Origin of the sequence: Aliiroseovarius sp. S1339 (assembly GCF_023195695.1) — a bacterium.
Taxonomy (GTDB): domain Bacteria; phylum Pseudomonadota; class Alphaproteobacteria; order Rhodobacterales; family Rhodobacteraceae; genus Aliiroseovarius.
The window spans coordinates 54,676-170,018 of the sequence record NZ_JALPQG010000005.1; the positions used below are offsets into that span (position 1 = coordinate 54,676).

The window sequence follows — 115,343 nt, forward strand, 5'->3', positions numbered from 1 at the left end:
TCTTCGCGCGCCCCGCATTCTCGGTGTTGGCCGGAGGCAACTGGCTGGAACCACAATCCTTCCTGCTTCCTGCCGCTTTCTCCAAGACCAAAAAGTCTGGCCGACGTGAATACCTGCGCGCCCGCCTGAACGATGATGGACATGTCGAGGCTTTCAAATCCGAAGGCTCGGGCCGTATCTCGGGTCTTGGCTGGGCCACCGGGTTGGTAGAACTGCCCGATGAGGCAGCCGAAATCACACCGGGAACAATGGTGCGCTTCCTACCCTATTCGGGGTTCGGCATAACCTGACTCACCGCTTCTTCTGGCTCGAAATATCCTGGGGTGAATGCGCAAAGCGCAGAGGGGCAACGCCCCCTAGTCCCCGTGCCGCAAAAGCCGCTGCTTCTGTCGACCCCAATCACGCTTAGCCTCGGTTGCCCGCTTATCATGGGCCTTCTTGCCTTTGGCGATACCGATCTTGAGCTTCACCAGACCCTTGTGATTAAAATACATGACCAGCGGCACAAGAGTCATGCCCTTGCGTTGCGTCGCATTCCACATCTTGGCAATCTCGCGCTTGGACGCCAGCAGTTTTCGCCTACGCCGTTCCTGATGGCCCCACGTGATCGCCTGCTTGTACGGCGCGATATATCCGTTGGTCAGGAAAAGCTCGCCGTCATCGACCTCTGCATAGCTTTCGGCGATATTGGCACCGCCTTGCCGCAAAGATTTAACCTCGGACCCCATCAGAATGATGCCGCATTCGATATCTTCTTCGATCGCGTAATCGTACCGCGCGCGCCGATTGTCGGCGATCACTTTATAGTTGGGGTCGTCGTTCGTTTTGGCCATAACGCGGATGTAGGCGTTCGTTTGAGCGCTGTCCAGCCCGGCCATCCGCAATTCGCAGACGACCGGGCTGTTTTGATCAGTTCAGCAAACCTGCATGGCGCAGGGCATCGTCGATTTGTGCCTTGGTGCCATCCGTCACCTCAACCATTGGCAGGCGCAGTTCGCCATCACAAAGGCCCAACCGCGACATCGCGTATTTCGCCCCGGCCACGCCGGGTTCAAGGAAGATCGCACGGTGCAGCGGCATCACCTTATCCGACAGTTCAAGCGCCTTGGCGAAATCTCCCGCAAGGGTGGCTTCCTGTATCTGGCTGCACAGCTTCGATGCCACGTTTGCGGTGACAGAAATGCAGCCAACGCCGCCCATGGCGTTATAACCAACCGCTGCCGGGTCTTCGGCGCAAAGTTGGATGAAATCCTTGCCGCAGGTCATGCGTTGCATCGCGATACGTCCAGGATCGGCAGACGAATCCTTCACGCCCACGATCATATCCAGCTTGGCCAACTCGCCCATCGTATCAGGCGACATATCCACGACCGAGCGGGGCGGGATGTTGTAGATGATGATTGGGATGCCAACCTCGGCCACCGCTGCGAAATGCGCGATCAGACCGCTTTGCGTTGGCTTGTTGTAATAAGGTGTAACAACCAGAGCTGCGTCAGCGCCGACCGCCTTGGCGTGCCTGACCAGACGCAGGCTTTCGGCGGTGCTGTTTGACCCAGCCCCGGCGATCACCGGCACCCGGCCCGCAACGGCGGATACGACAGCCTCAACCACCTGTTCATGTTCTTTGTGGCTCAGCGTCGGGCTTTCGCCGGTCGTGCCCACCGGCACCAGCCCATGCGACCCTTCTGCGATGTGCCATTCGACCAAACGTTTGAGCGTGTCGAAATCCACTGCGCCGTCCTTGAACGGCGTGACCAGGGCAGGAAGAGATCCTTTGAACATGACACGCTCCAATTTTGTGTTTTCAGGTTACTGCGGCCGATAATGAATCGCGACCCCAAACGCGGCGGAAACTAGCCGGGTTCAGCACAAATGCCAAGTTTGTGTGTTGCGTATCGCGCATGCATAACTAGTTTTTCCGAATGAGCAGAATTTTTAAACACATTCTTGGGGTCTTATCCCTGTCGTTGGCACCCTTTGTCGTCACACCGTCAAGCGCTGGCGCACAAGACGCTGGCGCGGTTTCCGCTTTAAAACAGGCGGTTACCCAAGCCCGAGCCAACAATTGGTCGGAAGCGATGTCCGACGCCCAGTCCGGCGGCCCGTTGGTGCGCGACATACTGGAATGGCATCGGTTGCGCCGGGGCGAAGGCAGTTTTGAAGACAGCCGCGCTTTTCTGGCCAAACATCCCGACTGGCCGGGACTGAAATATCTGCGCAAGCAGTCCGAGGAAACGATTCCGCACCTTTATGATCCGCAGAAGGTGCTCGCGTTCTTCAAGCCGCAACCCCCACAGACCGGCAGGGGCGCTTTGCGTTTGGCCGAAGCTCTGACCGCAACCGAGGCGGGCGAGGAAGCCCGTGCTCAGATCATTCTGGCTTGGTCGACGCTGTCGCTGGACGAAGATGAACATGACGCCTTTATCGCCCGCTTTGGCGACACACTGAAACCGTATCACTGGGAACGTCTCGACACGCTATTGTGGCGTGGCGACACCGCCGAGGCCACGCGCATGCTGCCGTTGGTTGGGAAAGATCAGCAGGCGCTGGCTAAAGCTCGCCTGGCGTTGCGCAAAAAGAAAGACGGCGTGGACGCGTTGATTTCTGCCGTTCCAGCCGCGTTGGCCGATGATCCGGGGCTGGCTTACGAAAGGTTCCTTTGGCGAGCGACCAAAGGGCGCAATCAGGATGCTATCGACCTGATATTGTCACGCTCGGACAGTGCCATGAAGCTTGGACAGCCGCAGCGTTGGGCCAGTTGGCGCAGGGTGCTGGCGCGTTGGTCAATGCGCGAAGGCAAAGATCAGCAAGCCTATCAACTGGCGTCCTTTCACCACTTGTCGGGTGGATCGGATCAGAACGACCTTGAATGGCTCGCGGGCTACGTGGCGTTGCGCAAGCTAAACGACCCCGTCACCGCGCTTGAACATTTTCAGACCTTCCGGCTGGGCGTTGATACCCCCATCAGCATGGGCCGCGCAGGCTATTGGCTGGGTCGCGCGCATGAGGCAGCGGGCGATGCAGTCGCAGCCAAGGCATCGTATGAACTCGGCGGTGAGTATCAAACCAGCTTTTATGGCCTTCTTGCGGCTGAAAAGGCCGGCATCCCGATGGATCCTACTCTGACCGGGATCGAACCTTTCCCGCCCTTCAAGCAGGCCGGGTTTTGGGGCGGATCGGTGATGGAGGCCGCCCGCCTGCTGCAAGCCGCTGGCGAAGGTTATTGGGCCGAGCGCTTCGCGGTGCATCTGGCCGAAAGCCTGACGCGCGAAGAAATCGGTCAGTTGGGCGCGTGGGCCGAAAGTGTGGATGAGCCGCATTTACAGGTGATGATCGCCAAACAAGCCGCCCGCGTCGGCCTGACGATCCCGCGCCCGTATTACCCTACGCCGGACATTGGCCGGGGCAACAAAACCGTGCCCCGCGCCCTTGAACTAGCTATCGCGCGACGTGAAAGCGAATTTGATCCAAGCGTTATGTCGGGCGTCGGCGCACGCGGTCTGATGCAACTCATGCCCGGCACAGCTTCGGACATGGCGAAGCGCGTTGGCCTGCCGTATTCCAAATCGCGCCTGATCACCGATCCAGCTTACAACACCCGTTTGGGATCAGAATATCTTGCAAAACTGATCGAGGATTTCGGTATGAATCCCGTGCTTGTTGCTGCCGCTTATAACGCGGGGCCAACGCGCGCCGTTCGTTGGTCAAAACAGTTGGGCGATGTGCGGGCAAGTTCCACTGACATTGTCGACTGGATCGAACACATCCCATTTCGTGAAACCCGGAATTACGTCATGCGGGTTGCCGAAAGCCTGCCGGTTTATCGCGCGCGCTTGACTGGCAAGACCGAGCCCTTGTCGCTGTCGACAGAGCTTAAGAACTAGGTCTTGTCGCCCGGCGACTGCGCAGCAGGGTGAAGATGCCCGCCCCGACCACGATCGCGGCACCGATGATCACGTTGGTGCGAAGTTCCTCGCCAAACAGAGACACGCCAAGGATAGCGACAAAGACCAGTTGAAGATAGGCGAAGGGTTGCACGACGCTGGCTTCGGCGAACTCGTAACATTTGATCAGCAACCAATGACCCAGAACGCCGGTCACACACAAAAGCGCCATCCAACCCCAATCTGGCGCGATCATCGGTTCCCAGAAAGAAACCCCGATTGCGGTCATAACCACGGCGCCGACAATGCCCGTCCAGAAAAAGCTGGTTTGCGTGCTGTCCGTTTTTGCGGCCAAGCGGGTGAGCAGCCCGTAAAGCGCAAACATCAACGCACCGACCAACGGCACAATCGCTTCAGGCGCAAAAACTCCGAAGCCCGGCTGTAAGATCACAAGGATACCGGCGAACCCGACGCCAATGGCTGCCCAGCGTCGCCAGCCTACTTTTTCACCCAATACTGGGCCAGAGAAAGCGGCGACCAGCAGCGGATAGCAGGCAAAAATCGCGTGGCTTTCCACCAACCCCAGCAGAACGAAGGACAACACGGTGACGCAGATCTCCAACGCCAGCAGTGCGCCGCGGAATATCTGCAAATAAGGCCGCGCGGGGTGCAAAGCTTGGCGCAGCCCACCGTTATGTCGGGTCAGCCAGATGACGAACGCTGCAAAGAACCAATAGCGGATCATCACGACCATCCAAACGCTGTAGGCCCCGGCGAGGTGGCGCGATATCCCATCCTGCATTGCAAAAACGAAGGTCGCCCCAACCATAAGCCAGATGCCCGCGCGGGTGTTTTGGTCCATCTGGTGTCTCCTCAGGGGCGCATGGTGCCGCGGCTCATGTGCCGTTTACGCCCATATCCCGGCGACCGTTCCACGGCAAAGCCCGCCGCGTCTAGGGCCCGGCGCACGAAACCTGCGGCGGTATATGTCGCAAACGTGCCATTGGGAGTGGTGTGGGCGCCGACCTGCATCATCAGATCATCGCCCCACAGTTCCGGGTTCTTTGCAGGCGAGAACCCGTCCAGAAACCACGCATCAGCCTTGCCATCCCATGTGGTCATGGTTTGCCGCGCGTCGCCTTCGATAACCTCGACCGCAAAACCGCCAACGTCAAACGACCGCGCGTCGGCCGCCCATGCCGACAGAAAGGGTGCGGCAACCGACTGCGCTTCGGGAAACGCGTTCAAAGCCTTGGCGATGTCATCTGCTGCCATCGGAAAGGCCTCGAACGAGGTAAACCGCACACCAGCAGGCGATCCGGCATCGCGCCACGAAAGATAGGTCGCCAGCATGTTCAACCCGGTGCCAAAGCCAAGCTCGGCCACATGAAACCCCGGTGCAAACCGCACGGGAAGGTCGTTTCCGCTGAGAAACACATGCCGCGTTTCCGCCAGACCGTCATCAAGTGAGAAATAGGGGTCGTCAAACTGCGTTGCCACCGGCACGCCGCCCTCTTTCCACGCGATGTTTGCAATCTGGCTCTTCGTCATGACATGCCCTAGAACTCCACTCGACGCGCGCGACCATGAAGAAGGACCGATGTTTTGGCAATCGTGGATGTGACCATCTATGGCGCAGGTATTTTCGGCCTTTCGGTGGCGTGGAGCTGCGTGAAGCGTGGCGCGAAGGTGCGTGTGATTGACCCTTATGGCGTCGGGGCCGGGTCGTCCGGTGGCTTGGTCGGCGCGCTGGCCCCGCATGTGCCGGAGCACTGGAACGCCAAGAAAGCCTTTCAGTTCGACAGCCTGATCATGGCGGAAGATTATTGGAGGGAGGTCGAAGCCGCCTCGGGCCTGTCATCCGGATATGGCCGCACGGGACGCCTGCAACCCGTAGCCGATGAACGCCTGCTGACCCTAGCCCGCGAGCGAAAGGACGAGGCCGCCACCCTTTGGCAGGGCAAGGCCGTGTGGGACGTTCGACCAGTCGCCGACTTCCCCGGCTGGGCACCTGACAGCGCAACGGGATATGTCATTCACGACACCCTGACCGCGCGGATGAACCCTCGTCGCGCCGCGAAAGCCTTGGCCGGTGCGGTTCAAGCCAAAGGGGGAGAGGTCGTGCAAGAGGCACAGGAAGAAGGGCGCGTCGTCTGGGCCACCGGTTGGCGGGGGCTAGAGGCATTGTCACAAGAACTTGGCAAACCCGTCGGCAACGGCGTGAAAGGGCAAAGTGCCATGCTACGTCATGACGCCACCGATCTGCCGCAGCTGTTCGCAGATGCCCTGCACATCATCCCCCACACAGATGGCACCGTCGCCATTGGCTCCACCAGCGAGCGTGAATTTGACGACCCGACCAGCTGTGATGATGCGTTGGAGGACGTGATCACGCGTGCCCGCGTCGTGTGCCCTGCCATCAAGAACGCGCCCGTTATCGAACGCTGGGCAGGCGTTCGCCCGCGTGCCAAAACCCGTGCACCGATGCTGGGGCACTACCCCGACAGACCAGACCATTTCATCGCCAATGGCGGGTTCAAAATCGGGTTCGGCATGGGACCGAAGGTGGGCGAGGTTATGGCCGATCTGGTATTAGAAGGGTGCGACACAATCCCCGAGGATTTCAAAGTCGCGGCCAGCCTCTAGCCCTGATCCACCTCGGCGCGCAACTTCTCCATCAACGTCTGAAGCGCCGCCTCGTAGCGGTCATTGGTAAGACGCCCATCTGCATCAAATTCCCGACTGCTGCCCGCCACGGCGATTTCGGGACCGATGATAAGGCGCGGTTGGAACGGCGTCATCGCAGACACCAACGAGGTTTGTGCGCGATCGCCGCCCGCCCGCCCCGCCGCCGCGGACATCACAGCGACCGGTTTGCCGTCCCAAGGATGAGGCTTCATGCGGCTGACCCAATCCAAGGCGTTCTTCAAAACTCCAGACAGCATCTTGTTGTATTCCGGGGTCGAAATGACGACCGCATCCGCAACCGCGATTTGCCCGGCCAATCGGATGACGCTTTCGGGTGCGCCATGCGCTGCCTCGTCATCCGCGTTGAAAAGGGGCAGGTCAAGATCGGCCTCGGTATAATCCGCGTCGCCATACAGGCGTGCGGCGTTTCGGATCAAAAACCGGTTCGTTGCGTCTTTACGCAGTGACCCGGACATGCCAAGCAAACGGTGTTTAGACAATTCAGCCTCCTGTTTCGCGTTCGCAAAAGTGCGGCGCGCAAACCGTCAGGTCAACGGCTGAATGGGGAATAAGGGGCGCGATCATGCGGCATGGCGGACAGATATTGGTCGATCACCTGAAGGCGGAAGGCGTGCGGCGGGTGTTCTCGGTGCCCGGTGAAAGCTTTCTGGCAGCGCTGGATGGGTTGCATGACAGCGAGATCGAAAACATCGTTTGCCGCCAAGAAGGCGGTGCCGCAATGATGGCCGAGGCGCATGGGAAGCTGACCGGCGACCCCGGCATTCTGTTCGTCACTCGTGGCCCGGGCGCGACCAATGCGGCATCCGGCATCCATGTTGCCCAGCAAGACAGCACACCGATGGTGGTGTTCGTGGGGCAAATCGCACGCGGCCACCGCGACCGTGAAGCGTTTCAGGAAGTGGACTATCGCGCTGTCTTCGGCACGCTCGCCAAATGGGCGTGCGAAGTAGATCAGACCGACCGCCTGCCCGAATACCTTGCGCGCGCCTTTCATACGGCGCGCTCGGGTCGTCCCGGCCCGGTGGTTGTGGCGTTGCCTGAGGATATGCTGAGCGCCGTTGCAGACGTGCCTGACCGTCCCGCCATGCCCCGCACCAACGGTCACGTCACGGTGCAGGATGCGCAAGACATCGTAGACATTCTGGCTGATGCGAAAGCCCCGCTGGTCATCGCTGGCGGGCCGGGTTGGACCGCAGACGCCGCCCAGAACATATCCCGCTTTGCTGAAAGTTTTGACCTGCCCGTGGCCTGCGCCTTCCGGCGGCAGGATTTCATGGACAACCGCCACCCAAAATATGTGGGTGATCTGGGCGTTGGAATGAACCCAAAGCTGGGTGCCCGCTTGACCGAGGCCGATACACTGATCGTGTTGGGGTCACGTCTGGGCGACAGCGTGACCGGAGGATACGCTTTGCTGAACCCCGCAGCCACCGGCAAGCGTATCGTGCACATCTACCCCGACCCGGACGAGCTTGGCCGCGTCTATCATGCCGATCTGGCGTTGGTGGCTACAGGTCCAGATGCGCTTAAAACCTTGGTCCAAACCAATGACATAGACGCGCCCGCATGGAAGTCTTGGGCCAAGGCCGCAAGGCAGGATTATGAGGCGTTCCAGAAGCCAGTCACCACACCGGGCGACGTCAGGTTGGAAGACATCGTCCTTTGGCTGTCCGAACACCTTACGGATGACGCCATCATCACCAATGGAGCGGGGAATTATGCCACTTGGCTGCATCGTTATTTCTGCTTCAAGCAGCATGGCACGCAGCTCGCACCGACCTCTGGCTCGATGGGATACGGGTTTCCGGCAGCTGTGGCGGCCAGCCTTGAGAACCCGGATCGCACGGTCGTTGCGTGGTTGGGGGACGGCGAATTCCAGATGACCTTGAACGAGATGTCGACGGCCATCCAGCACGGCTCAAAACCAATCGCGATCATCGCCAATAACGGGCGGTATGGCACAATCCGCATGCATCAGGAACGCACCTATCCGGGCCGCGTTTCGGGAACCGATATGGCCAACCCCGATTTCGCCGCCTTGGCGCGGGCCTATGGCGGGCACGGAGAAACGGTTACCAATGGCGTCGACTTCGCCGCCGCCTTCGCACGGGCACAAGACGCCAACACACTGGCGGTGATTGAGCTCGTTTTGGACCCGCAGGTCGCCACACCCGGTCTGACGATTGACGCATTACGGGCGCAGGGCGAAGCGAGGAAGGACAAGGTTTAACCCATCTTGGATGCAGCGTTGGTCAACAGCAAAAGGGCGCATCGTTTCCGACACGCCCCCCTGCAACTTGTCTTTGCACGATTTACTCGGCCGGAACAGCCTGCCCCGATGCGCGCCCGAAATGCTGTTTGTTCAGACGAAACACCAGCGCGACCATGGCGAACTGGAAGGCTATCGCAATGGCCGTGACCGCCCAGTACGTGGCCGAATACTTATCCAGCACGCCAGCCTGCACCATTCCGGTGTTCACGAAGAACTGCAACAGAACTGACAGTGCCACACCGGGGCACACCAGCGCATAGGAACCAGGCGAGGTTTCGTTGCCAAAGACGAAACTTTTCCAGTAATTATGGCGTGCCAGCATTACCAGACCCAACAGGCCAAACAGGACCTGAATGGCAACCAGACGGGCTAGGAAGATCATGGTTTCGCCCGCAGTGCCGTGCACCTCGAACGTGGCGTGAAGGCCGTGGTTTTGGCGCAAGGCCATGATGCCCAGAATGGTCATCAGCGGGATTACGATCAACAGAGTGGGCGCAGTTTCCTTCGATGTGCCATAGTGCAGCATCGAGTTGAACGCAGTGAACAATGCAAGCGCCGCATAGGTCAGGGACGCCACCCCAAAGAAGGTCGACCCAATCAACGCAACACCAACCACCACCGTATTGGTGCTCATTGCGGCAGGCGCCGAAAAGCCAACGGCGGTCATTGCCAGCGCGAAGGCAGGCAGCATCTGCGCAAAGCTGTTATGCGCGGTCACGTCGAACACGCCACCTTCAGTCAGAACGCGCCCAAGGAAGTCACCGATATAGATCAGCGCCAGAATACCGATGGCCAGAAAGGCTGCCATCGCGAATGGGAACAGATATTCGACGATCGACCATAGGCCCGGCACGAAAACCAAACCGGCGACAAACAAGCCGTTCACGCTCATCGCCAATGCAAGAGGCATGGCAAGGATGGTCGTTTCGGCGTTCGAGTTTTTCAGCGTCTCATACGCATCGGTTTTGCGGAAGGCCGAGAACGCTTTCAGGTTCCAGAACAGGTATTTCAGGTTCAGGAACACGAAGGTTGCAATGCCGGCCCATGCGACGGCGATGGCGACCTTCATGCCGATGGTTCCGGTGCTGAAAGCGGCCAGAATGTCTTCGAAAACCGGCACCGGTTGGCCCTTATGGGACACCCAGAACATCAGATACATGAAGAAGGTGACCGACAGGCCACCTGCACCGACAGAGGCAAGGAAGTATAGCGGCGAGTATTTGTCCGCTGGACGATTGGGTTGCATCGGATTTCTCCATTCATATTCATATTTATGAATATTTATAGAACTGGTTGGTTCCCGACGCAAGCCCTAGGGCCAGCCAAGTTGTCGCACCCTGATCTCGCAAAGATTCACCAGTTGTTAACCAAACCCACGCACCGTGCTGAAAAACGGAGGTGTGGTTTGACGAAATTCGGAAAAATTGTTGCAGTTGTAGGCATTGGGGTAGCCCTCAGCGCCTGTGACAGCCCTAGCCCGCAGTTCATGTCGTCCGATACCAGCGTGAAGAAAGTGACTGTGGAAGGCTCAACCTTCTCGGTTCACCGGCGCGAAAACTGGGTCGAGGTCTATCGCACGAGTTTTGAGGCCCTGCCACGCATTCCAATCATACTGGCGCGCTCGAAAACAGCCATTGAACAAGCCACTGGATGCCGGGTCGTTGAAGGATCACTGTCCGGCGATCAAGCTATCCAACGAGCCGAGATTGATTGCAGCTAAGCCCACGCAGCTACTCGCGAACTGTCTTTTCAAACCGAACAGACGTGGGTCTGTCAAAGCCTGGATGCGCGGTTTCGCGGGCTTTAACGAATCCCATGCGCTTAAAAATCGCGTGGTTTTCCTCCAACTCAATCCGCGTCTGCAAGACCAGCCGCGTCAGGCCCAGCGCGGCGGCCCGTTCCTCGGCCAAGGCAATCAGGACGCGGGCCAAGCCCTGCCCCTGCGCGACCGGGTCAACGGCCAGCTTTCCGACATATAGCGCGGGGGGCGTGGCGTCCGGGTGCGGCGTCAGGAACATGCAGGCCCTGTCGCCAATGACCCAAACCTCACCCGTGCGGGCCTGATCTGCGATCCCTGCCTCGGTCAACTGATGCAGTGAACTGGGCGGATCAATGCGCCCGTGCATATCGGCAAACGCCCTTCGAAGCAGCGCAAGGATCGGCGCGGTATCTTCGTCTGGGCTCATTCGACGTGGTTTCATTTCAGCGCCTCCAGCCGTCCACACACTAAGTTGGACCGCAGCCCCATGGCCCACGTTCAATCGCCGATGAAGCCGGGAGTGGCGGCCAGAAGATGCATATCGCGTCCCTTGCGGATTGGTGGTATGTGACCGTCGAACCCTCGCCCAATCAAGGTTGAACCATGAATTACAAAGCAGCCGGCGCGCCCAAGCCCGCCAAAGGCAACCCCCGCCACGCCGAACATAATGCGCGCGGCACCGAGAAAAATCCGCTTAACCGGAAAGACGACAAAGCTGCACTGCTTGAGCGGATGAAGGCTGCCGCCGAAAAACCCAAGAAGGGCTGAGCGTCCATCACAACTTCTTCGTCATAAAAACCGAGCTATTGGCTGCCGGGTAATCCCCGAAAGGCCCGCATTTGGCAAACCCCGCCCGTTCATACAGCCGGTGGGCGGCGTGCAGGACATCGCCGGTTTCCAGCTTCAAGGCCGCGTAACCTTTGGTGCGGGCGGTTACTTCGATCTGCGCCAGCAACAACTCTCCAACCCCTTTGCCGCGTGCCTCGGGCGAGACGAACATCGATTTCACCTCGCCATAGTCACCTTTGTCGGCCAACGCACCGGTACCCAGCAATTGATCGCCTTCACGCGCCACGAAAAAGGAAATCTCGGGCACACAAAGGTCGCCAATATCGAGGTAGAAGTTGTCTTCCGGCGGAAAAAGCTCCTCCATCAAAGCATGGCTTTGCATCAGCAGCGCTGTAGCGTCGGGCGCGCGGGGATCGCCGGGGATGACCTTGATGGTCACGCCAACGGTGGAATGTTTCTTGTATTGCACTTTGCCCTCCAAGCCCCAAATTGCAGCGTGCGGCTTGGCGGGGTCAAGACAGAAACCCGCCAGACGCGCCGCTTTGGCAGCAACGAACGGCCTGATGGGTCGCAACGAATGCAATATCTTGTGGATAACCCGCCGAAATCATCCATATGTCGCGGTCTATCGTTGACTTGCCCCCAATCCCCGGAAAAACTCGGTGTCCGAGAAGAATCAATAATGAGGCAGACCGCTTGCGGTTTTCAAAGCTCCGACTGAATGGCTTCAAAAGCTTCGTGGACCCGACCGATCTTGTGATCGCGGACGGGCTGACAGGCGTTGTCGGACCCAATGGCTGTGGTAAGTCGAACTTGCTCGAAGCGCTGCGCTGGGTCATGGGCGAAAACCGCCCGACCGCGATGCGGGGCGGTGGGATGGAAGACGTGATCTTCGCTGGTGCTTCGACCCGGCCCGCCCGCAACTTTGCCGAGGTGGCGCTGTTACTGGACAACAGCGAGCGACTGGCGCCCTCGGGCTTCAACGACAATGACAACGTGGAAATTGTGCGCCGGATCACACGGGACGCGGGCTCGGCCTATAAGGTCAACACCAAGGATGTGCGGGCGCGGGACGTGCAGATGCTGTTCGCCGATGCCTCAACCGGGGCGCATTCACCTGCGCTTGTCCGTCAGGGGCAGATCAGCGAACTGATCAACGCAAAACCGAAATCTCGCCGCCGCATTCTGGAAGAGGCTGCTGGCATCTCGGGTCTCTATCAGCGTCGCCATGAAGCCGAGTTAAAGCTGAAAGGGACCGAGACCAACCTGTCGCGTGTCGATGATGTCGTTGAGCAGTTGGCCTCGCAGTTAGGACAATTGGCGCGGCAAGCGCGACAAGCCGCACGGTATCGCACCATTGGCGACGAATTGCGCCGCGCCGAAGGGCTGTTGCTGTATCGTCGCTGGAAAGAAGCAGACGCCGCCCGCGCCGAGGCCGAAGCCCAGCTAACCGAACGTGTGAAGGCGGCCGCCGCCGCCGAAGGTGCGTCACGCGCGGCGACCAAAGCCCGGCAAGAAGCAGAAGACCAACTGCCGCCGCTGCGCGAGGAAGAAGCCGTCGCCGCCGCCATCTTGCAACGCCTTCAGGTCCAACGCGATCAGCTATCAGATCAGGAAGCCCAAGCCCGCCAGCGCATTGAAACGCTGACGGCGCGGATCACGCAACTGTCGCGTGACATCGAACGCGAAAGCGGGTTGAACAGGGACGCTGGCGAAACAATCGAGCGGCTGGAGTGGGAGCAGACGCAGATCACCAAAGCCTCGGGTGGGCATGACGCAGCGCTGGACGCGGCCAATGCAGACGCGCGGGAAAGTGCCGCGATCTTGCAAGAACGTGAAGGCGATCTGTCCCAACTGACCGAAGACATGGCCCGCCTATCGGCCCGTCACCAATCGGCCCACCGCCTGCTGGAAGACAGCCGCAAGACGCTTGAAAAAAGCGAGGCAGAGGCCGAACGCGCCCGTGCCGCGATGGATGAGGCCAAAGGTGCGCTGGACAAAGCAGGCGCGGATTTTGAGGCTGCCAAGTCCGCCGAAGCCACGGCGGCGAAGGCAGCAGAGGCAGCAGAGGCAGCACTGGTCGCCGCCGATGAAGCCCGCGACGAAGCGCAGGCCCGCGAGGCGGATGCCCGCGCCGCCCGGTCCTCGGCTGAAGGCGAAGTAAACGCGCTGCATGCCGAAGTGCAGGCGCTGGCGCGATTGGTCGAACGTGATGCATCTGAGGGCGGTCAGGTTCTGGATGATCTGCGGGTGAAGCCGGGCTACGAAAAGGCGCTGGGCGCGGCTTTGGCGGATGATCTGCGCGCGCCTGAAATTGTCGGTGACGCGCCGTCCGGTTGGGCATCATTGCCCGCCTATGCGCAAGCGCAACCCCTGCCCGATGGCGTCAATGCCTTGTCCAATTACGTCACCGTGCCAGAGGTCCTGGCCCGCCGGATGAGTCAGATTGGTCTGGTCAGCACAGAAGACGCCGCCCGACTTCAGACTGACTTGAAGCCTGGCCAGCGCCTTGTGTCGATGGAAGGTGATCTATGGCGTTGGGACGGGTTCCGCGCCGGTGCCGAAGATCAACCCTCTACGGCCGCATTGCGCCTTGAGCAGTTGAACCGCCTGCAGGAATTGAAGCAGGATCTCGAAGAGGCCTCCGCCCGTGCGGATGGTGCACGCGCAGCCCATGAAGCGTTGAAAGCTCAGCTGGTCGAAACCACAGACGCCGACAAGCGCGCACGCGATGCCCGCCGCGACGCAGACCGCACCGTCACCGAAGCCAACCGCGCTTTGTCCCGCGCAGAAGCTGACCGTAATATTGCGGGCGGCAAGCTGGAAAACCTTGGGATGGCCTTGACGCGTCACGAAGAAGAATCGATGGGCGCGCGCCAAAGGCTGATTGAAGCCGAACGCGGCGTGGCTGATTTGGGCGATCTGGATGCGGCGCGTTCGCAAGTTGAAGACGTCAAGATGGCCGTGGAAGCCGCGCGGATGACGATGATGGCCAAACGCTCGGCCCACGATGAATTGCGCCGCGAAGGCGAAGCCCGCACCCGCCGCTCTCAGGAGATCATAAAAGAGGTTTCTGGCTGGAGGCACCGCCTTGAAACCGCCGGGAAACGAATTGCCGAGCTTGAAGAACGTAAAAGCGAAAGCGAAGCCGAGCTGAAAGAAGCAAACGCCGCGCCCGACGAGTTGGCCGCCAAACGGGACGAACTGGCAGATGCAATTGGCGAAGCCGAGACACGGCGCAAGGCCGCCGCCGACAAGCTGGCCGAATGCGAAACGGCAGAGCGCGTTGCGACAACCACCGAACGCGACGCTGAACGCACCGCCGGCGAAGCCCGCGAGGCCCGCGCGCGCGCCGAGGCACGCTCTGACGCCGCTCGCGAAACCGTGACCTACGCTGCCGAGCGGATTGCGGAGGATATGGAAACCACGCCGGATGCCTTGTTGGAAAGCCTTGACGGCGACCCCGACAAGATGCCGTCAGCCGAGCAGATCGAACATGATGTGAACCGTCTGAAACGCCAACGCGATGCCTTGGGGGCCGTGAACTTGCGCGCCGAAGAAGACGCGAAAGAGGTTCAGGAAGAACACGACACGCTGCTGAAAGAAAAGACCGATCTGGAAGAGGCGATCAAGAAGTTGCGCAGCGGGATTGCCAGCTTGAACAAGGAAGGTCGCGAACGACTGTTGACCGCTTTTGAGCAGGTGAATGACAGCTTCGGCAACCTGTTCAAACATCTGTTTGGCGGTGGCGAGGCGAAGCTCGTGCTGGTCGAAAGCGACGACCCGCTTGACGCCGGGCTTGAGATTATGTGCCAACCGCCTGGCAAGAAATTATCTACGCTCAGCCTGCTTTCGGGCGGCGAACAGACCCTGACCGCACTGGCGCTGATCTTCGCGGTGTTCTTAGCCAACCCCGCCCCCATTTGTGTGCTGGACGAGGTCGATGCGCCGCTAGATGACGCAAACGTCACGCGCTTCTGCGACCTGCTGGACGAAATGACCCGCCGTACCGACACGCGATTCCTGATCATCACCCACCACGCCGTGACCATGTCTCGGATGGACCGCTTGTTCGGCGTGACCATGGCCGAGATGGGGGTTAGCCAACTGGTAAGTGTCGATCTGAAAAATGCCGAAGCGCTGGTCGCCTGACCTCTGCGTTGCGCCATCTGACGAAGCCGCCTAGGGTCAGTTAAACGAGTTTAGCCGGAGTGATATTATGAATTTCCCGTTGCTTTCAGCGACCGCAGCAATTGCCGCCTTCTTGGCGACGGGCGCTCTTGCCGATCCGATCAAAGCCTCTGACCCGCAAAGTGTTTTGGGTTATTTCAAAGAGATCGGTGCCCCGGCCACATTGACCGAGGACAGCGTCGGCGATCCGTTGATCGAGATCCAGTATTACGGCACCACATTCGCCGTCTTCTTCTATGGCTGCGACGACAACAAAAACTGCAATTCACTGCAGCTCTACGCGGGCTACACTGCGGAAAATGAAATCTCGGCCGAGGATTTGAACTCCTGGAACGCAGACCAACGCTATGGCCGCGTTTACCAAGACTCGGACGGCAGAAAAAAGCTGGAATACGATATCTATACCGGCAATGCCGGTGTCAGCTCGGACGATTTCGACGAGATGTTTGATATCTGGACGGAACTGGTCAAGAGTTTCGAAGACCAGTTGTCTTGAGCCGGCGCGCTGTAGCGTCTAAAGAGCCTTTAACAACTGCGCGGTCGGCCATGCGTCTGCGGGCAGGCCAAGTCGGGCCTGTTCTGTTTGAACAGCGGCACGGGTCTTTGCGCCCAGAATGCCATCGACCTTACCAACATCATGTCCGCGCGCTTTCAGCTTTTTCTGAAGCGTTTTCATTTGTTGGCCGGAAAATGCTGGATCGGGATTACCTGCGTTATAGACTGGCGCGCCTTCCAGTCGGGTCGCGAAATAGGCGGCGGTCGTCACATAGACGAAGCTTTTGTTCCATTCAAAATAGACGCTGAAATTCGGATAGGCGATGAAGGCTGGGCCCTTTCGACCTTGCGGCAATAGGATCGACGCATTCAGGCCGGATGACCCCAAAACCCCATGTCGCGGTTTGACACCGAGTTCGGCCCACTGCCCGACCGTCATTATATGACTTAGGCCAGTTTTGGACCAATCCAAGTTTTGCGGAACCGTTACTTCCTGCAACCACGGCTCGCCCGCGCGCCAGCCCAAACCGCGCAGCATATTGGCCCCCGACAACAACGCATCGGCAGGGGACGTGCGCAGGTCCACCTTGCCGTCCCCGTCCCCATCGACACCCGCCTCGATAATGTCGCTGGGCAGCATTTGGACCATGCCAATCTCGCCCGCCCAAGCGCCTTTTGAGGTCGCGGGGTTGAAGGCTCCCTGCTCGTACAGCTCAAGTGCTGCAAAGACCTGTGGCTGGAACAACTCCGGGCGGCGGCAGTCATGCGACAGGGTCATCAGAGAATTCAGCGTATTGAAGTTGCCCTGCACGGCACCGAAGTCGGTTTCAAACGCCCAAAACGCCGTTAGAACTCCACGGCTAACGCCATATTCACTTTCCATCACACGATAGATGCTGTCGTATTTCTTCATCATCGACTTGCCGCGAGCCATCCGATCATTGCTGATCAGTCGGCGCGAGAAATCAATGAAGGGCCGTTGGAAAATTCCCTGAGAACGGTCGGCGTTCAGCGTGGCGTTGTCGTGCCGGACCGATGCGAAGAAATTGTCGACCGTGGCCGGGTCATGACCGCGAGCGATCGCCTCGTTCTTCATGGCAGAGGTGAAGCTTTGAAATCCACCGCCGCATTTCACGAGGCTTGCTGACGCAGGTGCGGCGCCCAGAAAAATCGCCAAAGTGGCACCGATCAGTATCTCGTGCATGGTGAGCCCTCGTTTCTTGAACTTGGGTGCACGTTACCGGAATGGCGCTAGGTGACAACCGCCAGAAAGATCACAACAACGAGAAGCGCTAGCCAACCGGACCAGAGCATATCAACCGATTGGTCGATTTCTTTCGGTCCGATATCGCGGGCACCGTCGCCATTTACCCAAGGAAAATCCCGCTTCTCGCCCTCATATGACCGGGGGCCGGACAGCGCGACATCAAGCGCCGCGGCTATGGCGGCTTCGGGCCAGCCTGCATTGGGGGACCGGTGCAGGGGGGCGTCGCGGCGAATTGTTTTCCACGTGCGCCACTGGTTGCGGCTTGCCATGAACAACAACGCCGTCAGGCGTGCGGGCACCCAATTCATCACGTCATCCAGTCGGGCTGCAAACTTGCCAAACGCCTCGTGACGCGGGGTGCGGTAGCCGATCATGCTGTCCGCTGTATTGACCAGCTTATAGACCAGTATCCCCGGAAGCCCTGCAATCAGAAACCAGAAGGCTGGGGCGACAACACCGTCCGAGAAATTCTCGGCCGCGCTTTCAATCGCACTTCGGGAAATGGCGGGGGCATCCATATCTGCCGTGTCACGCCCCACGATCATGGCGACGGATGCGCGCCCCTCGACCACGGATTGCCGCAGCGCATCTGCGACGGCCTGCACATGCTGGGCCAAGGATTTCTGCGCCAAAAGGATGGCAACAACGATGACTTCAAGCACTCCGCCAAATGACAGGTCCGCAATCGCCCACCCGATCATCGCGGCTATCAGGCAAAATGCCAGAATACTCAGCGCACCTTTCGCGAGCCGGTTTTCGCCCTCGTTAAAAGTATCATCCAGCCAATCAATCGCCTTGCCCATCAAGACAGCGGGATGTGGCACGCGCTTCCATGCCCAATCCGGTTCGCCCAACAGGGCATCCAGAAGCAGCGCAAGGGCGAGAATCGCAGCATAACTCATATCGTGGCCTCCAACTGGGTCCAACCGGCGGCGGGCGGCAGCCCAAGCCGCACCCACCTGTCAGAATAAGGAAAGATACGCGACCAGATATGTCCCTTGGCCAGACGATCCCGCCACGCCGATGCATCACCGACATCATAGAGCCGGAACAGCGACGTGCCGCCGACCAGTGCTGCCCCTTTGTTAATCATCAGCCCGTCAAGCCGCGCGGCATCTTGGACGAGCCGCCTGCGGGTCTGGTCCGCCCAGTTGTGATCCGCCAAAGCACGCGCGCCGATTTCCAGCGCGGGGCCAGAAACTTGCCAAGGCCCGATGGATTCGCGCAGTTGGGCGATCAAGGCGGCGTCTCCGATGGCGAAGCCAAGGCGCAATCCGGCCAGCCCCCAGAACTTGCCGAAACTTTTCAGGATCAGCGTGCCGGGGCGCGCCGCCGCCTGAATATGGCTGGCTTGCGGATCGACATCACAGAAGCTTTCGTCAATCACGGTGAGGCGTTGGCTAAAAGCAGGCGTGCGCCAGGCATGACCGTCCGGGTTGTTTGGGTGGACGATGACGCGAGCAGCGCCTTCACCATCGTCGCACACGTGCCAGCCTTGTGCGCGGAAAGCGGCGGCATGTTCGTTATAGGTTGGGCCAGCGATCACCGCGCGGGCGGGCGGGCGCAGGGTCGGAATACGTGCGATCAGCGCAGAAGCTCCGGGTGCTGCCAACACGGCCGCGCCATCTGGCACCGACCAGAACCGACGGGCGGCCGCTTCCAAAGCATCAAACGCGCCTTTGTCGGGCAGGATTTCCCAAGCACGGGGGTGGATAGCACCGACCGGGTATGGCTCTGGGTTGATCCCGGTGGACAGGTCAAGCCAGCCGTCTCGCTGACCGCCATATTGAGCAATGGCAGCGTCCAACCCCCCGCCGTGATCGCGTATCTGCGCTTTTTTGTTCATTGGTCGTCTGGCAGAGGCATGTGCCGGGTGACAAAGTGCCCCTTCACCGCTTGGGGCCATTCACCATAGGGCACCAACCCCGATACGCTGCTTGCATGTGCCTTGGCGTAGTCCACAACGCCCTGTGCGACCTCAATAGTCGGGTCGAACTTGCCCAGTGTGTAGGCAAGCTTCCCATCAGCCTGGATCGCCACATTGCAGCTGTTGTCGCACCCCATCAGGCATGACACGCGACGGGTTTTGATCTCAGATCCCTCAGCTCGTTCTTCGATCAGGGCCGCGAGAACCTCGCCATCCGTCAGCGGATCGCGCGCGGCATCCCAGTCTTCGCGTTTGCAGGTGTCACAGATCGTAATCCAGGTGGTCATTGCGCGCTCCCATGTCCTGCAGGGTTTGAAGCGGAAATTGGCACGAAAGACAATGGCATTTGCGGCACGCTTTCTGGGCAAACATCATCCCTGACAACCCTGCGCGAAATGTCCCATTAACCATTTCACCGCTTGCCGATAGATATGCGGCCTTGTTGATGTGATCCTGAAAGGTGGAGTACGAGAAATGAGGGTTCTGATCGTGGAAGCCAATGCGGATCTGGCCAAGCTTTGGTCCAGCCACTTGCTTCGGCAAGGTATTGCGACCGCGTGCGCGCACACGACGGGCAACGCAACCGACCTATTGGACCAGCAAAGCTTTGATGTGGTTGTCCTGAACGCGGGCTTCGACGGTGGCAAGGGACTTGCTGTGGCGGATTATGTCGCGTTCCGTGCGCCCGACGCGCGGGTCGTCTTTGTCACCGGGTCTACGTTCTTTTCGGACGGGTCGATATTCAACCACCTGTCCAATGCCCATGCCTGCGTGTCTGCCGACATCCCGGCTGAGGACTTGAGCAACGTGGTCGCTTTCCACGGAACGTCAGACCGCAGTTAGCGAACGGCCCGGCGGCGCATCTGCAAACCTCGCTTGCAAACCCGTTTTGCTGCGCTAGGGTCTGAGCATGACCCAAACTGATCCCGCTGCCACCCAACCTAACGCCGTTATCTTTGATATCGGAAACGTTCTGATCCGCTGGCAGCCGGAAGACCTGTATGACCAGTGGATCGGGCCTGATCGCCGTCGTCAGATGTTTGGTGCCGTCGATCTTCATGCCATGAATGATCGGGTCGACCGGGGCGAGGGGTTTCGCCAAATCATCTATGAAACCGCCGACGCCTATCCGCAGTTTCGCACTGAAATTCTGTTGTGGCATGACCGTTGGCTGGACATGGCACAACCGGCCATTGATCTGTCTGTCAAAACACTGCACGCCCTGAAGGCGCGCAATATACCGGTCTTTGCCCTGTCTAATTTTGGACGGGAAACCTTTGAATTGGCCGAGGCGAAATTCGACTTCCTATCCGATTTCGACCGCCGCTATATCTCGGGCCATATGGGCGTGATAAAACCCGAAGTCCGCATCTATGAGATGGTCGAGGAGGATTGCGGCGTCCCGGCCTCCGACCTTCTGTTTGTAGATGACCGAGCTGATAACATCACCGCCGCCGCACAGCGCGGCTGGCAAACACACCATTTCACGGACCCGCAAAACTGGGTCAATTTTCTGATCACGCGCGAGTTGATCAACGAGGCGGACCTATGACCCCCGATATGATCCCATTTGAGGCCGAAAAGCTGTTGGATTGGCGCGCCCTGACCGACGCCCTGATCCAAGGCCACGCCCGCCCAAAGGCCGAAATCGGCGACACGTTCCTGTATCGCGGGGACGACACGATGTTGACCCGGTCAGCTTGGATCGACGGACTAGGAATCGCGGTGAAAACCGCCAATATCATGCCCGGCAACCCAGGGCGGGGCGAGCCTATGATCCACGGCGCGGTGAACCTTTATGACGACGTCACAGGGTTGCTGGACGCCATCGTCGATTTTCACTTGGTCACAAAATGGAAAACCGCCGGCGACAGTGTTCTGGGCGCGCGACTTTTGGCGCGGCCTGACAGCAAGGTGATCTTGATCGTGGGCGCAGGCACAGTTGGGCGAAACCTGCGCGAAGCCTATGGCGCAATGTTCCCGCAAGCGCGTTTCCTGATCTGGAACCGCAGCCCAGACGGGGCCGCGCGCTTTGCAGACGACTGCGACAAGACAGACGTGGTAGCCTCGCTGGAAGACGGAGTCGCGCAGGCCGATATCATCACCTCGGCCACCATGGCCGCGGACCCGCTGATCAAGGGCGACTGGCTGCGCCCCGGACAACATCTGGACCTGATCGGCGCTTATCGCGCGGACATGCGCGAGGCCGACGATACCGCCCTGACCCGCGCACGTCCGTTCATGGACAGCCGTGATACCGTTCTGGATCATATTGGCGAATTCAAAGACCCACTCGCGCGTGGCGTGATCAAGCAGGGCGACGTTGTGGGCGACCTTTATGACCACAAACACGGCGTATTCACGCGCCAGCCTGACGACATCACGCTTTATAAAAACGGTGGCGGCGCACATTTGGACCTGATGACCAGCCGCTACATTCTGGATGCATGGAGAGCCAAATGATCACGGACAAAAACATCGAAGATTTCCAGCGCGACGGGGCCGTCGTCATCCGAGGTGCGCTGATGGATTGGGTCGACACTATGCGCGCAGGCGTTGAGCGAAATATGTCCAACCCCTCACAATACGCGTCAGAAAACGCCGTATCAGAGGGTCGCTTTTTCGACGATTACGTCAACTGGACGCGCATCCCTGAATTTGAACGTATCGTGCGCGAAAGCCCCGTTGCCAAACTGGCCGCCCAAGCCATGCGCAGCAACACAGCACAGTTTTTCCATGACCACGTGCTGGTCAAAGAACCCGGAACGCCAAAGCCCACCCCATGGCATCAGGACGGGCCGTACTATTTTGTCGAAGGCGAGCAAACCGCCAGCTTTTGGATCCCGCTTGATCCGGTCCGCGACAACTCGTTGCGCTTCATTGCAGGCAGCCACAAATGGGACCGCATGGTGCGGCCAGTCAGTTGGGCGGATGACAGCGATTTTTACGAAGACAAACGAGACTGGTTGCCGGTGCCGGACCCCGACACCAACCCCGGCGACATGAAGGTGCTGGAATGGGAGATGGAGCCGGGCGACGCGGTGATCTTCGACTTCCGGACAGCACATGGTGCAAGGGGCAATTTTTCACCTAATCGCCGCCGCGCGCTTAGCCTGCGCTGGATCGGTGATGATGCGCGATATGTCGAGCGACCGGGCCGCACATCCCCGCCCTTTCCGGGGCACGAGATGAAAGCGGGCCACAAACTGCGCGAAGACTGGTTTCCCGTCATTTGGTCAACCGAATGACCGCCCCATCGGCCTCCCCAAAAAACAAACCCCCGAAGCGGATGCTGCGGGGGTCGTTTTTGGCGAGCGGTTGACAACCCACTCACCGGGTCGCTTGGGGATGATTTACATCATACCTTCGCGTTGTGCTTTCTTCCGAGCCAGCTTGCGCTGACGGCGAATCGCTTCCGCTTTTTCGCGAGCTTTTTTCTCGGAGGGCTTCTCGAAATGCTGCCGAAGCTTCATCTCGCGGAAGACACCTTCACGCTGAAGTTTCTTCTTCAGCGCACGAAGCGCTTGGTCTACGTTGTTATCGCGTACCGAAACCTGCATGTGGTTGTCACCACCTTTCTAAGTTAGAGTTTGCAGAATTGCAGGAAGCGCCCGTCTAGCAGCCCTTGCCGCTTTTGTCCAGTTCACCCTCATCCGCGAGGAACGCCCGATGTCAGACAAGATGACCGACAAAGAAAAGATGCTTGAAGCCGCCATCGCGCATGTTCCGTTTGATGGGTGGAGCGATGCGACCCTAATCGCCGCCGCGCAGGATTGCGATATGACCGAGTCTGAGGCGCGGGCCATGTTTCCCCGCGGCGCACTGGATCTGGCGCTGGCGTATCACCGTAAGGGGGATACCGACATGGTGGCCCGGCTCAAGGCCGCCGATCTGGCCGAGATGCGGTTTCGCGACCGGATCGCGGCGGGGGTGCGGTATCGGCTTGAGGTCGCGGACAAGGAGCTTGTGCGCAAAGGCATGGCGTTCTTCGCATTGCCGCAGAATGCAGGCGACGGTGCCGCCGCGCTATGGGCCACCTGTGGTCTGATCTGGGAGACATTGGGCGACAGTTCGACCGACCTGAACTGGTATACCAAACGCGCAACGCTGTCGGCGGTCTATTCGTCCGTCGTGCTGTTCTGGCTGGGCGATGAAAGCGAAGGGAACGAGGCCACTTGGGCCTTTCTGGACCGCCGCATTGACGATGTGATGAAGATTGAGAAAATCAAAGGCCAAGCCCGCGACAGCGCACTTTACAAGGCGTTCATGTCCGGGCCAGGCAAGATCCTTGACACGATCAAGGCGCCGGGGGCACCCAATCCGAATTACCCGGGACGTTGGGAACCGGAAGACACAGGGGCAAAGAATGACTGACACCATGCGCGCAATCGAGATCACGGAACCCGGCGGGCCCGAGGTTCTGCAACTGTCGGACCAGCCGATCCCGACACCCGGCCCCGGTGACATCTTGATCCGCGTGGCTTTTGCCGGCGTCAACCGCCCGGATGCGCTACAACGGGCAGGATCATACGCACCGCCCCCAACCGCCAGCCCCCTGCCCGGCCTTGAAGCCTCAGGCGAGGTGGTCGCGCTGGGTGAAGGTGTCACGCAATGGGCCGTGGGCGACAAGGTCTGCGCGCTTCTGCCCGGCGGCGGCTATGCCGAATATATCACCACGCCAGCCGCCCACGCCCTGCGTGTGCCGAACGGCATGGGCATGAAGGAGGCCGCCTGCCTGCCCGAAACCTTCTTCACGGTCTGGTCCAACGTGTTCACGCGCGGCGGGTTGCAAGCGGGCGAGCGGTTCTTGGTGCATGGCGGCAGTTCCGGCATCGGCACAACCGCGATCCAACTGGCCAACGCCTTTGGTGCGCGGGTGTTCACCACCGCAGGCTCGGACGAGAAATGCGCTGTCTGCCGCAATCTGGGAGCTGAACGCGCCATCAACTACAAGACCGAGGATTTCGTCGAGGTGATGAAGCCTGAAGGCGGCCCCAATCTGATCCTCGACATGGTGGGCGGCGACTATATCGCGCGTAACATTAAATGTTTGGCGATTGAGGGTCGCATGGTCCACATCGCCTTCCTGTCCGGCCCGAAAGCCGAGATCAACTTCGCCATGATCATGGCCAAACGCCTGACAATCACCGGATCAACCCTGCGCCCGCAATCCGACCTAGCCAAAGCCCGGATTGCCGAGGAATTGGCCGAGAAAGTCTGGCCCTTGCTGGACGAAGGCCGCGTCGCGCCCGTGATGGACCAAACCTTCCTGCTGGAGGATGCCGCCAAGGCCCATGCCCGGATGGAGACCAGCCAGCATATCGGGAAGATCGTGTTGGAGGTTGGGGCGTGAAGACGCTTCGCTTCACGACAGAATCATATCAAGTGACGTGAATAGACATTGTTGAGATATCGCTCTCGCCCAATGCAGAAATAGGTTTCGCCCACACACTCAAACCCGAGCGCGAGATAGAATGCTATTGCAGGATCATTATCGGCATTGGTCGCGAGCCACAGCGATTCCGCGTTATTCGCTCGGCAATGTTGGACCGCTGCATTCAGCAGACGTTTTCCAACTCCCTTTCCATGATGACGGGGCTGGACATACAAGGTGGATATTTCCATATCCGAGCACCCTGACACCGGAGCATTGCTGTCCGAGGACACCCTGACAAAGCCGTCGATCCCCTCTTCATTTTCGGAAACTAGAGTGAATTGTTTGGGGTCCGATATGAGCTTTTCGACATTGGCGGTCGTGAACTCGTCCAAAGCATAGTCCGCGAAAACCGCGCGCACACCGCGCTTCAAATACGTTCCAAGCCACACCTCGATCGAGATCGCCGCGATGCTTGAAGCATCTGACTTGATAGCTTTTCTTAGACTCATTCGCGGATCCTTTAGCTTGAACTGAACCCTACCGCACCGGGTCCAACAACGCCTTCTGCGCCCTGCAGTCGCGGCGCACGTCTCGGGCGCAGATGCGCGGTTCCAGGTCGCGAGTCAGGCACAGGCGGGCCTCTTGGATGCGGTCGGCGCGGCAGGTGATGGTCAGCATGTCGGGGTGCCAGTCGGGATTGGCTTGCAGGAAGGCCTCTTCCACCACGGACGCTGGCAGACGAACCGGGTTGGTCAGTTTGCGCAGCACCTCGGGGCGGCTCACCATGCCGTAGGCGCGCCGGACGAGGTCATAATACTCCTTGGCCTCAAGCCCCGCGCAAACGCCATGTTTCTTCCATTGATACCAAGCGGCCCCACCGGCCCCGAAAATATCAGCCTGCGCGTTGGTCAGGCCTCGCGATGGCGGGCGCTCGGATGTATGGCAATAGCTGGGCCAGCCCTGCTCATATTGCGGCCACAGACCATGCACGACCCAGCCAAGGTCTCGGCCCCGGTCGCATTGCTCGGACCCGCGCTGATCGCCTTCGACGGCGCACCAATTTGGTGACCAGCTCAGCGCCAGAACGTAATAGTCGAAATCGCCCGCCTGCTCACCATCGGCCCATACGCCCAGCCCAGATGCGAGCCATAGAATGCCACCAAAAAAGGCCTGCCGCATTTTGTCTTTCCTCTTTAACGCTTCCCCCTTATATAGGCCTCAAGTTCCCCGACAACGGAAACCGGCCTGACAAAGTCCACGCGACACAGGCAGCCCAGCCAGGGCGCGGGAAAGTTGTATCCGGGGCAAATTTTTAGGGAGTGTTCAGATGAGCAAACTGATCATGGCAAAAGCCACAGCCGTTTGGCTGGTGGACAACACAACACTAAGCTTCAAGCAGATCGCCGATTTCTGTGGCCTGCACGAGTTGGAAGTTCAGGGCATCGCCGATGGCGATGTGGCAACCGGGGTCAAAGGGTTTGATCCCGTGGCCAACAACCAGCTGGATGCCAGCGAGATCGAGAAAGCCGAGAAAGATCCGCTGCACAAGTTGAAGCAAAAGTTCTATGCGGCTGCGGCCGGCGAAGAAAAGCGCCGTGGACCGCGCTATACTCCGCTGTCCAAGCGTCAGGACCGTCCGAACTCGATCCTGTGGCTGGTGAAGTTCCACCCTGAACTGGCAGACGCCCAGATCTCAAAGCTGGTTGGCACGACCAAGCCGACGATCCAGTCGATCCGCGAGCGTACGCACTGGAACATCCAGAATATGGAGCCAATTGACCCGGTTGCGTTGGGATTGTGCAAGCAAAGCGAACTGGATCTTGCGGTTCAGAAAGCGGCTGCCAAGAAAGCCAAAGAAGGCGGCGTGATGACGGATGACGAGCGTCGCAAGCTGGTGTCGACCGAGCAGAGCCTTGGGATGGACCCCGAGCCGAAAATGCCCAGCGCCATCGAAGGGCTTGAGACGTTTACCCTGTCGGGCGCCCCGGATGACGAAAAAGAAGCACCGCTGCCGGATGCAGAAAGCTTCTTCAACTTGCCGGACAGTGACGACGAGGATGAAGGCGAAGACAAGAAAGATTGATCCAACCCGGATCCAGCAACGCCCCGGCCCTCGCGCCGGGGCTTTTTTGTTGCGCCAACCGTTTTCTGATCTGCCGTTAAGACCCTGTTCACCCTGTTCCGCAATGCTGAGTCACATTGAACACGGGACCGGAGAACCGGGAATGAAGATCGAAGACATACTTGCGCAGGAACGGCGGGCCAGAATGGCCGCAGAACGGCTTTTAGCCCAGAAGCAAGCCGAACTGACAAACGCGAATCGGGTGCTGTCGAAACACGCGCTGACCCTCTCGGACGAAATCATGGAAACTCGCGTCGCGGTGGAAGAGATCAAGGGCGAAAACTCGCAAGTGCGCGCAGACTTGGAAAGGGCCAACAAAGAAGTTGTCATCGCCAAGCGCCGTCTATGGGATTCGCTGGAAACCATCGAAGATGGGTTTGCGGTTTTTGATCAAAACGACAAGATGATCGCCGCCAACAGCGCCTATCTTGAGCCCTTTGATGGGTTAAGTTGCGTGACCCCCGGCATTCCCTATACCGACATCCTGCACATCGCGACGGATGAAGGGATTGTAGATATTGGCGACATGCGCCCACTTGCTTGGCGTGATATGATGCTGGACCGCTGGCGTGCGCCGTCATGTGACCCCGTCGTGCTGCGGCTGTGGGACGGAACCCATATCAAACTGGTCGACCGCCGGTCGCGCGATGGTGATATGGTCAGCCTTGGGCTGAACATCACCGAAACAATCAAATATCAGGCAGAACTCAGCGATGCGCGACATCGGGCGGAAGCCGCGAACCGTGCCAAATCCGCGTTCCTCGCTAATATGAGCCACGAGATTCGCACACCGATGAACGGTGTTGTGTCGATGGCCGAGATCATGGCCGACGGCGATCTGGATGATGAGCAACGCTTGTTTGTAAATACGATCCGGCAGTCAGGCGAGGCCCTTCTGACCATCATCAATGATGTGCTCGATTATTCAAAAATCGAAGCTGCCAAAATGACCCTTCAACCCGAGCCGTTCGATCTGGAGCGGGTGATTTTGGATGTCGTGACCCTGTTGCAGCCCGCAGCACAAGAAAAGGGCATCCAGTTAATTCTGGATTTCGACCTGTTCATGCCGTCGAAGTTCCTTGGCGATGTCGTGCGAATACGCCAAATTCTGACCAACCTGATCGGAAACGCGGTCAAGTTCACGTCAGAGGGGCATGTGCTGGTGCGCGCCATCGGGCTGCCATTGGGTGAGTGTGATGAACAAAAAGTTCACATCACCGTCGAAGACAGCGGCATCGGCATACCCGAAGACATGCAAAGTCACATCTTTGGCGAATTCAATCAGGTCGACACCGAACGCAACCGCAAGTTCGAAGGCACTGGTCTTGGCCTTGCGATCACCAGCCAACTGGTCGAACTGATGAGGGGCGAAATTTGGGTCGAAAGCCAAGAGGATGTTGGATCCTGTTTCGGATTTCACATCACCCTTCCAGTAGAAGAAACCGTCGAGCCGCCGAAATTACCCCAAAACCCGGGCACGGTTGTTTTGGCTATGGAAGACCGCTTGAACCGCGCCATTTTGGAAAAACGACTGGAAGCGACGGGGCTGCGCACTGCTTTGTTTGATCCGTTGAACACTGATGCAGCGTTGGTACGCGACGCATATCTGATATTGGTAGATGAACAATGCAGCGCCAAAGCCCGAAATCGGGGCGACCAGTGCTTGATCCAAACCTTCCGCAGTCAGAACCCAACCGCGCCGATTTATTTTCTGACGGCCCCGCATTCGACAGCAGCCAAGCAGAGCCAAGACGCCGCCCTTGCGACGCGTGTCTTGCAGATGCCATTAATTCGCAGCACGGTGTTCGAGATCATCAATCAAGTCGGCACGCACTCGTCTAACAAATCCGCCGACATGTTGGAAGCTGGTTCCGATGCGCCATTATTGCTGTCCAAAGCTGATCGATCCGGTTTTCGAAAGATGCGCATCCTCGCCGCCGAGGATAACAAGACAAACCAACTCGTCTTCACAAAGCTTTTGAAAGAACTGGATATGGACCTGCGGTTTGCCAATAACGGGATCGAAGCGGTTGAAGCCTTCTTGGACTTCCAGCCTGATATCATTTTTATGGATATTTCGATGCCAGAAATGGATGGAAAGGAAGCCACGCGACGCATCCGAACGCTTGAGCAGGATCAGGGTATGGATAAAACTCGCGTCGTTGCCCTGACCGCCCATGCGTTGACTGGCGATGATCGGGAAATCTTGGCACACGGGTTGGATCAACATCTGACAAAACCGTTGAAGAAGCCGGAAATCCTGCACGAAATCCTGGCAAACTGCCCAGACGACGCACGCTGCCCCTTGCCGGGAAATTGCTGCTAGCCCTCGTCGCGCAGGAAAACCCAGTCGTCGCCGTCGCTCATGTCAGGTCGATGCTTATATCCGCCAAGATCAAAACTTTTCAGGGCCTCAGGGTCGCGCACGCGATTTTGCACAATAAACCGCGCCATCGCGCCCCGCGCTTTCTTGGCAAAGAAGCTGATCACTTTGGGCTGACCGGCTTTCGTGTCCAAAAACTGCGGCGTGATGACCCGCAGATCAAGCGCCTGCAAATCAACTGCAGAAAAATATTCGACCGAGGCGCAATTGACCAAGATGTCGCTGGACGTGGCTTTGGCCCGCTGTGTCAATTCAGTCGCAATGCTGTCGCCCCAGAACTCATACAGGTTCTTGCCGCATGGGTTTTTCATGCGCGTGCCCATCTCTAACCGATGCGGAGCGATCTGATCCATGGGGCGTAGCAAACCATAGAGACCCGACAGGATGGAAAGGTGGTCTTGGGCATAGCGCAGCTCGTCATCGTCCAGACTTGCGGCATCCAGCCCGGCATAGGTATCGCCTGCAAACATCTGGATCGCCGGTTTTTCGCCAGCGCCGGTTCCGAAAGCCGAAAACCGTTCGACATTCAACGCACCCAACGCTGGCGAAATGTGCATGAGCCGTTGCAAGTCTTTGCTCGACAAATCCCGTGCAGTATCGGCCAGAAGCATCGCTTGGGTCTTGAAAACGGGTCGCGTTCCTTCGGGCGGTTTCGTAGGTTTTTCGTCCAGCCGCTTGGCTGGAGAGACAACAACCAACATGTCAGGCCCCCTCTGTTAGCGCGTCAATGAAAGCGGCACCGAACCGATCCGCTTTTTGTTGGTTCATTCCCTGAATTCGGCCCAACTCGGCAATACTCATAGGCTTTCGTTCAGCAATCTGGCGCAACGTGGCAGCGGTCACGGTTAAGTATTTGCCTGTGCCATCTTCGCCACGGGCCAAATCCGTTGCGATGACATGCAACTGGTCAAATACCCCGCCTGCTGCGCGCCCTGCAAGCTTGCGCCGCTGCGGGTGCAGGTCGGCAGGGGCCTCACCCGCGATCACCTCAAGAAACGCGTGACCATAGCTTTCCAGCTTCTTCGCCCCAACCCCGCCGATCCCCGCCATTTCATCCAGATCGGCGGGCCGTTTCTCGGCCATTTCGATCAAGGTTTTATCGTTGAAGACCACATAGGCCGGAACGCGCGCCGCCTCGGCCAGTGCGCGTCGCTTGGCTTTCAGGGCGGACAGCAAGGGTGCGTCTTCGTCCGACACCATCATCTTGGCCGCCGGTCGTCGCGACGTGCTTTTCAACGTGTCGCGACGCAATTCAACCTGCGCTTCGCCGCGCAAAACCGGGTGCGCTTTTTCGGTGATCCGCAATGCGCCGTGGCGTTCGGGGTCTGGCCGCACCAGATCAAGGCCCAACATTTGCCGAAAAATCGCCTGCCACATGCGTTTGTCGTGATCTTTGCCGACGCCAAAGGTGGGCAGGCCGTCATGGCCCCGGTCGCGAACGCGGTCGGTCATCGTGCCGCGAAGAATGTCGATCAGGTGACCAGACCCGAAATACTCGCCCGTACGCAGAATTGCTGACAGCGCCTTCATCACATCGACCGTCCCGTCGAACAGATCGGGCGGCGTGGTGCACAGATCGCAATTGCCGCAAGGCGCGGTTGTTTCCCCGAAATAGGTCAGGAGTTGCTGGCGACGGCAGCCATGTGCCTCGGCCAAACCCAAAAGCGCATTCAGGCGGCCATGGTCGGCACCACGACGTTCGGCGGGGGCAAGCCCTTCGTCAATCTGCGAGCGCCTAAGCCGGATGTCGTCCGCGCCAAACAGCGTCAGCGTATCGGCGGGCGCGCCATCGCGACCGGCACGACCGATTTCCTGATAATAGGACTCGATCGACTTTGGCAGGTCGGAATGGGCGACCCAGCGGATATCTGGTTTGTCGACGCCCATGCCAAAGGCCACAGTCGCAACAACGATCAGCCCGTCTTCTTGCTGAAACTGCCGTTCAACCTCGCGCCGGTCTTCGGCGTCCATTCCGCCGTGATAATATACCGCCGGGTGGCCCGCATCGCGCAGCGCCTTGGCCAAGGTTTCGGTGCGCGCGCGGGTCGCGGAATAGACAATACCTGACTGTCCTTTCCGCGCGGCTGCAAACGCCAATATTTGATTGCGTGGGCTGTCTTTGGCAGCGAACGCCAGATGAATGTTCGGACGGTCGAAGCCGTGAAGAAAGGTGCGCGGCGTCGCCTGATCAAACAGTTTTTGGATTATTTCGACGCGGGTTTCTTCGTCTGCCGTCGCGGTGAAGGCGGCCAAGGGCACATCCAACGTGCGACGAAGCTCTCCGATCCGCAGATAGTCGGGGCGGAAATCGTGGCCCCACTGGCTGACACAATGCGCTTCATCGACGGCGATCATCGTGACGCCAGCGCTCCGTAGCAGGTTCAACGTGCCGCCCGACGCCAACCGCTCGGGCGCCATGTACAGCAGCTTCAATTCGCCGCGTGACAAGGCATCAAAAACGGCATCGGTTTCTTCCTGCGTGTTGCCCGAAGTGAGCGCACCTGCAGTCACGCCAGCTGCCTGAAGCGCCCGCACCTGATCACGCATCAGGGCAATCAAAGGCGATATGACGACCGTCACACCGTCACGGATCAGCGCAGGCAGTTGAAAACACAGCGACTTGCCGCCGCCCGTCGGCATGATCGCCAAAGTGTTTTCGCCAAGCGAAACGGCTTCGACAATCTCGGCCTGTCCGGGGCGAAATTCATCGAATCCAAAAACGGATTTCAAAAGGTCCAGATCGCGGGGCATTCTGTGCTGCTCGTTATTTTGAGGGCACATTCCCATGCGCGACCGCTCGGAACAAGGGGCTTAGTAGAATGCAGACGCGTTCTTAATCAGAATAATCCGGATCGCATAAAGCGCGATCAACGCAACCAGCGGCGCGAAGTCCAGCCCACCCATTTGCGGCAGGAACCCACGGATGCGGGAATACACCGGCTCCAACACTCGGTTCAGGCCATACCAGACCTGCGCCACAATATGTTGCCGCAGGTTCAGGACCTGAAAATTAATCAGCCAGGACATCACGATATGCGCGATCAAGATGAACCAGGCGATATCCACGATCAACATCAGGATTTGAAACAAGGACTGCATGTGGGCTCCTTCTGGGTTGTCCGTTCCATCTAGGGAAGGTTGCCACGCAGGGCAAGGGTGACGCGCGGTTTCGGTTGACGTTTGCCGGGGCCAAGGGCAGGTCAGCCACATCCTGAAGGAGCCGCCATGTATCCGTTCATCCGCATGACCAAAGACCTGATCATAAACGCGCGGGCCAAGCCCCTGCCGATCACCGGCACCCATGTCAGCCATCATATGTGCTGGCCGTGGGACATCGACCTGTGGCGCGAGCTGAACAATGGGCGGACGCTCACACTTTATGACCTAGGGCGCATTCCGCTGGCGGGACGCACAGGGCTTAGCCGAATGCTGATCAAGAACCGCTGGGGTTTGACCATGGCAGGGGCTTCCGTTCGATATCGCAAGCGGATTCGCACCTTTGTCAGGTTCGAAATGCGCAGCCGTGTTGTCGGCTGGGGCGATAGATTCATTTATGTCGAGCAAAGTATGTGGCTGCACGGCGAGTGTGCGAACCAGATTGTCTATCGCTCAGCGGTGACGGATCGCAACGGCATCGTGCCCACCGCCCGCGTGGTCGAAGCGCTGGGGTATGGCGGCCCGCCACCAGTGTTGCCGCAATGGGTGCAGGCTTGGATCGACGCCGAAGCCCAGCGCCCCTGGCCACCCGAGGCATGAGAACGCTTGCCCGCGCTTAGATTTCCCTGTTTGATCACTTCAAACAGGGAGTAGGCATGGCAGAGATTTCGACGCGCAGGCGTATCTGGGGCTGGTATTGGTTCGACTGGGCCAGCCAACCCTACCACACCCTGATATTGACCTTCATCTTTGGCCCCTTCTTCGCCGCCGTCGCGACCGAGTTCTTTATGGGCCAGGGGCTGCCAGAACTTGCCGCCGACGCGAAGGCGCAAAGTATCTGGTCATGGGGGTTGGCCGCTGCTGGCCTGATCGTCGGATTTGGCGCACCGATCATGGGAGCTTTGGCTGACACTGCCGGGCGTGTGCGCCCTTGGGTCGCGTTCTTTGGCCTTCTTTATGTGATTGGCGCTGCGTCCTTGTGGTGGACACAGCCCGATGGGTCGAACATGTGGGCCATGATCCTGATGTTTGGCATTGGCTTCATTGGCGCTGAATTCGCGCTGGTTTTCACCAACTCTCAACTTCCCAGTCTGGCTGATCAAGACGAGGTGGGCGAGATTTCCGGCTCGGGATTTGCGTTCGGCTATGTCGGCGGGCTGGTTGCGCTGGCGATCATGTTGACCCTGTTCGTCGAACAACCTAACGGCAAGACGTTGATTGGCCTCGCGCCGGGTCTGGGCTTGCTGGATGCCGAAGCGCGAGAAGGCACGCGGTTTGTTGGCCCGTTTGTAGCGCTTTGGTTCATCGTTTTCATGATCCCCTATGCCTTGTGGGTCAAGGACAGACCCAAACGTGGTTCCAAGCACAGCCTGTCGGGTGCGTTCGCCATTCTGGATCGTACCATCCGGGGGTTGAGGTACAAGAAAAGCCTTGCGGCCTATCTGGGCAGTTCAATGTTTTATCGAGACGCGTTGAATGGGCTTTATGGATTTGGCGGGGTGTACGCGAGCCTTGTTCTAAACTGGCCCATCGTTCTGATTGGCGTCTTTGGCATCATCTCAGGCATTGCGGCGGCGCTGTTCAGTTGGCTGGGTGGGCGTGTTGACAAGAAGCGCGGCCCGAAACCCGTCATCATCGGTTCAGTGCTGGTTCTGATGACGGTTTGCTTCCTGATCGTGAACATGACTCGCGAGGCGATCTTTGGCATTCCCCTGCCCGACGGATCAAACCTTCCCGACATCATCTTTTTCGGATGCGGCATGTTGATCGGTGGCATGGGCGGCACATTGCAATCAGCCAGTCGGTCAATGATGGTGCGCCATGTGGACCCCGAAGCGCCGACAGAAAGTTTCGGCCTATATGGGTTGTCGGGTCGTGCGACGTCATTCATGGCACCTGCCCTGATCGCTTGGTTCACGACGATGACGGGCAGTGCGCGGCTCGGCGTGTCTCCGCTGATCGGGTTGTTTGCGTTAGGGCTTTTTCTTCTGATCTGGGTTAAACCAGAGGGCGAGCAGTGAAGGGTAGCAGGTCTATGTTCAAAAAATTCATTCGAAAATTGATTGCGATGGGCGCTTTGATGTTTGCGGCTACGTTGACTGCCCCCGACAATGCAACCGCCGAAACAGCGGCAAAGCAATTGTTTGGCGCGGCGCGGGCCGGGTCGGCACAGAAATCAACTCCCCTTGGGTCCTATGCAAAAGGATGTCTCGCGGGCGGCGCGCAGCTGCCCCAATCCGGCCCCACATGGCAGGCGATGCGCTTGTCACGCAACCGAAACTGGGGTCATCCAGAACTGATTGACTTCGTTAAGGGCCTGTCACGCAAAGCGGCAAAGCAGCCCGGCTGGAACGGGCTTTATATTGGTGACATGAGCCAGCCGCGTGGCGGCCCGATGCTAAGCGGCCACCGGTCACATCAGATCGGGCTGGATGCCGATATCTGGATGTTGCCTGCCAAGCGATTGAACCTGTCGGTGAATGCGCGCGAAAACCTTTCGTCCATTTCGATGCGGCGCGCCAAAGGTGCGTTTGTCAACAAATCATGGACGCGCGCGCATCATGCCATTCTAAAGACTGCCGCCAAAGATCCTCGCGTCGCGCGAATTTTCGTATTTCCCGGCGCCAAAGTTCAGATGTGTAACGACGAAAAAGGCAACCGCAAATGGCTGCGTAAAATCCGTCCATGGTGGGGCCATCATTATCACTTCCATGTGCGGCTAAATTGTCCGAAGGGGATGCGCGGTTGCGTCGATCAAGCCCCTCCTCCGCCCGGCGATGGCTGTCAGGATGCAGCGAACTGGGCCAATGAAATCCTTAATCCCAAACCGCAGCCACCTGCGCCACCGACACCCAGCAAGCCGCGTCGAGAATTGACGCTAAGGGACTTACCCAACCAATGCCGTTCCGTCTTGTCTTCGCGCTAGGCGCGCTGGCGGCACTTGTCGCACTATTTGCCGTTGATCTTGGGGCGCAAACCGTGTCCGAGGCGAAACTTGTGTCCGCCACGCGGTGGTATGGCGGTGATGACACCGCGTTTGGGGGCTTTTCGGGAATTGAAGTCAGCGATGATGGCGCGACCTTCGTTGCGCTGACTGATCGTGGTCACATCACTCGCGGCAAGCTCCTGCGTGAAAGCGGTGTGATCACCAAGGTTGCGCATAGCAAGCTGAAGAAGCTGACATCGCCACGGGGTATCGCGCTCAGGGGGGCCTGGACAGACAGTGAGGGTCTGGCGGTGTCGCCCAATGGCGATGTATATGTCAGCTTCGAAGTTGCCCATCGCATCACAAAATATGTGCGGGGACAGGCAAAAGGCCAAGACATTCCAGACAACCCAGCCACCAAAAGGATGGCTGGAAATTCGGCGCAAGAGGCATTGGCGATCCACCCTGACGGCACGCTTTTCATGATTCCCGAAGGGTCGGATAAGCAAAACAACCCGCATACGTTGTATCGGTTGCGACCGGGATCAAAGACATGGGACACTCAGTTTACGATCCCGCGTCACCGACCGTTTTTGCCGGTTGGCGCAGATATTGGACCAGATGGCCGCCTTTATGTGTTGGAACGTCACCTTGGAAGCGTCCTTGGCTTTACCAACCGCGTGCGCCGGTTCGACATTGCACCCGATAGCCTGACCAACGAAACCATTCTGCTGCAAAGCAAGGTCGGCGCGCACGACAATCTTGAGGGGCTGGCGGTTTGGCGAGATCAAGACGGGCTGATCCGCCTGACCATGATCTCGGACGATAACTTCATGTTCTTTCAGGTGACAGAGATCGTGGAATACGTGGTCCCCGACAGTGCCAGCGCCAAAACAGACCACTTGACCAAAACACAATGAGGGGTTAAGCGCAGCGCGTTCCTGACCTGCAGGGACCAAGTCTCCGCAACCTTGTTAAAACGGATCAACAGATGAAACGTATCCTTCCCGGCGTGATCGTCATGGCCGCCATTGTCGTGGCCTCTAACATTCTTGTGCAACATCTGTTCGGCCAATGGCTGACATGGGGGGCTTTCACCTATCCGCTGGCCTTTCTTGTGACGGATGTGATGAACCGCGTCTATGGCGCCGCATCGGCGCGTAAGGTGGTGTTTGCCGGGTTCGTCACTGGCGTAATCTGTAGCTTCATCGGCACACAGATCATGGGCGAATTCGGCCCGCTGGTGACCCTGCGCATCGCCATCGGTTCGGGTATGGCCTTCCTGACCGCACAGCTTCTGGACGTGGCGATATTTGATCGTCTGCGCGATGGGAAATGGTGGCGTGCGCCGGTTGTAAGCACCATCATTGGTGGCTCAGTCGACACGGCGATTTTCTTCACGATCGCGTTCTCGGCAAGTCTTACATTCCTAGAGCCTGCCAATGACGTCAGCTGGGCTGGCGAAGTTTTGCCGTTGATCGGCGTAGGACCCGAGGTGCCGCTTTGGATGTCGCTTGCTGTGGCCGATTGGCTTGTAAAACTGGCGCTTGCACTATTCGCGCTGGTTCCATTTCGCCTCATTGTCACGAAACTTTCACCAAATCCTGCGTGAAAAGTTTTGACAAACGCAAAATCTGTGGCAACCTCCTAGATATAGAAACAGCGAGAAAGGAGGTGTCCATGTCAAGAGATACAACGGAGAGAGGTGCCGGGACAATCTAGGTCGCGACTTTCCGGGGCAGCCCCCGGTGGGAAATGCGGACCCTTTTTGGCCCAGCCTTACCGGCGGTCTAACCGGTCCCACCTCCTTAATTCTCGAGAGGGTCGTCCCAAAGCGGGCGGCCCTTTTCTTTTGTGATTTCCGTGCTGGATTCAATTCGCTAGGGTATGCCCATGATCCGCGTGACCGACGATATCGCCCTGCAAGATTGGGAGCTGAGTGAAAGTTTCACCCGCAGTTCTGGCCCCGGCGGGCAGAACGTCAACAAAGTGTCGACCGCTGTCGAACTGCGGTTCGAAGCCGCGCGATCCCCCAGCCTGACACAACCCGTGAAGACGCGCCTGAAAAGGATTGCAGGTCGGAAATGGACCCTCGACGGTGCCATAATTATCCGAGCCGAGGATACACGCAGTCAGGCGCGCAACCGCGAGATTGCACAAAACCGCCTAGCCGAGATGATCCGCCGCGCGCTGGTGGCCCCAAAAAGACGCATTGCGACCAAGCCGACATTGGGGTCAAAGAAACGCCGACTTGAAAGCAAAACCCGTCGGGGCCAAGTCAAAGCTCTGCGCGGGCGTATCGACGAAGACTAACCTGACCGGAGCCGCAAAATGTCGGACACTGCCACTATTCTGAAACGTCGTGAACGGCTTCTTGGGCCGAATATGACGACCTTCTATGCCGACCCCGTCCATATCATGCGCGGTGAAGGTGCGTGGCTGTGGGACGCGGACGGACGCAAGTTTCTGGATTGCTATAACAACGTGCCGCATGTCGGCCACGCCCATCCGAAAGTGGTCGAGGCGATCTCCCGCCAAGCCTCCACGCTGAACACCCACACCCGTTATCTGCACGAGGGCATCTTGGACTACGGGGAACGCCTGACCAGCACAATGGATCACGATCTGGACGCGATGATCATGGTCTGCACGGGGTCCGAGGCGAACGACATCGCCCTGCGCATGGGGCGCGCCGTGACCGGCAAAACGGGGATCATCTGCACCGACAATACCTATCACGGGAACACCGACCTGGTGTCTCATCTGTCTGCCAAGAAAACGCCCATAGGCGGGGCGGTGGATTGGGTCAGGAAAGTGCCTTCGCCCGATGCGATCGCGCCGCTTAGCGGCAGCCTTGAAGCTCAGGCGCAGGCCTTCGCGGATGAAATCCAGACCGCCATTGATACGCTGGAGGCTGATGGCCACGGGTTCGGCACACTGATCCTGTGCCCCTTCTTCGCCAATGAGGGCTTTCCCGACCTGCCTCACGGCTTCCTTGACCCCACCGTTGACGTGGTGCGCCGTGCGGGCGGCATTATCATCGCGGACGAGGTGCAGCCGGGCTTTGGCCGCACGGGGCGGAATTTTTGGGGACACGAACGGATCGGGCTGGTGCCTGACATCGTGACGATGGGCAAACCGATGGGCAACGGCCACCCCGTCGCGGCGGTCGTGACCCGGCCCGAGATCATGGCCGAGTTCCGCACCCGGTTCGGTTATTTCAACACATTTGGCGGCAACCCTGTCTCGGCCGCCGCTGCGATGGCGGTGTTGGATGTGCTGGAGGAAGAAAACCTTGTCGAAAACGCCCGCGATACGGGCGACTATGCACTTGGCCTGCTGGGACAGCTGGATCATCCGATGATCGCCGATGTGCGCGGAGCCGGGCTGTTTTTGGGGGTCGAGTTCGCAAAAGATGGCGACACCGCAGCCGCCGCCGATTTCTGCGCGGCACTGGTGGACGACATGCGGCATAGGGCGGTTCTGTTGCACTCGGTCGGCCGTCATTATCACGGCATCAAGATCCGCCCGCCCATGTGTTTCGACCGCGCGCAGGCCGATCTGCTGGTTGAAACGCTTGACACAGCCTTGAAGGCGCTGCCGATATGAGCGCGCTGAAACAGGCGCTGGAAGCATGGGGCGCACAAGACATCCGTATGATCAAGGACCGCGAGAACGTGGTGCACGAGGTTCGGGTGGGCGGCCGCCCCGCCGCGCTGCGTCTGCACCGTCCGGGTTATCAAAGCAAAGCCGCGATCCGGTCTGAGTTGGACTGGATGGCAGGGCTGGCGGCAGCAGGGATGCGCGTGCCCGCCCCTATCCCGACGCTATCCGGCGACACCGTTGCCGATCTGGGCGCAGGACAAATCGCGACCGTTGTGACGTGGGTGGACGGCGCACCCATCGGCGAAGGCGGCGTGCCTTTAACCGGGTCCAAAGCCGAGCAGGTCGCGCTGTATCGCAAGGTCGGGGGCGAACTTGCAACGCTGCACAACTTGACCGACCAGATGACCCTTCCGGATGGGTTTGATCGCCACCGTTGGGACATTCCGGGCCTTCTTGGCGATACGCCCTTCTGGGGCAAGTTCTGGGAAAGCCCCGCGCTGTCTGACGAAGATCGCGCACTGGTTCTGCGCGCCCGCGCGGTGGCCCATAACATAGCAACCGCTTTTGCCAAAGATGGCGCCGATTTCGGCCTGATCCACGCCGACGCCCTGCGCGAAAACATCTTTGTCCATAATGGTGATCTGACCCTGATCGACTTCGACGATGCGGGCTTCGGGTTCCGTATCTATGATCTGGCCGTGATGATGACCCAGAACGAGGATGAACCCGCCGCCGACGCCATTCGCGACGCTGCCATCGCTGGCTATCGCGCGCATCGTGCGTTCTCGGATCAGGCCGAAGCGTTGCTGCCGATGTTCATCATGATGCGCCGCTTTGCGTCGATGGGTTGGGCTGTGCCGCGCAATCCGGCAGAAAGCCCGGCAGTCAGAGAGTATGCGGAAAAAGCCGTTAGGGCAGCGCGGGCGTTTCTGGGCGCATAGGTTAATCCGGCCCGTGCAGCATCTAGACGATAACGTCCATCTGCGGCTGTTCGCCCACCCCAAAGACACGTTTGTAACGGGCAAGCTCATCCGCCGGACCCATCGCCTTTCTGGGATTGTCTGACAGCTTCACGGTGGCGCGCCCATTCGCCTCAACCGCTTTGCACACCAGCGAGAATGGCGCCAGCTTATCCCCCGGCACGAGCCCCCGGAAATCGTTGGTCAGAAGTGTGCCCCAACCAAAGCTGGTGCGCACACGACCCGCGAATTGTTGATGCAGTTCTATGATCTTGTCCGTATCTAAACCATCCGAAAAGATGACCATTTTCTGGGTCGGATCCTCGCCGCGTTCCTTCCACCATTTGATGGCGATTTCAGCCCCGGTGGCGGGATCACCGCTGTCGACCCGGATACCCGTCCAACCGGCCAGCCAATCGGGCGCATGATCCAGAAAACCCTGCGTGCCATAGGTGTCCGGCAGGATGATCCGCAGATTGCCGTCATGTTCTTCGTGCCAGTCCGCCAGCACATCATAGGGCGCACGCGCCAGTGCTTCGTCTCCGTCAGCCAGCGCGGCATAGACCATGGGAAGTTCATGCGCATTTGTGCCTATCGCCTCGATATCGCGTTTCATCGCGATGGAGCAGTTCGAGGTGCCGACAAAACGATCCCCCAGACCTTCCATCATCGCCTGCACACACCAATCCTGCCACATATAGCTGTGACGGCGGCGGGTGCCGAAATCGGCCAACCGGAGATCGTCAAGTTCTCGCAGACGTTCGATCTTTTCCCAAATCCGGGTCATCGCGCGGGCATACAAGACCTGAAGTTCAAACTTGCCCATGTCGCGCAGCACTGCGCGGCCCCGAAGCTCCATCAACACCGCCAAGGCGGGAATTTCCCACATCATGACCTCGGGCCACGTCCCTTCGAAGGTCAGTTCGTATTGATCGCCAACCCGCTCCAGATGATAGGGCGGCAGGCGCATCCCTTCGAACCATTCCATGAAATCCGATCGGAACATCTGGCGTTTGCCATAGAACGTGTTGCCGCGCAGCCAAGTGCTTTCCCCGCGTGTCAGGCTGAGCGAGCGGATATGGTCCAACTGCTCGCGCAGCTCGCCTTCGTCGACCAGATCGGCCAGCGGCACGGATTTGGTGCGATTGATCAGGCTAAAGGTCACCTGAGTGTCTGGCTTGTTGCGAAACACCGATTGGCACATCAGAAGTTTATAGAAGTCCGTGTCGATCAAGGATCGCACGATTGGGTCAATCTTCCAGTGATGGTTGTAAACCCGGGTTGCAATATCGGGCATCTATGCCTCCAACGTCACGCCTGCGGCGCGCATATCGCTGCGGGCAGCGTCCAGTGACCCATTAAGGTCAATCGCACGGCACGCCTGTTCCAGCACGTTCACATCAAACCCAAGGCGCGCGCCGTCGATGGCCGAATATGCCACACAGAAATCGGTGGCCAGCCCAACAAGGGTCAACTTCTCAACCCCGCGCGTGCGCAGATACCCTTCCAGCCCGGTGGGCGTGGTTTGGTCATTTTCAAAGAAGGCTGAATAGCTGTCGATCTCGGCCCGGAACCCTTTACGGATGATCAAATCAGCCCTGTCCCGATGCAGATCGTCGTGAAACCTTGCCCCCACGCTGCCCTGAATACAGTGATCGGGCCAAAGAACCTGCGTGCCGTAAGGCATTTCGGCGGTCTGATAGGGCTCTTTCCCATCATGAGAGGATGCAAACGAGCTGTGGCCCGCCGGGTGCCAATCCTGCGTGAACACCTTGACCTGAAATTCTGGCAACATCTCGTTGATCAATGGAACGATCTCGTTACCGCCAGCGACAGCCAGCGCACCGCCCGGACAGAAGTCATTTTGCACATCGATCACGATCAGGGCTTCGTTTGCATCACGCATGGGCGATCCTCCGTTAAACTTAATGGGTAAGGATCGCATTCGGGCGGGTCAAGCAATTGGCGGTCTTGATCCTTTGAAAACATGGGCGTATGCCGCGTCTATGTATACAATCGCTGCACTTTATCACTTCACCCGTTTCGACAACCCGGCCGCCCTGCAAGCCCCGTTGCTTGAGGTTGCACAGCGCGAAGGGATCACCGGATCGCTTCTGCTAGCGCGGGAAGGCATCAATGGCACGATCGCCGGATCACGCGCGGGCATTGACGCGATCCTGGCGCACATCCGCGCCCTGCCCGGATGTGCGGACCTGTCGTGGAAAGAATCCACCGCGCAGGACCAGCCTTTCGGCAAGATGAAGGTGCGCCTGAAGAAAGAGATCGTGACGATGGGCGTTCCCGACGTGGACCCCCGCGCCTCGGTCGGGCGTTATGTTACTCCTGAGGACTGGAACGATCTGATCAGCCAAGACGATGTGGTGGTGATCGACACCCGCAATGATTACGAGGTTGCCATCGGCACGTTTGAAGGCGCGGTTGATCCGAAAACCAAGACGTTCCGCGAGTTCCCCGCGTGGTGGGACAAGAACAAGGACCGCTTCCACAACAAGCGCGTTGCGATGTTTTGCACCGGTGGCATTCGCTGTGAGAAGTCGACCAATTTCCTAATCAGTCAGGGGGTCGACGACGTCTATCACCTTAAGGGTGGAATTCTGCAATATCTTGAAGACGTGCCTGCCGACGACAGTAAGTGGGACGGTGCGTGCTTCGTTTTTGACAATCGCGTATCCGTCGAGCACGGCCTTGCCGAAGGCCCGCACGAACTTTGTCACGCCTGCCGACGGCCAATTCTACCTGATGACAAGACCCGCCCCAAATACGAGGATGGCGTGAGTTGTCACCAGTGCATTGATGAATTCGACGATGCCCGACGCGAACGATTCAGAGAGCGCCAGAAACAGATCGCATTGTCCAGATCACGGGGCGAACGCCACCTTGGACGCGAAACATAGCGCCATCCAGCCAACCGTTCAGCGTGGTGTCAGGCCTGCTTAAAGACGGCTGGCATCAAATGCAGCGCCGGTCAGCTGACGGATCAAGCCAAGCAACAGCGTTGCTGATGCGACCGAGCTTTCCGTGACCAACACAGTATCTTGATGGTGTATCGGGAATTTACCGGCACTGAACAATCCGTCCGCCGTGGTCAGGTCAATGACAAAAACACTCCGCGCATTGCTTGGGCCAGACGAATCCGCACGGACTGCTTTTGGTGAATATTCCCTGAGAATAAGAATTCCCTTCGGGTTGGCGCGCGTATCGGTCAGTCCGCCGATCAAGGACATCGCGTCTAGCGCAGAAACCTCCGCTGTTTCAAACGGCACAATGGCCTCGCGGCTCGCCGCACCCAGCGAGCGGAAATATCGGTCATCATTCTCAATCGCGACTTTATCGCCCGGTAACAACAACGCGTCATATTGCGGGTTGCCGAGCACGCTTTCCAGAGGGCGACAATAGGTATTGCTTCCCCGGATCAGTTTTAGCTGAGGGTTTGGGATCTGAGCAGAGGGGCCACCCGCTGCCGAAATTGCGTTAAGCAAAGTGAAATTCGGGTCATCAACCACAATTGGTCCGGGGCGAGTTACACCAGAGATCATGGAAATGGTGCCGCGTGTGCCCTGTTTGACATTTAGTTGCACCTGCGCGCTTGGGATCACCTCTTCGTACTTGCGTTGCACGCGCGAGCGTGCGGCAGAATGTGGCAAACCGGCAATATGCACGGTTCCCACGAACGGCAGGAAAATGGTACCGGCGGCCGATACCTGCATGTCCTGCATACGAACGGTGTTCTGCCCGGCTGACGTCAGCAGCGAGTTCTCTTCGCTGTCCCAAACAACAACGTCCACGCGGTCAAACGGACGGATTGGTTTTTCGGCGGCGGGTGTGCCTCTTTTCAGCCAGGAACAGGATGAGCTGGTGCTTGGCTTAGGCCAATGGGAAATAGACGACAGCGTTTCGCGCGATACCCGATAAACAGCAATATCCGACTTTTTCTGAGCTTCTTTCCCGATAACTTCGTTCTGGATAGCGCCGCCTCTGGGCAAGCCACAGCTTGCCAATACAAGAACTGAGATAGCGATGATAACAAAACGCATGTCGGTGTCCCTAAAAACGGCTACTACACAGATCGAGCAGTGAGCGCGACACTATTGATTCCGGCCAGACAGAACAAGCAATTACTACAATATCTCGTGCCCTGATGCACCTTGGACACCAGCGCTGCACATCACCATCTTAAGTCAAATTGGTCTAATTATTCCAATTGGTTAACGGCCGCCTACATTTCCACCTCTCACTAAGTTTTTGTATGTGAGCGAGCAAAGGGGGCGATGAATTTCGCTGAAGACCGGCACGCAGAACTTTGAGGTAACAGTAATACAGCGCAGCGCACGTGCCTAAAAAGCAAGGTCGTCGCTCAAGCTTGGGCCCAATCTGGCGTCGCACCTTTCATCGCAGCTTCGTGCGTTTCAATGGCTTCGTCGATTTCATCAAACAGCTTAGCGTGCCCGTTGATCATAACGATCCCCTTGTTGCAGAGTTTTTTCATCAAAGGCATCGAGTGAGACACGATGATGGCGGCACTTTCGTTGATCCGCTCTTGCAGGAGGCTGGTGCTGCGCTCACGAAACGCCGCATCGCCGACAGAGGTGACTTCGTCGACCAAGTAAGTGTCGAATTTGATGCCCATCGACAATCCAAAAGCCAATCGGGATCTCATACCCGAAGAATAGGTTTGAAATCGGGCATTGAAATGGGCACCGAGTCCGGCAAATTCTCGGACGTATTCGACAAGGTCATCGGTGTCGACGCCGTAAACGCGTCCGACAAATCGCACGTTTTGTGCGCCCGTCAGTTCGCCGTGAAAACTTCCGGCAAATCCAACCGGCCACGATATCGTTCCGTCCGAAATAATGTCACCGCTATCGGGATCTTCGGATCCTGCGATCATTCTTAACAGAGTGGATTTCCCAGCCCCGTTGCGCCCGAACAGCCCGACCGACCCGCGCGATGGAAAAGAGAGGTTGAGCCCACGCGCAACCGACTTGGGTTCCCCTTTCACATAGTAAGTTTTCCAAAGGTCGCGGACTTCGATCATCAACGGCGATCCTTAATCGCATAGTAGATAAGGGTGCCAATCGCCCACGCGAAGAACAAAAAACCGCCGATCAGCATGATTATGGTCATGCGTTTTGGGTATTCTGCGCGCTCCGCAAGTGTGGGCTTGATATATGCGGCAAGGTAACGGCTTTTGCGCTGCGCTTCTGTGAGTGCCGAGTCGTAAGACGCCAAGGCCGCCAAATAGGTCTGTTCCGCAAATTCTCGATCTACGGCCAAGCCCTCATACTCGCCAACCAGCGAGGAAAAGTCCCGCCCTTCGGTATCGCTGCTGGTATACTTTTGACGTTCTTCGTCAATTCGCTGGCGGATCACTTCGATGCGCAGAAGAGCCTGTTCCTGGCGCGGGTCGTTGTCGCCTGCACTTTCTTTTAGCAGGTCGTAAGCGATCAACGCATCTGACAGTTTCGCCTGCAATGCGGTCAGCAATCCGGTCTGCGCGCCGATTTCAGCAGCTGGGTCGACGATTTGATTGCGCGATCTAAACTCCGTGACGGCTTGGCGCGCAACGCGCAGACGCCCAACCGATCTATCAAGTTCTTCGCGTGCGTAACGTGTCGCGTCTGATCGCGCAACAGCGCTTAGCTCGTTGATCATCGCCGAGCTTCTGGTGAAAATGTATTCAGAAATTTTCTTGGCATCTTCCGGGCTGAACGCATGAACCCTGAGTTCAATCAAGCCGGTTCCGCTGTCATAGAAGATTTTCACCATTCTCTTCCAATAATCTGACAGGTCTTCAATTGTACCGTTTTGATCAAACGAAAATACGGGGTCAACGTCGTGCGATGCCGAGTAGATTTCGCGCAGGTTAAGCTCTGCGTCGGCGGAATGCACAAGTTCGCGGCTTTGAATGAATTCATAAAGAATGTCAGTATCTTCAGAGCCACCAGAGCCAAATGCGCCAAGGCCTCCGAAAACATCCAGAGCGGAACTGATATCTTCAGACCGGACTGAAAACGCCACATAGGACACATACTGATCCTTGGCACGCGCATACATATACCACGTCGTCACCAGAATCGGCGTGAGGACTGCCAGAAAAAAGCTGATAATAATTCGACGATGACGAGACTTTAGCCTGGCAGGTTTGGCCAGCGGCCTTTGTGCGAACGGCGTTGGTTTGGGTGGCGTCGCAATAGCCGGCGTCGCCGAAGAGTCCTGCGGTTTTTCAGGCTCTTTATCCTCCTTAGCAATGTTCTGCTTTGTATTATCGCGCTGAGAGGTAAAGGACAGCTCTGGCTTTGACGTGTTATCGTTCAAGATCATATCCACTATTCTGCGACATTGCCGATCCTTACACTGATACAATCGCTTAGAAAAGGGCCACATCGGCCGCTGATGCACTGATAATTCTGCTTGCGAAGCGCGATCCTTTCCGGTCAAGAGAAGGAATGAGTTTTTCGGCGAAAGGGCTGCATGCCCGCAATTACAAAACCGGGCGCACTATCCTAGCGCTCGTCTTGCGTGAGATGGCAACAACTCATGGTCGCACCCCCGGCGGTTATGCTTGGGCTGTGTTAGAGCCGATGGGTGGTCTGGCCATCATGACACTGGCCTTCTCGTTGGCGTTCGCATCGCCTGCGTTGGGTAACAATTTCCCACTATTCTATGCCACGGGTTTTTTGCCGTTCATGATGTACGCTGACCTTGCGAGTAAGATCAGTCAATCAATTCGCTTTTCGCGCGCTTTGCTTTTTTACCCGTCAGTGACCTATCTGGACGCGATCATTGGACGTTTCTTACTGAACGGGTTGACGCACCTTATGGTCTTTTACCTGTTGATTTTTGGTATTATGACCATTTTTGAAACTGGGAATATTCTGTACTATCCTGCGATCGTGAACGCGTTGTGCATGGCGCTTTCAATTGGCCTTGGCGTAGGTGTTTTCAACTGCTTTGTGTTGTCCAAATACCCACTTTGGGAAAGGTTGTGGGTGATCATCAACCGACCACTTTTCATCATTTCTTCGATCTTCTTCATCCCAGAAAGCCTGCCGCAACCATTCCGCGGATATCTTATGTACAACCCGCTGGTTCACGTGATCGGCGAGATGCGGACCGGGTTTTATGCGACCTACGACGCGACATGGGTGAACCCGCTCTTTGTCTACGGAACGGCAATGGTGCTGGTGCTGCTTGGCCTTATCTTTTTGGGCCGCTATCACCGCGAGATCCTGAACAATCAGTGACGATTGGAAGTCCGGGGCAATCAATCCGCTGGATATGCGACCCAGGTTTTACGGCTCGGCTATTGCGTTATGCGCCCGCGAAACCCATCCAGCAATTGTCGAATGCCGTCCTGAAGCTTGACCTCGGGGCGCCAGTTCAACAAATTCTCAGCCTTTGAGATATCCAGATAATTGCGCTTTACGTCGATTGACCGCGCGGGCAGATATTCGCAGTTGATCGGGTGACCCAGAACAGCCTCGATCTCTTTAATCAGGGCATTCAAAGACGTACCCTTACCTGAGCCAATGTTGATCTCAAGGCCGGAAACATCGGACATTCCCGCGGCAATGAGCGCACGCGCGACGTCACTAACGTTTATGAAATCTCGCTGGACTTCGCCGTCCCCCCAAATCGAAATGGGTTCATCTGCAGCCGCCCTTGCGCAGAAAGTCGTAAGCGCGCCCTGCGCTTTACTGATGTTCTGATGCAGACCATATGGATTTGCGATGCGCAGCGAGACCGTGGAAAGAGGACCTTCCTTTCCCATACGACCATCGTAAAGCCTGAGATATTTTTCACACGCTAGTTTGGACACACCATATGCATTGATCGGATGCGTTGGCTGATCTTCTTTGATGGGCACACTATCTGTCGGTCCGTAAACGGTGCCGCCGGAAGACGAGAACACCACCCGCTTAACCCCTGCCCCAAGTGCTGCATCCAGAACACCCAAGGTGCCGCCAACGTTATCAAGGCAATCTCGATGGGGGTTCAGGTCCGCCTCGCGCGGCATTGCTGTGGCCGCAAGATGATAGACACATTCCACGCCCATCATCACTTCGTTCAATAGTTCAGTCTGCAAGAAGCTTCCCGACCAAGTCGAAAGACGGTCATGCGCAATCCCACTTGGCCCAAGATCAAGGGACCGCACCTGTGCGCCATCTTTGAGCAGCTGTTCGACCAGATTTTTTCCAATGAACCCACTGCCGCCAATAACCAATACTGTAGATGTCGCCATGAGCCTCACCGGGAATAGTTGTCAAAGCGGCCTCGTTGCTCAAGACCGCGCAACGCCATAACGCGTGCGCCGCAGACCAATGTCAACGACGTGTTTTGCGATGTCGCGTTATCCATCGGATCGGGCGGGGAACCTTTGAATACAAGTCTGCCAATGACTCGTGGGAGTCATGAAGCTCTATCGCGCGGGCTGCAAGTGCGTCGCGCTCTTCGCCCAGCTGTTTGTGCTTTTGCAAAAGGTCAGCAAAACCAGTCCGGTAAGATTCAAGGTCGCGTTTGGCGACGAATGTGGGCGTGTCTCCGACTTCGGCCCGTATGGCCGCTGCCAAACTCAGCATTTGCTGAGAGCTGTTAACATGTCCCCTTGCGCGGTCGAAAAGTTCTGTTGGCAGGTCGCTCGCGTGCGAGATTATTGATAGTTCGTCCCACCAGCCGTCAACCAATGAATTCCCGGTTGGCCCAGCTTCCATGCTGTTTGCCATTCCCCGATCAAATGGGTTTTCCGTTGATTGAGTTTCCAGCCCCACAAATTCGGATAGGCGTTTCATATTTCCCGCAGTGTCTTTGTTCCAGTCCTGATATTGGCTTAGGAACAGAGGCACGTCTTGCGTATATGCAAGACTTGCGACCGTATAAGTCAACCACATGGAAAAGCACATCTCGCGGCTCGTTTGGTCACGTTTTTGCAGGCTTCTTGCGACAGATTCCGGATGGCGCAGGCAGACAATCGCACGCGGCTTGATCGAAAGCTGCGTGGCTGCATTCACCCACAGTGGAAGAAACAGCGACATGCGGGGGTCTTTGATTGCAAGAAGTTCGCCGTCTTCGAGGCCCGAAAGACGTTCCTCCAGAATTGCGCCGACTTTCGATTGCGCCTGGTCAGCAGCCTTTGAAGAAAACCAATCTTCAGGAACAGGGATAATGTGTTCGGGCGTCCCCCAACTCCGACCCAGTTCGTTCAGAAGCGCGTCATGAAAAGCCACCACTTCGGATGCTTCCCAATAACCCTTTTTGTTGTGATCATCGCCGGCAATCATCGCGCCGCCAGCCTTCCCTCCAATGGACGCCAAGGCCTGCATGGTCATCGATGTTCCAGACCTGTGCATACCTAAAACCAGAGCGAGTTTTTTGGCCAATTCACGCACTCCCTTTTTCTGTTCGCAGCTGGTTCAGAAGCTCGACAAACCTGTCACCTTCTGCGTCCCAAGAAGAGGCCAACGCGATTTCACGCGCTCGGGCAGCTTTCTTTGCGCGCAGGTCCGCATCATTAACCAGCTTCAGGATTTCCTGAGCCATCAACTCGGGATCAATCGGAGCATATGTCGCTGCATCCTCAGGCAACAGCCACCGGGCGGAGGGCGAGTCATTCATGATCACCGGGCACCCGCACGCCGCAATCTCAAGCGGCAGGAGCGATAGGTTGGTTCCGGAAAGAACCAGCGCCAGATCGCTCTGCGAATATAGATCAGGAAGGGCCTCAAGTTTCTGCTCGCCACAATTTACGTGCTTGAAAGGGATTTCGACACCACTGACATCGCCGCCGACGAACGTGACAGAAACGTTCGGATTGGCCGCGCAAACGCGCGACAGGGCCGTCAGTCCAATTTCAAAGAACCGCCGTGGGGTTACATGGCGTGAATAGAACAGAATGTTGAAAGTCTTCCGCTCGCGAGGCTCGTATGGAAAGTAGAAATCATTATCGACGCCGAAGGAAACTGCACCGCACTTCATGCCATATTCAGACGAAAGCTTGTCAGAAAGCCACGACCCAGCCGTGATGGCTTTCAGACCCAGTTTATAGGTGTTTTCGCTCATCACATACTCAGATGAAACCGGGAAAAAATACGGCTCGAAGTCCTGAACGAAATAGAACTTCTCTTTGCTTGCTCTGTGTTTTGACACCCAATAGGCGGTCTGCCAGCCCGTGGCAAATGTGACCGCAGAGGGTTGAAAGCCTTCCACGCCCAGCGCGATTTCCGCGTTCACCGGAAAATACCATTCTTTGACTGCAGCGCGCGCTTGGTCGGGCGACTTCCAATTATAGGGGGGCAGTATGACGAGCCGTTGGTCAAAACCACGTTCGGCCAGCATATTGATGAATCTAAAAATATTCAGATGCCCGCCGGACCCAAATCCGAAGTTCGGAATGACCCATTGTATCGTATTCTCAGCAACATTTTCCGCGCCATCGGACTGACCATGCGCTTCGCCTAAAATGCTATCGTAGCTACTGATGAAGTCGATTTTCCCAGACTTCCCGGTTTGCACGTTCGATTCACCATGCACCAACCTGCGATGCACGGCGACAACGGCGCTTTTCAGGCCGTGTTGCTTGGCAATGCGGGCAAATTTTTCGGCGGCATTACGAATGTTCACCAACTCAAAGGTTCCTTATCCAGTCATCGCGCGACAGATGTCGCGTGATAAAGTCGGGCAAACTGTCGCGAGAACCCAAATAATGCCCCAAGGGGCGTGCGAATGCCTCGAACAACCGCGAGACTGTTTTTTTTGGATGGGATTTCCACCATCCGTTTCGAACCGCTAGGCCCAGATCGCGCTTGGCTAAGTATGCAGCGCTCTTAAGGACATGTATCGGGGACTTACCAAGTCTATAGCCAAAAAGCTTTCGAAACGCGCGTGATTCATCAAAGCTTCTTTGCAATGTCTCAAATGGACCGAAGCTATGCGAATGGCGCACGACAGAGCCTTCAGCGAACGCCTTGCGATATCCAGCCTCGACTATTTCTTTTGCCCAGATCTGATCTTCTGCAAATTGAACGTTTGGATAGGGATGCTGCTTCCAGACACGACGGGGCATAGCTGACGCATTATCAGAATAGAAATGGTAGATTTGTTGCAGACCCTCATTGGCGTCGTATTCTTCCCGGTCGGCAATCTCGACAACCGGGAAGTCTGATAAGCCCAGAAAGTGCTGCTCTAGCTCCCAGGTCACAAACGGGTCAGCGTCGGAATGTGCGACATGGCGTGAGAAAACACCTGCGACCTTCGGGTCCGCTCGCATTGGCGCGATCAAGGTCGACAGCCAATCTTTATCATTCGGGATCGCATCGTGGGTGATGAATACAAGATAGTCAGCTTTGCTTAGGCTTGCGGCGTAATTTCTTGTTTTTCCGTGACCAAAGTCTTTCGGATCAATCCGAACAACACGAAAACCGCTCGCCTCAGCCAAGGCGTCAGAGCCATCGGTGGAACCGCTATCAACGCAAACCACTTCGAACGGGAAATCATAATCCTGCTGCGCAAGCATTTCGCAAACGTCTTTGAAATGCGGCAGCCCGTTTTTCACAGGAATATTGATAGATACGCTGTTCTCACCCGAAACAAATTGTCTGAGATTGGACTTGGTCAAGTCGATGTCCAGTTTGCTTTTTGCTATGCCCAAGATGATCGGTTACTTTTTCAGTTTTCGGTTGATGCGCTTTTTGAGGCCTTTGAAGCGCCCAACCAAGCCTTCATCTTCACCTTGGCCAACCCACTGTTGATCGTCTTCGACATTTTCAACCACCGCCTCAAGAACTGAAACGTCAAGCCGATAGCGGCTTGGACATTTGTTCGACTTAAAGGCCAAATCCATCACTTTACCGCTTGTTTCAACATCAAAGAAGTTCAGGCCGGGCTTGAGGTCGATAGCCTTTCGGCGAACCTCTCGTTGCGGCCCCTGCAATGCATAGAACATGATTATCTTATCGTGGCCTAGTTGGAATTTCTCGCCAGGCTGAAAGTCAAGCTCCATGCGGAAAAATCGTGGGAATGCTTCCCCGCCTTCCCTTTCCAATTTCGGGCAAAGCCGTCCGGGTTTGCTTTGGCTGATCCAACCGTCTGCTTCGGGTGCGTGATTGCCCGACGGCACTGTCGGAATTCTGCTTGTCGTCGCGGGTTGCTCAGCACGTTGGGTCGCAAAATAGGCTTCGGGCAGATCGACATAGCCACCACCATCGCCGGTGATCATCGCGACGGCTTGATCCCGCTTTGCGTCGGGAACGTCCAATGCCAGAAACGAGGTAAGCTCATCGACAAAATCCGCCCCGGCTTCTCTGTTTTGGACGGACCTTTCGTAATTGACCAACAAGACCGGAGAACTGGTGGTTTCCAAGAAACTGACCACCGCTGTTTGGTAGACTTGGATGCGCTTCATGATGCCAACAAGTTTGCCAGCTTCACGCTGAATCCAGCTGTCGGCAATGGCAAGCGGATTGCGATAGGCGATAACATAAACAGGGTTTCTCAGGGTATTGTCCCAGAATTCCAGGTTCTTGATCGCCTTCGGCATCTTGAACCCCCAGACATCCGCCGCTTCGTTACGTTCTGCGACATAGTCCTTAAGGACCTGTAGGTCTTCAGAAAGGAATCTGGGGTCTTCGTGGTTGTGACCTAAGGAGCGACCCAAATCCACACCCAGTGCACGGATGACGCCGGCGACCATCGACGTGCCGCCTCTTTCGACCCCTAGAATAACAATCGTACGCTGGGCACCTTTGACGGTGACGCCTGTTGCTCTCAGCGTAGAATTCTTGACCTTGGTCGCGAGCACCGGCTTGCTGCTTGATTGATTGTCGCTTGCGTTTTTCATGGGGCTCTCTGACTTCAACGTATTTGCCAGTCTCCTATCGTAATGACCCAAAGGAGACAATAACAACGATGTCCCCGCAAGAACCTGCTTGTGATGCGCCTCACCTTGCACACCGGTTGGTTGACGCACTGGGCTGGCGTGAGCTTGGGGCGGTGCCAAACCAGTTTGGACTGGTGCGCAGCGGCGACTTTTGGCAGAAGGTCACAGTGGCCGGTTTTCGATTAGTCGCGATTTTGTTGGCTTTGCTGAATAGCTGGCAAACCGGATTAACCCAATCGCGCGAAAAGGCATTGAGAAGGCAGAGAAGGATTTTGAGATGAAATTGATTGTCACGGGAGGCGCCGGTTTTATTGGATCTGCCGTTATCCGCCACGCTGTTGCGCAGGGACATGAAGTCGTCAATCTTGACGCGCTTACGTATGCCGCTTGTTTGGATAACGTTGCCAGCGTTGACGCAAGCCCTCTTTATCACTTCGAACATGTCGATATCCGCAATCGCGAAGATGTAGACCGAGTTTTCGACACCCACCAACCGGATGCTGTCATGCATTTAGCCGCAGAAAGTCATGTCGACCGATCCATTGATGGTCCCGGTGACTTTATCGAAACCAATATTAGCGGCACGTTCAATATGCTCGAAGCGGCGCGCAAATACTGGGTCAGCAAAGGCAGCCCTGACAGCTTCCGTTTCCATCACATTTCCACGGATGAGGTTTTCGGGTCATTGCCGTCTGACCCATCTGTGCAATTCACAGAAACGACGCCTTACGACCCCCGAAGCCCATATTCTGCATCGAAAGCAGCATCTGATCATCTGGTGCGGGCGTGGCGCGAAACCTACAAGCTGCCCGTTGTTCTTACCAATTGCTCCAACAATTACGGGCCGTTCCATTTCCCCGAAAAACTTGTTCCCGTCATTATCATCAAAGCACTGGCGGGCGAGCCACTGCCCATCTATGGCGACGGCACGAATATCCGCGACTGGCTGTATGTAGAAGATCATGCAGACGCGCTTCTTCTCGTCCTGCAGAAAGGTGCGGTCGGTGAATCCTACAACATTGGCGGTGAGAACGAGCGCACCAATCTGGAATTGGTGAAGACCCTTTGTGACATTCTCGACGATTTGCGACCGCGCGCAGGCGGCAGTTATGCTGATCTCATCACTTACGTGACGGATCGCCCGGGCCATGATGCGCGATATGCGATTGATCCTTCCAGAATTCGCAATGAACTCGGATGGCGGCCGTCAGTCACGGTTGAGGAAGGGCTTCGCAAGACTGTCGAATGGTACTTGGAAAACGAGGCTTGGTGGCGCGCGCTTCAAAATCGCGACGGTGTCGGCAGCCGTCTTGGAACAGGGTAGTTTGAGCCGAGCGGAGGAACGTCGATGCGAGTGCTCGTATTTGGTAAAACAGGACAAGTCGCGACAGAACTTTCGCGACAAGCAGATGTTGTCGCACTTGGGCGGGACGACGCGGATCTTTCGGACCCCAAGGGCTGTGCGTCTATCATTCAGGATGCGCAGGCCGACGTCGTTATCAACGCGGCAGCCTACACTGCTGTCGACAAGGCCGAAGATGAAGAAGCCCTTGCAAACGTCGTCAACGGCGACGCGCCAAGTACCATGGCACAAGCTGCGGCTGCCAAAAACATCCCCTTTCTACATGTTTCGACCGACTACGTTTTCAACGGCGAAGGGCAGCATTTCTGGGCCACAGATGACCCGGTTTCGCCGTGTAATGCATATGGTCGCTCAAAACTTCTGGGCGAAGAAGGCGTGCGCGCCGCCGCGGGTCATCACGCCATTTTGCGCACCAGCTGGGTGTTTTCCTCGCATGGCAACAATTTCGTGAAAACAATGCTGCGCCTGTCTGAGACACGGGATGCCCTAAGCATCGTGTCAGATCAGATCGGCGGACCTACGCCAGCCGCAGACATTGCGAGTGCCCTGCTGACAATGGCGGACGCTATGGTTTCGGGCCAGGAAGGCGGCACATTTCATTTTGCTGGCGCACCCGCCACCAGTTGGAGCAAGTTCGCATCTGAAATCTTCGCGCTCGCTGGGCGCAACGTTGATGTAACAGAAATCCTGACAAAGGATTATCCGACACCCGCCGCCCGACCGTTGAACTCTCGTATGGATTGTCTGGCTTTAGAGAAGGATTTCGGTATTAAGTGTCCCGATTGGAAGTTGGGATTGATAAAAGTTCTGAAAGATTTGGGCATAGAAACCCATGTCTGAGATAGGATCAAGGGATCGAATTATGACGGACCGAAAAGGCATTATCCTCGCTGGAGGATCAGGAACGCGGCTTTATCCGATCACGATGGGTGTCTCAAAACAGCTTCTGCCGATCTATGACAAGCCAATGATTTTTTACCCGCTAAGCGTCCTGATGCTTTCGGGTATCCGCGATGTTGCCATCATCACAACCCCCCATGACAAAAGCCAATTCGAACGCCTGCTTGGTGACGGAAGCCAGTTGGGTATGCGGTTCGAATACATCGCGCAGCCATCACCCGATGGTCTGGCACAAGCCTTTATCCTGGCCGAAGATTTCTTGGACGGCGCACCATCGGCGTTGGTTCTGGGCGACAATATATTCTTCGGGCACGGGCTGCAGGAAATGTTGCAGAATGCAAGTCAGCAGACCGACGGCGGAACTGTGTTCGGCTACCAAGTCGCAGATCCCGAGCGCTATGGCGTTGTTGGCTTTGATAAGAACGGCAAAGTGGATTCAATAATTGAAAAGCCAGATGTGCCAGCCTCGAATTTTGCGGTCACAGGGCTTTATTTTCTTGATGGATCTGCACCAGAACGGGCCAAAAGCGTGAAACCCTCAGACCGAGGGGAGCTTGAGATCACAACGCTACTTGAGACGTATTTGGACGAAGACAAGCTTTTGGTTCAGCTTATGGGTCGCGGATACGCTTGGCTTGACACCGGGACGCATGGCAGCTTGTTGGATGCAGGGAACTTCGTGCGGACGCTGGAAAAACGGCAGGGACAACAAGTTGGCTGCCTTGAGGAAATCGCCCATTTCAACGGGTGGATTACCAATGAAGACCTGATCAAACGCGCCGAGCTGTTTGCAAAAAACGACTACGGTCGATACTTGCTAAAACTGGCCGAGCAGTCTTAGCAAACGCGAGCTTCACAAGTAGATGTCCGTTAACCCACATATCACGATCATGCTGGCGACCTATAATGGTTCGCTGAACTTGGAAGAACAGCTTGATAGCTTCGCCGATCAATCCCACAAGAACTGGTCCATCCTTGTCAGTGACGATGGATCAACTGATAGCACGCGCGAGATATTGGAACGATTCTCCAACAAGGGACATCGGCTGAAAGTGCTGGAAGGGCCGCGCGACGGGGCTGCTGCCAACTTCATGTCACTGGTCGAACGCCTGCCCGCACACATACAGGATGGCGATTGGGCAGCTTTTAGCGACCAGGACGATGTTTGGCTTCCTCAAAAACTTGAACGTGCTGTGGCTAAATTGGGCAACATTGATGATAATCAGCCCGCATTGTTTTGTGCGCGCACGTGGATCACCGACGAACAACTGGGGGGGCGACGTGTCTCTGCGCCACGGCCACGACCACTTAGCTTTCGAAACGCGCTGGTCCAGAACGTCGCTGCGGGCAACACAATCGTTTTGAACAAGGCCGCAACCAAGCTGTTGGCAGAGGCAGCACAGGAAGCGCAGAAGGTTATCATCCACGATTGGTGGGCGTATCAAATCGTCTCTGGCGCGGGCGGGTTGCTTTTTCACGACGACGAACCGGCGCTGCTTTATCGGCAGCATGAGGTTAATCAGATTGGCGCAAATGACAGTAAACGCGCCAAGCTGAAGCGTATGGCGATGCTGCTCAGCGGCACCTATACCAAATGGAACAAGATCAACATCGCGGCAATGCGGCGATCATCGCATCGGTTCACCAAAGAAAACCGAGCCGTTCTTGAAGAATTTGCAAGCCTGCACGACCTGCCGCTTCGCCAGCGTATGCAGTGCATGTCGAAGTTGAAATTGTACCGACAAACCCGTGCGAGCACGGCCGCGTTGTGGTTTGCGTCGCTCGCGCGACGAATTTGACAGCCCGGCCTGCGTTGGCGAGCGAGACAATCCCGTCCCGCCATGGCACCCAGCCCTTGCCGCCTTAACGATAAACTGTAAGCGTTTTCCATGGCTGCGCCTTGTTTCGTATAGAAGACCTTAACCCCCGCTTGGCACCCTATATCTGCAATTCTGTTGCAGGGTGAAGATCGGGGTTTAAGGTGAACAAGTTTGGGTTCATCGGGGTCATTTCTGGCCCCGGTGTGGGGTATGCGTCAAACATAACAGATATGGCCATTGCCACAAACGGCAGCGGTACAAATCTCTATACCACGACTGGCATGGGCGGTGGCGCAATGGTGTTTTCCATTGCGGCCAATGGTGCAACCTCACTGATTGATCAGACCGCGTATTCCTATTCGGAAATGTCCTCTCCCATCGCGCAGATCGAGTTCTTGGATTATGCGGGCCAAGAGAAATTTGTTGCCTACGGAACCTATGACTGGACGCTTGATGGGTTTGCTCTCAACCCTTCGGGTTCACTCGGCAACTCAGCATCCATTTCGTGGAACTCGGGCGGAATAGGTAACTTATCTGCATTTACTTCGACGACGCTCGGTGCGGACACCCACGTATATGCAGCGAATGCGACAAGCGAGGGTTTTAATCACTACACAGTTGATGCTTCCAACACGTTCAACTTGGTCAACAGCTACAGCTCGTTCGGCGGTAGCAATACCGCGGACATCGTCGACTTTGTGACCGTCGACGTTGCGGGAGACACGTTTTTAGTTTCAGCCGGCCAAAACAGCAACTCCATCAAAAGCTATCGATTGGACGCCAACGGCACACCGCACGAAGTGACAGCGTTGAGCGCGGATGAGTTCCTGCCGGTCTCGGCCCCTACGTCCCTTGTGACGGGTCAGGTGTCCGGCACGAAATACGTCGTTCTCAGCAGCGCTCTTACTTCATCACTGACCGTTCTGGAGGTTTTTGACGATGGAACTCTGAAACCTGTTGATCATGTGATCGACAACGACTGGACGCGCTTCGACGCCGTAACTGAAATGACGTCAGTGCAAGTCGGTGACCAGTTGTTCATCATCGCTGGCGGGGCCGATGATGGGTTGTCGTTGTTTACACTCGCCCCGGGTGGCACCCTTGTTTTGTTAGACACGGTCGCCGACACCAACGCATCTTCTTTGCAGAACGTCGCGTCGCTGTCAGCGGCTTATGTCGGTGGGCAAATCCGCATATATGCAACCAGCGAAACGGAAGCGGGTATTACGGTTTTCAATGTCGACCCCGGCCCAATCGGCCAAACCATTATGGGCGAAAGCACTGGCGAAACTTTGTCAGGTAGCGCGTCGAATGACATGATTTCCGGCGGTATGGGAAACGACGCCATTTTCGGTCAGAACGGCGATGACATATTGCTTGATGGTATCGGCGTCGACACGATGACCGGCGGCAATGGCGCGGACATTTTCGTGTTAACCGCCGACGATATGCCGGACACAATTACGGACTTCCAGCCCGGAACAGACAAGATAGATTTGTCTGGGTATTTCATGCTTTACGATGCGAATTCCCTTGCGATCCAATCGATGTCATGGGGCGCAAAGATCACCTATCGCAACGAAGTTCTGAATGTATATCGCGATGGGGGTGGTTCGCTAAATGCGTCCCATTTCACGACCGAAGACACGTTATCTTTGGACCGACCGCCAAGCGGCTTTCACCACATCCCCGAAACCCTGAACGGCACCGGCGCGGCCGACATTCTTCAGGGCGACGAAGGAACAGAAACACTAAACGGGTTTGGTGGTGACGATCTTATGCTGATGTCTGAGGGGGCGGACATCTTTAACGGAGGCGACGGAACGGACACGGTGTCTTACCAAGCGGCCACCGAATCTGCATGGATTGATATGCTGACTAACAACACCAGCGGTGCAGCGGCAGGAGACATGTATTTTTCGGTCGAGAACCTGATCGGCACTGGCTTCGACGACACACTGGGCGGAAACAATGCTGCAAACACCATAGATGGTGGTGATGGCAATGACTTGCTTATGGGCGGCGGCGGTGATGACAGCCTTCGCGGCGGCAGAGGGGATGACATCCTTCACGGAGGCGTGGGCGCCGACCTGTTGGACGGTGGGGAAGGCTTTGATACCGCAGCCTACACCGAAGCGAGTAGCGGTGTGCAGGTTTCGTTGATGTCCGGGCTGACTGCCGGCGCAGCCGCAGGTGACGTTCTTATCAGCATTGAGGGGCTGACGGGTTCGGGCCACAATGACCGCCTGACCGGGGACGCAGGTTCAAATGTGATCAACGGCGGCAGTGGCTCGGACACCATCGAAGGCAACGGCGGTGCTGACATCCTGTTGGGTGGGAATGGCGATGATTTCTTGTCCGGTGACGCTGGAGATGATGAACTTTTTGGCGGCAATGGCAATGACATTCTGGAAGGCGGCGATGGTGGTGACCTTCTTGACGGAGGCAACGGCCAGGACAGCGCTGATTATCGTCGGGCTGGACAAAGTATTACGGTCAACCTTGCCACTGGTTCAGCAACTGGCGCGGCCATGGGTGACACTTTCCACTCGATCGAAAATTTAATCGGAACCAACTTTGGCGACAATATCACCGGGGATAATGGGGGAAATCGAATTACCGGTGACGGCGGTGACGACAACATTTCGGGCCTTGATGGCGACGATATTCTGTTGGGGAACGCGGGCCAGGATACTCTTAACGGCGGGTCGGGAAACGATCTAATTCAGGGTGGATCTGGTGATGATGTGATTGATGGCGGCGCTGGCAATGACACACTCTTTGGTGAGGATGGAAATGACGTTTTCCACTACAGTCTAGGTCAGGACAAGTTCATAGGGGGAGGCGGAACAGACACAATAGACTTTTCGACAGCCGCTTGGCGCGTTTCTGTAAATCTTGCCAACGGCAAAGGCGGCTTTGCGGCACACGGCCAATCTTATCAATCAATTGAAGTGGTTATAGGAGGCCCGGGCAATGATCACATCATAGGGTCCCTGGGCGCAGACACCATCACCGGCGGGCGAGGGAACGATATCCTGAAAGGTTTTTGGGGCAACGACACGTTGTATGGTGACGGCGGGCACGACCTGCTACTCGGCGGCTCGGGTGATGATGTTATGTTCGGCGGCGACCATTCCGACCGGCTTCTGGGGCAATCGGGCAACGACACACTCGACGGTGGGCCCGGTGCAGATGTGTTGCATGGCGGCCCGGGTCGAGACACGATCAGCTATGCAAGTTTTTCGCAGGCGGTCGGTGTAGATATCGCAACAAACCGGACGTGGGGTGCCGCAGCAACCGACAGAATTGCTTCGTTTGAAAACATCATCGGAAGTTCCAGTAGTGATCAACTGTATGGCAACGGTTTAGCGAACGCGATCTTTGGCGGGTCGGGAAACGATCTTCTGCACGGACGCGGTGGGAATGACGCACTGTTTGGTCAGGACGGAAACGACCGGATGCTTGCTGGGCACGGCAGTGACAGGTTCTATGGAGGCGCAGGCCGGGACAGTGTCATCATGACCTGGGAAACCTCTCCGGCAAGAGTTTGGTTATACGCAGGCCTCGGTGGCGGCAGTATGGCTGGCGACAAATTTTACGATATCGAAATCCTCCATGGGACGAAATATGGCGACATTTTCTATGGGGATGCCAATGACAACTGGCTATATGGTTCGCGCGGAAACGATGTCCTTCGCGGCGGGCAAGGCAATGACGTTCTGGTCGGAAACGCTGACAACGATTGGCTGTTTGGCAACCAAGGGGCCGACCGTCTGAACGGCGGGGCCGGAAACGATCGCATCAATGGCGGTGCTGGAAGCGACATTTTGATCGGTGGATCTGGCGCAGATGTCTTCGTTTTCACCGAAGGTGATGACCGCATAACTGACTTCGATATTCGCGAGGACAAACTGCGCATCACTACGCAACTTGCTGGCGGAAATCACGATCCCTATCAGAATCTAATGTCTTATGGTGAAATCACATCGGAAGGTGCGCTTCTCGATTTTGGCAATGGTGACACGTTGCTCATTGAGAACATTTTGACATTCGACGACTTGCACGGCGCGCTGATCTGGTTTTGATCAGTCATGGCAACCCGCGCGCTGGTGCGTGCTGTTCGGTCTGCTCTCTTTAACCTTTTCACCGGATCAATCGTCGGAAGCAAACTCGCAACGGAGATCCCGATATGCCCGACACGTCGCCCGTATTATCACTGCCCCTTATCCAAGCCGCGCAGGCGCAAAAGCATGTCACGCATAATGAAGCTGTGCGTATCTTAGATGTCCTTGTACAACTGAACGTGACCTCAGCCGATGAGCTAAGCCCGCCGCCTGCGGCAACCGACGGTGATCGCCACATCGTGCCCGCGGGTGCAACGGGCGACTGGGCCGGCAAAGATCACAACGTAACGTGGCTACAGGATGGCGTCTGGCAATTCATCACACCGCTGGCTGGCTGGCGCGCAGACGTCACAAGCACCGCACAAGAAATCAGGTTTGACGGCGTCACTTGGGTCGACACGGCGCGTTCGACAAACAACCTTGATCTTGTCGGGGTGAACACAACCGCAGACGCCACCAACAAGCTGGCGGTCGCGGCGGATGCCACGCTTTTGTCCCATAACGGCACTTCGCACCAGCTGAAGATCAACAAGGCAAGCGCGGGCGACACTGCGTCGCTGTTGTTTCAATCGAACTGGTCCGGTCGTGCCGAATTCGGACTGACAGGGGATGATGATTTTCGCGTAAAAACCAGTGCGGATGGGAGCAGCTGGAACGATGCCATCGTCGCAACTGGCGCGGGCGATGTCGGCATTGGTAAAAGCCCGGCGGCAAAGCTGGATGTGGACGGGGTCATGCGGTTGACACCAGTGACGATTGGCAACCTGCCCGCCGCAAGCACGGTCGGCGCGGGCGGCATCGCCTTTGTCTCAGATATCGCAGGCGGGGCGCAGCTCGCTTACAGCGATGGAACATCGTGGCTGAAAGTCCGCGACGGAAGCGCCGTCTGATCAACTATCCCCGACACCCCAATAAAAGCGCCCGCAGGTTTTTTCCTTGCGGGCGTTTTCTTATGACGTGCGCGGACCACCGTGAAGGTCAAACGGCGTGGAAAACTCGGCCATTGACCCAGCCTCGCCGTCCTTACCGCTTAGCGTGGCTTGATCGGCGGGGATGCCCCAATCAATGCCAAGGTCCGGGTCATCAAAGCGCACGGACATCTCTGTCTCGGGCGCGTAATGGTCCGAGCATTTATAAAAAACATCCACATTGTCGGTCAGCGTTATAAACCCGTGCAGAAATCCTGCAGGGACCAACAGGGCAGAGCCGTTGTCATCCGACAGCTCAACCGCGACCCATTCGCCATAGGTTGGGGATGTGTGACGCGCATCAACCGCAACATCCAAAATTGCGCCGCGCAGACACCGCACCAGCTTGGTTTGCGCATGCGGAGGGGCTTGGCAATGCAACCCGCGCACTGTGCCCTTGGTGGCCGAGCGTGACAGGTTGTCTTGGACAAAAGTGGACGGTAGGCCTGCCTGCTCCATCGCGCGGGTTGAAAAGGTTTCGCTAAAGAACCCGCGGTTGTCGCCGTGGCGGGCAGGCGTCACGATCACAACACCTTCAAGTTTGGTCTTTTCCACCTTCATGGATGCGGCTCCATCAATATTGTGACCCCGGCCGGTGAATACTATCGAGCGGGCGTGTTAGGAAATTCAGGCCTTAACCCCGGATGCGCTTTGCGCGCCGACCGGGCAAGGGAAATAACTTTGCTGCGGTCAGGTACAGGATGTAAAGGTCCAGACGCAGTGATTTATTCAAGTGATAGATGTGGTCAAGCGCGGCCTTGCGGGGCACACAGCGCCTAAGGTAAACGCCCTCGGCTTCTTGCAATGACTCACACGCAGCCAGCATTTTTTCTTCGTGACTGTGAAAAATGATCGACGCCAGTCCGGTAATGCCGGGGCGATCCAGCAACACCTGTTTATAGATGTTGGGACGCGCCTGAACATATCGCGGCTCGGGCGGGCGCGGGCCAACGAAGCTCATTTCACCCTTCAGCACGTTCCAGACTTGCGGCAGCTCGTCCAGACGGTGGGCGCGCAGGAACTTGCCCATGGGTGTTATGCGGTTTTGTTTGTGGCCGCCCGTGATGCCGACATTTTCATGGTCCGGCACAGTACGCATCGTGCGGATTTTCAAAAGGTCGAAGGTTTTGTCGAACGTGGCATTCCGTTGCGAGCGATAGATGAACGGTCGCCCGTCACGCAACGTGACGACGACATAAAGCACGGCAAGCGTCGGGATCACTGGAATGCAAAGCACCAACGCAAGAACTATGTCGAAAAGACGCTTCATCCCCACTTCTTCCCGCTCACCTACTTCGGCTTTAGTATACGTGACTTCAACCATCCCAGCCATCCGGTCCAAAGCCGCGCCGCCCAACGGCGCAATATGCGACAAAGCCGGCCTTTTTTGCATCCTTTGGCGAATAAATGTTGCGCAAATCAGCCATTCTTGGCGTTTCCATCCGTTTGGCCAGGCGCTTCAGATTCAAGGCTCGAAACTCGTTCCATTCCGTCAAGATCACAACAGCATTCGCATTCTGAGCAGCCTTATACGCATCTTCGAACCAATGTGCACCCGGCAATAGTGCCTCACCTTCGTTTAGCCCCTGAGGGTCCACCACACGCACTTTCGCACCGCCTCCGATCAGCGCTGGAACAATCGTCAGGCTGGGCGCGTCACGCATATCATCCGTGTTGGGTTTGAAGGTCACACCCAGAACGGCGATTGTCTTGCCAGAAACCGCGCCGCCACACAGATCGGTGATCTTGTCGACCATCCGCCGTTTGGTTTCGTCGTTGACGTTAATCACCGTTTCGGTGATTTGCATAGGCATTCCGGCTTCCTGACCGATACGCGCCAACGCCTTTGTGTCTTTCGGAAAACAACTGCCGCCATAGCCTGGCCCGGCATGCAGGAACTTGTTGCCAATACGGCCATCCAGACCGATGCCCTTTGACACTTGCTTCACGTCTGCCCCGACCCGTTCGCAGAGGGCCGCGATTTCGTTCACGAAGGTGATCTTGGTCGCCAGAAAGGCGTTGGCCGCATATTTGATCATCTCGGCGCTTTCCAGATCGGTTATGACAATCGGGAAATCCCTAAGGAAGAGCGGCCGATAGATCTTGGCCATGATCTCGGTCGCACGTTCGTTCTGCACCCCGACAATGACCCGATCGGGGCGCATGAAGTCATCAATGGCCGCGCCTTCGCGCAAGAACTCCGGGTTCGAGGCCACGTCGAATTCAAGGTCGGGATGCGCTTTCTGGATCAGTTGTTTGACCTTCCGGTTGGTGCCAACTGGAACCGTCGATTTCGTGATCACGACAGCATAATCTTCAAGCGAATCAGCGATCTCTTCGGCGGCCGCGAACACATAAGTTAAGTCCGCATGGCCATCACCGCGCCGCGTGGGCGTGCCGACGGCAATAAAAATCGCTTTTGCGCCCTGAACGGCCTCTTTTAGGTTTAGAGTGAAGGAAAGTCGGCCTGCTGTAACGTTTTTCGCCATCAGATCTTCGAGACCAGGCTCGTAGATTGGCACCCGACCAGCTTCCAGCATTTCAATTTTGGCGGGATCTTTATCCACACAGATAACTTCATGACCAAAATCTGAAAAACACACGCCAGAAACCAGGCCCACATACCCGGTGCCTATCATTGCAATTTTCATCGGCTCGAAACCTCTGTTTTTCGATAATCTACGACGGGATGATGCATCGCGCAAACCCTGTCAACGGACGGCGAAGCTTCGCCCATCCAGACATCGCCCTATTCCCGTCATGCCCGTGCCATGGCAGGTTTGCACGTTGCGGGGCGTAACAAGATGAATAGGCCTGAAAAATGCTCGGAAAAACACTAAAAACCCTTGGCGCCGCGGTGCTTCTTTCGCTTGCTTCACTGTCCGTGGCTGCGGCGGCATCATGTACTGTTCCGAAAATATCTGGCGCCGAAAAAGCCATTCCTATCAAGGGATTAAACCAAACTCTGCTTGATAAGTCCGTCGCAGCCCGTGTGAACGCGGAACGCTGCCGACGCGGGCTTCCTGCCCTAGCCCCGGCATCTGGTTTAAGAAAACAGGCCGCGCGACATTCCAAGTGGATGGCGCGCAGTCAGAAGTTGAGCCACAAGGCCAGTGGCGCGTTCAGCCGCACCTTAAAAGATCGCCTGCGCGCATCAGGTGTTCGGTTCCGCACCGGTGCGGAAAACATTGGCTGGGTCCACCTTTACGGCATCGACGGCAACAAATTCATGATTCGCTCGTCTCAACAGTGCCATTTTACAACCAATGGTGGGCGCAGGATCGGGCGGCATAGTTATAACAGTCTTGCCAGCTTGATTGTTCGAAAATGGATGGAATCACCCGGACATAGAAAGAACATCCTTGCCCGAAAACTGCGTTACGGCGGTGTTGGGGCCGGTGTTCAGCCCGGATCGAAGTACTGTGGTTCGGTTTTCCTTACCCATATCTTCGCTGGATAATGGGGACTATTGCATCGTTGCCACAGGGCGGCGAAGTTCTGCGCGTGGGGGGTATCGAATGCAAGAACAGACTTCCAATAGCATTCGTGGTATGCAAAACAAACATGGACGGCTCGCTAAATCGGCGCTGCCCGCTAATTAATTATGGAGTATGAAACATGAAAAAAGTGATGACCCTTGCCGCTGCTGGCATGATCGCTCTGTCCGCACCTGCTTTCGCTGGCGCATACGGCGACGCAGTTGTGGAAGAAGAAGTAGTTGTAGTTGAAGAAGCTGGTAGCTCGATCGGCAACACCGGTCTGGCTCTGCTGGGTCTGGCTGTTGTAGCTGGCATCATTGCTGCTTCGGACGACTCGACCGACGAATCGGAATAATTTGAAGACTTCGCAAGAAGTTCTCAATCTGAAACGGCAAGCCTTCTGGGCTTGCCGTTTTTGTTTGCAGAGGTCATGATTCCACCATTGGCTGAAACGCCGCTCATCGGTGCGAAGGACGCTCTGAATTGCAAAAGATCACGCCGATTATTTTGGCAGGCGGTGTTGGCACGCGCCTTTGGCCAATATCCCGTGAAAGCTATCCCAAGCAGTTCTTGAAAATCGACGGCTCGCGCAGCTTGTTTCAGCAAACCGTGCAGCGCTTTCAATCGCCGGGTTTCGGGCGACCAATCATCGTGACCAACGAGAGCTATCGCTTTCATATCGTCGAACAGATGGGTGAAATCGGCACCCTGCCCGAGCTCATATTACTTGAGCCCTTTTCCCGTAATACGGCAGGTGCCGTGCTTGCTGCAGTTAAAGCGCAAGCACAGCGAGATCCAACCACCCTTTGCATCGTTGCCCCTGCAGACCACCTTATTTCCGATACCGACGGTTTTATCGCCGCCGTTGAAAAAGGCGTGGCCGCTGCGAAATCCGGCAAGTTGGTCACGTTTGGCATCAAACCCGACCGACCTGAAACCGGCTATGGCTATCTTGAACTTGGCAATACTGACACTGACCTTAACCAGCCAGCACCCGTTCTTTCGTTCAAGGAAAAACCAGACCTGCAAACAGCCGCGCACATGATGGCCAGTGGTTGCCACCTGTGGAATGCTGGCATTTTCCTGTTTCACTGCGCAGATATCCAAGACGCGTTTGCCCGCCATGCACCAGATATCATGACACAAGTGTCAGCCGCACTTGATCACAGCAGGCTCGATCTGGGGTTTACACGGCTCGACAAGACCGCGTGGAAGGGTCTGCGCGATATATCATTGGACTACGCCGTCATGGAACACGCGGACAATATCTGCGCGGTGCCGTATGACGGTCATTGGTCTGATTTGGGAAGCTGGCAAGGGTTCTGGCGCGAGGAATGTGGGGCCGACCCGGAGCAATCCGGCGTCGTGACGATCGGCGACGCCCATAGCATAGACTGCGAAGGCAGCTTGCTTATGTCCGACAGCCCCGCGCAAACGATCGTCGGCGTTGGGCTGCGCGATTTGGTTGCCGTGGCGATGAAGGACGCTGTGCTTGTTGCAGACCGCGGTCGCTCAAACGACATTGGGGCGGTCGTAAGCTATCTGCAAAGCAAGGCAGCACCGCAGGCCACGATCCGACCGCAAGATTTCCGACCGTGGGGATGGTTCGAGGAATTGGTTTCCGGTCCGGGTTTCAAGGTGAAGCTTATCACCGTGCACCCAAGGGGTGTCTTGTCGCTGCAATCCCACACTCATCGCGCCGAACATTGGGTGGTGGTCGAAGGCTCTGCCAGCGTGACAATTGGCAACCAAACCATCGAACTGTCGGCGAACCAGTCTGCATACGTGCCAACGGGCGAAGTTCACCGACTGGAAAACAATGGCGTCACCGATGCCGTTTTGATCGAAGTGCAAACCGGCCCTTATCTGGGTGAGGACGACATCATTCGATACGAGGACGCTTATGCCCGCAGCTAGCCCGAACGCTTCCGGTTGATCACAGTCGCAAGTTCTGAATAGCAAGACTGCCGATCCGCTGTCCCACCCATTGGCTGGATTTCAACACACGCCCCTGCCCGTCAACCCAATAGACGTTGTCAAATGAGATTTCGCCGCGCTTGCAGCTTTCCTTCATGACAACCGCGTTAGAATTAATCGCCCCAAGGCTCACACGTTCCGATTTGACACGGGTCAACGTGCAATCAACCAATAGGTTTGTACTTTGACCCAGATTGCCAAGATAGAAATGCTCGCGCTTATAAGTGGCCGCCCGACGTCCGGTGATTGCGGACACCGCCGGATCGATACGCGACGCCATCAGGTCTTCGCCCAATCCCCGCGTGTTAGCCAGCACACCGCGCTTGAACGTCATCCCTTGGCCGAGCACACTTCCCCATGTCACGTAATCGCCATTTCTGCCGACTGGGCTGATCGCCAAAACCGCCTTCGTGTCGATGCGAACGACCAGTGCGATCGGCCCTTTGGTTGCCGACAAGGCCTTGTTTACAATAGCGTTTGGATCAGCGGCAGCCGCGGTCGCCCCCGTCGTCTTTGTCCCTTTGGACCCACCCAGCTTAGCGCCAAGTTGCTTGCCAGAGCTTTTCAGCAGGCTTGCGGTAATTTTTGGCAGTTCAACTTCGGACGTGTCCGAGCCGCACGCGCCAAGCACCAACGCAGCACAAAGCGTCAGACTTGCCGCACGAAGGGGGAATTTGGAAAGAGGGCTGAACACACTTATCTCCAGAACTTGCCCCAACGGGCAGCTAGGGCATCACCGTGACCTTCATCGACCCATTCGAACAGTCGGCCATCGACCTCAAGTCGTGCGCCACCGTCACGTGACAGCGATCTAAGTTCTGCTGTCGACGCACCACGTGACGGGGTGCCGAAAGCCCACTCAAACGGAATTGACAGGCGGATACCTTTGTCGAACGATCCCTCGCCGAAGTCCTCTGCGGACACGTTGGTCTTGGTCACAAAGCCGCCGACCTTCCACCCATTTTCGAAGGTCCGGTCGACTGACAACGTTGCACCATAGTCACCAGCAAGGTAACGACCCACATCTAGGCGACTGGTGAACCCATTTCCGAAATCGTAATAAGCCGATACATGCCCGGTAACGACGCTGTAATCTTGGAAACTGAACAACTGGTCAAACTCGCGCTGCTTGACCCAGGCAAGCTCAGCACCCACAGCAAACTGGCTGTCGACAGGCTTCCACAGCACCTCACCCGACACGCCGCCGAACATGCTTTCAAGATATCCAATTGTAACGCGGCTATAAAGGTTCTTTCCGGGCCGTCCGTACATGGTTGCCGTCAGATGAGAAATCGCCGGATCACCTTCTGAGGCATACAGCGAGCCTTGTGTCCGCACAGGTGGCAGCTTGGAAGAGCCTGCCTTGCCTTCTGCCAGATTTCCCCACAGACTTTTCGACACAGACCCCGACAGGAAAATATTTGGAGCAATCTCATATGACCCGCTCAGCTTTAGGCCGAAATCAGCACGGATCGGGCTTGCCGGGTCAAAGAAACTCAGCCCCAAATAGGGGGCAAGAGCCCAGCGGAACCGACTGTCGGATCTGACCAGTTCCGAATTGCGAACCGCGCGCGGCGTCGCTTCATCAATCGAAACGCGGTTGAACATGTCAATGGCGGGCGCGTGTTCCAACCGCTCGATATCGCTGCGGCGCATGGTGACTGTGGACAGCGGAACGCCTTTGTCCACCAACGTTATGACAAATGTCTCGATCGAGGGCGGCAGGGCATGGGTCAGAATCCGCGCGGTACGCCCAACGGCCTGCGCCGGGGAATAGAATTTTCGGTTATCGACCTTCAGCTCGGCACGCGTCGTGCCCAGCGCGAGGGACTGCAGCGTGATGCCTTCCTTATTCAGTGCATCACCAACTGCCTTGCGGATACCGGTTTCGTTGGTCGGGTCCGAAATCCAGCCCGTGCTCCATGCGTCTGCATTGCTGCGCGAGGGGCGCGGCTTGACCGGCAACGGCGCGCGTTCATTTCCGGAGCGCGCCACCGGTTGACGCGGGTTCAGGCGAATAACGACATTTGCGCCGACAGTATCGCCTGCCAGATAGAAGGCGTTGACGTGAATGGCAGGTGACACCTGATAGTCGACGGCGAAGTTAAACGGCGACTTATGTTCCATCACACCGGCCGCAACTTCTTGCACGTATGCGTCCGAGCTGTATTCCGCCTTCAGCGTCAGCTTGTCGTTGACCTTGTAAGACACACCGGCAAATGGCGCGAAATCGCCCTTGAACCACTGGCTCGCATTCAGGGTGCCGCCCTGACCAAAGTTCCATTCGGGACGCCCGCCGCCGATGGTGCCAATCGGTTCATAGCTGCCCATCCGGCCCCAGCCCAGACCGCCGGTCACACGCAGCCGGTCGCCGATTGACTTGGTCGCAACGATATACTCGCTGGAATAAATGCCGGTGCCGATGAAATCGCGAATACCTACGGACACGGCCGGGAAATACTTGCTTTCGTTCAGCACGCGATAACGGACATCAAAGCTTCGGTCAAAATAGTCGCCAACGACCGGGTGAAAATCGGCGATCTTCGAATAGCGGAAGCTGCCTGACAGGCGGGGCGTGATTTGAAAGCTCAGCGTGCCGTTCGCGTTGGGCCCGAACTGCGAATAGGTGAACGCCAATTCGCTGTCGGCCGCAGCCTCGGCCGTCGGCATCGCGATCAGACCAGGCGTCCCGTAGATGGTGTAACTTGTTGTTAGCGTGCCAACTTCTGCCACAGCCGGCGTAGCTATCGCCGCCGTCAGACCAAAGACTGCCAGTTTACAAAAATCCACCCGAGAAATGCTCACTGCCATCTCCGTTCAACATCTTTTTTTGTTCAAATACGCGATCCTTACGGACAAATCACGTAAAACCGACAAGGATCAGCGGTTTGCAGTGGATTGTCGCGCAAATGCACGAATAGCCTCGCAGTTCCTCTAACCTTTGTAACGCCACGTTACCAGCCTTAACGAAATCCGGTCGGCTATACTTAACAAAAGCCCTTTTATGTCGGAGCCGATCATGAGCCTTTTCACACCATCCGCCGCGTGGGTCAGCGACGAACACCGTATGTTCGCCGACATGACCAACCGGTTCTTTGCCGAGAAGCTGACACCGAACATCGAACGTTGGGTCGATGAGGGGATCGTTGACCGCGACTTCTGGCGCACAGCCGGTCAAGCCGGGATCATGGGCGGCGCCATTCCCGAAGACTTCGGTGGCGCAGGTGGCGATATGGGCTTTGAAAGCGTTGTTATCTATGAACAAACCCGAACGGGCGATTGTGGCTGGGGCTATGGCATCCAGTCAATCGTGGTTCACTATATCACTGCCTATGGCACTGACGAACAGAAGGCACGCTGGCTGCCCGGTCTGGCGTCGGGCGAAATCGTCGGCGCGATTGCCATGACCGAGCCAGGAACCGGGTCCGACCTTCAGGCTGTGCGCACCCGTGCCGAGAAGGACGGCAATCAATACAAAATCAATGGGTCAAAGATCTTCATCACCAATGGGCAGGCTGCCGATCTAATCATCACGGTCTGCAAAACCGACCCGGACGCCGGATCGAAAGGTATTTCATTGATCGTCGTCGAGCCGGATCAGTGCGACGGCTTCAAGCGCGGCCAGAACCTGAAAAAGCTGGGCATGAAGGCCAATGACACATCCGAGCTGTTCTATGAAGATGTGAAAGTCCCCCAGACCAACCTGCTTGGGTCCGAGGAAGGCCAAGGCTTCTATCAACTAATGAAACAACTGCCGTGGGAGCGGCTGTTGATCGCGATCCAAGCCCTTGGTGCGATTGATTTCGCGCTGGAACAAACCATCGCGTACACGCAGGATCGCAAAGCGTTCGGACAACGTGTGATGGATTTTCAGAACACGCGCTTCAAGCTGGCCGAATGCAAGACCAAAGCCGAGGTGCTGCGCAGCTTCGTCAATGACGGGATTGCACGGCTTATTGACGGCACGCTTGATGCGCCCACGGCCTCGATGGCGAAATACTGGGGCAGCGAAGTGCAGAACGAGGTCATGCACGAATGCCTGCAACTGTTCGGTGGCTATGGCTACATGATGGAATACCCGATCGCGCGCCTTTACGCGGATGCGCGCGTTCAAATGATCTATGGCGGGACCAACGAGATCATGAAAGAGCTGATCGCCCGGTCGATTGATGTCTGAAAAAAAACGCGGACACGGCCCACTGCATGGCCTGAAGGTGGTCGAGGTTCAGGGCCTTGGCCCCACACCATTCGCCGCGATGTGGCTGGCGGATATGGGGGCAGACGTCGTCCGCATCCAGCGCCCCAACCTCAAACCACTTATCCCGCAGAAGATGGACGTGCTGAACCGAGGGCGCGGGTTTGTCGAGTTGGACCTAAAGGACAAAACCGACCGCGACACCGCCGGTGACCTGATCAACCATGCCGACATGCTGATCGAAGGCATGCGCCCCGGCGTGATGGAACGTCTTGGCCTAGGCCCCGAGGCGTTCACGCAAACCAACCCAAAGCTGATCTATGGGCGGATGACCGGTTGGGGACAATCCGGGCCACTGGCGCAGGCAGCAGGGCATGACATCAACTATATCTCGATCACCGGCGCGCTTCACGCAATTGGGGGCGACGCGCCGGTGCCACCATTGAACCTTCTGGGCGATTTCGGCGGCGGCGGGATGTATCTGGTGGCCGGGATGCTCGCCGCCCTTCATGCTGCGCGCGAAGCGGGCCAGGGGTCAGTTGTCGACGCCGCAATCACCGACGGCACCGCGCATCTGATGGCAATGATCTATTCGATGCATGGTGCGCATCTTTGGGCGGATCAACGCGAAGCAAACCTGCTGGATGGCGGCGCGCCCTTCTATCGCGTCTATGAATGCGCCTGCGGCGGCCACATGTCCGTCGGCGCACTGGAGGCCAAGTTTTACACCGAGCTTCTGTCGCGATTGGGGTTGAACAGTGACGATCTGCCCGAACAAATGGATGTTGAAGGCTGGCCCACACTGCGAGGCGCCATCGCCGAACGCTTCAAGCAAAAGTCACGCGATGAATGGGCAGCATTGCTCGAAGGCACAGACGCCTGCTGTGCACCTGTCCTGTCGCTTGCAGAAGCGCCCAACCACCCCCACAACAAAGCCCGCAATGCTTTCACCACGATCAGTGGCGTCGTCCAACCAGAGGCCGCGCCAAAGCTGTCAACGTCAGACGGACGGGCAGTCGCTGGGGAAGAACGGCAGCCAGAATCCGTGGAAGACGTGCTCGCCCGTTGGTCCTAATCCGCATTTGGGCGCGCGCGAAAGGCAGGCATTCCGGCGGGCAACATGACCGAGCACCCATGTCTTCGCCATGGCCCCTGCACTCTCCGTAAAAGACATCCCGATTTCCCAATTTGCCCTTGCAAACCCCGCGCGGGACCGCTAAATCCCCGCCTACCGCGCTCTGGTAGCTCAGCTGGATAGAGTACTTGACTACGAATCAAGGGGTCGGGGGTTCGAATCCTCCCCAGAGCGCCATTTTCTATTTTGTAGGACGTCAGACGAAATTGACCTTTGCGTCATAAACTGACCCAATTCACCACGAACCGGATGTTTGTGGTCAAACCGCGGATATCCGGTTCGAACCCTTTATTTGAGTTCGCACGAAGTCCCCGTGGCGGTGATGCTCAGTAGAGTACGATCGGCTGTCAACATCTGAATGATGTGATGTGGTCTTGTCTTCTGACCGAGAAAACCCGCGGAGAATGAATCGCGTGACTTGATGCTGGGCGGCGCATTCGCACCGCCCGGTTTGTCACCAATGAATCTGTGTGGCCATGAAGGATAGCTCACGTCAAGTGGCGGCGAGTAGCCCACTCAACCTGCGGTCGGTTCACATAACACCCCTTAGACGTCGTTCACGCTTTGTTATACCGCCGCCGATCACCCACCGGTTGCGAAACCTGCCATTCGAGACGCCATTCTACGACGACCGCAATGCGGGACAAACCAGACTTGTGCCGGTGCAGCTATTGCTGACGCAGAGAACACTCGCAATTGCAGCATCGCATATTTGGAAGCACAGTACGTTTCACCAAACCGGTCGTTCACACGCGCCGATCTCGGCAGATCTCAAACTGGCTTTCGCTACGGTCTGCCCAAACAGTCGAGACGCGGACAAAGCACCCTTTCGCTGCGACGGCATTGGCCAATAGCAAGAGCCAACATTCGTAGCAGAGCTTTAGAAACCGCGGCTTGGGTCTTCGTCCGTGAGTGTGACACTCAATTCCGTTCGCTGAACGTAAGATAAGCCCAAGTGTCGCCAATAAAAGACCACCGCCGCCGTAAACCCCGGCGGCGGCGCGATCATTCAGCTGATAGGACGTGGCTTGAGCGACATTTCAAGGAAGTTGTCCTTGTAGGCACTCTCGCCGATCTTACGCAGCACACCGCGGCCCAGCTTGTAACGATAGTTGCCAGAAACAGGGTCTGGCACTGCGTGGCAAACAGAGTTTGCCATAGACCCCGGGTAGTTGAACGCAGCCTTGGCAACGCCCGGGCGCATCTCGTCCGAGACGATGGCGACGGCGACGAACTGGCCTGTTGTGGTCTTGATGTGGCCGTTTTCCATGAGCTTGGAAAAGCTCAGGTCGTCCGACTTAACCCCGACCGGTTCGCCCGATTGGACATAGACCGTGTCGTTGAAACCTTCGACCAAATCGCCCGACTCGATGCCCGCTGGGGCTGCGTCGTCAGGGTGGATTACGATGTGCGGCCATGGCCAGCGCTTCGCCAGATATGGTTTGCGCAGGTCGTCGAAGCCAGATTGCCAGGTCTCGTTCACACGACCATTGGTAATCCATATCTCGCCCTTTTCGGCGCGGGGCTTGATCGCCTCGTAGAAATCGGACCAGCTGTCATTTTCCCACGGGGTTTTCAGCATGTTGGCTTTCCCGGTGTGCGTGCCGAACGCATACAGCCACTTCTGGTCGTATGTATCGCCTTCAACCTCACCCCAATCATTGGACGCATCATGCAGGCGTTTCGTGCCGACCATTTCACCGTCAATAAGTCTGATCGGCGTCTGGATACCAGTGGTGCCCAACTCGCGCAGTTTTTCATGCGCCTTCTTGCCTTCTTTCTTCGCTTCTTGCGCCAGCACATGATAGCTGAGCACGCCGCCGCGCGAATGGCGCGAGGCTTCTTCGAAGATGTCGTTTGACTCTTTCCAGTCAAACCCGGCAAAGCCCATTTTTTGCGCAAACAGGCCGATCGCCCACCAATCGGGTTTCGCCTCGCCCGGTGCGTCATTGAACTTGGCATACAGGCGCAGGCGACGCTCGGCGTTACAGCGCGCGAAGTCCACTTCGCCCCAGCCGGCAGCCGGCAGAACGATATCGGCATATTGCGTGTTAAGCGGATCAACAGGGTAGATATCGCTATCCACCAGCATCATGCCGCCACTGTCAGCGCGCGCTTTGAAGACTTCAATCAGGTGATCGCGGTCAACCGAGCGGGGCTGATGTTCATTGCGCACCGTGAGGTCTGCAACACGGCTGGCCAGTTCTTGGCTTGCCAGCATGGCCGCGAACCATGTGCACCCGATGGTCCAGAAAAACTTCACTTTGCCGTCCATCACCCAGCGGTCCACATTCAGCGCCTTCTTGCGCCGCCCGGGGTGTTTTTCGGGCGAAAGGAAGCCTTTGCCTCCGCCGGGGTTCATCCCGCCGCGCTGGTGTCCGCCGCCACGGCTGATCACTTGGCCGGGGCGGTTGCCCGCGCCGCATATCAGGCCAACAGAGGCCAGCGATGCCGTGTTCATGTAGTTGTTAGACCAGTAGTTGCCCTTCTCCAGCATGAACGAGGTTTTAGGCCGTGTGCCGTCTTCGCGTGGTTTGGCGATCATCTCGGCTGCTTGCTGGATCAACTCGGCGTCAATGCCTGTGATCCGCGAAGCCTCGGCCAGTTCTGCGGCGGGCTCGTTCGCTATGAATTTCTGGAAATCTTCCCAGTCGGACTGCCAACGCCCCCATGTGGTGCGCCACTGCCAGCGGGTGTTGCGCGTGCCACGGCCAAAGCCGCTTTCGATTTCCCACTTCGTGTTCACCCAATTGTCGATGAACTCCTGATCCTGCCAGCCATTGTCGATGATGATCTTGGCAAGCGCCAGATGCAGCACCGTGTCTGTACCGGGAATGATGGGAAGCCAAAGACCACCGTTCTTGAGGCCGTATTCAACGCCCATCGTCTTGTGCGGGGTGACGAAGATCATCGTCTTGTCCGGGTTTTCGCCTTGCATCATCCATTCGGTGAACAGCACCGTTTTGGTTTCATACGGGTCGACGCCAGACAGGAACGCCACATCGCATTTCCCCCAATCATCATAGGAGGCCGCGAACGAGTTTATACCAGCATCGTCAAGCCCTGCGGCGTCTTCTGCATTTTGTGGTTTGTCGTGCGGCGCATAGACAGGTGTGCCAATGGCGCGGTCTACCAGTTTGCGAATGGCGAAGGTGTTCTCAAAATACTCATAGCTGTAGGTTTTCATCCCCCACGCATGTTCACCATGTTTTTCAAGCACGTGTTTGGACACTTCCGCCATCACATCGGTGGCGAGATCCCAGCTGACCGGCGTCAGAACACCGCCAATGCGGATCATCGGGTATTTAAGACGGTCGCGTGTTGGCGTTTCTGGATTATAGATCTTTTGTGCCAGCGTTCCGCCGCGCACCGAATGGTTGCCGTCGCGATTGACCACTTCTGCATCCGGATCCGCGATCACCACAAAATGGTGTTGGCGACCTTCGTGCATACCGATGTTGTGCTGCGATTCCGCGATCCAAGGCACACCGCCGCTTGGAAAATCGACGCCAAAGACGTTTTGGTCGGCGTTTGTCCCACCTTCTGAGCCAACTGGCCAGCGGTAGACTTTATAGGAGCACGCAACGATGCAATAGCTGCACGCAGTCGTGATCACCTCAGCATTGGGAGGAGGCAGCGGAACGGAATTTCTGTTTTGTACATTGCTAGTCATTTTTGTCTCCTTGCCTCAAGCGCCCGAGGGGTTTTGGCTGTAGCCGTAAAACAGACCCATCACGCCTGTTGCGACGATATCGTCACCGTCAATTTCCAAGATGATTTGCGGCAGGCTGGCCGAAGAGTGACCCGAAACGATCATCCCGTGACGCGAAAGATCGAACGTCGACAAGTGCAAGGGGCACGGCCCCAGCACAGAGTGCTGCGACTTGAACTCAGCCTCGCCCATGTAGCCGCCCATATGTGGACAGATGGTGTTGAAGGCGACAATGTTGCGCGCCTCACCCACGCCCCCGCCGGCTTCTTCTTCCAGCATCATCACGAGGTTTTCGATATCATCGGTCGGGTAGTTGAAAGAAATCGCCTTGCCCTTTTCAAGCGCGGACACTTTGCCAATAACCTTGCGCGTATAAGACGATGAGACGAGCTCTTGCGCCTCAGCGCCGCGGCCCACCGTGGCCAGCACGGTTACAGATGCGCCGCCAAGGATCAGGAAGTTTCTGCGGCTAATGGATTGGCAGGCGTGGTTTAGGCCTGCGCCTTTGGCTTCTACTGGCTTGTTCATTTTGCAAACTCCGCCCATGTATTGGTTTCGGGAAGCTCTGGTTCATCAAGAAGCAGAGGCTCATCCATTGACAGCGCCTCTAGGAAAGCGACCAGGTCCGCTTCCTCTTCACTGCTAAGGCCAAGCGGTGTCAGACCTGCTGTCTGACCTTCGCCGCCACCTGCGTTATAGAAGGCGACCACATCGGCCAGCGTCTCTAAGCCACCGTTGTGCATGAAGGGTTCTGTCCAGCGCAGCTCGCGCAAGGACGGCGTGCGGAACTTGTGCTTGTCATCCGGCCGTTTGGTCTGGTGATAAAGTCCCAGATCGTCGGCTCCGGTTTTGTAGTCCTCATGCCGCCCGCCCTTCTGGTAGAGCTCCCAACGCAGGGTGATCTGATACAGCGGGTCTTCTTCGAATTCCGCCGCCGCTGGGACGCCTATGTTATAAAACTTCTGGTCTGAAACCAGCGCACCGTTGTGGCACGAGATGCAGTTTGCCTTACCGTTGAAAAGCTCCATCCCACGTTTGGCTTCATCGCTCATTGCCGTTTCATCGCCCGCAAGGAAACGGTCGAAAGGCACCTTTGTGGCGTCGGTGACAATCGTGCGCTCATAGGCGGCAATTGCCATCCACGCCGCGGAAATGTGCGGCACCGTGCCGAACACCTCTTTGAAGGCCGCAACATACTCCGGAACGAAACGCAGACGCATTTCCATCATCGAGCCGTCACCGTTGCCAGCAACTCCGCCGCCAGCCGCGGCCTTGGCTTGCAACTCGAGGCTGCGACTTGCGCCATCCCAGAACAGCTTGTTGTAATACGCCGAATTCACGATCGTCTGGCTGTTGCGCCAGTGCTGCGTGCCCGGATAGCCGAACGATATCGGAGTAGCAGTGCCCCAGCCCGCATCCGGCAGGTGGCAGGCCGAACAGGGCATCGCGCCGTTGCCAGACAGGCGCCCATCCCAGAACAGTTTTTCGCCCAAGGCGATCTTTTCTGGGGTCATCGGGTTATCGGCAGGAATCGGCGCCGGGCCGAGGGTTGCCAGCGGCGGGACGTCTTGCGCCATCGCGGCTGTGCTGACGAACGAGATCAGGGCGACCTGCCCCAGCAGTTGCTTTGCTTTATTTTTCATATCGGGCACCTCCTCAATTCTCGCCGACAACGCGCATGGCGTAGTCCGGCAGTTCTGGAACGGCGACATTCGGCGCGTCACCTGTCAGGCTTTCAAGGAAGGCGACAAGATCGGCCGCCTCTTCGTTGGTGAGGTCCAGCGCGGGCAGTTGCTCGTTCCCTGCGTTATAGAAATCAACAACATCAGCCAGTGTGGCGTGGACGCCGGAATGCATGTAGGGCGCAGTTTGGCCCACATCCCAGAGCGAGGGCGTCGCGAATTTACCGTCGTCGCCATCATCTTTTGTGACCGCATAGTGCCCTGCATCTTCACGCAAGTTCATGTAGTTCGGCGTGCCAAGGGTGGCGAAGAAGCGCAGCATAATGATCTGGCGCTCTGCATCCTCTTGCAGCTCGGTGTTGCCGGGAACGCCCGTGGCGTGAACACCACCATCCGAGAGCGTTGGGCCATTGTGGCATTCGATGCAGCCTGCTTTGCCAGCGAACAAATCCATGCCGCGCGTTGCTGCTTCAGAAAGCGCAGCCTGGTCGCCATTCAGATAGGCATCAAAGGGCGCGCCTTCGGTTCGAATGGTTTTGAGATACTCGCCAAGCGCGCTGTAAATCTTGCCACCGTAAGGATCACCTCCAAAGGCTTCCTCGAACATTTCAACATATTCCGGCACTTGCTTCAGCCGTTCCTGTGCAAGGCGGCTGTCCATGTGCATGGTGTGACTCTCAGTCATCATATCGCGCGAGACGGTGCTCATGTCGGCGCCGTCAAGGCGGCCGTCCCACATCAGCACGTTGCTGAACGAGGTGTTGAACAGGGATTTCGCGTTGCGAAAGTGCACGCCGCCTGCATAGGCGTCAGACAGCGCCTGACCGTCGCCCCAGCCATTGACAGGGTCGTGACAGGACGAACATGAATTGCCGACATCGCCAGAAAGGCGGTCATCAAAGAACAGCATCTCGCCCAGTTTTGCTTTGGCTTGGTTGACCTCATTGGGTGCGGGTAAAGGCGCAAAATCTGCGGCCCGACCTGTTGCAGGGGCTGACGCAAGAACAAGCAGCAAAGCCGCGGTTCCTTTCAACATCTGATATCTCGTAAAGTGCCTGCTTCGCATTGCAAAGACCTCCCAGTTGATGCGGCTCAAGAGCGATCAAGGGCGTTCAAACACATGTCCTGAGACGCAGATCACCCCTGATTGCTCCCAAAAGCATAGGCAGGCACTTGCGCTGATTTGTTTCGGGCAGAGTTACAATTTGCGATATTTTGTGACATTTTGTGACGGCGCGTTTTGGGCGACTGTCAGGCTGTTTGCAGCATCTCTTTGATGCGCTGTGCAAGCTGTGAGGGTTCGACAGGCTTATTTAGGAAGCCGGGCTTTGGACCATGTAAGTCCAGATCGCTTTTGCGATAGGCAGAACAGAACAAGATGGGGCATTGCGGGCGCAGCGCGCGGATTTCAGCGGCCACTTCATCACCCGACATTTCCGGCATCACCAGATCAAGGATGACCAGATCGTAACGATCCGAGTTGTCGCGGAACCTTGCAAGGCCCGATGTGGCATGGCTGAAAGCTTCAACCTGATAGCCAAGACGCTGCAGAAGGCGCCGGAAAATCGACGCGACTTCGACTTCGTCATCAATGATCAGGATCTGGCCGCGACCGCGTGGCAGGGCTTCGGCTTGTGGGACTTTGGCCAGCGCCAATTGACCAGCCGCTGGCAACCACAGGATAAAGCGCGCGCCCTGCCCTTGCTTGCTGTCGACCGTGATCTGCCCGCCCATCTCCTGAACAAGCCCTTGAACAACAGCCAGGCCCAGACCTGTCCCCTTGCCGATTGGCTTGGTTGTGAAAAACGGCGCGAAAATGCTTTCCAAAGTAGACTGTGACATGCCTTGGCCATCATCTTCGACGGTAAGTCTGACCCAGCCGTCGTTGCGCGCAGCCAGCCCCGGCGGCTCTGTCTCTGGTGGGCTGACCGAAATTTTGATCAATCCGGATTTACCGCCAATGGCTTCAGCGGCATTGGAACATAAGTTCATAAGGATCTGGTGCAGGTGGGTCGGGTCCGCCAGAACAGAGCTTGGACAGTCGCGATCTGGCGTTTCAATAACAATCGTGGGCGGCATGGCGGCGCGCAGCAAGCGGGCAACTTCGCCAATTACGGCGCAAAGATCGGTGGCAACAGCAACGCCCGGTTCGCGGCGGGCAAATGTCAGAAGCTGGCGCACAAGACTTTGCGCCCGCCGGGCGGCGATGTCGATCTGTTCAACTTCGCCAGCGAGGTCACTGCCCTCTTCCGCATCCAGGGAGGCCATATGCGCCGCGCCAATGATTGTTGTCAGGATGTTGTTGAAGTCATGTGCGATACCGCCTGCCATAAGGCCCACGGCCTCCATCTTCTGGGCACGGGTCACTTGCTCCTGAGCGCGGCGCTTTTCGGTGATATCCTCTCCGATGCCAATGAAATTACGCACCATGCCGTCTGCGCCCTTGAGCGGTAAGATCGTGGTTTCCGCCCAATAGCTGCCGCCTGATTTTCGCAAGTTGCGAAACACACCGTGCCACGGCTCGCCACGCATCAGGTTCTTGCGTATATCGCCATAGGTCGTGTCCGGTGTATCGCCGGACTGGAGCATTCTGGGGGTTTTGCCCGTCAACTCGTTCAGGCTCCAACCGGTAACTTCAATGAATTTCGGATTGGCGTATTCGATATGGCCATCGGTATCCGTGATCAAGATTGTTGCGGGGCTTTGCTCGACCGTCTCTGCCAACAGCTTTTGTGACTGTTCAAGGCGGCGTCTGTGGACCAACTCTTCCGACAAGTTGTCCATCGCTTGCCGCATATCGCGCAGAAGCAGCATCATGAGAAATCCCAGCGACAGGGCAACCGTCACAAGCGCGAACATCGACACGAAGCCAACACCAATAAGAGTTTGCCCGGTGGAAACCGCCGCGGCGACACGTTTGGTGCTCAGATCACGGTTTTGCTGCCAAATCTGCTCCAACTTGCTAAGCGCAAAGATTGCGGCGCTGTCATCGACGCGGACCAGCGCATCTGTTTGTGCAGCAGGCCAACCCTCGCGCGCGGCCTTGGTTGCTATTGGCAGTTTCGCCTCATACTGCGCGATTGTGGCGGCTATGGCGGTCAGGGCAAGGCGTTCTTCGTCCGGCAAAGGTTCAGCAAGGTAGTTACTGAGCACAGCGTCGAATTGTTCCAGTTGAACAACAACGCGGCTTCGATAGACCTCTTCCCCTCGTAGCACGTAGTTTTTGAAATTATGAATGATACCGCCATAGCCAAGGTAACCCCGCAGCGAGCTGATCCAGTCACCCTTCTTGGCGGTTTCATCGGTGTATCCGGCCCAACTGGCGGCAACTTCCTTGAATTGAGCCCGGGTTTGCATGCCAAGAAACAGACCCGTTACAACAGTAGAGATGAGCAGAATAGACGCGGCCAAGCCGATTAATCTGCTCCGTGTAATAGGCATCGTCTTCTTCCCGATCAGGCGAACCGGTTGCACTGCCGGTGTATTTGAGCGACATCAAGAAGGACTGAAAGAGGGGTGAGGTCAATGGCTGAGAGAATTCTTGTCGTCGATGACGACCGGCAGCTGACATCTTTTTTGGATCGTTTTCTGAGCAAGCAAGGCTATCGGGTCACAACCGCCGGGACGGCAAGTCAGATGGGACTTGCTATGGAACATCAGGAGTTTAACCTGATTGTTCTCGACATCGGTTTGCCGGATGGTGACGGGTTCGAACTCACGCGGGAATTTCGAAAACACTCTAACTTGCCGATCATTGTTCTGACGGCGCGCGATGATGTTTTTGACAGGGTTATTGGGCTGGAGCTGGGGGCGGACGACTATATCACCAAGCCGTTCGAGCCCCGCGAATTGCTGGCACGCGTCAAATCAGTTCTGCGCAGAAGCGGCGCGGATGATGCCCCCGTTCTCGAAGGCGCCCCGGAACGGTATCGCGATTTTTCCGGCTTCCGGATAGACTTGGTGTCTCGCATGCTCAGCCTGAGAGACGACGGCACCGAGATCAACGTGACGTCAACGGAATACGCCTTGTTGCTGGCGTTGACGGACACCCCGGGGAAAGTTCTGGCGCGTTCGGAGATCCTTGAGGCGCTCTACGGCAACTCCACCGCCGTCACCGATCGCGCGATCGACGCTCACATGGTGCGTCTGCGCCGCAAGCTGGGCCAAGGGGACGGTGAAGCGCCCTTGATCCGCACAGTCCACGGCGTGGGCTATACGATTGCAGCAAGTATTTTAAACGTCTCCTAAGCGCTCCTCACAGAGGATTCATGCAACCTTCTACTTTTAATTGAGCGAGGCTATCTTGGTTTGAGGCAAACCGTCCTAACATCATGAAATGCCACCGACTGTCGCCCTTATGCCCGCGCGGATGATCATACATCTGCCGCTTTTTTCTCGCTGCGAACGCGCGCAGCGAGAAAATCGAATTCACACTCTGGGCTCGTTCCTGACCTTCGCCGCGCTCTGCACTAAGGGCCGCTTTTCGTATTGGGTCAGAATTGCTTGACGTTTGGGTCAATATTGAATGACGTGATTTTCTTGTTTCCTGAGGTTTTGGGCGCCAAAAGAGTCAAAGGTTCGTGACGTTCCACATATTTGTGGAATGTCATACGAACCTGACCCAAGTGTCATAGCGTGACCCAATCCCCTCATTTGCCCGCTTGGCCTGTTGCGTTGATCTGACTTCCTTTTTAAAAAAAAGCAGGGCTGATTTGCAGGACAGACGGCGAAGCCGCCTGTTCCTGCTGATCTGCCACGTGGCGAACGCGGATGGGGGCGTGGCAATGCTATTCGACAAAAGTGGTGCGGCCCGCAGCGCAGCGAGGACACGGCCTTGTCTAATGGGGTTGCCCGAGGGGGAAGGCCGCGCCTTCACCCTGACGCGACGACGGGACATTCGGTTTAGCCCGAACCCCTAGGAGCCAGAATTCCTCAGGTATGGCAGGGCGTCGGCCTGCCTCGATAGGGGTTTCGCAGGAGCCTGCCGGTAAGCTGTAGCCTTCGGCCCATAACCCTCTGGGTCGGCAGTGGCGTATTTCCGACCACGCGGCTTACAGAGCTTCACAGCGGAAACCACCATTCATTCATCGGCTGTGAAAGCGCACTTCGTCTCGCATCGCCGCTGTTCGTAGATGAGATGCTGCGCGATGCAGGAATGGACGCTACCTGATTGGTGTTCTCACAGTCATCGTCAACGGCCATTCGCAGAATGGACATCAACCAGTTGTTGCCATGTAACTAAAAGGTTGAAGCAGCGTTTGCTTTTTGATCAGAAAAACCGCCGAACCGCTTGGCGATATTCGCGGAATTGTTCCCCGTATTCCCGCGCAAGCCAACGTTCCTCTATGAATATGGCAACCAAATAGATCAGTGCCCAAATCATCAACGTTGCGATTGCAAATGAAACAGGGATGAGCAAAGCCCACCCGGCAAGGCCGAACCAAGTAGCAATATAAATTGGATTACGTGAGTATCGAAATAACCCGTCGGTGCGCAGCCCTTCTTTCGACCCAAATGCGTTAGCCCAACCAAGCGCTATCGTTGCGCCAAATGCAATGGCGAAGCCGCAAGCAAACAACAGGATGGCCAGAAACTTTGCTGGCGCAGAAACAGGCAACCCGATGCGCCAAACATAGAGTATCGAGAAAATGATTGACCCGTAGACCACGATCCGAAACAGGGTCATAAACACTATCTTTTTTCTTGGTTGGCCTTCAGGAGGCGGCCAAAATCTGAAATTCGGATTGATGAGTTGATATGTAACAAGCGCCAAAAGAATGGAGCTTGATATGAACGTCAGAATGGGAAGCGTGCTAAGCAGGAGATCAATCATACGCGCATCTTAGATAGGCAGTTTGCCTTGGCAACTGGATCATGGGAATGAATGACCCATTGGTCCGCACTGCCGTCATTCTGGAAATGGAAATGCTGCACGATGGATGATTGGCCAGTCTGGGGAAGCCGCGCCGCAGAGATGGACGCTTAGCCCAATGTCCAGTCAGGACCGTGAGCCCTGCGCCATGATCGGCCGGATTTCTGCGGGAGCGTTGGGGGCCGGGCTGCCCCCGCGCGATCATTTGGTTTCGCGACAGCACCAGAAGCTTGTGCGTTCGCAAATCGTTAAACGGGTGTTTGCTGTGCAGGACGTTTTCGTACCGGCGATAAAGCTTACGGATCTGCCGAACATTTTCGTCGATGACACAATTCGCTCGGTCACATATTTCCACATGCTTTTCGACCAACACGAGGTCATCTTTGCAGAAGGCGCACCAACCGAAAGCCTGCTTACTGGACCCGACGCGCTAAGGGCGCTCGGCTCTGAAGCGCGAGACGATATCCTGACCCTTTTTCCGGAAGTCACCGAAGTGGATCATGTCCCGGTGCCAGCCCGTCGCATCCCGCCAGATGAGTTGCAGAAACAGCTCATCGAACGCCATTTGAAAATCCACAAACCTAGTGTGGAATGAGCGAGCGCAACTTTTCAGAGAGCCAATGCTTTTCTAAGGACAATACTTCGACAACCATCCGTTAAGAACGTTTAGCTCCTCGGTGTAAGCGCCCGCCTCATCATTGGCTTGATTTACGGGATCAGCAGACCAGGCGGCATATCCCGATACTGGAAGACGTACGCCTTCGTGACGAACGTCGCCCAGAGTGTCCTTGTCTTTGATCCAGTCATACAGCGTCCCATCAGGCGCTTTGTAAGTGGTCACAGAATGAAGCGCTTCGCACGTCGCCTGGTGTTGGCTTTCATGTTCGTAAGCAGCCGTCAGAACGATGTCTGGAATGCATTCAGCAGCGGCTGAAGCAGCCGATGGCAAAGTAATCTTGCAGCTGCGAACATCCGTTTCTGCGAGGGAGTTCGGCTGCATGGTTCGAGTCGAGTAATCGGCGGCATTCGCGGTACTTTGCGCGCTGGTGTCACTTGATACCGAGACCGTTCCATCCGGTGCGACCGTGACCGTGCCGTCTACTACTCCGGTCACAAGGTCGGCAAATGACAATGCCTGATTGCCCGCTGCCTTGTGAAGCCGCCGTTGACTGTCCATCCAAAACCCGGTCCTTTCATCCGCCCCATTCATCCCAGTGGCTTGCGCGTGAGCAATCAGCGATAAATCGGTGTTGGCGGCGATGTAACTTTCGACATGTTGTTTTTCCAATTCGACCAACCGGCAAAGGCACGGCGCAGCTTTTCCAGATTCAGCAACAACGTTCACGGTCCGATCGGCCTTTCCGATTGCGTGTAATTTGGGTGGCAATTTCAGCGTGACAGCAGCCATGTCCGAGGCCGAAAATGATCCGGGAAACTGGCTCATCGATGCAATCGGTGACAGCTCCCAGATAATATCGCCCATGTTCTTGGGCATGGTCTCTTTGCCAGTCCACTTCTGGGTCGACTTATCGCAGGTCAGAATGATGTTTGGATCGGGTCCGCCTGGCCGGGTCGTTGTTATCCGAATTTGCGTAGGACAAGAATTTGCGGTGCCGCTTACAAAAGACAACTGCATCGGCGAGGGACCATTATAGGTGCCTTCCAGCGGAAGTGGGTTGCATCCGCACATGTCAGACTGGGCCGTAACGCTGTTATTGCCGATGCCATGCGCGCGCAACGGGTCCATTGTTCCAAGTAAGAGCCCGCCCGTGAACGAGACAAAAAGAGCTATTCGGGTCAACATTTGCATCCCCCCAACATTTCTCCAATGACAATTCTTACCACCAATTGAAGCTCAGAACAAAAATCGGGCGAAGGCAAACAAATCGCAGGCCTAGATCGAAAGGCGTTTCAAACCCGACGCAAGACGTCTTGGACCATGCGTTTAGATATCACTGCAGGGTCACGGGACGTCTACCGATCGAGCTCTGATCTTGGCCAGAAATGTAGTGCAAGATGTATTCACCAGGATCGCTTGGCAATTGCAGCACGGCGGGGTTTCCGCTGGCTGTCGTCGCTGTCACTTCGGCTGTTTCGGAGCCAATTTTGGTGATCGCGATGGAATCCCCGTCCGCATCTGGCCCGACCCAGAAGACCTCAAGCTGACCTCCGGCCGTTGCGGTATCGGCGGCCTCAAGCACTGCGGTTTCCGTCACAACTTCGCTGGCCTGAACGACCTTCAACGAGCGGCGCGCCAGCACTTTTTGCGGGTTGCCGTGGGCAATATAACGGATCAGATAAGTGCCTGTTTCATCGGGCACGGTCAGCCTGACGGGGTTGCCACGTTCAGTGTATTGATAATTTAAGTATTCGCCGGGTTTTGACCCAATCGCGGCGACCGAGATATAGTCATTCTTATTGTTTGGGCCGACATAGGACACGTCAACCTCTGTGCCGAGGACAGCAGATTCTGGGGCGTCCAGAACCACATTCACCGCAACGATGTTGATATCACGCGCTGCAAGGATACGTTGTGGGTTGCCATGGGCAATATAGCGCAGTTGATACTGCCCCGGTTCTAGCGGCATCTTGAGCTTCGTCGGGTTGCCGCGTGTGGTGTAAGTGTAATGCGCATATTTATTGGGCTGCTGATCTGGTGTTGCGATTGCGATGTAGTCATTTTTGTTGTCGGGTCCATCCCAACTGACGTCAATCGTCGCCCCAGCATCAGCGCTACTTGGCGCGTCAAGCGAAACCTGCGCGGCCACGACGCTGATATCGCGGGTCGCCAGTATTTTGTCGGGATTGCCGCTGGCGATATATCTGATCTGATAGTCACCCGGCTCCAGCGGCATTTTCACTGACGCGGGGTTTCCTCGGGTCGTATAAGCGTAGTTTTCGTATTTGTGAGGTGCCTGATCCACCGCCGCGACCGAGATGTAATCGTTCTTATTGTCCGGCCCTACCCATGCGACATCGACTGGCGAGCCGGCGATTGCTTCAGCTTGTGCGTCCAGTGTGACCTGCGCTGCGACCACCACGATTGGACGCGTTGCGATCACCTTGGCCGGGTTGCCAGCCGCGACATAGCGCAATTCATACGTGCCGGGTTCGAGCGGCATTTTAACCGATGCAGGGTTTCCACGCGTGGTATAGGCATAATTGGTGTATTTGTGGGGCTGCTGATCTAACGCCGCGACCGAGATATAGTCGTTCTTGTTGTCCGGCCCATTCCATTCGACATTGGTTGCATTGCCCGCCACGACTTCATCAGGTGCATCTAGGGTCGCGGTCACTGCGACAACCGTTAAGGGGCGGCGTGCCAATACCCGTGCTGGATTGCCCTGCGCCACATAGCGCACTTCGTAAGATCCGGGTTCTATGGGTGACGTCACCTGAGCGGGGTTGCCACGCACGGTGTAGGCATATTTTTCGTAAGCGGTGTCCTTGGCATCTAGGGCCGCAATCGCGATGTAGTCGTTTTCGTAGTCGGGGCCATCCCATGTCACATCCAACTCGGACCCGGCAGCAATCTCGTCCGCCGCATCTAACGTGACCGCTAGGTCGGTGATGGTGATTGCGCGCGTGGCCGATACGCTTTGCTTGCCGGGGACACTGCGGATGTAGCGTAGCTCATACGCACCGGACTCCAGCGGCATGCGTACCGCAACGGGGTTACCTTCAGAGATATAGGCATAGTCCAGGTATTTCCCTAGTTTGGCGTCAGGCGGCACAACCGTCACATAGTCCTGTTCACCGATTTCGGCATCCCAAGCGACGTTGATTGTTGCACCAATGGGCGCGGTCTCGGCGGCCTCCAGCGACGCTTGGTAGCTTATTTCTGGCAGTTCGAGTGTGATGGTTTTCGCCTGCCCGGCGACTGTGAAATCTGCCGTTGCTGTCGCTTCGTCTTCCAAGCGCAACACCGACGCCGAATAAGCTCCCGGCAACAAATCCAGACCCGTTTCGCCCAGCGGGTCAGTTTGATTGCCGGTGCCGTCAGGAGCGAAAGACCAAACCAGCCCTTCGTTGATGACTGGTCCGCCTTTTCCCAACGTGGCCCGGAAGGTGATCGCGACCGGCATCGGCTCGGGTTCGGGTGCGGCGGCGATTTCAACCAAAGCTGCGCCCAATTCGCTCGCGTCATCGGCCGATCGGAAGGTCCCGCCGGTTTCAGCGGCTAGGCATTGCATCTGGGCAACCGCATCCGGGTCGTTGATGTCGAACCCAACAACATGTGCGGTAAAGTCGACCCCTGCTTCTTCCAAGGCACGGGCGGCGGCACAAGGATCAGGATGACAGGTTTCGATCCCGTCTGACACAAGGATCACCGTTGCCTTTTCTTCGGTGTAGCGCAGCGATTGCGCGGCGGCGATCACAGCGTCAGTCATCGGGGTTTTCCCCTTTGGCTTGATCGCATTCACAGCACTGGAAATTGCCCCTTGGTTGCCGTTAGCCGCTGGCACCAGCGTTTCAATGTCAGAGCAATCCCCTTTGCGCCGATGTCCATAGACCGTCAATCCAAGCATCTGATCTTGCGGAATGGTCTGTAGTAAATCGCCGATAACTTCCTGTGCGATGGTGATTTTTGCTGTGCCGTCTATCTGCCCCCACATCGACCCTGAGCCGTCCAAGATCAAGATAGTCGAGGCGCGATCTTGGGCTGTTGCTGGAAATGACAGGAAAATCGACAGAAAGAATGCTGCAACGAAACGCATGAGATAGCCCCTTCTTTAACGTGTAAATGGAAGCAGATTATGGGCCAAATATCCAGATGGTATTGGGTTGGGCGCTAAAAAGTTGGTTCTTGAGGGCAAACCAAAAGGCACCCGGACCACCGAATGCAGCCCAAATCTGCCAGTCAGCCACGTTGTCGCTGGCCGCGTTGAACCCGGACCTACCGCTCTACAAAAGCACGGCTTGAAATAGACACTGAATTTTTCGCAGGGTCTTTGGTATTGGCAAAGCAGTAACCGTCAGCACGATGAATAGATCCGAATGGCAACCCTCGTTCTTTTGAAACACGGCAGAAACCCTCAACGTCTTCTACATCAAACACCAGCTTAACAAGCGTTTGGCCTTCCTTCCGGCCTTCCGACATAGGGTGCAAAAGAATACTCGCTCCGGCCCCTTTGGGGACTAGTTCAACGATCCGATCACCGTCCAGCCGACGCACCTCAAAACCAAAATGCTGGCAATAGAATGCCACCAGCTCCTCAGTCCTCTTCGTGTAGATAATGATACGTCCAAGTTGCGCAGACACATTGAACTCCACTTCATTCGGGTGGGCGTCATATACCGGAATTTCAGTGCGCGACCAATTGCGGCTTTGTCCCGCACAGCCAAAGTTCGGATAGTTAGCAACTGCTCTATCGGCCGCTGCTACAATCCCTGCTCGTCCAGAAACCTCCCCGCCTCAGATTGAAACATTCGGGTTGGTTATGCGGGATGTGCGACGTCCAGGTGCGAGCGCGGGTGACCACATTTTCTACCTGAATTGAGTGGAGACGCCGTTTGGGCGGGGTTGCGACCGCGCGGCCTGTCGAAATCCCGACCACCCAGTCCGCCTGCGCGAACAGAAGCAGCCTGCCCGAGGTTACGAAAGCCCCGGCCGCTTGCGAGGCCGAGGCATTGGTCTTGGTCTTGGTTCTGTTGTTAGTTTTTAACGATCAGGTGGTCTGGGCCGTACGCAAAACCGGTAATGTTGCGATTGCCCGTGTTGTTGTCGTCGGTAATGACCAGGATGTCATGCTCGCGGTAACCACCGGCGCCGGGCAAGTGGTTTGGAATGGTGATCATCGGCTCCATTGAAATGACCATCCCCGGCTCAAGCACCGTGTCGCAATCTTCGCGCAGTTCCAGTCCGGCCTCGCGACCGTAGTAGTGGCACAGAACGCCGAACGAGTGGCCGTAGCCGAAGCTGCGATATTGCAGCAGGTCTTTTTCTGCGTACATGGCGTTCAGTTCTTTGGCGATGTCCGAGCATTTCGCGCCCGGTACCAAAAGCTCCTTGCCCCGGTCGTGGACCGCGCAGTTGACTTCCCACATCGCGATGTGGGCGTCGCTGGCCTCTTCGGCAAACAGGGTGCGTTCAAGGGCCACGTAATAGCCTGCGACCATCGGGAAGCAGTTCAGCGACAGGATATCACCTTTTTCGATCTTACGGCTGGTCACAGGGTTATGCGCCCCATCGGTGTTCAGACCGGATTGGAACCATGTCCATGTGTCCAACAGCTCTCCATCCGGCCAGACGTTCGCGATTTCGCGCACCATCGTCGCGGTGGAATGCAAAGCGACCTCATGTTCTGGCACGCCGACGGCTGTTGCTTCGACACATGCCGCGCCGCCAATGTCTGCAATACGCGTCATCTTTTCGATGTGAGCGATCTCTTCAGCTGATTTAATCATCCGCAGGCGCATCGAAGCTGCGGCAATGTCAACGAATTCCATGTTCGGGAATTCAGATTTCAGCAGGTTCAGTGTATCGATGTTGATGTGGTCAAACTCGATTCCCAAACGTTTGACACCACCGGTCAGCTTGCGGATAGCTTGAAAATAATTGTCTTTTTGCCAATCGGTATAGGTGATGTTTTTGCCACCAAAGGTCCGACGCCAAGGCTGCCCGCCGTCAATCCCGGCGCTGATTGTCGTTGCGATGTTATGATCGACCAGCAAGCCATAGCGGCGACCGAAGTAGCAGTACAGAAAGTCGGAATAATAGTTGATGCAGTGATACGATGAGAACAGTGCAGCATCTATGTTCTGCTCGCTCATGTAGCCGCGTATGTCGTCCAGACGCCGCTGCATTTCTGCGGCAGAAAACGTCTGCGGCGCAGCGGTGCCATTGTTGGTGTAGTCTTGAAATCTCTCGCGCTTCATGGAACCCCCTATGCTGTTATGGCCCATCCAGGACCAGTGATACGTGAAGATTGACCCAATTATGCAGCACTGGTCAAAGGATGGTTTTTCACGTATAGGGTGAGGAAAACTTATGCTGAGGGCGTCATATGTCCACGACTCCACTAAACGCGCTGCGAGTTTTTGAGGCCGTCGCGAGGCTGGGTTCGTTTCGCGCCGCTGCTGACCACCTTTGTGTGACCCAATCAGCGGTCAGCCATCAGGTCCGCCATCTTGAAGATTGGCTTGGCGCCCCGCTTTTTGAGCGGCAGGGCAATCGCACCCAACTATTGCCGCATGCCTTGGAACTTTCGGGATCACTTTCATCGTCGTTGGCTGAAATTGATGCTGCCTGTCACCGCGCCAGCGTGTCGCGCGCGCAAATGCCCTTGGTCATCGCGGCGATTCCTTCCGTTGCCATGTGCTGGCTGATCCCGCGACTGATGAAATTCAAAGAGCTGCATCCCACGGTTGCCACGCGCATGATCTATGCAATGCATGGTCAGGATATCGACTTTCGTGAAACCCATGTGGCTTTCGTTTTTTCTGCAACCCCTCCTGAAATAGCTGGTGTAGAGGTTATGCCTTTTCTGCCCGGGACAAGCGTGCCTGTCTGCAGCCCCGATTTGCTGCAGAAATCTGGTCGTCGTAAGCTGAAGCCTGCGGAAATACGCAAATTCGGCCTCTTACATGACCGCGATGAAACAGGTTGGCGATCTTGGCTCGAAAACAAGGGGATACGCGAAACGACAGCCCTTGGCGGTCCAGTTTTTGAGGACTTCAATCTTCTGCGCGGCGCCGCCTTATCCGGCCAAGGCGTCGCACTTTGCGCTACCGTCATGATCAGGTCCGATCTGGAATCGGGCCAGCTGGTGCAAGTCTCTGACACTGCATTGCTGGACGACCATGATTATTATCTACTGATCGGCCCGCAAGCGCGGGCAAACATGATAGACGAGGTTTTGGCGTTTAGGGATTGGGCTTTGGCTGAACGAGACATTCAGCTTCAAAGTCTCTGACGCGCAAATTCCGTTCATTTGACCTTCAGAATGAAAGTGACGCCAATCTAAAAAGACAGGCAATCGAACTTGGTTCTTCATCGGTCGACAATGCCCCGCGCGTGCAACACAATGCCGGCGACGAGATTACCCCAAACGAAAGGCAGACGCGATGGGCACCGAAATACTGGAGCATGTTTGGATCACCCTGTCCGACGGCTGCCGCTTGGGCGCACGCATCTGGCTGCCCGAAGGCGCGCTGGATGAACCGGTGCCTGCGGTGCTGGAATACATCCCCTATCGCAAACGCGACGGCACCCGCGTGCGGGACGAGCCGATGCACGGCTATTTTGCAGAACATGGTTACGCCTCGGTGCGGGTTGATATGCGCGGGTCGGGCGACTCCGACGGTCACATGGCCGACGAATATCTACCGCAAGAACAGGACGACGCGCTTGAGGTGCTGTCCTGGATCGCCGCGCAGGACTGGTGCAGCGGCAATATCGGCATGATGGGCAAAAGCTGGGGCGGCTTCAACTGCCTGCAAGTCGCCGCCTGCCGCCCGCCGGAACTGAAGGCCGTGATCCCGGTCTATTTCACCGACGACCGGTTCCGCGACGACATTCACTTCATGGGCGGTTGCCTTTTGAACGACAACCAGTGGTGGGGCTCGATCATGCTGGCTTATCAGGCTCGCCCTCTTGACCCTGAAATCGTCGGCGAAAGCTGGCGCGAAGATTGGCTGAAACGCATCGACGACCTGCCCTTCTTCCCCGCCATCTGGGCCGAACATCAACGCTATGACGCCTATTGGAAACATGGCTCGGTGCAGGAAGATTCCGCTGCCATCACCTGCCCCGTTCTGGCCTTCGGGGGCTGGGCTGACAGCTATACCAACTCCGTCCCGCGGATGTTGGAAAACCTCTCGGTCCCCTGTCGCGGCATCATCGGCCCGTGGGGCCATGTCTATCCCCATGACGGCATCCCCGGCCCCGCGATGGGCTGGCTGCAAGAGGCCGTGCGCTGGTGGGATCACTGGCTCAAGGGCATCGACACCGGCGTGATGGATGAGCCCAAGCTGCGCGCCTATGTGAACGACGCCACCCTGCCCGATGGCAGCCGCCCCATGCAACCCGGCCGTTGGGTCGGCGAGGCGGAATGGCCCTCAAACAAGGTCACGCCAATGCCCCTGTGGCTGACCAAATCGGGGCTTGCAGACGCACCCGGCGCGGGCGAGGTCTCGATCCGATCGCCGCAAAGCCACGGCAAGGCGGCGGGTGAATGGATGGCCGCCGGTGTGCCCGGTGAAATGCCGACGGATCAGCGGCTTGACGATGGCGGGTCGCTGAATTTCGACACCGAGATCCTGACCGAAGAGGTCGAGGTTCTGGGCCGCCCCCATCTTGACCTGACGCTGACATCAGACAGCCCGGTGGCGCAAATCGCGGTGCGCCTGTGCGACGTTCTGCCAAGCGGAGAGGTCTTGCGCGTCAGCTATCAGGTCCTGAACCTGACCCATCGCGACGGGCACGAAACCCCGCAACCGCTGGAGCCCGGCAAGCCCATCAAGGTCCGTGTCGCGCTGAATATCTGCGGTCACCGGTTCGCGCCGGGGCACAGGATCAGGGTCTCGGTCGGCACCGCCTATTGGCCCATCGTCTGGCCCGCGCCCTATGCCGCGACACTGACCGTCGCGCTGGAAGATGCATGCCTGTCCCTGCCCCGCCGCGCAGGTGGCGACGTGCACCAGATGACCTTCCCTGACCCCGCGCACGGGCCGCTTACACCTGTTACCCAGCTTGATCCCGGCTCCATCGCCCGCACCAGTCTGCAGGATCACATGACGGGCGAAACGGTCTATGTCACCGATGGCGTCGGCGGCGTGTTCGGCGAAGGCGTCCTGCGTTTTGACGATATCGGCACCCATACCGCCCACTCCCTTCGGCGGGAACAGCGCATCCGGGACGACGACCCGCTGTCAGCCCGCTCGATCATCGACCAGAGCTATGACACCGTCCGCGACGGCTGGAACATCCGCACCGAAACCCGGCTTGAACTGTCATCAACCGAGACAGAATTTCACCTCGACGGCACATTGCGCGTGCTGGAAAACGGCGAGGAACTGCGCAAACGCACATGGCGCAGGGTCATCCCCCGCGACCTGATCTGACTCTTTTTTGGCCGACGGCGCGGTCAGGGCGCTTTGATGGCTAAGGCAACCGACTGATTGCTCATCATCCTTGCGCAAAATCCGCGATACAAGGAGAGGGCGCAACACCGCTCGCCTTTTCCGCGCTTGGGTTCACTCACGCCGCTTTTTTTGGACGCTGCCTTGCCCGCGAATAATCAAAGAAACCTATGGCGATAGCAGCGATACTGCAAACGCTTGCAAGGATCTAATACTAACTTACACGGCGAAACTGGCTTTGCATCCGGTCAAGCACGTCGACGCCCATCTGCAACAGCAGGTCCAGCACATCGAGCGGCACCCAGTTCTCGCGTATCAACCCCTCGTGGTGCAGGTAAAAGTCCATCACCCGCATGGTTACGGCGCGACCCGTCGGCCCCACACCAAGAAAGTCATTCCCGACGTGGTTTGCGAAAACGCTTGGCCAGCCGCCCGTCACGGAATACGGGCCGTCGCCTACGCGGATGTAGTGCCCGCCGCCATGCTTGGCTTTCATCTCGGCAATCTCGTCCCACTGGCCGCCGCCCATGCGCTTTGGGAATGCCTTGCGGAAGGGCAGCTGGTGGTAGTCGACGAAGCCCTGCAGCCCGCGTGTCGTGCCGATGCCAGAGGGTCCATACCACATCATTTTCGGGTGCCAGTGGTCCTTCTGCGGCATGTTCAGAAGTCCTTCGCGCCCCTCGCTTTTCAGGTCGTCATAAGCACCAAGCGTGTCGTGCATCGCCAACGTTTGGGCGATACTCGCCTGTGATTGCTGACTATCCTGCACTGAAAGCAGCAGCCCGTCGGCGGTCAGCGGGCCGGGCCACATGCCCTCGGTCCCAAGGCTTGGGGCCAGCGGCCAGAAACCGGCCTGCCGGAACACGTCCAGAACATCCCACAGGCAGTTGGATTGCACGATCTTTCCGTCGCGCAGTTCATGCACCTCGCCATAACGCAGATAGATCGGGCGACCGGTCGCGGGGATGGTCAGCCAGTCGCGGCGAAAAGTTCCGCAGTAATGCCCGGTCATGGCGACGTATTCGCGCCCCTCAAAGCTGCCGCCCATTACGATCTGGTCGCGGCGTTCAAGGTCAGGAAGTGCCGTCATAAGTGGCGTCCACAGCGTGGTTATCAACGAATCGGCACCATGCGATTCGTTCATTGGATGCGACGCACGCAGGTGAATGTCGGGGTGATAAAGCGCACTGATGTTGTTCGTCAGGCCGGCAACGCCAGCTTCAGCAAGGCGGCCTAACCCAACGTAAACTGCGGTTTTATTGTTCAGATTTCTATCTGGCACGGTGTTCCTCATCTGCCTGTGGACGTGGCTATTGATGCTTGGAATGAAAAATATTGCAAGCGTATTCATCAACCGCTACCGTTGAAGGATCAAGGCTGCCCAGAAAGCCTGATCAACTAAAAATTGTCTTGGCGGTGCCTCTTGGACGGCATGGGAATACCGCCAACAACGGGAGAAATCGGAATGAACATCACTTTGAAATCGACGGTCGCTGCCAGCGCTCTGGTCGTCGCTGCCGGGGCCGCGACGGCCGAATGCAGCATCGACGGCGGTCGCGTCAACATCATCGGCAATGAATTTCCTGCGATCCAAACCATCGCCAGCGCTGCCGCTGAATGCGCGGGCGTCAAAGTCGAGTCGAACCTGACTGCGGATCACCAGACGCTGAACGTTGCTGGCATGTCGGGCAACCCCGCTGAATATACCAGCGCGGTTGTTGCAAATTCATCCATCGTGGCGCTGATCAATGAAGATGTCATCCAACCGTTGGACGCACTTGTCGCGGAATACGGGCAAGACATCCCCAAGCGTCAGCTGATCACCGTTGACGGAAAAGTCATGGCTGTCGCATTCATGGCGAACGCGCAGACGCTGGCCTATCGTGCCGACGTTCTGGAGGAAGTCGGTATGGACGTGCCCACGACCTATGAGGGCGTACTGGAAGCCGCCGAAGCGATCCGCGCCGCTGGCATCATGGAGCATCCCGTTGGTGGACCCTACGCGGCTGGTTGGAACCTCGCGCAAGAATTCAACAACATGTATCTGGGCCACGGCGGCGAGTTTTTCGAGCCCGGCACAGCCAATGTTGCGATCAACAACCCGCAAGGCGTTGCGACGCTTGAAATGATGAAAGCGCTGACCAAATACATGAACCCCGACTATCTGACCCACGATTCCAACGGCACGCAGGCCGAGTGGGAAGCAGGCAACGTCGCGCTGATGCACATGTGGGGCAGCCGGATGCAGATTCTCATGGATGACGAAGGTTCCGAGCCGCAGGTCTATGAGAACACCAAGGTTGCAGGCCCGCTTTTGGTCGGCGACAGCGGTGTGCCCGCGTCCACCCTGTGGTGGGACGGCTGGACCGTCGCCAAGAACATCAGCGACGAGGATGCCGCGGCGACCTTCCAAGCCCTGACCTATGCTGTTTCGCCTGCGATCCTGAATGATACCACAATGGATCAGGCCGTTTGGCTGATCGACGGATACGAGCCCGCGCCTGTATCCGAAGGCGTTCTGGCGGCTGTCGCTGCAGGCACGAAACCTTACCCGATGCTGCCCTATATGGGTTTGTTGCACACGGCTGCGGGTGACAACATCGCCGACTTCCTGACCGATAAGGAAAGTGCCGAGCAGACGCTGGCGGATATCGAAGCGGCCTATACGGCTGCTGCCAAAGAACAAGGCTACGTCAACTAAGCCTGACTTTCAGAAGGGCGCGTCGATCCGTCGGTGGAAGCCGTCGCGCCCTTTTCACTGCCCCCATTCACAACAGGCAGCTTCGCTATGAAACACAGTTCTTTTTTCTGGTTCGTTCTTCCGTCCTCGTTGTTGATGTTGGCATTCATTGCCTTTCCGATTGTGTCGGTCGTGACCCAGTCATTCTACAGCGCGCACGAGCAGGTCGTTGTTGAGGTGGAAAATTGCGGGCCCTTTGGCTGCAAGATGGAAACCTCGGTCGACCAGGTCGCCACCGCCGCCATTCGCGAAGCCGAACCGATGGGCAAGTTCGCGGGATTGAGTATTTACACAGACCGCAACCACCTTGCCTTCGGCGAAGTCGCCGCGGCTTGGGTCAGAGCGGACGGGTTGCCCGATTTCGGTCGCAGCCTGATGAACCTGCCATTTTACAAGGCGCTCGGCTTTACCCTGACCTACACGGCCGTCGTCACACCGCTGACGATCATCCTGGGCTTCTTCATTGCCATCGCGGTCAATTCTGTCGCCGTCGCCCTTAAGGGCCCGACGATCTTTTTCTCGCTGCTGCCGATGATTGTGACGCCGCTTGTTGGCTCTTTGATCCTTTTTTGGATGGTCGATGCCCGCGGGATTCTGGGGACCGGTTTGCAGTGGCTGACGGACGATCCGACCCTGTCGGTCAAGGCGTCAACGGGGCTGATGTGGATCATGCTGATGGTCTATGGCATCTGGCACGCGGCACCCTTCGCGTTCGTCGTTTTCTATGCTGGCCTGCAGACGGTCAACACCGACACGCTTGAATCCGCGATGGTCGACGGCGCGACCCGGTGGGAACGTATCCGCTTTGTCGTCCTGCCGCACTTGTTGCCGCTGGTCACCTTCGTTGCACTGATACAATTGATGGACAACTTCCGTGTGTTCGAGCCGATTGTGAGTTTCCAGGCCTCCGCACATGCCACTTCGCTGTCCTACGCGATCTTTAACGACCTGGGAGGCGAGACGCGCTTGTTGTCCTCGGCTGCTGCAACATCGGTGCTGACCATCATCGGCATCGCCATTCTTTTGTCGCCCGTCCTTGTTCGGACATGGCGCGACTTCGACCGCAAGTAAGAGGACGTAAGCCCATGTCAAAAGCTAATCGTCAGCCGCCCTCGGTTCGGATCATGGCCACCTCGTTTTTGGTGATCTGGTTGGTGATCGCGGCATTCCCGTTTCTTTGGACTCTTTGGGGGTCGTTCAAGGTCGAAGGTGACTTCTTTTCCAAAGCGAACTGGGCCAACGCTCTGTTCGGAACCATGACGCAAATCGAAACAGGCGGCAGCTTCACCGGCGCGGGCTATCACGGTGCTTGGATACAGGAAGAATTCTGGCGCGCGGCGCTTAACACCACGCTTGTGTGCCTGTTCGTGGTTACCGTTTCACTGACCTGCGGCACGCTGGGGGGCTATGCTCTTGCGCGTTCGACCCACCGCTATGCCTTCTGGTTCCTGCTGTTCGCGCTGATATTCCGTGCGATGCCGCCGATCACGTTGGTTTCGGGCTATCTGCTGCCGTTCTTTGAATGGAACCTTTGGGGGCATCTTTATACCACGGTGATCGTTCTTGTGGCTCTCAACCAGCCCTTTACCTTGTGGATGCTGCATTCGTTCTTCAAGAACATCCCACAGGATCTGGACGAAAGTGCGATGGTCGACGGCTGCACTCGCTTTCAAGCGTTCCGACACGTGATCATTCCGGTGATGTGGCCGGGGGTTATCACAACGGGTCTGTTCAGCTTCCTGCTGGCTTACAATGACTTCGCTGTCACCACGATGCTGCTGAGCAAGGAAAACCAGACAATGGTGCCCAAGATTGCCAGCTTCCTCGGGACCACTCAAACCAAGGGCAACGTCATGTTCGCCGTGTCGGCCGTTGTCTCGGCCACGGCACCGCTGTTCGTGATGGTAATGTTCTTTCAACGTCAAATCGTGAGCGGCCTGACCGCTGGCGCCGTCAAAGGATAGGGGCTTAGATATGGCCAGACTTCAACTCAAGAACGTCAACAAGCGTTGGGGCGCCTTTGTCGGTGTCGACAACTTCAATCTCGACATCGCGGACGAGGAGTTTCTTGTGCTGCTGGGGCCATCCGGCTGCGGCAAATCAACAACCATGCGGATGATTGCAGGACTTGAAGATGTCACCGAGGGCGAGATCATTTTGGGCGACCGTGTCGTCAATGATCTGGAGCCGAAGGATCGCGACATCAGCATGGTGTTCCAATCCTATGGCCTTTACCCCAACCTGACGGTTTATGAAAACATCCGCTTTCCGCTGCGCGTCCGTAAGGTGCCCAAGGAAAAGCATGATGAGATGGTGATGAAAGCCGTTCGCATGACCGAGCTTGAGGATTTCATGCACCGCCGCCCTGCCGAGCTTTCGGGCGGCCAGCGCCAGCGTGTCGCCCTTGGTCGCGCCATCGTGCGTAAGCCCACGGTGTTTTTGATGGACGAGCCGCTGTCCAACCTTGATGCAAAGCTGCGGGTCAGCACACGCGCGCAGATTAAAAACCTGCAATCGAAGCTGAAAACCACCACTGTTTATGTGACCCACGACCAGATCGAGGCCATGACCTTGGCCGACCGCGTCGTCGTGATGAATGCGGGTAAGATTCAGCAAGTTGGCACGCCGACGGACATTTATGACACCCCGTCCAACACCTTTGTCGCCAGCTTCATCGGCTCGCCTGCAATGAACCTTGTCGAAGGCACGCTGGACGGCGGCACCTTCGCCGGCGACGGTATCAGGGTCGAAGGCCTTCCCACTGGCCCGTCGGGCAACGTCACGCTGGGCTTTCGCGCTGAGGATGCCGAAATCGTCGACACAGGCGGCCAAATCTCTGCGCCGATGTATTCCATCGAATTGCTGGGCGAAGCGTCAATGATCTCGTGGCGGCTCGGTGGCGCTTTGGTGTCGGTCAAGACCAACAAAGAATATCGCGCAGAAATCGATGAAATCGTGCAGGCCAGCATTCCGGCCAGTATTTGCCACCTGTTCGACACGGACTCTGGTGAAAGGATTGCCCTGTGATGACACCGACCGAGCAGGCGGAAGCGACCCGTCAGGTTATCTTGCGGATGGAGGCGGCGTTGGCCGCCAACTCGAACGATATGGCCGCCCATTTCCATGAAGATTTTCGCTGGATGGGCAACCAGGGCTGCGGTACCAAGCCGGACCTCGCGGCCTTTCGTAACAACTGGCAACTGCCCATACGCGCCGCCTTCACCGAACGCGATTACAAGACCGAAAAGTTCGTCTGCGAAGGCGAATGGGCCTCGTGCTTCGGTCATATCGAAGCGACGCATAGCGGCACCTTCATGGGGATCAAAGCGACCGGTAAGCGCGTGAAAATCCCGTATATGGATTTCTGGAAGGTCGAAGACGGGCGGATCAAGGACAATTGGGTCTCGGTCGATTTTCCATCGGTTCTCGCCCAGCTTGGCCGCGACGTGTTCGATGGCCATGGCTGGGAGCATTACGACGACGGCACGGCAACGCCGCAACATCCCGCATAAGGACGCAATAAATGACCATTCGCCACCTGAAAACCGCCCGTTCCGAAGCTGCCCGCGCCGAGGATGATGCCAAGGTTCGTGCCATCGTCGAAGACGGGTTGAAGGCGATCGAAGCCCGTGGCGACGCAGCCGTGCGTGAAATGGCCGAAAAGTTCGACAACTATAGCCCCGCAAGCTATCGCCTGTCGGACGATGACATTCAGTCTATCATCGCCAAGGTCTCGGACCGGGACATGGCCGATATACGCTTTGCCCAAGATCAAGTCCGCAACTTCGCGCAGGCGCAGCGGGATTCCATGCTTGATATCGAGGTGGAGCCGTTGCCCGGCGTGATCCTTGGCCACAAGAATATCCCAGTGCAATCGGTGGGCTGCTACGTGCCCGGCGGCAAGTTTCCCATGGTGGCATCCGCCCATATGTCGGTCGCCACCGCCAGCGTCGCCAAGGTGCCGCGCATCGTCGCCTGCACCCCGCCGTTCAAGGGCGAGCCGAACCCAGCGGTAATCGCCGCGATGCATATGGGTGGCGCGCATGAAATTTATGTTTTGGGCGGCATTCAGGCTGTCGGCGCGATGGCGATTGGCACCGAAACGATCGAGCCGGTGCATATGCTCGTCGGCCCCGGCAACGCCTTCGTCGCCGAGGCAAAGCGCCAACTGTTTGGCCGCGTTGGTATCGACCTGTTCGCGGGCCCGACCGAGACCATGGTGATCGCTGATGATACCGTCGACGGGGAGTTGTGTGCGACTGATTTGCTGGGCCAGGCCGAGCACGGCTACAACTCACCTGCAGTCCTGCTAACCAATTCTGAAAAGCTGGCGAAAGACACCTTGTCCGAAATTGACCGCTTGCTGAAGATCATTCCCACCGCCGACACTGCATCAAAAAGCTGGGAAGATTACGGCGAGGTGATCCTGTGCGACACTTATGACGAAATGCTGGCCGTCGCCGACGATATCGCCAGCGAGCATGTGCAAGTCATGACCGACCGCGACGATTGGTTCCTTGAACATATGACCTGCTACGGCGCGCTGTTCCTTGGGCCGCGCACCAATGTCGCCAATGGTGACAAGGTGATCGGCACCAATCACACGCTGCCGACCAAAAAAGCGGGGCGGTATACGGGCGGGTTGTGGGTCGGTAAGTATCTGAAAACGCATAGCTATCAGAAGATCACCACTGACGCTGCCGCCGCCGAAATTGGCGCCTATGGCTCGCGCCTCTGCCTTCTGGAAGGGTTCGTCGGCCATGCCGAACAGTGCAACGTCCGCGTGCGTCGTTACGGTGGCGTTAACGTGCCGTATGGCGGAGCCGCACCTTATAAGGACGCCGCAGAATGAGCCTGCCCAAGACTCCATCTTTCAATCTATCTGGCAAACGCGCATTGGTCACGGGGGCATCCTCGGGTATTGGTTTGGCGTGCGCAGTCGCGTTGGCCGAAGCCGGGGCGGACATCACGCTGGCCGCGCGGTCAGTCGGCAAGTTGGAAACGACGGCGCAAGAGATGCAAAACGCCGGGTTCAACGTCAGTATTCTGCCGCTGGACGTGTCGGACGTAGCAACCCTGCAAGCGGCGGTGGCCAAGGCAGGGCCGTTCGACATTCTGGTGAACTCTGCCGGACTTGCCATCCACAGCCCTGCTTTGGACACCCAAGAGACTGATTTCGACGCTGTGTCGGACCTGAACTTCAAAGGTGCGTATTTCCTGACGACGGCCGTGGCCAAGGGCTTGGTCGCAGCGGGTAGGCCCGGATCTTTGATCAACATTACCAGCCAAATGGCGCATGTCGGCGGCATCGACCGTGCCGTCTATTGTGGCACGAAACATGCGGTGGAAGGCTTCACCAAGTCGATGGCGATTGAATGGGGGCCGTTGGGCATCCGCGTCAATACGATCTGCCCGACTTTCATTCGCACGCCGCTGACCGAAGCGACGTTTGAAAACCCCCAACGGGTCCGCTGGATAGAAGAAAAAATCAAGCTTGGGCGCGTGGGCGAGGTCACTGACATCATGGGGCCGGTGGTCTATCTGGCGTCGGATGCGTCCGCCTTGATGACTGGCACCCATATGCTGATCGACGGCGGATGGACGGCAGATTGATGGCGCGCAAAATCACCTCTCTTCAGGTCGCTGAACGCGCAGGGGTCAGCCAATCGGCCGTCAGCCGGGTGTTTACCCGTGGCGCATCGGCGTCACCTGCGACCGTGGCAAAGGTGAAAAAAGCTGCCGCCGAGTTAGGCTACCGTCCCAACGCAATGGCGCGCGCAATGATCACCGGCAAAAGTCGGATGATCGGGCTGGTGGTCGCCTATCTGGAAAATCAATTCTATCCTGAAGCGGTGGAGCGGCTGTCCAACGCGCTGCAAGAGCTTGGCTATCACGTGCTGATCTTCATGGCGTCGCCTACGGCGGGGGATGGGGTGCAATCGGTGATGGAGGAGATCCTTGATTATCAAGTCGAAGGGATCGTGCTTGCCTCAGTCTCCATGTCCTCCAGCCTCAGCTCCCGCTGCGCTGAACACGGCATTCCTGTCGTTCTGTTCAACCGCGAACAAGACGACCTGCGCATGTCTGCGGTCACCACCGACAACTATGGCGGCGGGTTTGCAATCGGCACCCATTTCGCCCAGCAGGGTCACAAACGCATCGGCTATATCGCAGGCCATGAAGAGGCGTCGACCCAGCGTGACCGCGAGCAGGGGTTTCGCGACGGGCTGGCCGCATCCGGGCTGGATCTTTCCATGCGCGAGGTTGGCAACTTCCTGTATGATACCGCCCGCGCCGCCACGCTTGAGATGTGCGCGGGCAAAGATCGCCCCGACGCGATTTTCGTCTGCAATGACCACATGGCCTTCGCCGTGATGGACGCCTTGCGCTTCAAGCTGGGCTTGCGGGTGGCAGAAGACATCAGCGTCGCAGGGTTCGACGACGTGCCGATTGCCGCCTGGCCTGCTTACGATCTGACCAGCTATCGCCAGCCGATCAACCGCATGGTGGCTGAAACGGTCGAGGCGTTGATGCAGCGCATTGAAGACCCGACGCGCCCCGCGCATCGGGCGAAACTTGAAGGGGTGTTGGTCCTGCGCGGGTCGACCGCTTCGGCGAAGGGATAGGATATGCGGGGCTTTGACAGCAAATGGCGTGACGTGCCCGGTTTTATCATCGGGATCACCAAGGAGATTTGGGAAGACCGCGAAATCGGCTCCCTGCGCAAACGCTATGCAGATGGGCTGATTGTGCGTTCCCCGGCATCGGTGGTGGTCGACAATTCGAACGTGATTGCAGCGACCATGGCGACGCTGGCCGAGTTTCCTGACCGCGAGTTGCTGGGCGAGGACGTGATCTGGTGTGACGACCCTGACGGTGCGACGAAAACCTCGGACGCTTACCTGTCCTCGCATCGCTTGTTTTGCACCGCGACGCACACCCATCCGGGTATGTATGGCGCGCCCACAGGGCGGCGGCTCGCCTATCGCATTTTGGCGGATTGTGCGATCCGCGACGACGCGGTGTATGACGAATGGTTGGTGCGCGACCAGTCGGCCATCGTGCACCAGATGGGTGCGGATCTTGTCGACTGGACCCGCGATCTTATCGCGCGCGAAGGTGGGCCTCAGCGTTGTGTGCAACCGATGACCCCCGCCAATGACGTGGCAGGGCCTTATACGCGGCGGGGCAATGACAACGAATGGGGCCAGCGTTACGCTGACACGCTGCGCGCGATCATGGCCGCCGACATGCAAGTTATTGCGCACCGTTATGACCGTGCCTGCGCGCTGCATTACCCCGCCGGGCACGACGCGATGGGTTGGGCCGAAGCAGACCACTTTTGGATGAGCCTGCGCGCGGCATTTCCTGATGCGGATTTTACCATCGACCACGTGATCGGGCGAGACGATCCGCTGATGGCGCCACGTGCGGCTGTCCGCTGGTCGTTGCACGGCAAGCATTCAGGCTGGGGCCGCTTTGGCACACCAACGGGTGCCGAGGTCTATATCATGGGGATCAGTCACGCCGATTTCGGCCCCTTCGGCACCGGCGATCCAACCATCCGCCGCGAACACACACTGATCGACGAAACCGCGATCTGGAAACAGATATTGCTTCAAACAGGGCTGCACGAATGAAGGGTTTTTCAAACCAGTTCAATGACTTGCCGGACTATATCCTGAAGATCACCAAAGAGATTTGGGAAGATCGCGGCTTGGCAACTTTGCACCACTATTATGGCAAGGACATCCCGATGCGCTTTCCCTCGGGGCTTGTGACGGGGAACGCCAGCGTGATCGACGGAACGCTCGCGACACTGGCCGAATTTCCCGACCGTTACCTGCTGGGCGAGGATGTGATTTGGTCGCAAGAGGGCGATCGATATCTGTCGTCTCACCGGATCGTAACGGGCGGCACGCATACGGGCCACGGGGCGTTCGGGCCGCCGACGGGCAAGGCGTTTCAGGTCCGCACCATCGCCGATTGCGCGGCCAAGGACGACGTGATCGACGATGAATGGCTGATACGCGATGTGGGCGGCGTTGCGCGCCAGCTGGGGTGGGACCCCAAGGATTATGCCGCGTGGCAGATTGAACAGGAAGGCGGGCCGGACAAGTGCACACGGCCCTTTCACCCATCCCATGACGTGACTGGACCTTACACGGGGCGGGGAAACGATAACGAATGGGGTGGGAAGCTGGCCGATATCCTGCAACGGATTATGGCCAAGGACTTCACCGTCATCCGCAGCGAATATGACCGCGCGGTCTGCACCGAACATTGGGGTGCGCGCAACGGCTGGTCGTGGGACTTCTCAGAGACGGACTGGATGCGCCTGCGGTCGTCCTTCCCTACCGCGACCTTCGAAATTCATCACCAGATTGGTCGCAGCGATCCGGGCACGCCCAACCGCGCCGCCGTGCGCTGGTCGCTGACTGGCAAGCACAGCGGCCCGGGCTTTTTCGGCGCGCCCACGGGAGCCGAGGTGCATGTGATGGGCATCACCCACGCCGAATGGGGCGAATGGGGCCTGCGCCGCGAATTCACGCTGATCGACGAAGTGGCGATCTGGAAGCAGATATTGCTGCACATGGGGGAAAGTTGATGCAACGTCGCGCGCGCACTCTTCGGCGCAGGCACGAGTACCTGGCCAGCCGCCGTGCGCGCAGACTGAACCTGCGACCACCAAGCAGATTGGACGGCGACATAAACCTATCCCCACAGAATTTCAGTCAGGAACACATCAAATGACACCTCAAGACATGGAAGCTCGCATTGTTCGTTACGGCGATCTGCAACCGTGCAAAACCGCCTTCATCGACGCCCATACGCCGGGCAGCGACCAGAAGGAAAACTTCACTATTATCGGCGGCGGGGTCTCTGAATCCCCCGACCAGCACGTGCATATCGCGATCCCGCACGGGTTCAACATCGGCGCGGCGGGTCAACCGCCCAAGTGTCGCAACTCCTTACATGACCACCACACAGCCGAGGTGTTTTTCGTGCTCAAAGGCCGCTGGCGCTTTTTCTGGGGTCGCTGGGGCGATGCGGGCGAAGTGACGTTGGAAGAGGGCGACATCTTCAACATCCCCACCGCCATCTTCCGCGGGTTCGAGAATATCGGAACAGACTATGGGATGATCATGGCGATCCTTGGCGGCGACGATGCCGGTGGCGGTGTCATGTGGGCGCCGCAAGTGATCGAAGACGCCGCTGGCCACGGGTTGGTGCTGGGCGAAAACGGCAAGCTTTATGACGGCAAGAAGGGGCAAACTCTGCCCGATGGTGTGAAACCGATGCCGCTGATGTCGGCGGCTGAACTGGCCAAGCGGCCTGAACCCACCACCGCTGAGGTGCTGCCCAACCACGTCGCTCGTTATCTGGATATGATGGCGCTGGCGGACAAGAAACCCGTAAAGGTGATTGGGGAAACCGGTCTGCTGCGCGACAAGCCGGGCTTTGAGGTGGACTTGATCACCCGTAGCTCTGCCAGCGAGACGATGCATCAACATGATAAGCCGTCAGTGTTGATGGCGATGCGTGGGCATTGGCGGGTCAATTGGGACGGAGGCTCTGCCACGCTTGCCCCCGGTGACACGATGAGCGTGCCGGAAAACCTGCCACATAACGCGCTGCCGTCGATGAGCGGCGAAGCATCACTGTATCACGTGGTCGCCACAGGTGATCCCGCCGGGCTGACCTGGACAGGCTAACAGATTGCATCGACCCTGAACGTGGGGTCGATGCGCACGCAATAGACCGTTGAAAGGGCAATCATGAGCAAAGTTCTAACAACCCATGTGGGATCGCTGCCGCGCACGCAAAATGTGGTGGACTATATCTTCGCCCGCGAAAACGGCGTGGATTATGACCCGAAAGCGTTCGACGCGGCGATGGCCGATGCGGTCAGCGACACCGTGGCCAAGCAAAAGGCGGCGGGCGTGGATATCGTCTCGGACGGCGAGACGTCGAAGATCAGCTATGCCACCTATGTCAAGGACCGCTATACCGGGTTTGACGGGGACAGCCCGCGCAACGCGCCTGCGGACCTGAAACAATTCCCGAGCTTCCTGAAGCGGCTGGCCGACGATGGGGGCACGCCGCAATATGCGCGGCCCATGTGCGTCGGCGAGGTGAAGTCCAAGGGGCAGGGAGAGCTGGAAAAGGACATCGCGAACCTCAAGGCTGCGATGGCGGAACATGGCGTCGAGCGCGGGTTCATGAACGCGGCGTCGCCGGGGGTCATTTCACTGTTCCTGCAAAACGATCACTACCAAACACGCGAGGCTTATCTGGCAGCGCTCGCCGATGCGATGAAGGCAGAATACGAGACGATCGTGGCGTCCGGCCTTGATCTGCAACTGGACTGCCCCGACTTGGCGTTGTCGCGGCATATGCTGTTCAACGACCTGTCGGATGACGAGTTTCTGAAGGTTGCGGCCAGCCATGTCGAGGCGCTGAACCACGCGCTGCAAGACGTGCCTGCTGACAAGGTGCGCGTGCATATCTGCTGGGGCAACTACGAAGGCCCGCATGTTTGCGACATCCCGATGGCGAAGATGTTCGACACGCTTATGGCAACCAAGTCGCGCTATGTTCTATTCGAAACGTCCAACCCACGCCATGGGCATGAATGGTCCGTGTTCCGCGACCGCAAGGCGGATATTCCTGATGACAAGGTGCTGGTGCCCGGTGTGGTGGACACGACGACGAACTTCGTCGAACACCCCGATCTGGTGGCTGAGCGTATCGGGCGGTTCGTGGATATCGTCGGGGCGGATCGTGTGATCGCGGGCTCGGATTGCGGCTTTGGCACCTTCGCGGGCTTTGGTGCGGTGGACCCTGACATTGCCTATGCCAAGTTGGGCGCTTTGGCCGAAGGGGCGGCGTTGGTCCGATGACGCCGCTGGTTCTTTTGCCCGGAATGATGTGTGACGCACGGCTGTTTGCGCCACAGATCGCTGCGTTCTCAAGCGCGCGGGCGGTGCAGGTTGCGCCGATTGGCGCGTCGGATAACATGGCCGACCTGGCGGCAGAAGTTTTGGCCCACGCGCCGCCGCGCTTCGCACTGGCCGGGCTGTCGATGGGCGGGATTGTCGCGATGGAGGTGTTTCGCCAAGCGCCCGACCGGATCGACCGGATCGCATTTCTGGATACCAACCCCAAGGCCGAGGACGCCGCCATCGCCAAAGGTCGCGAGCCGCAGATCGCGCGTGCCAAGGCAGGTGAATTGCGCACGATCATGCGTGACGAGATGAAGCCGCGTTATCTGGCGGCTGGGCCCGGGCGGGACGCGATCCTTGATCTGTGCATGGACATGGCCGAAGCGCTTGGGCCGGATGTGTTCGTGCGCCAGTCACGCGCGCTGCAAACGCGGCCTGACCAACAGGATACTTTGCGCGCGATCAAGGTTCCGACACTAGCGCTGTGCGGGCGGGAAGACACTTTGTGTCCGATCCATCGCCACGAACTCATCTGCTCGCTTGTGCCGGGCGCGACGCTTGAGATCATCGAAGGTGCCGGCCATCTGCCGACCCTAGAGCAACCCCAAGCAACCAACGCGGCCTTGAGCCGCTGGCTGGAGGCACCATGAAGGACAGTTTGCTTACCCTATTGCGCCGCGTCGACACACCGACGGTTTGCAACGCGATTGAAGTCGCCCAAGGCCAACGGGGCTTTGATGGGTTCACCCGTGGAACGATGCTAATCAACGAGCCGACAGGCGTGGTCGTAGGCTATGCCAGCACCGCAAAAATCGCCGCTGTGTCACCGCCCAGCGAGCCGCCAGAGGTCATCAAGGCGCGCCGGATGGCGTATTACAAACAGATGGCAGACGCCCCTGCCCCTTCGGTCTGCGTGATCGAGGACGAGGATTTCCCCAATGCCATCGGCGCATATTGGGGCGAGGTGAACACCACCATCCACAAAGGGTTTGGCATGTCCGGCACGCTGACCAACGGGGTCATGCGTGATCTGGGTGATATGGCGGCAGACTATCCGGTGGTAGCGGGCAGCGTCGGGCCAAGCCACGGTTTCGTGCACGTTACCGCATTGGACGTGCCGGTAACGGTGTTTGGGCTGACAGTGCGCCCGGGCGATCTGGTTCACGCCGACCGCCACGGTGCTGTGGTTGTGCCGCCAGAGGTGGTGGACCACCTCGAAAGCGCGATCGTCAAGATGCAGGACACGGAACATCTGGTGCTTGGTCCCGCCCGCAAGGAAGGTTTTGACTTCGCGGCGTTCGAGGCAGCTTGGGCAGCGTTCGAGAAGGCGCGGACGTGACGGTGATTTGAAGTGCCGTTGCGTCATATATCATCGCGCATGTCGTCTGGCTTTATGTCTGTTTCCATTTGAGCCTGCCCGACGTTGGGGTGATGCGGCCGCACTTAGAGCCGCTTGTCCTCGTAATGCTATTGCAGGACACCCGGCAGCGAAAGGTCGCCCGAGGCGATGTCAAATACATCCGTGACGCACAGAAGCGGGGCGTGGATATTGGCGTTGACGCGCAATGCAGCGGTCACTCCGTCATAGGTCGCGCCAGCCAGTTCGACATCGCTGGAAAAGCCGACGGTTAGTTTGATTTCTGGCCCGTCGAAAAGCGGGGTGAAGCCGGGGCTGTCCAGAAAGATCGGCAGGCCGGGCCACGTCGCTGGCATTTTCGGGGTTTCGCCTTCAGCGATATCGCGCACGGCCAGCGCTCCCGGTCCACAGTTTTCCGTTGGCGTCAGCACGACCCAGTGAGAGTGCCAGATCAGGCCGTCATTGGCAGGGTCGCCGTCCTGATTTTCGTCGACAAGTGGGGTGTCGTCAAAGTCGGGGTGACTTGTTGCGGCAAGAGCAAGGATGCCGGTTTCGCCTTCAAACCCGACAGCGGCCGGATCAAGGGAAGTTGGCCAGACATAGGAATGCACAGGCGCATCACCAAGCGCGCCGACCGGTTCTGGCGTGTCTGCACCCGCGACGCCATTCGTGGTCATTTGAAAGGTTACCTGATTGGCCGCGCGATGTGCGTGGGCGGCAAGGATGTCGAACGAAGCGACGACAGCCTCGTCAGGTTGTGACAGCACTGCACCATCTTGATGGACCGCGTGATCACCATCGGCGAAGGCTGCTGAAGCGGTCACGGACAGCGCAAGGATCGGAAGAAGGGTTCTGGTCATGGTCTAGGCTCCTGTGTTGGATTGTGTCAGCATTATAGTAGCGAGTCGCTATTATTGCAATGATGATATCGACTCGCTATAAAAGGTCATGAAATCAAATGAACAGATACGCGCACTGATCAATCGGCTGAGTCGTTTGGACGCGGCACAGAACTGGGATGGCGCGCTTAATCCCGCGCAGCGCGCGGCAGTTGACTATCTTGCCCGGGCCAATCGCTTTTCGCGGTCGCCTTCGCATGTTGCTGACTTTCTGGGAACCACGCGGGGGACAACGTCGCAAACGTTGAAAGCGCTGATGCGCAAAGGGTTTGTTTCCGAAGAGCGGTCCAGCACAGACAAGCGGTCAACCAGCTATCATTTGACGGATATGGGCCGCAGCGTGGGTGGAACCGGATCGCTTTTGCTCGCCGCCCTGGAAAAACTGCCCCAGAACGATCTTGCAAACATCGAGGCGTCGATGCGGCGCTTGCTGAACGCGGCTGTGCGTGAGAATGGGTTAAAACCGTTCGGCATCTGTCGCACCTGCCTGCACTTCAAGCCCATGGAAACCGGCGGATACTGCACGCTTTTGCGTGTGGCGCTAAACGATGCAGAGACCGAACAAATATGCCATGAGCAAGTGCCCGCATGATGACCACGATTGACACATACGCGATTGAAGGGCTGTTCGTGGGTCCGGCCCGGAACCGTTGGCCGGGTAAACCTGCCTCGGCCATCGCCAAGACCGCCATCAAGGGTCCGCAGTCCTTGACCCTGACCGGGTTCAAGAAGGATCAACAGGCAGACTTGGCAGTGCATGGCGGACCAGAAAAGGCCGTGCATCACTACGCCGCCGATCACTACGCGGATTGGCAGGCGGAAGGTTTGATTGCCCCAAACACCCGCCCCGCAGCGTTCGGCGAAAACATCTCAACCACGGGATTGCGGGAAGATAGCGCCTTTATCGGCGACATCTTCCGTCTTGGAACAGCAATCGTTCAGATAAGCCAAGGACGGCAGCCTTGTTGGAAACTGAACCTGCACACGGGCCAGGACCGGATGGCCCACCTGTTCCAGAAAACCCTTCGCACCGGATGGTATTACCGAGTTCTGGAGGCGGGTCATGTCTGTCAAGGAGATCAAATTCAGCTGATCGAACGGGTGCAACCGAAATGGACAGTTGCCGCGGTGACCGATGCGCGATTGACCAAACATATTGCCCAAAACGATGCAAAGGAACTGGCGGAGCTGTCAGAGTTGGCATTAGGCTGGCGCAAGGCATTTTCAAGAATGGCAGACGGAAACCTAGCGGAAGATACATCCAAGAGGCTGGGCTGACCGTGCCTGCTGGCTGAAGTTCAGATGATGTCCAGCTATCGCCGCGACGACTCGGGCTTTACCGGTGAGCACAATTTTCACAACAGCCACTCTATCGGCAACACTCCGATCAACACCATGGCGATCTGCTGGAACCATGTCGCGCCAGGTTCTTCCTGATAGATCACCGTCTTGCTGTCGCGTATGTGCTCTTGCCATACCATCTTGGCTTCGGGTGTCAGTTCCGGTTGATACGTCACTGTTTGAAGCGGACCATCGAAGCCGTCACTGACCCGCTTTGCAAGGGTTGGGCTGTCGATAAGGAAGCCCATCTCGCAATTTAGCGTGGCCGAGCGTGGATCGAAATTAAACGATCCGATGAAAATACGTGTCCCGTCCATGGCAAAAGTCTTTGCATGCAAGCTTGCCCCTGACAGGCCGAAGGGCTTGATCTGAAGTTCAGCCTCTGGCGTCATCTCGCCGCGCAGCTTCAATTCATAGAGACTGACGCCCGCCTCCAGAAGCTCGCGGCGATACTTGGAATACCCGGCGTGCACCATAAGCACATCGGTGGTGTTCAGAGCATTGGTCAGGATGTGCACGTCTTTCCCAGCGCGGGCAAGGTTTGCAAAATACTCCGTGCCGGGCTTTCCGGGAACAAAGTAGGCGGAAACGAGATCAAGCCGATGTTCAACCTCTCCTAGGATTTCACCCAATCGTGTGATCATCAGTTGGTCACGTGTGGCGATACCAAGGCCCTTGACCGGATCATCTGCCACGAGTTGTACGTTTGTCCACTCCATCGCGGCGGCGCCTTGTGCATAGCGGTCCAAACTGCTTTGCACGACCTCGTTGAAGTTGGCCGCTTCGGCGCTTGCTGTCACGTCAGCAACGCGCGCCTGAAACGCGGCCAGATCATCGGAGCCGCCGATGATATGTTCCACTTCGAAGACCGATTCGCTGTTCCAATACTCATCGAAGACCGCCGCCGTTTGCGGAACAATCGCACCCGTCGCCAAGACGTCCATATCGACATAGAAGACATCGTCACCGACCTGAAAATACTCGTTCCCTATGTTGCGCCCGCCGATAATCGCGGTGGCACCGTCGGCGATGAACGACTTGTTGTGCATGCGGCGGTTCATGCGAAGAAAGTCGAATGTGTATCCCAGCATCTTAGGGCTGCGCACAGTGGATGGGTTGAACAGGCGAACCTCAAAATTGTCGTGCGCGTTTAGCGTTGTCACGAAGCTATCAAGACCGGGGATGCCATTGTCGTCCAGCAGCAGCCGCACCCTTACACCGCGCTCTGCCGCCTGACGCAAAGCTTCAAGAAGCAATATACCCGACGTGTCATCATGCCAGATATAGTATTGCGCATCTATCGAGCGCTTGGCCGTCGCGGCCAGAGCCAGTCTGCTGGCCAGAGCGTCAGTTCCGTCCTGCAGCGGGATGACGCCGGACTGGCCGGGGTGTTCGACGGCACCGCCAACCATCAGCCGTCCAAGCAGGGTATTGGGGTCAGCCGGGATCGCAAGACTGTCAGCGCGCCCAGAGATGTCGGGCAGCGGAAAAGCAAGTCGCGCCGCGAAAACCGCGATGGCGAGGACGGCAACGAGTGCTGTGAGAAGTTTTAAAATACGTTTCATACTGGCATGTTAGCGACAAGGACGCTGCACACCAAGAACCGCGATGTGTCTGAGCCGAATATGGTCGGGCTTTAGAAAGCATGCGCCTTAGTCTGCAAGCCGGAAGTTTCGATAAGGCGCAGTGGTCGTAATCCGTCGACACGTTCAAGACATCATGGCATCCCGCGACCGCAGGATCTTTGTTCTTGGCGCTGGCTGCGTCAATACTGGATATTTGCTGATCGAATATTGCCGTAAGCTGGGGTGAGTTTCAGGCCAGAGGCCACCATTTTTCGTTCCATCGCGTCAATAAGCGCTGTCCAGGCCACCGGCTCAACCCCGAAGCTCGTCTTGAAGTGGGCCGGCAAACCGTAGAACTGTCCAAGCATGGCAAAGGCAAGGCCATCACCCTTGTCGGCAGATTGAATCTGTTTGGTAATTTCCTTGACCGCCATTTCGATCTGCTTGCGCGCTCTCTCTCTTCTGGCGGGGTTTTTCACCAGTGACCCAAAGTGCTGGTATGCAACCACCACGGCCAACGCGAGAGAGACTGGCTGCTGCGAATACCGCTCTGATACAGCCTCTGCGAAACCGTCACCAGATTTCAAATGCTCCTCTATTAAGGTGAAAACTTCGCTGATGGCATCGCCCCAAGATCGACCCGCAGCAGCCTTCTCCAAAGCTTCACGCCCTCCATGACTTTCAGCGATCCACGAAGAGAGTATCAACACCGACGCCAATCGTTTTCGCTCTTGCCAAAAGGCTTCAAGCAGGTCGGCGAACCGCTCCGCGTTGATCGGTGCAAGCGACATCGCTTCTATGAAATGGATATGCCGCAACGTGTCCGGATCACGCCCTGCGGCCGCCAATTTCGCAGAACCGTCAACCAAATCAAGTTCATGTACGAAAGCTTCGTAGTCGCCATCACATAGGGCTGCGAGCGCTTTGACTGATGCCGCCTCTGCGACGCTGTCCATCTTGTCGGCTTCTGCGCAGGCCCGCGCGTTGCGGCCCGCCGTCAAGAAATACAAAGCGCGGTTGAACCGATCATCGTCGTCTCGTTTGTAAGTGATGCTTGACCACAATGCGCGGATGGGTGTGACAACGACAAACGTTGAGAGGAAGGCGTCGAGTGATCCGAGCCATGTGATCCCTGCCGCCGCCGCGGATACTTCGCTTGTAAACGCATCCCAGGTTTCGGACTTGCGCAGAACATCGACAATATCGAACAGGTCTTCGTTGATCGCGAGCGCCCGCACGGCCCGAAACAACTCCTCGCCGTTAACGGTAGGTGCGCTTGCGCCAAATGCAATGGCGGCAACGATCCGCACCATCGCCGCCGCCCCAATCGCCAATACCGTGTTGGCCGCGACATAGGCAGAAGGTGACAGGCCGGATGTCGAGAAGTTCTTCATAAACTTCCGCTGGGCCAAAAAATGCAGACCAAGCGCGACAAATCCCGCGATCTGGATCGCAACCGCCGCTTTGAAAGCGACACTGGTCTGCGTCGCTGGTGAATATTGCGCAGTCAGAAACCACGCCTGAAGGCCATGCGCCGCCAATGAAAGCAGCGGAGGGGGACAACGGAACCCGACATAATAGATTGTTCGTTCCCGCGTCATATTGTTGCGAGCCGGGGTCAGAAGAAGAACGACCAGGCCAAAAAAGATATTGAGCAATTCCACAAATGGCCAAGCGGCGGCTTCTGAAACGCGCGTCAGGCCGAATTGCGCGAAGAACCGGCGAGGCTCATTGCTTTGCACATAAGCAACAGACGCTTCTCGTAAGCCTGGATCACCGGTAACGCCTTTGGCAATCATGGACGTCTGATATCCGATAGTGATCAAGCGTAAAGCTGCACCAATAACGAACGCCCAAATCGACGTTTCCTGCCAGCCAATCGCCCAAAAAACGGTCATCGCCAAACCCAGGATGATCGTCCCAACCATAATCGGATCCTTCCCCTGCTTTGCTGGCACTTTCGCTCTTCAGTGGAATTATCGGGTGTCGGAGTTACCCCAGTCAAGCGTGGCTAAACCTGCAGGATTTCACGACCTTGCACGGAAAACCGACCAGGCGGCAAAATGTCGAAGTTGACCGGTGGCATGATCATATCTCGGATCGTCGCGTTTCGTCCAAGGTTGAGGCGAATATCAAAGCTTCCGTGGCCTCGCTCGGTTCGATCTGTGAACCGTTCTCTTGAAATGCGGTTTGGTGATATTGACGAAAACGGCTTAGAAATAGTGACCCAACAACACTTGAAAGGTGTTTGAATGACGTTTCTCGGTATTGACCTTGGAACCTCTGGTTTGCGGGCATTGCTCGTGGATGCAGACGGCGCGCCGATCGGCGCAACGGAACGTCACTATGGTGTTGAGCACCCGCACCCGGGTTGGTCCGAACAGGATCCGGCGAACTGGATTGCTGCTTTGGGTGCTGCCGTCGATGAAATGCGCGAAACCTACCCTTCGTTTGCTGACCTGCGCGGG

Annotated in this window: 106 protein-coding genes and 1 tRNA gene (2 of these 107 only partly in view); 60 read left to right on the forward strand and 47 right to left on the reverse strand. The window is 57.2% G+C overall.

From position 1 onward, the window contains the following. Positions 1 to 290 carry the final stretch of a bifunctional molybdopterin-guanine dinucleotide biosynthesis adaptor protein MobB/molybdopterin molybdotransferase MoeA gene (locus tag MUY35_RS08795; RefSeq protein WP_248365961.1) on the forward strand. It extends 1,471 nt beyond the left edge of the window, so only the last 290 of its 1,761 coding nucleotides appear in the window; the start codon falls outside the window, past its left edge; it ends in the stop codon at positions 288 to 290. Between the two features lie 66 nt (positions 291 to 356). On the opposite strand, the gene smpB is transcribed toward MUY35_RS08795, so the two are convergent. Together smpB and dapA are read right to left on the reverse strand one after the other, a co-directional pair. Further along, positions 357 to 833, reverse strand: coding sequence for an SsrA-binding protein SmpB (gene smpB / locus MUY35_RS08800; protein WP_248365963.1), 477 nt, complete (start codon positions 831 to 833; stop codon positions 357 to 359). Positions 834 to 909: 76 nt separating this feature from the next. Further along, positions 910 to 1,782 carry a 4-hydroxy-tetrahydrodipicolinate synthase gene (gene dapA, locus MUY35_RS08805; protein WP_248365965.1) on the reverse strand — a complete coding sequence of 291 codons (873 nt, stop codon included), beginning with the start codon at positions 1,780 to 1,782 and terminating at the stop codon, positions 910 to 912. A gap of 140 nt (positions 1,783 to 1,922) precedes the next feature. Between dapA and MUY35_RS08810 the strand changes: the two genes are divergently transcribed. After that, on the forward strand, positions 1,923 to 3,884 hold the full coding sequence (locus tag MUY35_RS08810; protein ID WP_248365967.1) for a lytic transglycosylase domain-containing protein: 1,962 nt from the start codon (positions 1,923 to 1,925) through the stop codon (positions 3,882 to 3,884). Here MUY35_RS08810 and MUY35_RS08815 read toward each other — a convergent pair. Together MUY35_RS08815 and mnmD are read right to left on the reverse strand one after the other, a co-directional pair. Continuing rightward, complete coding sequence (locus MUY35_RS08815; RefSeq protein ID WP_248365969.1) at positions 3,874 to 4,746, reverse strand: DMT family transporter; 873 nt, start codon at positions 4,744 to 4,746, stop codon at positions 3,874 to 3,876. The genes MUY35_RS08810 and MUY35_RS08815 overlap by 11 nt on opposite strands. 11 nt (positions 4,747 to 4,757) lie before the next feature. Continuing rightward, a complete protein-coding gene (mnmD, locus tag MUY35_RS08820; RefSeq protein ID WP_248365978.1) occupies positions 4,758 to 5,435 on the reverse strand; it encodes a tRNA (5-methylaminomethyl-2-thiouridine)(34)-methyltransferase MnmD in 678 nt (225 codons plus the stop codon). A 54-nt stretch (positions 5,436 to 5,489) separates the two neighbouring features. Here mnmD and MUY35_RS08825 point away from each other — a divergent pair, with 54 nt between their 5' ends. After that, positions 5,490 to 6,530: an FAD-dependent oxidoreductase gene (locus MUY35_RS08825; RefSeq protein ID WP_248365980.1), complete on the forward strand. Its 1,041-nt coding sequence runs from the start codon at positions 5,490 to 5,492 to the stop codon at positions 6,528 to 6,530. Here the strand turns inward: MUY35_RS08825 and MUY35_RS08830 are convergent. Continuing rightward, positions 6,527 to 7,072: an NAD(P)H-dependent oxidoreductase gene (locus MUY35_RS08830; protein ID WP_248365982.1), complete on the reverse strand. Its 546-nt coding sequence runs from the start codon at positions 7,070 to 7,072 to the stop codon at positions 6,527 to 6,529. The genes MUY35_RS08825 and MUY35_RS08830 overlap by 4 nt on opposite strands. 83 nt (positions 7,073 to 7,155) lie before the next feature. Between MUY35_RS08830 and MUY35_RS08835 the strand changes: the two genes are divergently transcribed. Beyond that, positions 7,156 to 8,823, forward strand: coding sequence for a thiamine pyrophosphate-binding protein (locus MUY35_RS08835; RefSeq protein WP_248365984.1), 1,668 nt, complete (start codon positions 7,156 to 7,158; stop codon positions 8,821 to 8,823). 82 nt (positions 8,824 to 8,905) lie between these two features. Here the strand turns inward: MUY35_RS08835 and MUY35_RS08840 are convergent, their stop codons facing one another. Continuing rightward, positions 8,906 to 10,111, reverse strand: coding sequence for a hypothetical protein (locus MUY35_RS08840; protein ID WP_248365986.1), 1,206 nt, complete (start codon positions 10,109 to 10,111; stop codon positions 8,906 to 8,908). Between the two features lie 159 nt (positions 10,112 to 10,270). Here MUY35_RS08840 and MUY35_RS08845 point away from each other — a divergent pair, with 159 nt between their 5' ends. Further along, entirely contained in the window at positions 10,271 to 10,585 is a 315-nt protein-coding gene (locus MUY35_RS08845) for a hypothetical protein (protein WP_248365988.1), read from the forward strand. Between the two features lie 10 nt (positions 10,586 to 10,595). On the opposite strand, the gene MUY35_RS08850 is transcribed toward MUY35_RS08845, so the two are convergent. Continuing rightward, the gene (locus tag MUY35_RS08850) at positions 10,596 to 11,066 is read right to left on the reverse strand and encodes a GNAT family N-acetyltransferase (RefSeq protein ID WP_248365996.1); all 471 of its coding nucleotides are present in this window, start codon (positions 11,064 to 11,066) and stop codon (positions 10,596 to 10,598) included. A gap of 161 nt (positions 11,067 to 11,227) precedes the next feature. Here MUY35_RS08850 and MUY35_RS08855 point away from each other — a divergent pair, with 161 nt between their 5' ends. Beyond that, complete coding sequence (locus MUY35_RS08855) at positions 11,228 to 11,392, forward strand: hypothetical protein (RefSeq protein WP_248366006.1); 165 nt, start codon at positions 11,228 to 11,230, stop codon at positions 11,390 to 11,392. Between the two features lie 7 nt (positions 11,393 to 11,399). Here MUY35_RS08855 and MUY35_RS08860 read toward each other — a convergent pair whose 3' ends face one another. Beyond that, entirely contained in the window at positions 11,400 to 11,795 is a 396-nt protein-coding gene (locus MUY35_RS08860) for a GNAT family N-acetyltransferase (protein WP_248367224.1), read from the reverse strand. Between the two features lie 314 nt (positions 11,796 to 12,109). Between MUY35_RS08860 and smc the strand changes: the two genes are divergently transcribed. After that, a complete protein-coding gene (smc, locus tag MUY35_RS08865) occupies positions 12,110 to 15,565 on the forward strand; it encodes a chromosome segregation protein SMC (protein ID WP_248366009.1) in 3,456 nt (1,151 codons plus the stop codon). A 67-nt stretch (positions 15,566 to 15,632) separates the two neighbouring features. Continuing rightward, complete coding sequence (locus tag MUY35_RS08870; RefSeq protein WP_248366012.1) at positions 15,633 to 16,100, forward strand: YbjN domain-containing protein; 468 nt, start codon at positions 15,633 to 15,635, stop codon at positions 16,098 to 16,100. 18 nt (positions 16,101 to 16,118) lie between these two features. Here the strand turns inward: MUY35_RS08870 and MUY35_RS08875 are convergent, their stop codons facing one another. The 4 genes from MUY35_RS08875 to MUY35_RS08890 are packed head-to-tail and all read right to left on the reverse strand — an operon-like array spanning position 16,119 to position 19,580. After that, entirely contained in the window at positions 16,119 to 17,303 is a 1,185-nt protein-coding gene (locus tag MUY35_RS08875) for a lytic murein transglycosylase (protein WP_248366015.1), read from the reverse strand. 47 nt (positions 17,304 to 17,350) lie between these two features. After that, entirely contained in the window at positions 17,351 to 18,268 is a 918-nt protein-coding gene (cbiB, locus tag MUY35_RS08880) for an adenosylcobinamide-phosphate synthase CbiB (RefSeq protein WP_248366032.1), read from the reverse strand. Continuing rightward, a complete protein-coding gene (locus MUY35_RS08885; protein WP_248366035.1) occupies positions 18,265 to 19,212 on the reverse strand; it encodes a threonine-phosphate decarboxylase in 948 nt (315 codons plus the stop codon). The genes cbiB and MUY35_RS08885 overlap by 4 nt, the downstream gene beginning before the upstream one ends. Then, positions 19,209 to 19,580, reverse strand: a complete 372-nt coding sequence (locus MUY35_RS08890) for a DUF1636 domain-containing protein (RefSeq protein ID WP_248366038.1) — start codon at positions 19,578 to 19,580, stop codon at positions 19,209 to 19,211. Before MUY35_RS08890 ends, MUY35_RS08885 begins: the two co-directional genes overlap by 4 nt. A 187-nt stretch (positions 19,581 to 19,767) precedes the next feature. Between MUY35_RS08890 and MUY35_RS08895 the strand changes: the two genes are divergently transcribed. From MUY35_RS08895 to MUY35_RS08910, 4 genes are all read left to right on the forward strand, one after another. Further along, positions 19,768 to 20,136 (forward strand): response regulator, encoded by a 369-nt coding sequence (locus MUY35_RS08895; RefSeq protein ID WP_248366043.1) that lies wholly within the window; start codon positions 19,768 to 19,770, stop codon positions 20,134 to 20,136. 67 nt (positions 20,137 to 20,203) lie between these two features. Beyond that, positions 20,204 to 20,845, forward strand: a complete 642-nt coding sequence (locus tag MUY35_RS08900; protein ID WP_248366046.1) for an HAD family phosphatase — start codon at positions 20,204 to 20,206, stop codon at positions 20,843 to 20,845. Then, entirely contained in the window at positions 20,842 to 21,756 is a 915-nt protein-coding gene (locus tag MUY35_RS08905; RefSeq protein ID WP_248366048.1) for an ornithine cyclodeaminase, read from the forward strand. Before MUY35_RS08900 ends, MUY35_RS08905 begins: the two co-directional genes overlap by 4 nt. Beyond that, positions 21,741 to 22,541, forward strand: a complete 801-nt coding sequence (locus MUY35_RS08910) for a phytanoyl-CoA dioxygenase family protein (RefSeq protein ID WP_248366064.1) — start codon at positions 21,741 to 21,743, stop codon at positions 22,539 to 22,541. Before MUY35_RS08905 ends, MUY35_RS08910 begins: the two co-directional genes overlap by 16 nt. A 105-nt stretch (positions 22,542 to 22,646) precedes the next feature. Here MUY35_RS08910 and rpsU read toward each other — a convergent pair whose 3' ends face one another. Continuing rightward, complete coding sequence (gene rpsU / locus MUY35_RS08915; RefSeq protein WP_091427324.1) at positions 22,647 to 22,853, reverse strand: 30S ribosomal protein S21; 207 nt, start codon at positions 22,851 to 22,853, stop codon at positions 22,647 to 22,649. Positions 22,854 to 22,962: 109 nt separating this feature from the next. On the opposite strand from rpsU, the gene MUY35_RS08920 reads away from it, so the two are divergent. Both MUY35_RS08920 and MUY35_RS08925 read left to right on the forward strand, forming a co-directional pair. Then, positions 22,963 to 23,667, forward strand: coding sequence for a COQ9 family protein (locus MUY35_RS08920; RefSeq protein WP_248366067.1), 705 nt, complete (start codon positions 22,963 to 22,965; stop codon positions 23,665 to 23,667). Further along, complete coding sequence (locus tag MUY35_RS08925; RefSeq protein ID WP_248366070.1) at positions 23,660 to 24,646, forward strand: NAD(P)H-quinone oxidoreductase; 987 nt, start codon at positions 23,660 to 23,662, stop codon at positions 24,644 to 24,646. Before MUY35_RS08920 ends, MUY35_RS08925 begins: the two co-directional genes overlap by 8 nt. A gap of 23 nt (positions 24,647 to 24,669) precedes the next feature. On the opposite strand, the gene MUY35_RS08930 is transcribed toward MUY35_RS08925, so the two are convergent. Together MUY35_RS08930 and MUY35_RS08935 are read right to left on the reverse strand one after the other, a co-directional pair. After that, positions 24,670 to 25,179 (reverse strand): GNAT family N-acetyltransferase, encoded by a 510-nt coding sequence (locus MUY35_RS08930; protein WP_248366073.1) that lies wholly within the window; start codon positions 25,177 to 25,179, stop codon positions 24,670 to 24,672. A gap of 28 nt (positions 25,180 to 25,207) precedes the next feature. Next, the gene (locus tag MUY35_RS08935; protein ID WP_248366076.1) at positions 25,208 to 25,849 is read right to left on the reverse strand and encodes a ribonuclease T2; all 642 of its coding nucleotides are present in this window, start codon (positions 25,847 to 25,849) and stop codon (positions 25,208 to 25,210) included. 148 nt (positions 25,850 to 25,997) lie between these two features. Between MUY35_RS08935 and MUY35_RS08940 the strand changes: the two genes are divergently transcribed. Both MUY35_RS08940 and MUY35_RS08945 read left to right on the forward strand, forming a co-directional pair. Beyond that, the gene (locus MUY35_RS08940; protein ID WP_248366079.1) at positions 25,998 to 26,753 is read left to right on the forward strand and encodes a cell cycle transcriptional regulator TrcR; all 756 of its coding nucleotides are present in this window, start codon (positions 25,998 to 26,000) and stop codon (positions 26,751 to 26,753) included. 142 nt (positions 26,754 to 26,895) lie between these two features. Then, a complete protein-coding gene (locus MUY35_RS08945; protein WP_248366095.1) occupies positions 26,896 to 29,118 on the forward strand; it encodes an ATP-binding protein in 2,223 nt (740 codons plus the stop codon). Here the strand turns inward: MUY35_RS08945 and yaaA are convergent. The 3 genes from yaaA to MUY35_RS08960 are packed head-to-tail and all read right to left on the reverse strand — an operon-like array spanning position 29,115 to position 32,274. Beyond that, positions 29,115 to 29,876 carry a peroxide stress protein YaaA gene (yaaA, locus tag MUY35_RS08950; protein WP_248366098.1) on the reverse strand — a complete coding sequence of 254 codons (762 nt, stop codon included), beginning with the start codon at positions 29,874 to 29,876 and terminating at the stop codon, positions 29,115 to 29,117. The genes MUY35_RS08945 and yaaA overlap by 4 nt on opposite strands. Before the next feature lies 1 nt (position 29,877). Beyond that, on the reverse strand, positions 29,878 to 31,926 hold the full coding sequence (gene recQ / locus MUY35_RS08955) for a DNA helicase RecQ (protein WP_248366115.1): 2,049 nt from the start codon (positions 31,924 to 31,926) through the stop codon (positions 29,878 to 29,880). A gap of 60 nt (positions 31,927 to 31,986) precedes the next feature. After that, positions 31,987 to 32,274, reverse strand: a complete 288-nt coding sequence (locus tag MUY35_RS08960) for a YggT family protein (RefSeq protein WP_248366118.1) — start codon at positions 32,272 to 32,274, stop codon at positions 31,987 to 31,989. Positions 32,275 to 32,400: 126 nt separating this feature from the next. Here MUY35_RS08960 and MUY35_RS08965 point away from each other — a divergent pair, with 126 nt between their 5' ends. The 8 genes from MUY35_RS08965 (at position 32,401) to MUY35_RS09000 (ending at position 39,804) form a co-directional block, all read left to right on the forward strand. Next, complete coding sequence (locus MUY35_RS08965) at positions 32,401 to 32,931, forward strand: thioesterase family protein (protein WP_248366137.1); 531 nt, start codon at positions 32,401 to 32,403, stop codon at positions 32,929 to 32,931. Between the two features lie 56 nt (positions 32,932 to 32,987). Continuing rightward, entirely contained in the window at positions 32,988 to 34,352 is a 1,365-nt protein-coding gene (locus tag MUY35_RS08970) for an MFS transporter (protein WP_248366140.1), read from the forward strand. Positions 34,353 to 34,411: 59 nt separating this feature from the next. Next, the gene (gene mepA / locus MUY35_RS08975) at positions 34,412 to 35,257 is read left to right on the forward strand and encodes a penicillin-insensitive murein endopeptidase (RefSeq protein WP_248367227.1); all 846 of its coding nucleotides are present in this window, start codon (positions 34,412 to 34,414) and stop codon (positions 35,255 to 35,257) included. Further along, entirely contained in the window at positions 35,230 to 36,177 is a 948-nt protein-coding gene (locus MUY35_RS08980; protein WP_248366143.1) for an esterase-like activity of phytase family protein, read from the forward strand. Before mepA ends, MUY35_RS08980 begins: the two co-directional genes overlap by 28 nt. A 71-nt stretch (positions 36,178 to 36,248) precedes the next feature. Next, positions 36,249 to 36,869 (forward strand): queuosine precursor transporter, encoded by a 621-nt coding sequence (locus MUY35_RS08985; protein WP_248366150.1) that lies wholly within the window; start codon positions 36,249 to 36,251, stop codon positions 36,867 to 36,869. Positions 36,870 to 37,150: 281 nt separating this feature from the next. Continuing rightward, positions 37,151 to 37,570: an alternative ribosome rescue aminoacyl-tRNA hydrolase ArfB gene (arfB, locus tag MUY35_RS08990; protein WP_248366166.1), complete on the forward strand. Its 420-nt coding sequence runs from the start codon at positions 37,151 to 37,153 to the stop codon at positions 37,568 to 37,570. Positions 37,571 to 37,588: 18 nt separating this feature from the next. Further along, positions 37,589 to 38,866 (forward strand): aminotransferase class III-fold pyridoxal phosphate-dependent enzyme, encoded by a 1,278-nt coding sequence (locus MUY35_RS08995; protein WP_248366169.1) that lies wholly within the window; start codon positions 37,589 to 37,591, stop codon positions 38,864 to 38,866. Next, positions 38,863 to 39,804: a phosphotransferase gene (locus tag MUY35_RS09000; protein ID WP_248366172.1), complete on the forward strand. Its 942-nt coding sequence runs from the start codon at positions 38,863 to 38,865 to the stop codon at positions 39,802 to 39,804. The genes MUY35_RS08995 and MUY35_RS09000 overlap by 4 nt, the downstream gene beginning before the upstream one ends. Positions 39,805 to 39,826: 22 nt before the next feature. Here the strand turns inward: MUY35_RS09000 and pncB are convergent, their stop codons facing one another. Together pncB and pncA are read right to left on the reverse strand one after the other, a co-directional pair. Beyond that, a complete protein-coding gene (pncB, locus tag MUY35_RS09005) occupies positions 39,827 to 41,119 on the reverse strand; it encodes a nicotinate phosphoribosyltransferase (protein WP_248366188.1) in 1,293 nt (430 codons plus the stop codon). Next, positions 41,120 to 41,728, reverse strand: coding sequence for a bifunctional nicotinamidase/pyrazinamidase (gene pncA / locus MUY35_RS09010; RefSeq protein WP_248366191.1), 609 nt, complete (start codon positions 41,726 to 41,728; stop codon positions 41,120 to 41,122). Between the two features lie 100 nt (positions 41,729 to 41,828). Between pncA and MUY35_RS09015 the strand changes: the two genes are divergently transcribed. Next, complete coding sequence (locus MUY35_RS09015; protein ID WP_248366194.1) at positions 41,829 to 42,737, forward strand: rhodanese-related sulfurtransferase; 909 nt, start codon at positions 41,829 to 41,831, stop codon at positions 42,735 to 42,737. Between the two features lie 39 nt (positions 42,738 to 42,776). On the opposite strand, the gene MUY35_RS09020 is transcribed toward MUY35_RS09015, so the two are convergent. The 3 genes from MUY35_RS09020 to MUY35_RS09030 all read right to left on the reverse strand — a co-directional run bounded on the left by MUY35_RS09020 (position 42,777) and on the right by MUY35_RS09030 (position 45,912). Continuing rightward, positions 42,777 to 43,877 (reverse strand): polysaccharide biosynthesis/export family protein, encoded by a 1,101-nt coding sequence (locus MUY35_RS09020; RefSeq protein WP_248366197.1) that lies wholly within the window; start codon positions 43,875 to 43,877, stop codon positions 42,777 to 42,779. 320 nt (positions 43,878 to 44,197) lie between these two features. Beyond that, positions 44,198 to 44,878: an ABC transporter ATP-binding protein gene (locus MUY35_RS09025; RefSeq protein WP_248366200.1), complete on the reverse strand. Its 681-nt coding sequence runs from the start codon at positions 44,876 to 44,878 to the stop codon at positions 44,198 to 44,200. After that, positions 44,878 to 45,912, reverse strand: coding sequence for a sugar transporter (locus MUY35_RS09030; RefSeq protein ID WP_248366203.1), 1,035 nt, complete (start codon positions 45,910 to 45,912; stop codon positions 44,878 to 44,880). The genes MUY35_RS09025 and MUY35_RS09030 overlap by 1 nt, the downstream gene beginning before the upstream one ends. A 377-nt stretch (positions 45,913 to 46,289) precedes the next feature. Between MUY35_RS09030 and MUY35_RS09035 the strand changes: the two genes are divergently transcribed. Beyond that, positions 46,290 to 47,087: an ABC transporter permease gene (locus MUY35_RS09035; RefSeq protein WP_248366206.1), complete on the forward strand. Its 798-nt coding sequence runs from the start codon at positions 46,290 to 46,292 to the stop codon at positions 47,085 to 47,087. 59 nt (positions 47,088 to 47,146) lie between these two features. On the opposite strand, the gene MUY35_RS09040 is transcribed toward MUY35_RS09035, so the two are convergent. From MUY35_RS09040 to MUY35_RS09060, 5 genes are all read right to left on the reverse strand, one after another. After that, positions 47,147 to 48,085: an NAD-dependent epimerase/dehydratase family protein gene (locus MUY35_RS09040; RefSeq protein WP_248366209.1), complete on the reverse strand. Its 939-nt coding sequence runs from the start codon at positions 48,083 to 48,085 to the stop codon at positions 47,147 to 47,149. 82 nt (positions 48,086 to 48,167) lie between these two features. Then, positions 48,168 to 49,169, reverse strand: coding sequence for a hypothetical protein (locus MUY35_RS09045; protein ID WP_248366212.1), 1,002 nt, complete (start codon positions 49,167 to 49,169; stop codon positions 48,168 to 48,170). A 52-nt stretch (positions 49,170 to 49,221) separates the two neighbouring features. Continuing rightward, positions 49,222 to 50,460: a glycosyltransferase family 4 protein gene (locus MUY35_RS17170; RefSeq protein WP_248366215.1), complete on the reverse strand. Its 1,239-nt coding sequence runs from the start codon at positions 50,458 to 50,460 to the stop codon at positions 49,222 to 49,224. Between the two features lie 4 nt (positions 50,461 to 50,464). Then, positions 50,465 to 51,454, reverse strand: coding sequence for a glycosyltransferase family 2 protein (locus MUY35_RS09055; RefSeq protein WP_248366218.1), 990 nt, complete (start codon positions 51,452 to 51,454; stop codon positions 50,465 to 50,467). A gap of 42 nt (positions 51,455 to 51,496) precedes the next feature. Further along, positions 51,497 to 52,675, reverse strand: a complete 1,179-nt coding sequence (locus tag MUY35_RS09060; RefSeq protein ID WP_248366220.1) for a hypothetical protein — start codon at positions 52,673 to 52,675, stop codon at positions 51,497 to 51,499. 68 nt (positions 52,676 to 52,743) lie between these two features. Between MUY35_RS09060 and MUY35_RS09065 the strand changes: the two genes are divergently transcribed. The 7 genes from MUY35_RS09065 to MUY35_RS09095 all read left to right on the forward strand — a co-directional run bounded on the left by MUY35_RS09065 (position 52,744) and on the right by MUY35_RS09095 (position 61,814). Next, positions 52,744 to 52,995, forward strand: coding sequence for a hypothetical protein (locus MUY35_RS09065; RefSeq protein ID WP_248366235.1), 252 nt, complete (start codon positions 52,744 to 52,746; stop codon positions 52,993 to 52,995). Further along, a complete protein-coding gene (gene rfbB / locus MUY35_RS09070) occupies positions 52,992 to 54,038 on the forward strand; it encodes a dTDP-glucose 4,6-dehydratase (protein WP_248366238.1) in 1,047 nt (348 codons plus the stop codon). Before MUY35_RS09065 ends, rfbB begins: the two co-directional genes overlap by 4 nt. 24 nt (positions 54,039 to 54,062) lie before the next feature. Continuing rightward, the gene (gene rfbD, locus MUY35_RS09075; protein ID WP_248366241.1) at positions 54,063 to 54,917 is read left to right on the forward strand and encodes a dTDP-4-dehydrorhamnose reductase; all 855 of its coding nucleotides are present in this window, start codon (positions 54,063 to 54,065) and stop codon (positions 54,915 to 54,917) included. Between the two features lie 22 nt (positions 54,918 to 54,939). Then, a complete protein-coding gene (gene rfbA / locus MUY35_RS09080; RefSeq protein ID WP_248366262.1) occupies positions 54,940 to 55,818 on the forward strand; it encodes a glucose-1-phosphate thymidylyltransferase RfbA in 879 nt (292 codons plus the stop codon). A gap of 22 nt (positions 55,819 to 55,840) precedes the next feature. Next, positions 55,841 to 56,776 carry a glycosyltransferase family 2 protein gene (locus MUY35_RS09085; protein ID WP_248366265.1) on the forward strand — a complete coding sequence of 312 codons (936 nt, stop codon included), beginning with the start codon at positions 55,841 to 55,843 and terminating at the stop codon, positions 56,774 to 56,776. 182 nt (positions 56,777 to 56,958) lie between these two features. Further along, positions 56,959 to 60,885, forward strand: a complete 3,927-nt coding sequence (locus MUY35_RS09090) for a hypothetical protein (protein ID WP_248366277.1) — start codon at positions 56,959 to 56,961, stop codon at positions 60,883 to 60,885. Positions 60,886 to 60,989: 104 nt separating this feature from the next. Next, on the forward strand, positions 60,990 to 61,814 hold the full coding sequence (locus MUY35_RS09095) for a DUF2793 domain-containing protein (RefSeq protein WP_248366280.1): 825 nt from the start codon (positions 60,990 to 60,992) through the stop codon (positions 61,812 to 61,814). A 60-nt stretch (positions 61,815 to 61,874) separates the two neighbouring features. Here the strand turns inward: MUY35_RS09095 and rfbC are convergent, their stop codons facing one another. The 3 genes from rfbC to MUY35_RS09110 all read right to left on the reverse strand — a co-directional run bounded on the left by rfbC (position 61,875) and on the right by MUY35_RS09110 (position 64,543). Then, positions 61,875 to 62,453, reverse strand: coding sequence for a dTDP-4-dehydrorhamnose 3,5-epimerase (gene rfbC / locus MUY35_RS09100; RefSeq protein ID WP_248366283.1), 579 nt, complete (start codon positions 62,451 to 62,453; stop codon positions 61,875 to 61,877). 73 nt (positions 62,454 to 62,526) lie between these two features. Then, positions 62,527 to 63,162, reverse strand: a complete 636-nt coding sequence (locus MUY35_RS09105) for a sugar transferase (protein ID WP_248366286.1) — start codon at positions 63,160 to 63,162, stop codon at positions 62,527 to 62,529. 46 nt (positions 63,163 to 63,208) lie between these two features. Next, complete coding sequence (locus MUY35_RS09110; protein WP_248366303.1) at positions 63,209 to 64,543, reverse strand: UDP-glucose/GDP-mannose dehydrogenase family protein; 1,335 nt, start codon at positions 64,541 to 64,543, stop codon at positions 63,209 to 63,211. 170 nt (positions 64,544 to 64,713) lie between these two features. Between MUY35_RS09110 and MUY35_RS09115 the strand changes: the two genes are divergently transcribed. The 3 genes from MUY35_RS09115 to MUY35_RS09125 all read left to right on the forward strand — a co-directional run bounded on the left by MUY35_RS09115 (position 64,714) and on the right by MUY35_RS09125 (position 67,288). After that, entirely contained in the window at positions 64,714 to 65,352 is a 639-nt protein-coding gene (locus tag MUY35_RS09115) for a CAP domain-containing protein (RefSeq protein WP_248366306.1), read from the forward strand. A 158-nt stretch (positions 65,353 to 65,510) separates the two neighbouring features. Beyond that, a complete protein-coding gene (locus MUY35_RS09120; protein WP_248366309.1) occupies positions 65,511 to 65,726 on the forward strand; it encodes a hypothetical protein in 216 nt (71 codons plus the stop codon). A 128-nt stretch (positions 65,727 to 65,854) separates the two neighbouring features. Then, on the forward strand, positions 65,855 to 67,288 hold the full coding sequence (locus MUY35_RS09125) for a mannose-1-phosphate guanylyltransferase/mannose-6-phosphate isomerase (RefSeq protein WP_248366312.1): 1,434 nt from the start codon (positions 65,855 to 65,857) through the stop codon (positions 67,286 to 67,288). 19 nt (positions 67,289 to 67,307) lie between these two features. Here the strand turns inward: MUY35_RS09125 and MUY35_RS09130 are convergent, their stop codons facing one another. Together MUY35_RS09130 and MUY35_RS09135 are read right to left on the reverse strand one after the other, a co-directional pair. Then, positions 67,308 to 68,042 carry a YjbF family lipoprotein gene (locus MUY35_RS09130; protein ID WP_248366315.1) on the reverse strand — a complete coding sequence of 245 codons (735 nt, stop codon included), beginning with the start codon at positions 68,040 to 68,042 and terminating at the stop codon, positions 67,308 to 67,310. Positions 68,043 to 68,044: 2 nt separating this feature from the next. Further along, complete coding sequence (locus tag MUY35_RS09135; protein ID WP_248366332.1) at positions 68,045 to 70,153, reverse strand: YjbH domain-containing protein; 2,109 nt, start codon at positions 70,151 to 70,153, stop codon at positions 68,045 to 68,047. 214 nt (positions 70,154 to 70,367) lie between these two features. Here MUY35_RS09135 and MUY35_RS09140 point away from each other — a divergent pair, with 214 nt between their 5' ends. From MUY35_RS09140 to MUY35_RS09150, 3 genes are all read left to right on the forward strand, one after another. Next, positions 70,368 to 71,525: an acyl-CoA dehydrogenase family protein gene (locus MUY35_RS09140; protein ID WP_248366335.1), complete on the forward strand. Its 1,158-nt coding sequence runs from the start codon at positions 70,368 to 70,370 to the stop codon at positions 71,523 to 71,525. Beyond that, on the forward strand, positions 71,518 to 72,618 hold the full coding sequence (locus MUY35_RS09145) for a CaiB/BaiF CoA-transferase family protein (RefSeq protein ID WP_248366338.1): 1,101 nt from the start codon (positions 71,518 to 71,520) through the stop codon (positions 72,616 to 72,618). The genes MUY35_RS09140 and MUY35_RS09145 overlap by 8 nt, the downstream gene beginning before the upstream one ends. A 160-nt stretch (positions 72,619 to 72,778) precedes the next feature. Continuing rightward, a tRNA-Arg gene (locus tag MUY35_RS09150) sits at positions 72,779 to 72,855 on the forward strand. 832 nt (positions 72,856 to 73,687) lie between these two features. Here the strand turns inward: MUY35_RS09150 and MUY35_RS09155 are convergent. The 5 genes from MUY35_RS09155 to MUY35_RS09175 all read right to left on the reverse strand — a co-directional run bounded on the left by MUY35_RS09155 (position 73,688) and on the right by MUY35_RS09175 (position 81,513). Next, entirely contained in the window at positions 73,688 to 76,351 is a 2,664-nt protein-coding gene (locus MUY35_RS09155) for an arsenate reductase (azurin) large subunit (protein WP_248366353.1), read from the reverse strand. Positions 76,352 to 76,366: 15 nt separating this feature from the next. Next, positions 76,367 to 76,918 carry a Rieske 2Fe-2S domain-containing protein gene (locus MUY35_RS09160; protein ID WP_248366356.1) on the reverse strand — a complete coding sequence of 184 codons (552 nt, stop codon included), beginning with the start codon at positions 76,916 to 76,918 and terminating at the stop codon, positions 76,367 to 76,369. Beyond that, the gene (locus MUY35_RS09165) at positions 76,915 to 78,033 is read right to left on the reverse strand and encodes a cytochrome c peroxidase (RefSeq protein WP_248366359.1); all 1,119 of its coding nucleotides are present in this window, start codon (positions 78,031 to 78,033) and stop codon (positions 76,915 to 76,917) included. The genes MUY35_RS09160 and MUY35_RS09165 overlap by 4 nt, the downstream gene beginning before the upstream one ends. A 13-nt stretch (positions 78,034 to 78,046) precedes the next feature. Next, on the reverse strand, positions 78,047 to 79,108 hold the full coding sequence (locus tag MUY35_RS09170) for a cytochrome c peroxidase (RefSeq protein ID WP_248366362.1): 1,062 nt from the start codon (positions 79,106 to 79,108) through the stop codon (positions 78,047 to 78,049). 215 nt (positions 79,109 to 79,323) lie between these two features. Beyond that, the gene (locus tag MUY35_RS09175) at positions 79,324 to 81,513 is read right to left on the reverse strand and encodes an ATP-binding protein (RefSeq protein WP_248366380.1); all 2,190 of its coding nucleotides are present in this window, start codon (positions 81,511 to 81,513) and stop codon (positions 79,324 to 79,326) included. Between the two features lie 84 nt (positions 81,514 to 81,597). Between MUY35_RS09175 and MUY35_RS09180 the strand changes: the two genes are divergently transcribed. Next, positions 81,598 to 82,320 (forward strand): response regulator transcription factor, encoded by a 723-nt coding sequence (locus tag MUY35_RS09180; protein WP_248366383.1) that lies wholly within the window; start codon positions 81,598 to 81,600, stop codon positions 82,318 to 82,320. A gap of 1,021 nt (positions 82,321 to 83,341) precedes the next feature. Here the strand turns inward: MUY35_RS09180 and MUY35_RS09185 are convergent. After that, positions 83,342 to 83,905 (reverse strand): isoprenylcysteine carboxylmethyltransferase family protein, encoded by a 564-nt coding sequence (locus MUY35_RS09185; protein ID WP_248366385.1) that lies wholly within the window; start codon positions 83,903 to 83,905, stop codon positions 83,342 to 83,344. A gap of 157 nt (positions 83,906 to 84,062) precedes the next feature. Between MUY35_RS09185 and MUY35_RS09190 the strand changes: the two genes are divergently transcribed. Then, on the forward strand, positions 84,063 to 84,539 hold the full coding sequence (locus tag MUY35_RS09190) for a Hint domain-containing protein (protein ID WP_248366389.1): 477 nt from the start codon (positions 84,063 to 84,065) through the stop codon (positions 84,537 to 84,539). A 33-nt stretch (positions 84,540 to 84,572) separates the two neighbouring features. Here the strand turns inward: MUY35_RS09190 and MUY35_RS09195 are convergent, their stop codons facing one another. The 4 genes from MUY35_RS09195 to MUY35_RS09210 all read right to left on the reverse strand — a co-directional run bounded on the left by MUY35_RS09195 (position 84,573) and on the right by MUY35_RS09210 (position 90,823). Then, positions 84,573 to 85,748: a hypothetical protein gene (locus MUY35_RS09195; protein WP_248366391.1), complete on the reverse strand. Its 1,176-nt coding sequence runs from the start codon at positions 85,746 to 85,748 to the stop codon at positions 84,573 to 84,575. Positions 85,749 to 85,896: 148 nt separating this feature from the next. Next, complete coding sequence (locus MUY35_RS09200) at positions 85,897 to 88,662, reverse strand: VWA domain-containing protein (RefSeq protein WP_248366394.1); 2,766 nt, start codon at positions 88,660 to 88,662, stop codon at positions 85,897 to 85,899. A 179-nt stretch (positions 88,663 to 88,841) separates the two neighbouring features. Continuing rightward, a complete protein-coding gene (locus MUY35_RS09205; RefSeq protein WP_248366407.1) occupies positions 88,842 to 89,207 on the reverse strand; it encodes a VOC family protein in 366 nt (121 codons plus the stop codon). Between the two features lie 392 nt (positions 89,208 to 89,599). Then, positions 89,600 to 90,823 (reverse strand): aminopeptidase P family protein, encoded by a 1,224-nt coding sequence (locus MUY35_RS09210; RefSeq protein WP_248366409.1) that lies wholly within the window; start codon positions 90,821 to 90,823, stop codon positions 89,600 to 89,602. 128 nt (positions 90,824 to 90,951) lie between these two features. Between MUY35_RS09210 and MUY35_RS09215 the strand changes: the two genes are divergently transcribed. Both MUY35_RS09215 and MUY35_RS09220 read left to right on the forward strand, forming a co-directional pair. Next, a complete protein-coding gene (locus MUY35_RS09215) occupies positions 90,952 to 91,860 on the forward strand; it encodes a LysR family transcriptional regulator (RefSeq protein ID WP_248366411.1) in 909 nt (302 codons plus the stop codon). Positions 91,861 to 92,011: 151 nt separating this feature from the next. Next, positions 92,012 to 94,009, forward strand: coding sequence for a CocE/NonD family hydrolase (locus tag MUY35_RS09220; protein WP_248366413.1), 1,998 nt, complete (start codon positions 92,012 to 92,014; stop codon positions 94,007 to 94,009). A 232-nt stretch (positions 94,010 to 94,241) separates the two neighbouring features. Here MUY35_RS09220 and MUY35_RS09225 read toward each other — a convergent pair whose 3' ends face one another. Continuing rightward, positions 94,242 to 95,309, reverse strand: a complete 1,068-nt coding sequence (locus MUY35_RS09225; protein WP_248366415.1) for an ester cyclase — start codon at positions 95,307 to 95,309, stop codon at positions 94,242 to 94,244. 183 nt (positions 95,310 to 95,492) lie between these two features. Here MUY35_RS09225 and MUY35_RS09230 point away from each other — a divergent pair, with 183 nt between their 5' ends. The 14 genes from MUY35_RS09230 to MUY35_RS09295 all read left to right on the forward strand — a co-directional run bounded on the left by MUY35_RS09230 (position 95,493) and on the right by MUY35_RS09295 (position 109,052). Further along, positions 95,493 to 96,728, forward strand: a complete 1,236-nt coding sequence (locus MUY35_RS09230; RefSeq protein ID WP_248366429.1) for an extracellular solute-binding protein — start codon at positions 95,493 to 95,495, stop codon at positions 96,726 to 96,728. 87 nt (positions 96,729 to 96,815) lie between these two features. Beyond that, positions 96,816 to 97,838, forward strand: a complete 1,023-nt coding sequence (locus MUY35_RS09235) for a sugar ABC transporter permease (protein ID WP_248366432.1) — start codon at positions 96,816 to 96,818, stop codon at positions 97,836 to 97,838. Positions 97,839 to 97,852: 14 nt separating this feature from the next. Beyond that, a complete protein-coding gene (locus MUY35_RS09240; protein ID WP_248366435.1) occupies positions 97,853 to 98,731 on the forward strand; it encodes a carbohydrate ABC transporter permease in 879 nt (292 codons plus the stop codon). 10 nt (positions 98,732 to 98,741) lie between these two features. Continuing rightward, positions 98,742 to 99,794: a sn-glycerol-3-phosphate ABC transporter ATP-binding protein UgpC gene (ugpC, locus tag MUY35_RS09245; RefSeq protein ID WP_248366444.1), complete on the forward strand. Its 1,053-nt coding sequence runs from the start codon at positions 98,742 to 98,744 to the stop codon at positions 99,792 to 99,794. Between the two features lie 47 nt (positions 99,795 to 99,841). Then, positions 99,842 to 100,279 (forward strand): ester cyclase, encoded by a 438-nt coding sequence (locus tag MUY35_RS09250; RefSeq protein ID WP_248367230.1) that lies wholly within the window; start codon positions 99,842 to 99,844, stop codon positions 100,277 to 100,279. A gap of 11 nt (positions 100,280 to 100,290) precedes the next feature. Then, complete coding sequence (gene hisD / locus MUY35_RS09255; protein WP_248366447.1) at positions 100,291 to 101,619, forward strand: histidinol dehydrogenase; 1,329 nt, start codon at positions 100,291 to 100,293, stop codon at positions 101,617 to 101,619. Beyond that, complete coding sequence (locus MUY35_RS09260; RefSeq protein ID WP_248366450.1) at positions 101,616 to 102,380, forward strand: SDR family oxidoreductase; 765 nt, start codon at positions 101,616 to 101,618, stop codon at positions 102,378 to 102,380. Before hisD ends, MUY35_RS09260 begins: the two co-directional genes overlap by 4 nt. Next, the gene (locus MUY35_RS09265) at positions 102,380 to 103,393 is read left to right on the forward strand and encodes a LacI family DNA-binding transcriptional regulator (RefSeq protein WP_248366453.1); all 1,014 of its coding nucleotides are present in this window, start codon (positions 102,380 to 102,382) and stop codon (positions 103,391 to 103,393) included. The genes MUY35_RS09260 and MUY35_RS09265 overlap by 1 nt, the downstream gene beginning before the upstream one ends. Positions 103,394 to 103,396: 3 nt before the next feature. Beyond that, positions 103,397 to 104,407, forward strand: coding sequence for a nuclear transport factor 2 family protein (locus MUY35_RS09270; protein WP_248366456.1), 1,011 nt, complete (start codon positions 103,397 to 103,399; stop codon positions 104,405 to 104,407). Then, positions 104,404 to 105,375, forward strand: coding sequence for an ester cyclase (locus MUY35_RS09275; protein WP_248366460.1), 972 nt, complete (start codon positions 104,404 to 104,406; stop codon positions 105,373 to 105,375). Before MUY35_RS09270 ends, MUY35_RS09275 begins: the two co-directional genes overlap by 4 nt. Before the next feature lie 142 nt (positions 105,376 to 105,517). Next, positions 105,518 to 106,483 carry a cupin gene (locus tag MUY35_RS09280; RefSeq protein ID WP_248366463.1) on the forward strand — a complete coding sequence of 322 codons (966 nt, stop codon included), beginning with the start codon at positions 105,518 to 105,520 and terminating at the stop codon, positions 106,481 to 106,483. A gap of 63 nt (positions 106,484 to 106,546) precedes the next feature. After that, positions 106,547 to 107,671: a cobalamin-independent methionine synthase II family protein gene (locus tag MUY35_RS09285; RefSeq protein ID WP_248366465.1), complete on the forward strand. Its 1,125-nt coding sequence runs from the start codon at positions 106,547 to 106,549 to the stop codon at positions 107,669 to 107,671. Then, entirely contained in the window at positions 107,668 to 108,363 is a 696-nt protein-coding gene (locus MUY35_RS09290) for an alpha/beta fold hydrolase (RefSeq protein WP_248366468.1), read from the forward strand. Before MUY35_RS09285 ends, MUY35_RS09290 begins: the two co-directional genes overlap by 4 nt. After that, positions 108,360 to 109,052: an RraA family protein gene (locus MUY35_RS09295; RefSeq protein ID WP_248366487.1), complete on the forward strand. Its 693-nt coding sequence runs from the start codon at positions 108,360 to 108,362 to the stop codon at positions 109,050 to 109,052. The genes MUY35_RS09290 and MUY35_RS09295 overlap by 4 nt, the downstream gene beginning before the upstream one ends. 128 nt (positions 109,053 to 109,180) lie before the next feature. Here MUY35_RS09295 and MUY35_RS09300 read toward each other — a convergent pair whose 3' ends face one another. After that, positions 109,181 to 109,930 (reverse strand): hypothetical protein, encoded by a 750-nt coding sequence (locus tag MUY35_RS09300; protein ID WP_248366531.1) that lies wholly within the window; start codon positions 109,928 to 109,930, stop codon positions 109,181 to 109,183. Positions 109,931 to 110,018: 88 nt separating this feature from the next. Between MUY35_RS09300 and MUY35_RS09305 the strand changes: the two genes are divergently transcribed. Together MUY35_RS09305 and MUY35_RS09310 are read left to right on the forward strand one after the other, a co-directional pair. Next, entirely contained in the window at positions 110,019 to 110,561 is a 543-nt protein-coding gene (locus tag MUY35_RS09305) for a MarR family transcriptional regulator (RefSeq protein ID WP_248366565.1), read from the forward strand. Next, entirely contained in the window at positions 110,561 to 111,247 is a 687-nt protein-coding gene (locus MUY35_RS09310) for an MOSC domain-containing protein (protein ID WP_248366568.1), read from the forward strand. Before MUY35_RS09305 ends, MUY35_RS09310 begins: the two co-directional genes overlap by 1 nt. Before the next feature lie 77 nt (positions 111,248 to 111,324). On the opposite strand, the gene MUY35_RS09315 is transcribed toward MUY35_RS09310, so the two are convergent. Then, the gene (locus MUY35_RS09315) at positions 111,325 to 112,875 is read right to left on the reverse strand and encodes a phospholipase D family protein (RefSeq protein WP_248366571.1); all 1,551 of its coding nucleotides are present in this window, start codon (positions 112,873 to 112,875) and stop codon (positions 111,325 to 111,327) included. Between the two features lie 200 nt (positions 112,876 to 113,075). Next, a complete protein-coding gene (locus MUY35_RS09320) occupies positions 113,076 to 114,803 on the reverse strand; it encodes a hypothetical protein (protein WP_248366574.1) in 1,728 nt (575 codons plus the stop codon). A 324-nt stretch (positions 114,804 to 115,127) separates the two neighbouring features. Between MUY35_RS09320 and xylB the strand changes: the two genes are divergently transcribed. After that, a protein-coding gene (gene xylB / locus MUY35_RS09325; RefSeq protein ID WP_248366577.1) for a xylulokinase crosses the window boundary here: on the forward strand, positions 115,128 to 115,343 show its 5' portion. The gene runs 1,236 nt beyond the window's last position; only the first 216 of its 1,452 coding nucleotides appear in the window; it begins with the start codon at positions 115,128 to 115,130; its stop codon lies off the right edge, out of view.

Coding starts and splice junctions, on each gene's coding strand:
- MUY35_RS08815 (WP_248365969.1), bottom strand. CDS start 4,746: ATGGACCAAAACACCCGCGCGGGCATCTGGCTTATGGTTGGGGCGACC.
- MUY35_RS09180 (WP_248366383.1), top strand. CDS start 81,598: ATGGCTGAGAGAATTCTTGTCGTCGATGACGACCGGCAGCTGACATCT.
- MUY35_RS09105 (WP_248366286.1), bottom strand. CDS start 63,162: ATGAAGCGTCTTTTCGACATAGTTCTTGCGTTGGTGCTTTGCATTCCA.
- MUY35_RS09110 (WP_248366303.1), bottom strand. CDS start 64,543: ATGAAAATTGCAATGATAGGCACCGGGTATGTGGGCCTGGTTTCTGGC.
- MUY35_RS08965 (WP_248366137.1), top strand. CDS start 32,401: ATGTATCCGTTCATCCGCATGACCAAAGACCTGATCATAAACGCGCGG.
- MUY35_RS08895 (WP_248366043.1), top strand. CDS start 19,768: ATGAGGGTTCTGATCGTGGAAGCCAATGCGGATCTGGCCAAGCTTTGG.
- MUY35_RS09280 (WP_248366463.1), top strand. CDS start 105,518: ATGACACCTCAAGACATGGAAGCTCGCATTGTTCGTTACGGCGATCTG.
- MUY35_RS08870 (WP_248366012.1), top strand. CDS start 15,633: ATGAATTTCCCGTTGCTTTCAGCGACCGCAGCAATTGCCGCCTTCTTG.
- MUY35_RS08855 (WP_248366006.1), top strand. CDS start 11,228: ATGAATTACAAAGCAGCCGGCGCGCCCAAGCCCGCCAAAGGCAACCCC.
- MUY35_RS09315 (WP_248366571.1), bottom strand. CDS start 112,875: ATGAAACGTATTTTAAAACTTCTCACAGCACTCGTTGCCGTCCTCGCC.
- MUY35_RS08940 (WP_248366079.1), top strand. CDS start 25,998: ATGAGCAAACTGATCATGGCAAAAGCCACAGCCGTTTGGCTGGTGGAC.
- MUY35_RS09185 (WP_248366385.1), bottom strand. CDS start 83,905: ATGATTGATCTCCTGCTTAGCACGCTTCCCATTCTGACGTTCATATCA.
- MUY35_RS09200 (WP_248366394.1), bottom strand. CDS start 88,662: ATGCGTTTCGTTGCAGCATTCTTTCTGTCGATTTTCCTGTCATTTCCA.
- MUY35_RS09175 (WP_248366380.1), bottom strand. CDS start 81,513: ATGCCTATTACACGGAGCAGATTAATCGGCTTGGCCGCGTCTATTCTG.
- MUY35_RS09165 (WP_248366359.1), bottom strand. CDS start 78,033: ATGAAAAATAAAGCAAAGCAACTGCTGGGGCAGGTCGCCCTGATCTCG.
- MUY35_RS09040 (WP_248366209.1), bottom strand. CDS start 48,085: ATGGCGACATCTACAGTATTGGTTATTGGCGGCAGTGGGTTCATTGGA.
- MUY35_RS09115 (WP_248366306.1), top strand. CDS start 64,714: ATGCTCGGAAAAACACTAAAAACCCTTGGCGCCGCGGTGCTTCTTTCG.
- MUY35_RS09095 (WP_248366280.1), top strand. CDS start 60,990: ATGCCCGACACGTCGCCCGTATTATCACTGCCCCTTATCCAAGCCGCG.
- MUY35_RS09025 (WP_248366200.1), bottom strand. CDS start 44,878: ATGATCGAAGTCCGCGACCTTTGGAAAACTTACTATGTGAAAGGGGAA.
- MUY35_RS09170 (WP_248366362.1), bottom strand. CDS start 79,108: ATGTTGAAAGGAACCGCGGCTTTGCTGCTTGTTCTTGCGTCAGCCCCT.
- MUY35_RS09035 (WP_248366206.1), top strand. CDS start 46,290: ATGAGTTTTTCGGCGAAAGGGCTGCATGCCCGCAATTACAAAACCGGG.
- MUY35_RS09145 (WP_248366338.1), top strand. CDS start 71,518: ATGTCTGAAAAAAAACGCGGACACGGCCCACTGCATGGCCTGAAGGTG.
- ugpC (WP_248366444.1), top strand. CDS start 98,742: ATGGCCAGACTTCAACTCAAGAACGTCAACAAGCGTTGGGGCGCCTTT.
- MUY35_RS09160 (WP_248366356.1), bottom strand. CDS start 76,918: ATGAACAAGCCAGTAGAAGCCAAAGGCGCAGGCCTAAACCACGCCTGC.
- MUY35_RS09190 (WP_248366389.1), top strand. CDS start 84,063: ATGTCCAGTCAGGACCGTGAGCCCTGCGCCATGATCGGCCGGATTTCT.
- smpB (WP_248365963.1), bottom strand. CDS start 833: ATGGCCAAAACGAACGACGACCCCAACTATAAAGTGATCGCCGACAAT.
- MUY35_RS09300 (WP_248366531.1), bottom strand. CDS start 109,930: ATGACCAGAACCCTTCTTCCGATCCTTGCGCTGTCCGTGACCGCTTCA.
- MUY35_RS09195 (WP_248366391.1), bottom strand. CDS start 85,748: ATGTTGACCCGAATAGCTCTTTTTGTCTCGTTCACGGGCGGGCTCTTA.
- MUY35_RS09210 (WP_248366409.1), bottom strand. CDS start 90,823: ATGAAGCGCGAGAGATTTCAAGACTACACCAACAATGGCACCGCTGCG.
- MUY35_RS08900 (WP_248366046.1), top strand. CDS start 20,204: ATGACCCAAACTGATCCCGCTGCCACCCAACCTAACGCCGTTATCTTT.
- MUY35_RS08810 (WP_248365967.1), top strand. CDS start 1,923: ATGAGCAGAATTTTTAAACACATTCTTGGGGTCTTATCCCTGTCGTTG.
- MUY35_RS09275 (WP_248366460.1), top strand. CDS start 104,404: ATGAAGGGTTTTTCAAACCAGTTCAATGACTTGCCGGACTATATCCTG.
- MUY35_RS09290 (WP_248366468.1), top strand. CDS start 107,668: ATGACGCCGCTGGTTCTTTTGCCCGGAATGATGTGTGACGCACGGCTG.
- MUY35_RS08945 (WP_248366095.1), top strand. CDS start 26,896: ATGAAGATCGAAGACATACTTGCGCAGGAACGGCGGGCCAGAATGGCC.
- MUY35_RS08930 (WP_248366073.1), bottom strand. CDS start 25,179: ATGAGTCTAAGAAAAGCTATCAAGTCAGATGCTTCAAGCATCGCGGCG.
- MUY35_RS08910 (WP_248366064.1), top strand. CDS start 21,741: ATGGAGAGCCAAATGATCACGGACAAAAACATCGAAGATTTCCAGCGC.
- MUY35_RS08995 (WP_248366169.1), top strand. CDS start 37,589: ATGTCGGACACTGCCACTATTCTGAAACGTCGTGAACGGCTTCTTGGG.
- yaaA (WP_248366098.1), bottom strand. CDS start 29,876: ATGTTGGTTGTTGTCTCTCCAGCCAAGCGGCTGGACGAAAAACCTACG.
- MUY35_RS08935 (WP_248366076.1), bottom strand. CDS start 25,849: ATGCGGCAGGCCTTTTTTGGTGGCATTCTATGGCTCGCATCTGGGCTG.
- MUY35_RS09140 (WP_248366335.1), top strand. CDS start 70,368: ATGAGCCTTTTCACACCATCCGCCGCGTGGGTCAGCGACGAACACCGT.
- MUY35_RS09250 (WP_248367230.1), top strand. CDS start 99,842: ATGGAGGCGGCGTTGGCCGCCAACTCGAACGATATGGCCGCCCATTTC.
- hisD (WP_248366447.1), top strand. CDS start 100,291: ATGACCATTCGCCACCTGAAAACCGCCCGTTCCGAAGCTGCCCGCGCC.
- MUY35_RS09320 (WP_248366574.1), bottom strand. CDS start 114,803: ATGGTTGGGACGATCATCCTGGGTTTGGCGATGACCGTTTTTTGGGCG.
- arfB (WP_248366166.1), top strand. CDS start 37,151: ATGATCCGCGTGACCGACGATATCGCCCTGCAAGATTGGGAGCTGAGT.
- MUY35_RS09285 (WP_248366465.1), top strand. CDS start 106,547: ATGAGCAAAGTTCTAACAACCCATGTGGGATCGCTGCCGCGCACGCAA.
- MUY35_RS09085 (WP_248366265.1), top strand. CDS start 55,841: ATGTCCGTTAACCCACATATCACGATCATGCTGGCGACCTATAATGGT.
- MUY35_RS09240 (WP_248366435.1), top strand. CDS start 97,853: ATGTCAAAAGCTAATCGTCAGCCGCCCTCGGTTCGGATCATGGCCACC.
- MUY35_RS09015 (WP_248366194.1), top strand. CDS start 41,829: ATGTATACAATCGCTGCACTTTATCACTTCACCCGTTTCGACAACCCG.
- MUY35_RS08980 (WP_248366143.1), top strand. CDS start 35,230: ATGCCGTTCCGTCTTGTCTTCGCGCTAGGCGCGCTGGCGGCACTTGTC.
- MUY35_RS09020 (WP_248366197.1), bottom strand. CDS start 43,877: ATGCGTTTTGTTATCATCGCTATCTCAGTTCTTGTATTGGCAAGCTGT.
- rpsU (WP_091427324.1), bottom strand. CDS start 22,853: ATGCAGGTTTCGGTACGCGATAACAACGTAGACCAAGCGCTTCGTGCG.
- cbiB (WP_248366032.1), bottom strand. CDS start 18,268: ATGAGTTATGCTGCGATTCTCGCCCTTGCGCTGCTTCTGGATGCCCTG.
- MUY35_RS09305 (WP_248366565.1), top strand. CDS start 110,019: ATGAAATCAAATGAACAGATACGCGCACTGATCAATCGGCTGAGTCGT.
- MUY35_RS09155 (WP_248366353.1), bottom strand. CDS start 76,351: ATGACTAGCAATGTACAAAACAGAAATTCCGTTCCGCTGCCTCCTCCC.
- rfbA (WP_248366262.1), top strand. CDS start 54,940: ATGACGGACCGAAAAGGCATTATCCTCGCTGGAGGATCAGGAACGCGG.
- MUY35_RS08960 (WP_248366118.1), bottom strand. CDS start 32,274: ATGCAGTCCTTGTTTCAAATCCTGATGTTGATCGTGGATATCGCCTGG.
- MUY35_RS08835 (WP_248365984.1), top strand. CDS start 7,156: ATGCGGCATGGCGGACAGATATTGGTCGATCACCTGAAGGCGGAAGGC.
- MUY35_RS08885 (WP_248366035.1), bottom strand. CDS start 19,212: ATGAACAAAAAAGCGCAGATACGCGATCACGGCGGGGGGTTGGACGCT.
- pncB (WP_248366188.1), bottom strand. CDS start 41,119: ATGCCCGATATTGCAACCCGGGTTTACAACCATCACTGGAAGATTGAC.
- MUY35_RS09215 (WP_248366411.1), top strand. CDS start 90,952: ATGTCCACGACTCCACTAAACGCGCTGCGAGTTTTTGAGGCCGTCGCG.
- MUY35_RS09260 (WP_248366450.1), top strand. CDS start 101,616: ATGAGCCTGCCCAAGACTCCATCTTTCAATCTATCTGGCAAACGCGCA.
- MUY35_RS09230 (WP_248366429.1), top strand. CDS start 95,493: ATGAACATCACTTTGAAATCGACGGTCGCTGCCAGCGCTCTGGTCGTC.
- MUY35_RS08985 (WP_248366150.1), top strand. CDS start 36,249: ATGAAACGTATCCTTCCCGGCGTGATCGTCATGGCCGCCATTGTCGTG.
- MUY35_RS09220 (WP_248366413.1), top strand. CDS start 92,012: ATGGGCACCGAAATACTGGAGCATGTTTGGATCACCCTGTCCGACGGC.
- rfbC (WP_248366283.1), bottom strand. CDS start 62,453: ATGAAGGTGGAAAAGACCAAACTTGAAGGTGTTGTGATCGTGACGCCT.
- MUY35_RS08875 (WP_248366015.1), bottom strand. CDS start 17,303: ATGCACGAGATACTGATCGGTGCCACTTTGGCGATTTTTCTGGGCGCC.
- MUY35_RS09295 (WP_248366487.1), top strand. CDS start 108,360: ATGAAGGACAGTTTGCTTACCCTATTGCGCCGCGTCGACACACCGACG.
- MUY35_RS08850 (WP_248365996.1), bottom strand. CDS start 11,066: ATGAAACCACGTCGAATGAGCCCAGACGAAGATACCGCGCCGATCCTT.
- MUY35_RS08905 (WP_248366048.1), top strand. CDS start 20,842: ATGACCCCCGATATGATCCCATTTGAGGCCGAAAAGCTGTTGGATTGG.
- mnmD (WP_248365978.1), bottom strand. CDS start 5,435: ATGACGAAGAGCCAGATTGCAAACATCGCGTGGAAAGAGGGCGGCGTG.
- MUY35_RS09000 (WP_248366172.1), top strand. CDS start 38,863: ATGAGCGCGCTGAAACAGGCGCTGGAAGCATGGGGCGCACAAGACATC.
- MUY35_RS08860 (WP_248367224.1), bottom strand. CDS start 11,795: ATGCAAAGCCATGCTTTGATGGAGGAGCTTTTTCCGCCGGAAGACAAC.
- rfbB (WP_248366238.1), top strand. CDS start 52,992: ATGAAATTGATTGTCACGGGAGGCGCCGGTTTTATTGGATCTGCCGTT.
- MUY35_RS08925 (WP_248366070.1), top strand. CDS start 23,660: ATGACTGACACCATGCGCGCAATCGAGATCACGGAACCCGGCGGGCCC.
- MUY35_RS09060 (WP_248366220.1), bottom strand. CDS start 52,675: ATGAAAAACGCAAGCGACAATCAATCAAGCAGCAAGCCGGTGCTCGCG.
- MUY35_RS09235 (WP_248366432.1), top strand. CDS start 96,816: ATGAAACACAGTTCTTTTTTCTGGTTCGTTCTTCCGTCCTCGTTGTTG.
- MUY35_RS08920 (WP_248366067.1), top strand. CDS start 22,963: ATGTCAGACAAGATGACCGACAAAGAAAAGATGCTTGAAGCCGCCATC.
- MUY35_RS09120 (WP_248366309.1), top strand. CDS start 65,511: ATGAAAAAAGTGATGACCCTTGCCGCTGCTGGCATGATCGCTCTGTCC.
- dapA (WP_248365965.1), bottom strand. CDS start 1,782: ATGTTCAAAGGATCTCTTCCTGCCCTGGTCACGCCGTTCAAGGACGGC.
- mepA (WP_248367227.1), top strand. CDS start 34,412: ATGTTTGCGGCTACGTTGACTGCCCCCGACAATGCAACCGCCGAAACA.
- MUY35_RS08890 (WP_248366038.1), bottom strand. CDS start 19,580: ATGACCACCTGGATTACGATCTGTGACACCTGCAAACGCGAAGACTGG.
- MUY35_RS08970 (WP_248366140.1), top strand. CDS start 32,988: ATGGCAGAGATTTCGACGCGCAGGCGTATCTGGGGCTGGTATTGGTTC.
- pncA (WP_248366191.1), bottom strand. CDS start 41,728: ATGCGTGATGCAAACGAAGCCCTGATCGTGATCGATGTGCAAAATGAC.
- MUY35_RS09265 (WP_248366453.1), top strand. CDS start 102,380: ATGGCGCGCAAAATCACCTCTCTTCAGGTCGCTGAACGCGCAGGGGTC.
- MUY35_RS09310 (WP_248366568.1), top strand. CDS start 110,561: ATGACCACGATTGACACATACGCGATTGAAGGGCTGTTCGTGGGTCCG.
- MUY35_RS09045 (WP_248366212.1), bottom strand. CDS start 49,169: ATGACCATGCAGGCCTTGGCGTCCATTGGAGGGAAGGCTGGCGGCGCG.
- MUY35_RS08840 (WP_248365986.1), bottom strand. CDS start 10,111: ATGCAACCCAATCGTCCAGCGGACAAATACTCGCCGCTATACTTCCTT.
- rfbD (WP_248366241.1), top strand. CDS start 54,063: ATGCGAGTGCTCGTATTTGGTAAAACAGGACAAGTCGCGACAGAACTT.
- recQ (WP_248366115.1), bottom strand. CDS start 31,926: ATGCCCCGCGATCTGGACCTTTTGAAATCCGTTTTTGGATTCGATGAA.
- MUY35_RS09270 (WP_248366456.1), top strand. CDS start 103,397: ATGCGGGGCTTTGACAGCAAATGGCGTGACGTGCCCGGTTTTATCATC.
- MUY35_RS09065 (WP_248366235.1), top strand. CDS start 52,744: ATGTCCCCGCAAGAACCTGCTTGTGATGCGCCTCACCTTGCACACCGG.